Raw genomic sequence first — 115,343 nt, forward strand, 5'->3', positions numbered from 1 at the left:
AATAGAGAAATATGGTGAATGGTCGGTAGCGATTTTAGATGCTGAAGACATTGCAGACATATATGATTTTAAAGAGGTGAGTGAAGCCAAACCATTACATACGCTTGGGCAGACATTTGAGTCAGACAAAATGACGCAAGGGATCTGGATGAAGTGGTCGTTTAACGGAGTAGAGCGAGAGCTACTGACTGAATTAGTCACAAAGAATGCGTTGCTGCTGCGATTACAGGGGCCAAAAACATTACCGCTTGGCAATGATTCACAGGTAATGCAGTTTGATATTGGCTACGGTCCATTTGGTAGCGGTTTACATTATCGGCCTAATTTAGAGTTGGTTTATCAAGTATCCGAACAGTTACTGGCGTTAAGCCCGACAAGATGCAACACCATATTTAAAGATCGAGTTATGCCAGATAGACTCGCATCTGGTTTCGATGACGCGGGTGAGATAGTTTATGGCCAAATGGCATTTGAACTCAATGCTGACCTACCCGTTGAGAAAACCGTTTTTACGCACGCATGCCTGACATTGAGAAGTTGCAATAGTATTGCCTGTGCAAAAGATGTGCGCTTTACAATTGAATTAGTTGAGTTGCAAGATGTTGACTTTCAAGCGGTAAAGCAAAGACAAAAAATTGAATACATAGGTTATGAAGTGAGTAATGAGCAGCTTAGAGAGCGGGCAGAGCATCACTTCATTTTCGATAGCTTCAGCTTACAAGCGCTAGAGCGTCTACACCAAGCTCACACGCCATTTTATTTTATCATTCGTGCAACGTCAGAATCACAAGCAACTAGTGCGTTGGTTAATTGGACCGCTTGTCAGGACCAACATCCGGCAGAATTGAAAATTGGCTACATCAACCGTCGCAAGCATGCTTTGCAGCCACCGCAGGAGTTAACTGCACAAGTCGAATCTGGGGTCGTTAAACTAACGTGGCAAAATCCTAGCGATGAAGATTTTGTTGGTTGTTTCGTCGTTCGTAATCGTTTTCACCCGCCACGTTCACCATTCGATGGGGTGAAATTATATGGCGGCAAAGACGAGTATACGTTGGACAACTTCGGCAATCCAAATTTGAATAAATACTACGCAGTTTTTAGCTATGATGATGTGCCTAACTACTCAGAGCCATCGGTACTATTTCACCAAGGCAAGGAAGACAGCTAAGCATCTGTTCAACAGTTTGGCGTGCTAAATCAAACGAAAATGATTCACGCGCCATAATTAACCTCAAAAAATGCAAAATTAATTAATTTATAGTGCTTCCTACTGGCGTGAAAATAACGATAACTTATTAATTTAATTATTTTTTATGGTTTTTGGTGAACTAAATTGGTAAGAATCCTTCCCCTACAACTTGCTACTTTTAGCATCAGTTAGCAAATACATGTTCTTGCGGATGGGTTGCTGGTTATAGGTGATAAGCCAATGCCAGCCACTCATATTTTTTTATGTAGCTAACCGTATCGCTCTTCCCTATTTTTTATTTAAATGACCAGTTTTAGGGCGAATTTTATGGGAACGGGAGGGTGGCCAAACTGTCCGTATATGGGTAACCCATTTTTTATTCGATTGAGGCAATGGATTGCTAAAATAAGGGCGATACGCATGGATGCCACACAGCAGGTGTTGCTGTGCAGTATAAATAAAGCAATGAGAAAAAGGTATGCCTTTAAAACACCGTGGTAGTGGCGTATTAGTTACCACAGCTCTGGCTAAAATACTGCTGGCATAGTAGCCCAACGATTATAGATACCTGTAAAACAATGAATTAAGCTTGGAGGGAGATAGAGAAGTCAGCTAACATCTAATTTTTATTTGTGTTGAGTTTATTTTATGACTGAACTGTACCATTGGTTTGATCTTCTTGGCGTAATGGTATTTGCTATTTCTGGTACTTTGCTTGCCCATCGTAAGCACATGGACGGATTTGGCGTTGTGGTACTTGCGACGGTAACAGGCATAGGTGGTGGCACCATACGGGATGTTATTTTGAATACCCCTGTATTTTGGCTACATGACAGTAGCTATTTTTTCGCAATTTTTGCTGCGATAGCCGTAAGTATTTGGTGGCTAAATCGACAGAAATCTGTGCCTATGCAACTTCTTTTAAGTGCCGACGCATTTGGTTTGGCCTTTTTTGCTGTGATGGGAATGCAAAAAGCGATGAGCATTGGCATGCCGGATACCACTGTCATTATTATGGGCGTTTTAACAGGGTGCTTTGGTGGTGTGATAAGAGATGTATTGGCTGATGAAATCCCCATGCTACTGAAAGGTGAATTGTACGCTATTACCTGTATTGTTGGCGGTATTGTGTATACCCAGCTTATGCACTTAGGTGTATCTCTGGAGCTTACGATGTTGGCGGCTATGGTTTCCATTCTCTTACTGCGTTTGGCCGCGATTCGGTGGCAACTTGTTTTACATGTTTTTAAATATAGGGATTGAATCAAGTGAGCTGTTCATCTCTAGTATAGATAACGGCCGAGGCGGTAGGGGTTGTGACCGTGAGATGAGCAAAAGCTTTGCACATTTGATATAGCAGAAAGTGCTTACTTTTTTTGACCTAAAGCTCTTAATTTTGCATAAGATGAGACAAGGAATGTCGCTAGCTAAAACATATACTCGCGCTCAGGTTGGTATTGATGCACCATTGGTTACAGTCGAGGTGCACCTCAGTAACGGGTTACCTGCTTTTAATATCGTAGGCTTGCCTGAGACATCGGTAAAAGAGTCAAAGGAACGGGTTCGCTGCGCACTCACTAATAGTCATTTTACTTTTCCAGAACAACGTATCACGGTGAATTTAGCGCCTGCGGATTTACCTAAACAAGGTGGGCGCTATGACTTGGCCATTGCCATTGGGATCTTAGTGGCATCTGGTCAAATTCAAAATCCGAACATTCAGTCTTTCGAGTTCTATGGTGAATTAGCATTAAACGGCGAGATCAGAGAAATTACGGCTTTAGTGCCTGCGCTTATATCGGCCACCCATGCAGAGCACCAATGCTTTATCCCAAAACCCAATGAGAGCATGGCAAGGCTGGTATCACAGAGTTTACGTAAAAGTGTGTTGAGCTTAAGGGACGTGTGGGCTGATTTAAGTGGCCAGCATACACTTGCTTGGGACGAACAAAGTCCGTGTGAACCTGAGAAAATGGTTGATTTTGGCATTAATATGAATGAAGTAAAGGGGCAAGGAGCGGCCAAGCGCGTGCTCGAAGTTGCGGCGGCTGGTGGGCACAATGTACTATTTTTAGGCCCTCCCGGGACCGGAAAATCGATGCTGGCACAGCGGATGCCAACAATTATGCCTGCAATGGAACTACAGCAAGCGCTTGAAACTGCGTCAGTGTACTCAATTATAGGTAAAGAAATAAATCCAATGAGCTGGCGACAAAGGCCATTTAGGGCACCGCATCATACCTGTTCAGCAGTTGCTCTTGTGGGGGGCTCGTCGACCCCCAAGCCCGGCGAGATTTCGCTTGCACACAATGGCGTACTATTTTTAGATGAGTTACCAGAGTATGAGCGCAAGGTGTTAGATTCTTTACGTGAACCTATGGAGACCGGTATGGTCAGTATTTCACGTGCTGCACAGCAAGTAGACTTTCCCGCAAATTTTCAGCTAATTGCCGCATTGAATCCGAGCCCTACGGGCTGCCATACTGATAAGCGTGCCACGCCAGAGCAAGTGCTCAAGTACTTGAGTAAGGTATCGGGCCCTTTCATTGATCGTATCGATTTGCAGATTGAGTTACCTCGGCTCAGCACGGTGGAGCTACAATCAACGCGCGCCGAGGAAGGAAGTGAAACGATACGTCTGCGGGTTGAACAAGCTCGCGCTGTTGCATTGCATAGACAGGGCAAAGTCAATGCGTCGCTTTCTAGTAGGGAAATTGATCAATACTGTCAATTGTCGGGTGGCGTATTGGCATATCTAGCTAAAGCGACTGAAAAACTGCATTTATCTCCGCGTTCATACCATCGCGTAATTAAGGTATCGAGAACAATCGCGGACTTAGCAGGACAAGAAGAGATCACATTAGCACATTTGAAAGAGGCGCTGAGCTATCGGGCATTTGAACGCCTGCTCGCTCAGCTGATCCGTTAGGTTGAAAGCATATAGCCTTTACCACGTACTGTAACTATACGTTTTTGGTCTTTTTCATCACCGAGCTTTTTACGCAGTCTGCCTATGAGTACGTCAACAGTTCGATCACTCGGACTCCAGTCGGGTTGACCAATATCCTCTGATATCTTGGCGCGAGAAGTGGCCTTGCCGGCATTGGCAATTAAACAGATAAGCACTTTGTGCTCGGCTTCTGTTAAACGGGCTTCATCACCATTGGGGTTGATCAACGTTCGATTATCTGGGTGTAATTTAAAGTCGGCGTATTCAATAAACTCTTCCGATTCATCTTCACCTTTAGAGCCTGCAAGTCGTTTATATAGAGCACGCATGCGTAATTCTAATTCTAGTAAGTCAACAGGCTTACAAACGTAGTCATCTGCACCTTGAGCCAATCCTGCGATTCTATCTGCTTGTGAATCACGACTCGAAAGCATTATTACACCTAAGTCGGTTAATGTATTGAGCTCTTTGGCAAGCTGCAAGCCATCAGTTGCAGGCAACACAATGTCTATGATGGCCATCATAAATGGATTACCGGTCTGTGCTTGCTCCTGTACCTGTTCAAGCGTACGAGCACCGGTATTATCTACAGTGATTTGAAACTCCGTTTGCGCAAAATGGCTTTCGACTCGTTTAGCCAATAACTCGTCGTCCTCGACTAATAATACGTTTATGCTCATGGTTTCGAAACTTTCTCAATAATTAATCTATATCTTAGCACCGAGAATTCTCGGCTGAGAACCATAAGTTATCTATTTTTATATAAAAACTCTAATGAAAATTGCCAGTAAATTGTGTGCTTAATGACCACTTATTAAAAATAATGAAATAGTTTTAGCTATTTATTATTTGTACATAAAAAAATAGCAGCACTTTAGTGCTGCTACAAACTTTTATTTGCCGTACATATGTTGCCACCACTGTGGCTCTTGTTTGAGGTGTTTGTCAAAGTAAGCGAGCATTGTATTCCACCACTGGAAACGTCGATCACGGGCAAAAATTTGGTGATCCGCACCTTTGTATTCGATCATTTCAACGTCTTGGTTCAATAACTTCAATGCAGTGTACATGATATGACTTTCACCAACTGGCACATTGGTATCAGCATCTCCATGGATCAGTAAAAGTGGTGTTTTCACTTTGTCGGCATTAAACACTGGGCTTTGTTCACTGTAAAGCTTCATGTTATTCCAAGGGTAGCTGTTCTTAGATGCTTCGGATGAGTATAGGTACCCCCACCAGCCATGACCCCAGTATGAAGTGAGGTTTGAGATCCCAGCATGAGAGATTGATGCACTGAACATGTCGGTTTTAGTAGCGAGCGTCATCGTCATAAATCCACCGTATGACGCACCCAAGTTACCTAACCGGTTTTTATCAACAAACTGGTAAGAATCTAAAAATGCTTTGGTGCCTTCGATGATATCTTCAGCGGCACGGTTACCCCAATCGTTTACGTGTTTGGCTGAAAACTCTTGACCAAACCCAGTTGCACCAGATGGCTGTAAAACGTAAACCACATAGCCATTCGTCGCCCAAAAGTTAAACGGGTAACGTCCAGTAAAGCCGCGTGATACGGGTGAAGTTCCGCCATAATAGTAAATAAGTGCCGGGTGTTGCTTAGATTTATCCAGGCCATGTGGAATGTAAACACGCCCCTTAATCTCAGTACCTGCGGAGTTAGTAAAATTGAACTCTTCTAACTTCGCTATTTCAGCATTTTTGTATGCGATTGGCTGTGAGTCCCAGAGCGTTTTAGCGCGATTATTTTTTACACTCAATTGGATGAGCTTTTGTGGAGCAGAAGCCGTTGTACCAGTTGCAAAAACGACAGGGCTGCGTTTGTCGGCGACACTGAATTTATCGACTACATCAAGCTTGGTATTGAGAGACTTAAACTTACTTTTACTTTCATCATAAAAGTAAAGTTTTTTACGATCTTCATCTGTGACTTTAAGCACCAAGTCACCATTATTAAGTACGCTGAATGAATCGATTGATGGGTCGAACTTTTTACTTAAGGGTTTAACTTCGGCTCCGTCATTGTTCATCCAGTAAAGCTGTGTATCGTAATTGTTTACCAACACATCTTTTGCAATAACCCTACCTGCACCATTGTTAAATCCAGCACCGGCTGAGATATAAATTCCATCATTACCATACCTTGCATCACCAAAAGTACCATATTGGCCAATGACTTTATGGCTGTTGTTCTTAATATCAAATTCGACAAGTTCAGTCACACCGTGATGTGGAGCGCTGTAGTTTTGAGGGTGGCGGGTGGTGAGGATACGACCTGTCTTGCTATCAAAGTCTTCTAGACTGTGGCTTAGCGCATCTTCTGTTATAGCTTGAATAAGCCCCGTACTGATGTCAATTAAGTACACTTGGCTTTTATTGCGCGCATACGACCAGCGATCTTCTAGACCTTTGAGGTGTTTGACAATCTTATCACCTTCTGGAGCGCGTTTAGTCCAAGTAAAAATCAGACTATCGTCGCTGAAATACTGGAAGCTACTAGCACCAGCTAGGCCTTCTGCGATGACTGTTTCTTTTAAGTTTTTGATGTTGAGGGCTTTGAGTTGCTTATTTTGAACGAATACCAGCTCTTTTGAATCTGCACGCCAGCTAACCGCACCTGCATTCACGCCATTTAAGCGGTAAATTACATCGCCATCTTCATTATGAATTGTCGTATCTCTGAGCGCTTTGTTACCTTGGTTGTCTTGGTAATGCTGTTGTGTGGCAACATAATAATTGGCGTCAGGAGAAACCGAAATCGCACTGATTGTTGGTGCATCAAAGAGTTGTTTGGCAGACAGTGCTTTTGTTTCTTTGTCACTGAAAGTCAGTATGTCGTGTGCTTCTTTACCATTAAACTCTACTGCTACTTTTTTCCAATCACTCACTTGCTCGGCAATGATAAGTAGTTGGTGGTCACCTGTGACCGCATTGAGCGTATACTCTGTTTTACCATTAATAAGTTGGCCATTGAGAAAAACATGGCCCTTTTCTATACCGGTTAACTTCAGTGTACCTTGAACAAAACGCGCAGTAGAAAAGTTGAGTTTTAGTGCCTGTAAACCACCTATGGTTAGCGCGTTGACGTCTTTTAGCGGTTGCCAATCAACACGCTGTCCAAAAACGTCTAACGACTTAGTATCTTTGCTGAGCTTATTGACTAGGTTACCCACGATGGCCGATTGGTGGCCCGTATGGTGAGGCTTAGTTTGGATATTTTGACCAATTGGGCCTATAAACAGGATGTTGTCTGGGTCGATCGGCGCTGCGCTGAGTTGCGTAGCTATTGCGGAAAATAGTAAAGTTACCGCTGATTTTAATTTCATAGTATGCGCCTATTGTAGGTAAAATATGCGTTAATATAACATATTAATCAAAATTAATAGGTGCTGTGCGATTAAGTGCTGTACAGCTAAGATATAAGTAAACGGTTATCACGTGAGGAGTAGATCTTGTTTTTGTTAATTAGCTACATGTTATTAGCTATTGCGATTTCTTTTATATGTTCTGTGATGGAGGCTGTACTGCTCAGTATTACCCCCAGTCATGTTGGGATGATGAAGCAGCAAAACCCCACTTTGGCGTCGCGCGTACAAAAATTAAAAGACAATATCGATAAACCGCTTGCGGCAATTTTGACATTGAATACGGTAGCGCATACTGCTGGCGCTGCGGGTGTCGGTGCCCAAGCCGCAGTGGTATTTGGTGATGCGGCTGTTGGACTAGCTTCTGCTGTGATGACATTATTGGTACTAGTGTTGTCTGAGATTATTCCTAAGACTCTGGGGGCGACGTATTGGCGTGGCTTAACACCAAGTGTCAGTTTTGCCTTAGTTTGGTTAGTCAGATTGCTAAAACCATTTGTATGGATGTCTGATCAGCTGACAAAATTAATCGGCAAAAAGGGTGATGAGTCGATTTATATTCGCCAAGAAATCGAAGCAATGGCAGAAATGGGTTCGCAAGCGGGTGCCTTAAAAGAGGAAGAGTCAGCCACTATTCGCAGTTTGCTGCAATTTAGGCATGCTAAACTAGAGAACTTAATGACACCTCGTACCGTGCTATTTAAAGTACATAAAGATATGTCAGTACATGACTATTTGGCAGAACATGGTTCTGTGTCATTTTCTCGTGTATTGGTTTTTGACCAAAATAGTGATGATATTGTTGGTTTTGTGCATAAAAACGACATCATGCTGGCTTATCACCGTTTGGGCGAAGACTACAAAATTAGCAAGTTGATGAAGCCTTTGTATACGGTACCCGAAACTTTGGCAGCACCGACACTGTTTCAAACCTTGCTGGAAAAACGCATTCATATTGCATTGGTGATTGATGAATATGGCGATATTCAAGGGATTGTTACACTGGAAGACTTACTAGAGTCGTTAATGGGCATGGACATCGTTGATGAACGTGAACAAACCAGTGACATGCAGGCTGCTGCTAAGCAAAAATGGCAGCAACGTGTCGATAACCACAGCCATTTAATCGTCACCGAAAACGAAGCAGACGATGAAGAGACCGTTGAAGGCAAGGCAAACGACAAAAACTAATGGTGTTAGGCATAAATTGGGCCCAAGCAGGGCCCAATTTATGGATTAGAGTTGATCATTCTTTGCCAAGAGTGGATCCAACGAATGAACTCATTCAACGCTTTTGGCCTGCTAATTAAATAGCCCTGCATTAAGAGACTAAACTTGTAGCGCTCTAAATACTGGAGCTCCTCAATACGTTCTATCCCTTCGGCAACGATATCCAACTGCTCATTTTGGGCAATATCTATTAAGCTATCGACCAACACTTGAGAAAAGCGGTCTGACTCAATGTAGGTAATTAAAGAACGGTCAATTTTAATCTCAGTGAATGGCAATGTTTTAAGTTGCTGTAAATTAGTGAACCCCGTACCAAAATCATCAAGTGCAAGATCAAATCCCCGTAATCGTAAGCGATTAATGGTCTCTAGTTGAACGTTAGAAATGATAGGTTGATTCTCGGTTATTTCGACGATGACTTCTTGGGGCTTTAGGCGATTGAGCTCTAAAATTAACGCTAATTTATCTGGGCAGCTAGTATCATTAAGTTGAATAGGAGATAGATTAAAGGCCAGCTTAAACGGATAATTTAGCTCATTTCTAATTCGCTGAAATTCATTGGCCGCTTTTTCAAATAACTGAAAGGTCAGTAGGTTAACAAGATCTAAGTCTTCCGCAATGCCAATAAAGCGTTTTGGCAGCATCACCTGCCCTTCATCTTTTGAGACTATCCGTGCAAGCACTTCAATGCTCTTTATTTGCTTTGTGCCTCTATGCACCTTAGGTTGATAAAAAGGGGTGATTTCATGGTGGCTGATCGCTTCAAGTAAGCGGTCTTCGGTAATGGGCTGCTCGTAGGTCTCTTCGACGCCGACAAAACTGTCTAGTTTTTTTAAAGTTCTCTCTACATCAATGAGCTGTACCGGTTTTGCAATATTGCCAATCAAGTGCGTGTTATGCTGTCTTGCCAAGTTAGCAGCTAAATCTATAATTCGATTTTCCATTTCGGAAATAATGACAATCCCGCCAGGGTAGTGAAGCTCGCCTAAGTGGCGAATAAATTCCATACCGTCCATTTCTGGCATATTGAGGTCGGTAAAAATCGCATCAAATTGGTGGGGAGATTGACGTATTTTTTCCAGTGCCTTTACCGCGCTATTGGCAACTGTGACATGCTCTATATCCAGTTCAGATAAAATCGCCTGCATGACGATTAAAATTGCTTGTGAATCATCTACGACCAGTATACGTCGGCTACGATCTTTCATAGTTTCCTGTCCCTAGGGCTAATTGCACAGTAAAAGAGAAATTTAGTTGCTGACCAGCGTAATTGTCGATATGCCACTTTAACATCACGCTTATGTGTCAAAGTGGTCTTAAGACCTCTAGCTGATAAGACAATCTAAGCGTAGTACAAGTTGGTAATAATTCACTCATTGTCTCTTCAATCGAAACCTTTAATTTAGGATAATGGCAAAAATTTCACGAAGTAGTGAGTGTGATGATAAGAATTGAATTGCCAATTGATGGTATGGCGATATCGGTAATGATTAATCATTGTAGCGTGGTACAAGTTTACAAAGAGCAGCAGTCAATGCCGATTGATGAACTGAGTGAGCACCAGTTAGAAGTTGACCTAGGCCAGCGAAAGCTGCACTTAAATACGGAGCAATTAAACGAAAGTTTACTGGCCGTGTCTTTAGATCAATCCCCTTGGCGTTGGGTAGAAGTGCCCACAGCAGGACAAGAGCGAAAAGGAAATTGGCTCGGTTTAGCGGCACTGGGTTTTAAGCTATTTAAAAGTGCAAAAGTAATTAAAGCTGCTTTGATAGGGGCGTCGGTTGCTGGCTACGCTTGGCTGTTCTCATGGCAGTTTGCGTTAATGCTTGTGGCGTGTTTGGTAGTACATGAATATGGCCATGTTAGAGCAATGAAATACTTTGGGCTTAAAACCAAAGGTTTTTACTTGATCCCCTTTGTTGGTGGATTAGCGATGAGCGAAGAGAAAATGACAACTCGATGGCAAGATGTCATTATTTCCTTGATGGGGCCTGCCTTTGGCTTGTTTACATCGGTTCTTGGGGTTGTACTCTATTACGCAACTGGCTCGGAGATTTTTGCTGGTGTTGCCGTACTCAGTGCGCTTTTAAATTTATTTAATCTCTTGCCAATTTTACCACTTGATGGTGGACATGTGTTGAAGAGTATCAGTTTCTCTATGCGCTCATGGGTGGGATTATTAGCCTGCTTGGGGGGGCTTGCCCTGGGCCTATGGGTAAGTTACGAATTTGGGCTTATGCTTTTGGCCTTTTTCATCTTTATTGGCAGTATTGAAATCTTACTTGAGTGGCGTTCGCGACATCAAACCCATCTGATCCCGTTGGACCGCTATGGTCAGGTTGTGTCTGCTGCTTTATATGTAATAGTGGCAGTGGGGCATATTGCTGTGATGTGGCACTTTGCAGACTCAGATAATGTTATCCTGAGCCTACCAGTGAAAGTGCTGTCTAGCTAAACAAAGCTTAAAACAGCGGCGATAATAGTGCCTGTGACAACCAGTTGGAGCAGGCAAAACCCCATAATATCTCGTGCTTTAAGCCCAGCAATAGCAAGCACAGGTAAAGCCCAAAATGGTTGGATTAAGTTTGTCCAAGCATCCCCCCATGCTACCGCCATGGTAACCCGCGCGATATCTGCTTCTAGAGCTTGAGCGGCAGGGATCACGATAGGAGCCTGAACAGCCCATTGCCCGCCGCCAGATGGCACAAAAATATTAACTAGGCCAGCGCTTAAAAAGCTCCAAAATGGTAGCGATTGCGCGTTACTGATTGACACAAACCCCGCAGATATTTGTTCAGCTAGCCCGGTGTTCACCATAATGGCCATGATGCCAGCATAAAATGGAAACTGAATAACGATACCTGCGCCACCTTTAATGGCCTGTTGTAAACTGTGCAAAATATTGGTCGCTGAACCATGGAGTAATATTGCGAGGAATAAGAAAGCCGCGATGACGATGTTTAAATTCAGGCCGCCTCCTTGTATCACAAAATAATGTATTAGGTAGCCACAGCCAAGTAAGCCAATCAAAATCCCCAATACTGGGTGCTCTTCGAGTTTTTCGGCAGGAGTGAGAGTGCGGTTGCGAGTGGCTGTAGGTGGCTCTTTTAAGCTTTCTTTGTCGACCAATACTTGTTCGTTCTCAGGTGGAAGCATCGCACGATTTAGCAAAGGGAGTATGATGAGCATTGCGAACAATAAGACTAAATTAAAATAAGAAAATATGGTATCGCTAGTGGATAAGATACCAATTTGAGATTCTGCAAAGTGTCCAGATGAAGCGATTGTGAGAGGCACAGAGCCTGCAAGGCCCCCATGCCAAACGATAAATCCAGAGTAGGCGCTGGCGATCAGTACTCGATAATCAACAGCAATCTTGTTTGCGAGTGCTTTGGCAAATAATGCGCCAACCACTAAACCAAACCCCCAGTTCAGCCAGCTAGCGAACATAGACACCAAAGTAACTAAAATGATGGCCTGTGATGGCGTTTTAGCAAAGGTCGCTAGGCCATTCAATAACTTTGCACAAACCCTAGTGTTCGCTAACATAAAGCCGGCTATCAAAACGAGTAACATTTGCATGGCAAAAGTGAGTAAATTCCAAAGTCCTTGCCCCCAAAATTGCACGGTTTCGATAGGTGTTGCAGGCGTAAAAATAACGGCCATTGTCATGACAAACAGCGTCAGTAAAGTGACAAATACAAAGGGGTCTGGCAAATATTGTTCAACGAGTCGACTGAGTGGCCGTGTAATTTTGTTTAACATGCTAAAATCCTGTTATTGTTCTTTAGGCTACCTAACTTACACTGCATTAGCTACAAAGTTTGCGACATACTCAAGATTGTCACACAATTATCAAGCAGTTGTAGTCAATGTGTGTAATATAACTAAGAAAAGCACTAAAAGTTAGTGTTTTACGCCAAAATTTCAATTAACTTATTGTATCGATATTTTATAAGTGTATGATTTTTAATAATTTAAAATATTGGCATATATTGTGATTACAGTATTAGCTATATTGATTCGGTAGGTTTAGCTACCATGCTACACACATTGGAATGTGGTAGTAGTAGAAATACAACTAAGAGAGGTATCTATGGCAGGACAAGGTTCTGGTGGTAATGTAATTGCAGCGATCTGTAGTGTATTTTTTCCCGGTTTAGGACAGCTTGTACAAGGTCGCTTGTTAGCAGCTATTATATTCGCCATTATTACAGTAGGTGGATATGCACTGTGGTTTTTAATTATTCCTCCAGTAATTGCGGCTGTTGCCCATCTTTGGGCAATTATTGATGCAGCAAAATACTCATCACGAGATTAACAAAAAAGCCGTGTTCTAATTGAATAGGCCTTGGAGAAAGGCCTTCAACCAATTGATTTTTCAATTCTAAATTTTGTAAGTGGTGTTTTCTAAGGCATTGCTCCTTTCATCTGGCAATTTAAAATCTAATGTGGGCAGTCTATGCACATATGTCCTGCTTTTTTAACTGAAAAAATAATGCATGAGCGTTGTTAGTCTAGGTACGTTGGCTTAAAATACGCGCTTTTTATTCAGGAAAATTCAATGCAGTTTAAAATTGAAAAGCATGCCATGTTGACAAAAAAATTGGCTTTGAGCGCTGTAATTGCGCTGTCTCTTAGCGCATGTGGTTCTGATGATGCGCCTAGTGCACCACGTGTTCAAAATATTACCTATGAAGCACTACCTGCTATTTTAACTTTCAATGAAGGTGAAACGGTTCGCCTGTCTTTAAATACTAAAGGTGAAGGTGCAAGTGGGTTAAAGTTTAATTGGACGGTCAAGTACTTAAATCAAGATGTTACGTTTACTGGGCAAGGTTCTGATACTATCTCATTTAAAGCGCCAAACGTTGACATGCACAGCACTATGCAAGTGAGTGTTAAGTTGGATGAGGCAAATTCAACAAAAACATTTGGTTTTCATGACCAGCATTTATCCCTCAACATTAAAAATTTAAATCCACCGACTACCCCAACTCATGAGCTAGGTGAAGAAGTTTCAGAAATTGATACTTCTGTCCTGACTACGGGAAGTACATGGACAGAAACGCACAAACAAAACTCAAGAATTGACCAAGTAGACAGCAGTTACAATTTAGTGGACAGCACACTGATCCGTTCATTTATAGTCGAAAGTGCGGATCAAAATAAGCAGGTTGTGGGAACCAACTACTGTGGATTTCCAGACCTAAATTCAATGGAGTTAAACGCCAGTGTATTATCTATAAAGTGCAGCTCAGGTACTCCATTGACCCAATATTTTCAAAAAGAGAATAGTTTCTCAATAGTACAAAAGTGTGATGAGACGATTGTGGGAGTGAGTACATTTGAAAAGAAAAGCAATGAAGCTATTGCTAGTTTTGGTTCATTAAACATGCAGTTTAAAAACTTTGCTGATCTGCAAACCAAAGAGGTATGTGGTGTGGTAGCCACATCAAAAGTGACTGCTCACTCGGCTGATAATCAGGAGGTTGCCAAAGAAGAAGCAACCGCTATTCGCCTCGTAACACAGCAAGAGGGCAATGACTTTGAGCTGCATTTTGCGTTTAATGAAGCACCTAATGGATTCTTTGTTTCTTTAAATTCCTTCTTTGATGAAAACAACAAGGCAACCATAATCTCGGGCAGCTACCCTGAACTAAACGCTTCTTCTCAAAGCGGTTCTCTTGATCTTGATGCTAAAAATAGTATTTCTAATATGAAAGGTACGTTTAATTTTGTATTGAAAAATGATGCAGGTCTGAATGAAGCCGTTGAAGGCGACTTTGAGCTAGTTCTCGAATAATCATCTCAGGCGTAGGCTTAAAAAGCGAGTTTCTTTTTAAGCCTACTTGCGCCTCAGCTATATGACTTGGGCTGGTTTGTTCATTGTGTAACTTTATATTAGAACATAGAGCCATGCACTTATACTGAATGGGCTTAATACTGTAGACAAAACGACACCCGCAGCGAGTGTCGCTTGAGCACATTGTTGCTGTCTGGCAACAAGGTAAGCATTTACTCCCAGTGGGGAAGCCGCCATCAATGTCAACACGGCTGTATGCATATCTGACAGTTGCAGCCAAATAGCAAATCCAAAAACCATGGCTGGCAGTATCAAAAGTTTAGTGACGCTTAAAATGAGCGCGCTCTTCCAAGCGCGTTTGATTGAGTACTGTACTAAACTGACACCTAGCACAAATAGTGCGCCAGCGATCGCGGGTTTAGCTAACCACTCCAGTCCAGAGTAAAGCAGTTTCGGGAGTGGTATATTAAGCGCGTTAAACAGTAACCCTGTCGTGATACTTAAAACGATTGGGTTGATAAAGAGTGGTTTTAGAGTCTCAGTCAACGTACCACTTCGATTACTTGAAAACAAAAAGCTAAGTGCAAACAGCAGGGCGCTATGAAAAGTAATAATCATAAATACTAAAGCGCCCGCTTCGCTCCCCAATGCCGCAATGATCACAGGTAAACCCACCAATACAGTGTTTGAATATGTACCGCCAAGCCCCCACATAGCCGCTTCCGCCCTCGCTTTTTTATTGTTCACCCACTTAGTTAGTAACATCAGTAAGTAACACGTCAGTACGGGTATATAGAAGGCGAGTAGCAAATGCGGTGAAGCGACTTTACCCAAGTCTGCTTGGTACATGTTGAGAAAAAGAAATACCGGAATCGCAATATAAAAAATGAATCTGCGTAGCCCTTCTAGTTGGGTTGTTGCAATAAACCCTGTTTTGCCGCTCAGGTAGCCGGTTAGTACCAAAAAAATTAATGGAAATAGAATTTCGATGGGAGTCATAGAGTTACATTTTGCTGAGCTAGGATACCATTATACTGAACAGTTAGTGATTTTCACGATTGTTAGTCTCTGAATTTTGCATTGCACCATGAAGTGGCCTTTGCGGTATAATTAAATTTTGCTATTGGCGTTATGTAAGTTGTATGGAATATCAGTTTATTCGAGATCCTATCTCAGGGTTTAAAGTTCGTATGTCCGAAGAGCATGCTTTGGTAGGGCGGTGGCTAAATGAAGAGTTGCCACTTAATGAGGTCTCGAGTTTTATAGAAAAAATGGACACGGTTAAGCAGGGTACTGAAGAGCTTAAAATTGAAGGTAAAGAGGTACGCTTGACACTGTCAAAAGATGAAGCGTTGTTCGAAGCGCATACTTTATTTCAAAACGAAGTGGATTTATCTCGCTACGAAGACGACTTTTTGGAATTGGATGAAGATGGTCTAATTGCTGGGTGTGGCTTCGAGGACTTTCAGGCTCTGATGCATGATTGGATTAAGTTTGTTCAGAGCCGCAGGTAATTATGAATGGGCGTTGTTATGCCGTTGCATGTTGAGGCGGTGCTCCGTAAAGTTGCTCGGCTCTTTGAAATAGCACCCAAGAAGTAAGAATGTACTTGTCATTTGACAATGGCATATTACCCCTGTGCGTATGAGTGAAGTAACTTGGCGCGATAACCATACTGCCCTGTTTTGGGGCAAGTTTACGGTTTTGATAATAAAACTCTGTTTCGCCGCCTTCTTCTACATCATTAAGGTAAAACATAAATAGTAAAACGCGATGTAGTGCTTCATTGTGGTGTAATTGCGGGTAAACTTCACTGTGCCAATACGGGTAGCCTCCTTTATTAACAGGATATTTTTGCGCTTGAATAGGGCCCAACCTAAATAATTGCTGCGTCAGCACATGAAGCTGAGGTTTGCCCACTTCTTCAAAGTTTTCGACGGTAAGGTTGACAGGTTTACCGGTTTGAGGATGGTAGACGTTTAAACCAAAAGCCCCTAACATCATAAAAAAGTGTTCTTCAATGTACTGAAACAGGTGTTTAGAAGTTGCTTGTTCTATTTCACGCAATTGCTTCTGATATTCAGGGTGATTGTTTAGATACAAATCTTGACTGACTTTTTTAGATAAATCTACTCCGCCTGATGTTTGACCTTGAGCTAAATGTGGACTTTTATCAAAGGTTTGCATAAATTGGTTGCAAAACTCTGCACTCAGTGCATTGTCGTATACGCGGATAAAATCAGTCATTTCATTCCTCAAAGGTTGTTAGAGTTATTATGCTTGCAGAAAAAATCATGCCACGCTTTAGCGAAACAGATGTACTTGGCCATATAAACAATACCGTACTACCGGTATGGTTTGAAGCTGCCAGAGCACCTATTTTCAAAATTTTTACACCTGATTTAAATCCACATAACTGGAAATTGATTGTTGCCAAGGTTGAAGTAACCTTTAAAGGTGAGCTTTTTTATGGTCAACAAGTGGAAATCAAAACCGCAATCGAAAAAATTGGGAAGAGCTCATTTGTAATATTACAACAAGCTTGGCAACACGGAGAATGCTGTGCTGAGGGGCGCACTGTGATGGTCCGCTATGATTTCGCAAGTAAGTCATCTCAAAGCTTAAGCGAATATGAGCGGGACGCATTGGCTGTACACTTACTTTAGTGGAACGTGAGTACGTCCTTGTCTAAGCTGACGTACTCAAACTCATTGATCTAAAGTGTCGATTTAAATTGGTGTCCTACAGCAGCTGAAATACAAGGTATAACATCGTATTGATAGCTCGATTCGCTATTCTCGTCATCTAACTTAGTGATCTGTAAAATTTCATAATCATTCAGCTCTATGATACGTGTACCGGGTGCATGTTCACACCGAGAGCGAGAATCTGCTTCATACTCATAAATAAAATGTCTTAACACTCTCTTAAGTTGCGCTTCATACTGTGCTGTATTTTCATCGACTAAGGCGATTTCAGCTTTCAGTTCATTAAGGTCTTGCTCACGTTCAGCGAGCTTTTGTGTTAATTGCGCTTGTTCTTCTTGGCTAAGTTGTGTGCCATCGGGTTTAATTTTTTCACCTTCTAGGTAAACCTTAAAATGTGATGGGCTGACGATTAATTCAAACCAGCCTTTAATAAACTGGTTAACGCCTCCTGATAAACCGGTATGAGAAATTAGCATCGCCACTTGAAATAAAATTAGCATGCTGAATACAAGGCGCAAAATACCGGTAGTAACCGGATATCTATAGTCAACAGGTTGCCATATTCTATGCAAGCCAAATGGACGAAGTAATATGAGCACCAGTAGGTATAGCGGTTGCGCAAGTTGCAATAGCACCAGTAATACAATGGTGGTAATGAAGAACCAAGTTGGCAGAGACAGTAATACACTGAGGTTGTGGCTATAGGGAAGCGGATCGGAACTCACGCCAGTTATATCGTTTATCATACCAGCCGCTTGTACAAGCGCATAGTTGGCAATAAAAGCATAAAAGAGCAAAATCACGGCTTTGCCTGGGAGACTGTCCCAAAAAACCAAGAATTTTGGCCAAAACTCTAAAAGCATGGCACTTAGTGCAATAAACGCGACTAAATGAAACCAAGATTCATTGTCTTGACTAGCAAACAAGAGCGCTCCAATGCTGAGAAATAAGGCTGAAAAATAGAGTCGTTGAGGTGTATTCAGTGTGTGCCAAAAACGTTTAAATGGCGCGCTGAGTGTGTCGAAAGTATCTTTAAAGGCGACCAAGGCAGGCTGAATCATTATAGTTGTAGTCCCTGATGTTTTTAATAGAACGTGACAGTACACAAATTAGCCTACTGTCACGCGATACTACTTATAACATAGGCTTGAGGTATCGGCCAGTGTGAGACTCAGTGTGTTGTGCAACTTCTTCAGGAGTACCCGCAACCAAAATTTGGCCGCCTCCAGATCCACCTTCAGGTCCCAAATCAACTATCCAGTCAGCTGTTTTAATGACATCCAAGTTATGCTCAATGACCACAACGGTATTACCATGGTCACGCAAACGATGCAAAACAACTAGTAATTGCTGTATATCATGGAAATGTAAGCCAGTAGTGGGCTCATCTAAAATATACAGGGTTTTACCGGTATCACGTTTTGAGAGTTCTCTTGCGAGTTTAACGCGTTGTGCTTCACCACCTGACAGTGTCGTAGCCGCTTGACCTAAACGAATATAAGAGAGGCCTACGTCCATTAAGGTTTGTAGTTTACGCTTAATCGCGGGGATTTTGTCGAAAAACTCTCTTGCATCCTCTACGGTCATCTCGAGCACTTCATGAATATTTTTGCCTTTATAAAGTACTTCAAGTGTTTCTCGGTTATAACGCTTGCCATGACAGACATCACAAGGAACATAGACATCAGGCAAAAAGTGCATTTCTACCTTTAATACACCGTCTCCCTGACAAGCTTCACAGCGCCCACCTTTCACATTGAAACTGAATCGGCCCACTTTATAGCCGCGAGAGCGTGCTTCTTGCGTACCGGCAAACAGCTCTCGAATGGCAGTGAAGATACCTGTGTATGTCGCAGGGTTTGAGCGCGGTGTTCTACCAATAGGGCTTTGATCTATATCTATTACCTTATCAAAGTGATCTAATCCTTGAATGTCTTTGTGTGGCGCAGGCTCTGAAACTGTAGCACCGTTTAGTGCTCTATGGGCCAATTTATACAAAGTATCATTGATCAGTGTAGATTTACCTGAGCCTGAAACGCCCGTGATACAGGTCATTAAACCAAAGGGGATCTTAAGGTCAACATTTTTGAGGTTGTTGCCAGTCGCACCAAATAACTCTAGCCATTTATCTGTTGGCTGATGGCGCTCAGGTGGTACAACTATCTCTTTGGTACCACATAAGTATTGGCCGGTGAGAGAGTCTGGGTTGGCAATGATGTCTTCTCGAGTACCTTCGGCAACAACACTGCCGCCATGTACACCTGCACCCGGACCAATATCAATGATGTGATCGGCAGCACGAATGGCATCTTCATCATGTTCAACCACAATAACTGTATTACCTAAGTCGCGCAGGTGTGTGAGTGTACTTAATAGTCGGTCATTGTCTCTTTGGTGCAAGCCAATTGAGGGTTCGTCCAAAACATACATAACTCCCACTAGGCCCGCGCCAATTTGGCTCGCGAGTCTTATCCTTTGAGCTTCGCCACCTGAGAGCGTATCGGCACTGCGCTCTAAAGAGAGGTAATTGAGACCAACGTTTATCAAAAATGATAAGCGGTCGCGAATCTCTTTAAGTACTTTTTCAGCAATTTGTGCTTTTTGCCCTGTTAAAGTCAGGTCATGGAAAAACTGACTGGCTTCACCAATGCTCATGGTTGTAACAGCTGGTAAATTCGTAGCGCCAATAAAAACGTGTCTTGCTTCTTCTCTTAATCTTGAGCCATGGCAGCTTGGACAAGCTTGGCTTGTTTGGTATTTCGCTAACTCTTCGCGCACCGACGTAGACTCTGTCTCGTGGTAGCGTCGATTCATATTATTTAATACGCCTTCAAACTCGTGATTACGTGTGATGAGATCGCCACGATCGTTGCGATAGTTGAATGCAATTTTGGTTTTCCCAGAACCTTCTAAAACAACCTTTTGCGCAGACTTGGGTAATTCGGCAAAAGGCACCTCTAAATCAAAGCTATAGTGTTCGGCGACTGAGCTGAGCATTTGAAAATAGTAGAAGCTACGTTTATCCCATCCTTTAATTGCGCCACCAGCTAAGCTTAATTCAGGGTTTTGCACCACACGATTAGGGTCGAAGTACTGGCGTACACCCAATCCATCACAGCTTTGACAGGCACCTGCCGGGTTATTGAAAGAGAACATGCGAGGCTCGAGCTCGGTCATCGCATAGCCGCACGTTGGGCAGGCAAAGTTCGCAGAAAATACCAATTCTTCAGCGTCAGGGTCATCCATACTGGCAATTTGCGCGATACCGTCGGCTAGCTCCAAAGCCGTTTCAAAAGATTCTGCCAGACGTTGCTGTAAGCCTTCTTTAACTTTAAAACGGTCAACGACGACTTCAATGGTGTGCTTTTTATGTAATTCTAGGGCTGGCGGATCAGACAGATCACATACTTCACCATCGATTCTGGCTCTAATGAAACCTTGGCTAGCTAACTGCTCAAGTAGTTTTACGTGTTCACCTTTTCGGTTTTTGACGACTGGGGCGAGCAGCATTAACTTGCTACCTTCGGGCAGAGCAAGTGCCGTGTCTACCATTTGGCTAATTGTTTGCGCCTTGAGCGGTAAGTCATGAGTAGGACAGCGTGGCTCACCTACACGTGCAAATAGCAGTCGTAAATAGTCGTAAATCTCAGTGATAGTGCCGACTGTAGAGCGCGGGTTATGGGACGTAGACTTTTGCTCAATAGAGATAGCAGGTGACAGACCTTCTATATGATCAACATCAGGCTTTTCCATTAATGATAAGAACTGTCTGGCATATGCTGATAGAGACTCTACATATCGTCTTTGACCTTCTGCATATAAGGTATCAAAAGCGAGTGAGGATTTGCCCGAGCCAGAAAGTCCGGTGATCACAATCAGCTTGTCTCTTGGAATAGTCAGAGAGATGTCTTTGAGGTTGTGCGTGCGCGCGCCTCTTACTTCTATTTTATCCATAGTGGCCTTTTTATGAATCTTGTGTGCTTACAACAATTGCTCGGGTGCTTTATATATCGGGCAAGTTAGGTTCAACGAGCCGACACGCCCTGATTAATGTATGAATGATACATAATTTATAAATTAATTGATGTAACAAACTTAGCTATGGGTAGCTGTATACTCATACAGTATACATTAAAGTCTTCTTTATTCTACCCTTGTTACGCGCGTCACTTGATGCTGGCTCACTTTATCCCTCATCTAATATATTCTGCGCTACAGCAAGTACGACAAAATTGAGCTTTCTTGCGGTTTGCAACTAGACTTAACATAACGATTGGCAGTCGAGCTGTATATGTGCGCTTTTTGCTTTTAAGTATTCTCTTTATTTCACCTGTTTGGGGTTGCGACATGGTTGTGCGGTTCGAAAATTATGCCGCACAGTCAAGACTAGACGAAGAGAAAGGCTGGCACGGTATGGATGTCGACTTTGCCAAAGCACTGTTGGATGAAGCTGGGTGTCAGTATAAGTTTGTTAGTATTCCGTGGGGGCGCTCATTAAAAATGCTCGAAACGGGCGATATCGACTTGGTATTGAGCGTCACCAAGACGTTGGACAGAGAAGACTACGCTTTCTTCATTGGCCCTCAGCGAATGGAAACGATTGTGTTTGCTATGAATGCCCAGCGACAGTTTGATGTGACGACTATGGATGATCTGTTTTCCTTACCGGTACCTGTCGCTATTCAACAAGGGGCCTTTTACGGTACTAAGTTCACAGAACGATTCAAGCGATTACAAAAAAATGAAACGCAATTTATTTTTGTACCGGACAACCAAACTAAATTAAGTTTACTCAAACATGGCCGCATCGCAGGTTTCTTAGAAGAGAAATTCAATATTTTATTTCAGTCTGATAATCATCCAGACTTCATGACAATAAAAGTGGCGCCTTTGATCATCAACGAGTCCCCTGTGTACTTTGCTTTTAGTAAAAAACGGACCTCTTTGTCCCGCCTTGAGCGTCTGAATAAAGCCTACTCTAGTTTAAAAAAATCAGGTCGATTCAGAGCGATATTAAAAAAATATCAGTTACAGTGAGTTTTTGTTAAACTACCCGCGATTTTTTCTGTTTGACTTACATGCTTTATGTCTAATCAATCTTTGAACCAAATTGAAAAACGCGCTGCATTTTCATTGGCAGGCGTATTTGCATTTAGAATGCTTGGCCTTTTCATGTTAATGCCGGTATTGGCTGTGTATGGAACTTCTTTAGAAGATGTTTCGCCCCTGTGGATAGGGCTAGCAATTGGCGCATATGGATTGACGCAAGCTTTGTTGCAAATCCCTATGGGGTGGTTATCAGATAAGTTTGGACGTAAACCTATTATTATTACAGGGCTCATTGTGTTTGCACTTGGCTCTGTCATTGCTGCGATGGCGGAATCCATTTATTGGGTAACATTCGGACGTGCCCTACAGGGCATGGGGGCGATTGCCAGTGCATTGTTAGCTCTTGCCTCCGATTTAAGTCGCGATGAACAGCGGCCTAAAGTGATGGCTGTCATTGGCATGTGTATAGGTTTAAGTTTTGCGGTGGCTATGCTTTTAGGTCCCATGGTTGCGGCAGCTTTTGGTATTTCAGGAGTTTTCTGGCTGACTGCTTTGCTCGCGTTAGTGGGTATTGTCATTGTCATGTTTGTAGTCCCAAATGCAGTGCACAAAGCCCCAAAAGGTGACACGGTTGCGTCCATGGCCGACATTAAAAATTTAATCAAGCACCCTCAGTTATTGCGGTTGGATGTAGGCGTGTTAATGTTGCATTTGACCCTAACTACATTATTTGTGGTATTACCTGCAAGACTCATTGAAGAAGGGTTGGCTGCGCCTGATCATTGGCAGATATACATTCCCGTTTTAATACTGGCATTTGTTTTGATGGCGCCTATGATGATTGTGGCGATAAAGAAGCAAAAAGAAAAACAGGTTTTCTTGGCTGCAATTGCCGCATTGAGTCTCAGCGCACTGATGCTGGTTTGGCTATCCAATTCCTTGATAGGCATTGCTACTGCAATGACTGTTTATTTTATTGCATTTAATTTTTTAGAGGCCACTATGCCAGCGTTGGTTTCTCGAATATCACCAGCGACTCAAAAAGGGTCTGCAATGGGAGTATTTTCGTCTGGACAGTTTTTGGGTGCATTTTTAGGTGGTGTGTTAGGTGGTTACCTAGCCCAAAACTATGAAGTGAATTCTGTATTTGCTGCGGCGGCAGGAATTGGGGTAATATGGCTGTTTATTGCATGGCGCATGCAAGTCCCTCCACGTAGTAAAGCACTGAGCTTTGTAACGGAACTCAATAAATCTCAGCATGCACAAGCACTTGCTGATAAACTGGTCTCATTACCAGGCGTGCTAGAGGCGACTGTGGTCAGTGAAGAAAATCGCGCTTATCTAAAAGTGGATGAAAGTAAATTTGATTTAAACCAAGCGAAACAGGTTTTATCTTCTTAAAGCTTTAAAATTACATGTTTGTTCGCAATATAGTGAACATTATGTACTCAGGCAGATAAGTAAAACTTAGTAACGTTTGTAATTGTGTGAGGAGAGGGTGCCATGGCACGCGGTGTGAACAAAGTAATCTTGGTTGGTAATTTAGGCCAAGACCCAGAAGTACGTTATATGCCAAACGGAAACGGTGTGGCAAATATCAGTATCGCAACGACAGACAGTTGGAAAGATAAGAATACAGGTCAGCTTCAAGAGCGCACCGAATGGCACAGAGTAGTGTTATTTGGCAAGTTAGCTGAAGTTGCTGGTGAGTATTTACGTAAGGGTTCTCAAGTATATATTGAAGGCCGTTTGCAGACTCGTAAATGGACTGACCAAAGTGGTCAGGAAAAGTATACCACTGAAATTGTGGTAGACATGGGTGGTCAAATGCAGATGCTTGGCGGTCGCAATGAGCAAGGCGGACAGTATCAGTCTGGTGGTAACCAAGGTGGTTATGGTCAGCAGCAAGGTGGTTATGCGCCACAGCAAAATAATCAGCAGCAATATGGTCAACAGCCTGCAGCACAGCAAGGTGGTTTTGCGCCACAGCAACAAGCTCCGCAGCAAAGTGCGCCACAACAGCAAAGTAATAACTTTGGTGGACAGCCTCAACAAGCGGCTCAGCCACAAAGTGGGCAAGCGCAGGGTGGACAAGCACAAGGTGGCTTCGCACCACAGCAAGGTAGTGGCAGTGCTTCCAACCCTATGGAGCCACCAATCGACTTTGATGACGATATTCCGTTCTAAACGCGCTTGTTTAGGACAGAAAAGAAGAGAATTAAAAAGCCCAGCAATAGCTGGGCTTTTCTTTATTATGGTATCTCGGTGTTTGTGGGTGTTGGCAATCTTTTCACTTTGCCTATCTTCTTCATTCATTCTTTTTGGTGTGAGTTTATCTAAAATTATATTGCATGCTATATCAGCAGTTTTGCTGTTTCTTCTCCCCCCTTCCTTGAGTTTTGCAATAGATTGAACAAAACTTTAGACAGAATCACCAATGATAGTTCGTTACTATGCTTCATTTTGCGCTTTTAGATGATACGCACAAGCGAGGGTATTTACTCTTGTTGGTTTGGTGTGTCATGGCGCTGCTAGGCAATTTGAGCGTCATACACTTAACTAATTCATGGGTAACAGAAGAATCTAAGCGCTTGTCGGCTCAACTCTCAAACTATGTAGAACCTATTCACAACTTAGATGTACATAAAGAAGCGCAGCGCTTTGGGTTTAGTCTGGAATCATCAAACCATTTTCCTTTATCTTGGCTGTCTAAGCAGCATAAGCTTGAACTTGCTGAACAACAAATCACTTTATATCCGAATGCGCTAGTGCTGAAGGGAGTTTACAGTGGAGTGTGGTTAAATGGCGCGCTGTTGTTGCTAGGGTTGTTGGCCAAAGTCGTCAGTGGAGGGGCCCGTTCTAAGCAAAGAGAGCGAGAGTGTGACAAAATTCAACATACAAAGCGCCATGGTAAAGCTCCAAGTGCACAGGAATTAATTTTACCAGTGAGTACTGGCCAGCAGGTTAACATGTTTGCGATGTTTAAATGGCGCTGTGAGCTACCAAAGCACATCGAACCTCAAAGCCATTTTAGCGTGACACTCGCCAAGTGTTTCAATAAGTATCGTTATTGCTCTGCGAAATACTTATCTTCGGGTGCATTGGCGGTTACTTTATCTTCTTTAAACAAAGAGGAAGTGGAGCAAACTATTAAACGGTTGCATGAAGTGGTTTATCAGGCGCTATTGGCTTTTCGAGGCGACTTGTCTAGAAGTGCTGTCAAATGTGGAGCATGCTTTTACAGCGAAGGGGCTGACCAAACACAGGTATATCAGATTGCAAGGTCGTCTTTAAGTGTGGCGCAAAATCACGTGTGGCAACACATACACATGTTGCCTTTAAATAGAACATTGGCAGAGAGTTTATTAGACGCAGAGTCTAATGTGATCGATGACATCAAAGCTGGTCGATTTGTGTTGTTTTTTCAGCCTTTATTTGAATTTAAAACACAAGATGTGATTCAAAGTGAGGCGTTATTGCGGGTACGACACAAAACACTGGGCTTAATAACTGCTGGGCAGTTTATTCACAAAATCCACCGCAGTGAACACTTAATTGAATTAGACAAAGCGATTGTACAGCAGGCGCTTAAAGTCCTTAGTAAAGAACCTAAAGGTTTTACTGTCAGTGTAAACTTGCATGTGGTTAATTGGTCGAGTAGTGAGTTCTTAAACTGGCTCATCGCTATCCTCAAAGAGTCGGGACGTGCAAAGGATGTCACACTCGAACTTATGATCTGTGATTACTACCAGCATCGCAGTTATTTTGAACAGTTTTTTGATGCGCTTTCACCACTAGGAGCAAGCATTGTATTGGATCATGTAAATGGAGCTTTGGATATTGTATCTTTGCAAAAAGTGCATAATATCGTGGGGATTAAGCTGGCATTTGAATTGATCCATGATATTCAGTCCAGTGCCAAGCGCAGAGCGGTTGTGAAGCAAATAGTGAATCAAGCTAAGCAGTTGCATGTCCCTGTATATGCCGTGGGGGTTGAGACTCAAGATGAACTGAACTGTATAAAACGTTTAGGTGTAGATGGCGCACAGGGATATTATTTTAGCGCACCACTGCTTGAATTAGAGAATAGTCTAAATTAACTTGCGATAACGAAGGCCATCTAAGCCTTGCAAACCCCCTGTATGGATGGCAATTATCTTACTGTTAGTTGGGAAGTAGTCTTGTTCAATTAATTGCCACAAGCCAAACATCATCTTTCCTGTATAGATTGGTTCAAGTGGGAGGTGATATGTACGTGCCATCATCTGACAAAAGCGCCACAGTGTCTCACTGAACTTACCATAGCCGCCATCATGAAAGTCATGCAGCAATTGCCAGTTATCATACGATGCAGCTTCAGGGTTGAGTTTTAATATTTCTGCCTGTAAGTATTCAGCGCCTTTTAACACACTAAACCCTAGCAGTTGGGTTGTACTGGGCAGCCCATTTAAGAGGCCTGCAAATGTGCCCCCACTGCCAACGGCGCAGCACACATAGTCGCTTTGAGGGAGTGATTGCGCGAGCTCTTGACAACCTTGTAGGGCAAATTGATTACTGCCACCTTCCGGTACAATAAACGTGTTTGGAAACTGCTTCTCTAAGTCTTCAAGGTAATTATTGTCATATCTCTGTCTGTATTCTAACCTTGTGACAGCATGCAAGTGTACACCGCAGGCTTTTGCGAGGCGCAGTGTTGGGTTCTGTAAATCAAGTAGTGGTCCTCGTACGATAATATGTGCGGGGATTTTGAAGAGTTTACTCGCCATGGCGGTTGCATAAAGGTGATTAGAAAAAGGGCCTCCAAATGTGAGTAAAGCTTCATTTTTACGCCTTTTTAGCTCGAGCAAATTATGCTTCAGTTTACGCCATTTGTTGCCTTGTACCGTTGGGTGTAAAAGATCATCTCTTTTGACCAATAATTCAACCCTTTTAGCTGTCAGTAAAGGGTGGTGAATACGTTGAACTGGAGACTCTAGGTGATTGGAATTGAACATCAGATTTTAGAATTCTCTGTAAATAGGCGCTTTGAGGTTATTATTTCATGAAAATGTGCAGAGAACACTGGTAAGGATGTGACTATTAGTTGTAAACTCAGATATTAATTGTACAAAGCTTGTGTTTTACTTCGTAAGTACATAGCATTAAGCATTAAAACATCAAAAATAACAAAGACCAAAACAACTGCCGCTGTTGGGAATGGAATATATGCGAATTGCTCCTTTATCTCTTTTTGTCTCTGCCGCCTTATTGTCTGTAAGTGTTTGGGCACAAGATACTGCGACTGTGACAGCTATCGAGTCAGAGCGCTCTGAAAAACAAGCTGAGTTAGACAGATATACTCAGATTTTAGATAAGCATGTGGCTGAAGAAGCCCGTTTACAGGCACAACTGGAATTACTAAGAAATAATTCAAGTGAGCTTGATAAAGAAAAAAATCAAGCACTAGATGCAATGAATGATTTGTATCGTCGTTTGATCGACGACCCATCTATCGATATTTCAGCTGCTCAGCTGAGATATCAGCAATCTGTAGCGGATCATAAATCTAACAAAGAAGACATCGCGATGCAGTTAGCGGCCATAGCATCGCACCGCAAAGACATTGAGCAGATTCGCGTTAGCAAACATACTTTAGTCAATACGATTGCCAGTTTAAGAGACCAATTGAGTACCGCTCGTGTCGAGCGTTTGCGCAATGAGTTTACTCGTGAAGGCACATTAGAAGTTGAGCACACCATTAACTGTAAGCGCACCGAAACGTTGGCTGCGTGTGAGCAGCGAGGGCAACAGCTTGGTCTACAAAAAGCAACAAAGCGTTTTATTGATCAGATCTTTGCTAACCTAACAGAGCAACGCATTGTTGAGCCGAAAAGACACATGGCGGGCGCGCAAGTTCAGGTTGTTAGCAGTCATGTGGTAGGCAGTGCTTTTAGTGGTCAAGGTAATTACAGTGTCAATCTAAGTGTGACAATGCGCGGAGATGTGAATAATAGTCGTCTCTGTGGGCTTTTGTCTCTGGATAACAGGTTCTGTAGTGAATATGGTACGCCATTGGCGGTTGGTTATCAGGCGAGCTATCCAACAACATTTAGCGATAGCCAGCTAACATTTACCGATGAAGTTGATAAGTCGGATCGTAATGTGCCCAGTATTACCGCATTACAGCCTAAGCCTGAAATAAAATCACAAGTTATTCAACAGGCGCCGAAAGAAAGACAGGTTGATTTGACACTGCGCTCAAATGTTTATGATGATGAAGTATTTATTGATGGTGTGAGTTACGGTTCTACTAAGCTTGTTGTCAGTGTTCCGCTTGGTTCTTATGACGTTGAGATTCGTAAATTAGGTTATGAGTCATATAAAGCTAAAATTGATGTACGCAGAGCACGAACGATCAATGCAAAGCTAATAAAAAAGCCTGAGTCGATTGCTGCACCGACACCAACAAGAGAGCAACAGAGCACACCCGTTTCAGTAGTAAACAAAGTATCCCCTAACTTGGTTGATAATAAGGTGGTCATTATTCCAGCCGGTACTTTCCAAATGGGTGATTTGACTGGAAATGGTTTAGCCAATGAACGCCCTGTTGTAGAAAAGGTGTTGAGTCACTCATATGCAATGCAAAGCAAAGAAGTGACAGTTGCAGAATTTAGACAGTTTATTTTGAGCACTGGCTTTCAAACGGAAGCAGAAAAAGGCAATGGCTGTGCACATTACAAAAACGGTGAGCCGATATGGGAAAGCGAGTACAACTGGGACAAGCCTGGTTTTGAACAAGCTGATAACTTCCCAGTGGTATGTGTCACATATGAAGATGCTAAAGCTTATGCTAATTGGCTTTCAGGTGAGAAAGGCATTCAATATCGCTTACCAAATGAAGTTGAATGGGAATATGCAGCGCGTGCTGGCACAAGCTCTGAATACCCTTGGGGTAATGAAATTGGCAGAGGCTTAGCTAACTGCGGTTGGTGCGGAAGTGATTGGTCAAATAAAAGCCCTTCGCCAGTAGGTGAGTTTTCACCAAACAATTATGGTTTGTATGACACCGTAGGTAATGTGTGGGAATGGACGCAAAAGCGCGCATCACAAGACGATGTAACAGTAAGAGGCGGAGCGTGGAACTTCGCCCCAAGCTTAGCGAGAGTGTCAACTCGATTGGCTCTAGCGCCCGACTTTAGAGCCAACTACATCGGTTTTAGATTGGTTCGAGAAAGATAATTTATGTGCTCGAAGAGCGCATATTCAGCCAAAGTGCAGTTAGCATTTTGTAGACTTAATTATTTCAGCCGTGGCGTTATCGACACGGCTTTGTTAAAAGAATTCTTTAAGGTTACCCAGCCTCATGTTTAAAAAGCTACGCGGATTATTTTCTAATGACTTGTCTATTGACTTAGGCACGGCAAACACCCTGATTTATGTAAAAGAAGAAGGCATCGTACTTAATGAGCCTTCAGTGGTTGCGATTCGTCAGGAAAGGGCCGGCGGACCAAAGAGCGTTGCTTCTGTTGGAACAGCAGCCAAGCAGATGCTAGGTAGAACACCTGGCAATATTAAAGCGATTCGTCCGATGAAGGATGGTGTAATTGCTGATTTCTATGTGACTGAGAAAATGCTGCAGCATTTTATCAAGCAAGTACACAACAACAACTTCATGCGCCCAAGCCCGCGCGTGCTTATTTGTGTGCCATGTGGCGCTACACAAGTTGAGAAACGTGCGATCCGTGAATCTGCAATGGGAGCTGGTGCCCGTGAAGTGTACTTAATCGAGGAGCCTATGGCTGCTGCGATTGGTGCCGGATTACCCGTATCTGAAGCGACTGGTTCGATGGTTGTTGATATCGGCGGTGGTACAACTGAGGTTGCAATCATCTCATTGAATGGTGTTGTTTACTCTTCTTCTGTTCGCATTGGTGGTGACAAATTTGATGAAGCAATCATAAACTATGTGAGACGCAACTTTGGCAGTTTAATAGGTGAAGCGACGGCTGAGCATATCAAGCATGAAATTGGCTCAGCGTTTAAAAGTGAAACACCTATTGAGATAGAAGTGCGTGGCCGAAACTTAGCTGAAGGGGTGCCGCGTTCATTTACTCTCAACTCGCACGAAATTTTAGAAGCACTACAAGAACCGCTTATGGGAATTGTGAGTGCAGTTATGGTCGCGCTTGAGCAATCTCCGCCAGAACTTGCTTCAGATATCTCTGCACACGGTATGGTATTGACTGGCGGTGGTGCACTACTCAAAGATTTAGATCGCTTATTAATGGAAGAAACTGGCATCCCAGTTGTGGTGGCTGATGACCCACTGACTTGCGTAGCGCGTGGTGGTGGTAAAGCGCTTGAGATGATTGATATGCATGGCGGCGACGTATTTAGCTACGACTGATGAATTTACTGTTTGGCCGAAGTGCATCTTTACAACTGCGACTTACCGTCGCAGTTGTGCTTAGTATTGTGCTCATAATTGGAGACCGCTACACCTCGGGTGGCACGTTTGTTCGGACGACACTCAATACCTTAGTCAGTCCCGTGTTATATGCGGCTAATGTGCCATATGAACTCTTCAATTCAGGGGCCAAGAGCTTAAATACACGCGATCAGTTACTTCAAGAAAACGAAGCTTTGCGATCAAAACAATTACTGCAAAGCGAACAGTTGCAACAGTATCAATTTCTATTAAAAGAAAATGTTGAGCTAAGAGCCCTGTTAGGCGCTTCTTCTCGTCAATCACATGCCCGTCAAATTGCGCAGGTCCTATCCGTACGCTCTAATCGTTACAGTCACCAAGTGGTTATTAATAAAGGGGCTATCGACGGTGTTGCAGAGGGGCAAGCGGTCATAGATGAGTTGGGCCTTGTAGGTCAGCTTACACAAGTTGGTACGACAACGTCACGTGTACTGTTGATGACTGACACCACCCACGCTACACCAGTTCGTATATTACGTAACGACGTGAGCATGGTTATTGAAGGAATTGGCAAAATAAATTTAATGCAATTGGCGCATGTTTCGCACAGTTTAGATATCCGCATAGGAGATATTTTGGTGACATCTGGCTTGGGGGGAAGGTTTCCTGAAGGTTACCCTGTGGCGGTTGTTACCGAAATAGACCGTGATGAGGGGCTGCCGTTTGCGAAAGTCTACGCGGAGCCTATTGCACAATTAGACCGAATTCGTTTGTTAGTCATTTTAGGTGACGGAACAGAAGGGGATGCTAATGAGTCGTAGTTTTTCCCTAATTGCATTTAGTGTATTTTTGGCTTTGATTATGGCATTGATGCCTCTGCCTTTTTCTCTAGAGCCATTTAGGCCAGATTGGGTACTCTTGGTTTTGATGTATTGGTCAATCGCGATTCCACATCGTGTCAATATTGGGTGGGCTTGGTGCACAGGCTTAATTATGGATTTGGCCGTAGGCTCACCACTTGGAATTAACTCTTTGACCTACTCTGTGTGTATTTACATTACAGTGAGTAACTTTCAAAAGCTACGCAACTTCTCTCTATGGCAGCAGGCTATGTTGATAGGACTGTTTTTAGCCTTGTATCACTTGCTACAGTTTTGGTTAAACCATTTCTTATTAGATATTTATTTTGATCCAGCCTATCTTTGGCCGGCACTCGTAGGCATGTTTTGTTGGCCTTGGATTTTTCTATTGCTCAGAAAATATCGAAGGCATTTTAGGATCCGTTGATGACTGTTAAATTATATTTGGCTTCTGCCTCTCCACGTCGTAAAGAGTTACTTACCCAGCTAGGCTACGATTTTAAACAATTTTCTGTCGACGCTGATGAAACTCAATTCGCTGACGAGACTCCAATCACTTATGTTGAACGCTTGGCTAGATTAAAAGCGCAAAGCGGTGTTAAGTCGGGGTATCAAGATAGACCCGTACTTGGCAGTGATACAATTGTTGTGTCAAATGGTGTGGCACTTGGCAAACCTCAAAACGAGGAAAATTTTAAAGCGATGATGGCGATGTTGTCAGGCAGTACACACCAAGTAATGACTGCTATCGCACTTGCAGACAGTCAACGAGTGCTTAGTAAAACTGTGATTACAGAGGTGACATTTAAACCTTTGTCTGAGCAGGAAATAAACGCATATTGGCAAAGTGGCGAACCGCATGATAAAGCTGGAGGATATGGGATCCAAGGTCTTGGCGGTCGATTTGTTAGCCAGTTAAAAGGTAGTTATTTTGCAGTAGTCGGACTACCTTTATATGAAACAGATGAACTAATTCAAGCATTTATGGCGGGCTGAGATGAGTAGCGAATTATTGATCAATGTAACACCAAGTGAAAGTCGTGTAGCCTTAATTGAAAATGGGGTTTTACAAGAAGTTCAGGTCGAACGTGTCGGAAACTTGGGCATTGTCGGCAACATTTATCTTGGTAAAGTGAGCCGTGTCCTGCCTGGGATGCAAGCCGCTTTTGTGGATATAGGACTAGAAAAAGCAGCATTTTTACATGCTTCAGACATCGTAAGTAGCGCTTCAATTGAAGAAGATGTTGACGAGCAACCGGTTAAAAAAGTCCAAGATATCCGTGAATTGGTGAAGCAAGGCCAGTTTATAATGGTGCAGGTGGTAAAAGATCCCATCGGGACCAAAGGGGCTCGCTTAACAACAGATATTACTATCCCTTCTCGTTATTTAGTGTTTATGCCTGATGCAACGCATGTAGGTGTTAGCCAGAGAATAGAAACCGAAGAAGAGCGCAACCGTCTCAAAAAAATTGTGGCTCAATACAATGATGAAAATGGCGGTTTCATTGTCAGGACTGCGGCAGAAGGTGCCGCTGAGGCCGAGCTTAAACACGATGCGGAGTTCCTCAAAAAACTTTGGCAAAAGATAGTAAACAAGCGTCGTAAAACCAGTAAAGCGAGCATCTTGCATGAAGATTTAACGCTTGCATTTCGAACCCTGCGTGATTACGTGGGTGAAGATATGGAACGCATTAGGGTAGACTCTAAATTAACCTATCAACAGTTAAAATCATTTACTGAAGAATTTGTTCCACAGCTTTCTGAGACCCTAGAGTACTACCCCGGAGAGAGACCAATTTTTGATTTATTTGATGTTGAGGCAGAAATTCAAAAAGCCTTACATCGTAAAGTTGAACTGAAGTCTGGAGGGTATCTGATCATTGACCAAACAGAGGCAATGACCACGGTCGACGTTAATACAGGCGCATTTGTTGGCCACAGAAATCTTGAAGAAACGATTTTTAACACCAATGTTGAAGCAACTTCTGCTATCGCGCGTCAGCTTAGGTTAAGGAACCTTGGCGGTATTATCATTATTGACTTTATAGACATGGTGTCTGATGAGCACAAGCGACGAGTGTTACATTCTTTAGAGGCTGCATTAGCGAAAGATCGAGCTAAAGCCAATATTAATGGTTTATCAGCACTAGGTCTTGTTGAAATGACACGTAAACGCACCAGAGAAAGCTTAGAGCATATTCTGTGTGATGTGTGCCCATCCTGTTCCGGTCGAGGTTCTCTAAAAACAGTTGAAACAGTATGTTATGAGATTTTACGTGAGATAGTTCGGGTTAATCGTGCATATGATGCTGATAAATTCATGGTCTATGCATCTGCGGCAGTCAGCGAAGCGCTCGTCAATGATGAGTATCATAATTTAGCTGAGTTAGAGTTATTTATTGGTAAGCAAGTAAGTATCCAAACTGAGAACTTGTATAGCCAAGAGCAGTTTGATGTAGTAATGATGTAGGCCCATATGCAAGCCAAAACTATATGCTTCTTTTGTGTGAGAAAAGTTTGGCAGGTGTTCGCCGTGACACTGGTGACGCTTGCTGTACTTGTATCATTGCTGAAGCTGACGTTACCCTACGCAAATGACTATAAAAGTAATATTGAATCTCTGATCTATGAACAGCTTAATGTTGAACTAAGCATTGGCTCAATCAGCGCAAGTTGGCAGGGAACTGGTCCTGCGTTGCTGTTAAAGGATGTAAGCTTTGAAGATAATCAAGCGTCACCTATCTCAGTGCAAATTGAAAGCACCAACCTACAGGTCAATGTTGTTCAATCTATCAGGCAGTGGCAATTAGTTTCTAACTACTTTGTTTTAGATGGTTTCAAAGCCAACATTCATTTAGATAAATTAGAGTTGGGTGATAGCTCTGGTGAATTTGAACAACAAGCATTGATTGAAGGGTTGTTTCTTGGCGATACAGGCCACTTTTCGGTTCAAAATAGTGAAATACACCTTTTTTCGAATACGCAAAAGCGACACTCTGTACTAATCCAAGATATGGTATGGCAAAACAGTGAGCTAGCACACCATGGGGAAGGCCGGCTCGTTTTACCTAACCTGTCTCAAGGTAGTCTAGATACGCTGGTTCGCTTAGAGGGTAAAACCTTAAACGACATTGGTGGTGAGGTATTTTTACAAGCTAGGGAGCTCAATGTTCTAGAGCTTATCGATGAGCATCTTGATGAATCCCGAGAAGCGCTTAGTGCGAGCATTAACGGACAGCTTTGGGCAAAACTAGAGAAAGGCAAAATTGGCAATGTCCAGCTGCAATTTGAACCAAGCTATTTAAAGTGGCAATCGGCAGGCGAAGATAATAAATTAGGTCTGGATAGTGGTCAATTGAGGCTACTAAAGCATCCTTCAGGATGGCGTTTAAACAGCTCAGAGCTGTACTTTAGCCATGGCGAAAGAATATTCGAGCCAGTGTTGCTGCAAGGCGAATGGCAAGACGATACAACGCAGCTTTGGCTCAAACAGTTTAATCTTGAACTCGTGATGGGCGCTTTATCATTGACGCATTACGACTGGGCAAGTCAACTTGTTAAAAGCAATATTGAAGGTCAATTAACACAGTCAAAAGTTTCTTGGCATCCACAACAGGGCCTAAATGTATGGGGTACTCTCTCTTCTCTAGGTTGGCAAGAGTCTGAATTAGCTCCTGGTTTTTCTGGGTTAGGCCTTGAATTTCACTGGCTGGCAGGTCGTGGTGTTGTGAGTTTAAATGCACATCGACAGCAGCTGGTAACAGGTCCCCGATTTATCGAACCGATAGAAATTGAAGAGCTCAATGGCGACATTCATTTTTGGAGTGACGAAAATGAGTACTGGCATGCTGAGTCTAATAATTTGTGGTTGAGTAATTCAGATTTGAGTGTTGCGCTAGAGTTTCATACTCGCTTGTTTGAAGAGCCTGAGTTAGACCTTTACGCTGAAGCATATGGCGGGGATGCTCGCATAGCGGGGCGTTATTTTCCTCTAGAGCTAATGCACTCGAATTTAGTTGAGTACCTCAACAAAGGTATTTTGGCTGGAAATAATAAAGGTACCCAAGTCTTGGTATCGGGACCACTGAAAGATTTTCCATATAGAAGCACGCATGGTCAGTTTGAGGTGCTCGCCGATATTCAAGATGCAGAGTTTTTATTTGCGCCTGATTGGCCAAGTATTCATAGTGCTGATGTAACATTGCATTTTATTAATGAGCGTATGGACATCACGACTCGTTCTGGACAGCTTGCAAATCAGCATATTCAAGGTGATGTTGCGGTCCGCTTAGCTGATCTCGAGCAGGCTGATATTTTAACGGTCGATATTAATCAAACCACAGAGGCGTCTTCGCTAAAGCCGTTTTTCGCTCATACCCCCATCGCAGACCCTCTGGTCGATGTGTTAGATGTTGTACAAGGACAAGGTTCAGTAGCTGGAACTGTTGGGCTCGAAATAAACTTAGAGAGTTTAGATGTGCTGGCTAGAGGGCGTGTGAAATTTGCAGACAACATCATTCATTTAAATCAGCCAGGAATGACGTTAAAAGGGGTATTCGGAGCGCTTACGTTTACTGATGATGATATTACTTTTGAAGGTGGGCAAGGGACTTGGCTCGACATGCCTTTATCGTTTTCTGTAAAAGGTGGGGGGGATAAACAAGGCTATTTGGTTAACGTTGACACCTCAATGCTGATATCTTCCGATAAATTATTGCCATATGGCCATGGTATTATGGATGGCTTTATCGAAGGACAGACCCAACTCAATACCAACGTGACATTAAACTTTGAAGAAGCTGGGTTTAACTACCTAGCCAGTTTTCAAACTGATTTAGATGGTGTTGCGATAAGTTTACCGCCCCCCTATAAGAAAGTATCTACATTACCGCGTATATTATCTGGAGAAGTTAGAGGTGATGATATCTCGAACCTTATCACGGCAAATTTCGACAATAATCTATATTTCAATGGGATTTTGAATAATCAAAATGGTCTATTGGATAAAGCGCATTTAGTTGTCAGCGAACAAAATCGGGGATTGGACAATTCGGGCTTTGTCGTCACGATAGAACACTCAGAGCTAGCGTTGGAACCTTGGTTTGATTTTATAGACCGTATAATCGAAAAGAGCACGCAGCCTAGTAGTGAAGAGCCTGGGATATTACCTGCACTCAATGAGATCCGTGCCAACCTTGGCCAATTGAAGGTCGGCGGATTGCTTTTCAATGATTTTGAAATGCGTATGACACCAGACGAACAATCCTTGAAAATGCGTCTGACGGGTAAAGAGCTTAGGGCACAAGTACTCATACCAAATCAGAAAAGTAGTGACCCAATACAAGTTCAAGCCGATTATTTACGACTAAATTCACATAAAGAAAGCGAGGAGCATGTTGAAGATATCAGCCCTCCACTTTCTGAGCAGCAATGGCTTGCGAAAATTCCTGCGATTGAGTTTGGCTGTGATGATTGTCGCTTAAACCAATATCAACTAGATAGAGTGAACTTGTCGATGTTCGGTGATGGTGAGCGCCTAAACATTACAACTTTGAGCATAGACAAAGGTGCACATACATTAAGTGCCAAAGGTAGTTGGCAAGGTGGTGTGTCGCAAATAATGGGTAATTTAAGTAGCGCTGATTTTGGTGATTTGATGGAAGAGTTTGAGATCACTTCAACTGTAAAAGATTCCCAAGCAAACATAGACTTTGATTTACAATGGCAGTCCGCACCATACGATTTTCAGTGGCCAAGTTTGGGGGGCGAGATTCAATGGCGTCTAGGTGAGGGGCATCTGACAGATATTAGCGATCAAGGCGCGCGCGTTTTCTCCTTGTTGAGTTTGGACTCTCTGGTTCGTAAATTAAAATTAGATTTCAGAGATGTTTTTGCCAAAGGCTTTTTTTATAACCAAATGGAAGGCAGTCTGCAATTAGAAGATGGCATAGCCTATACCAATGACACAAAAATGGATGGCGTGCCAGCTGACTTGAGTATTTCAGGTTATGCCAATTTAAAAACACAAGAAATCAACTATGACTTAGCAATTGCGCCTCAAGTGACGTCCAGTCTGCCAGTGATTGTGGGGTGGATGGTAAACCCTGTAACTGGGCTAGCGGCATTAGCGATTGATAAAGTGATTCACTCAGCTCGAGTCATATCAGAGATTAATTTTAAGGTCACTGGGACAATGAAAGAACCGATTGTTACCGAAGTAGATCGCAAGAGCCGCGAAGTGACAATCCCAGGGGCAAGCAAGCCACCTGAAGACACGCCGCCAGAGCCTGAAAGCCCTGAAGCACAAGAGCAAAATGATACAGACAAAATACAGCAACAAGACGGTGATAAGGCGCAAGTAAAGCCCGACAGTCTAAACGAGGTCGAATTACCCATGAAGAAGTTACCGTTGGCTAGTCAAAAGAGTGAACATACAAGTGACGATGGTAAGGTAAACCGAGGGCCGCGCGGGTAAAAGGTTCATTTGTATTGGCTTTAATTACGAAATCTGATTTGAATGAAGTAAGCAATAGGTGGAGTAAAATATGCGTAGCGAAGTTAATATTGTTGTTATACCTATGTGTTCAAAGCGCTTGCCTGAAGATAACTTTGCATACTTAGAGGCGCAATTAGAGCAGCTAGTAGTTAGTGAGCCAACACTGATTTGCTTACCAGAAGCATGGTTGGCCTTTGGTCGAGATGGAAATGAGTCTCTAAATGTTTCGAAGCAATCAGATAAGTGGCTAGAAAAGCTCGCAGCGTTATGTAAATGCAAGCGAGTTTGGATAGCGGCAGGTACGGTACCGATTTATTCTGCATCAGAGCGCTATTTGGCGGCAAGCTGCTTGTTTAACGAACAAGGCGAACTCGTTGCTACATATAATAAAATACATTTATTTGATGCCGATGTGGCGGATTCAGCCAAACACTATCGAGAGTCTGAGTTCACTGAACCTGGAAGTAATATTCAAGTTGTAGATAGTTCGTTTGGTAGGCTAGGCTTAAGTGTATGCTATGACGTTCGGTTTCCTGGTTTATATCAGGTACTGAGACAACAAGGTGCCGACATACTGCTAGTTCCCAGCGCTTTCACAACCGTTACTGGGGAAGCTCATTGGTTACCGTTGTTGCAAGCCCGAGCAATTGAGAACCAATGTTTTGTGGTTGCTGCGGCACAGGTAGGCAAGCATGAAAATGGTCGAGAAACATATGGTCACAGCGTCATCATTTCGCCATGGGGTGAAGTTTTAGAGGATAGTGAGCTATCTTTACAACCAATACAGCGACGTATCGATTTAAGTGAAATTGATAAAATAAGAGCTGCTATGCCAGTCGCAATGCATAACCGATTTAAGAGCAATTATATATGAATCAAGTTGAAAAGAACTTGTTGACTGACAGTCAATTAACAAGAGAGCAGCTAGAGCAAACGCTTAACTACATACATCAACACCAGGTTGATTATTCAGATCTATATTTTCAGTCCAGCTATCATGAGACTTGGGTGCTTGAAGATGGACAGATTAAAGAAGGTAGTTACAACATCGAACGTGGTGTTGGTGTACGCGCGGTGAGTGGCGAACAAACGGGCTTTAGTTACTCTGATGCCATCAACCTTGAAGCCATCAATCAAGCTGCTGAGGCTGCGCGTTCAATTGCATCTGGGGGGGAGTCTGGAACAGTTCAAGTCTTTACCGAGCGAAAATCGCCATTGCAATTTGCACCTGTCCAACCTCTATTGAGCATGAGTGACGAAGACAAAATCTCCTTATTACGAGAAGCGGATGCAGCGATTCGAGATATCGCACCGGATGCTCAGCAAGTCGTTTGCTCTATTGCTGCAGTATATGAAGAGGTACTGATTGCGGCCAGTGATGGTACTTTTGCAACAGACATTAGACCATTAGTACGTTTGAATTGCTCGGTTATATTAGAGCAAAATGGGCGCAGAGAGCGCGGCAGTGCTGGTGGTGGTGCACGATTGGATTATGGCTATTTTAAAGAGCTGGTTGACGGCAAGCCAAGGTGGATGACATATGTTCAAGAAGCTGTCAGGTTGGCGAGGGTGAACCTTGGGGCCATTGATGCGCCGGCGGGCACTATGCCAGTTGTATTAGGCGCTGGTTGGCCTGGCGTGCTACTGCATGAAGCCGTAGGTCATGGATTAGAAGGCGATTTTAATCGTAAAGGGGCATCTGCATTCAGTGGCAGAGTCGGCGAAAAAGTTGCATCACAGCTGTGCACGGTTGTTGATGATGGTACGTTAGAAAATCGTCGAGGCTCTTTGAATATAGATGATGAAGGTACGCCTGCTGGTTACAATGTATTAATTGAGAACGGCGTCTTAAAAGGATATATGCAAGACAAGACCAATGCGCGTCTAATGGGAGCTCAATTAACAGGCAATGCGCGTAGAGAGTCTTTTGCACATTTGCCAATGCCGAGAATGACAAATACTTATATGCTTGCCGGTGAAAGTACACAAGAAGAGATTATTAGCACTGTGAAGAATGGCATATTTGCAAATAGCTTTGCAGGTGGCCAAGTTGATATTACATCGGGTAAATTTGTTTTCTCAGCTTCTGAAGCCTATTTGATTGAAAATGGCAAAGTGACCAAGCCAATCAAAGGTGCGACATTAATCGGTAATGGGCCTGAAGTAATGCATCAAATTTCCATGGTTGGTAATGACCTCGAGTTGGATAGAGGCGTCGGTGTGTGTGGTAAAGAGGGTCAAAGTGTGCCAGTTGGTGTTGGGCAGCCAAGTTTAAAAATTGATCTGCTAACTGTGGGCGGTACTGCTTAAAAATAATAGGAGGGGCGTGCCCCTCCATCACTGTCTAGTCTAAGATCGCTTCTTTTAAGTACTGAAACAGCTCTTTATAGCCTTTGGCAGGCTTCTCAGCTTTAACTTCTTTATTGGCTTGGCGAACCAGCTGACGCAACTTTTGTCGCTCCATGCTTGAATGTAATTCCAATAGTTCATTAATTTTACTATCGCCCTGAGACAGCAATTCTTCTCGAATACGTTCTATTTGGTTTAGTAAAACTTCAGCTTGGTTGTTTTTATTAAGCAACGTATCAAGTGATTTTTGCAAATCTTCAACGTTATCTGTGGTACGGAGTACCTTGGCGATATAGTTCATATGGCGGCGATAAGCATCGTGTTTACCTCGAATTTTATCTGCTAGCGCCATCGCTTCAACCAACTCATGACTAAGTGGTAGTTTTTCTCTTTGCTTTTTTCCTAGCTCCGCGATGTCTATTCCAAGCTGTTGATATTGTTGAGCATCACGTTTTAATTCACTTTTTGAGACGTAGATTATTTCTTCATCTTCAATATGGTTTTCTGATTTTTTTGCCATAACTTTTCGACACTGAATATTACAATTACATTGATTATACCAAGAAGCAGCAAAAAATATCGCTTTTGCGCGCTACGAACTGATATCTAATCCAGCGAAATTGTGCCTCATGTGTTAGGATTGTAATGTTTACAAGCATTTGGAAAAGCAGCATGAATGACAACCAAGTTGAATCTATCTATCAGCAAATGGATGAAGTAAAGGGCGCAGTTTCTGAAGTACTCAGTTTTGCCAAACAGCTCGGCGCGACCTCTGCTGAAGCTGCGATGAGTCGCACTTCAGGCCTATCAGTCAGTACGCGTATGGGCGAAGTAGATACAATAGAATTCAATCAGGATGGTAGTTTAGGCATTAGTGTCTATGTAGGTAATCATAAAGGTTCTGCATCGACGGCTGATCTAAGCGAGCAAGCATTGCGTTCGGTGGTTACTAAAGCGATCGAAATTGCCAAGTACACCGCAGATGATGCCTGTAATGGACTGGCTGATAAAGCACTGATGGCAAAAGAGATACCTGATCTTGATCTCTACCACCCTTGGGATCTAAACCCACAGTATGCCATTGAGCAGTGTATTGAAGCAGAGAAGGCGGCGCTTGAGTTCGACCCTCGAATTGTAAATTCTGATGGCGCAAGTGTAGCCTCTCATCAAGGTTTGCGCGTGTATGGTAATAGTCATGGCTTTATTGCTGGATACCCACGTACTCGACATTCCGTGAGTACCATGGTAATTGGCCAAGAGGGCGAGATGATGCAGCGAGATTCCGCGTTTAGCATCACTCGAGAGCATTCCCAGTTGAAAAGTGCTAAAGCGATTGGCATTGAAGCAGCAGAATCGACTTTAGCGAAATTAAACAGTCAAAAACTTTCAACGATGAAGGTACCTGTTGTCTTTCGCGCTGATATTGCCAACAGTTTATTTGGTCATCTTGTTTCTGCGATCGGTGGGGGGGCCTTATATCGTAAATCCAGCTTCCTTCTTGATTCACTGGGTACACAAATCTTTAACTCCTGCGTAAATATTCAAGAGCGGCCTCATTTGCTGCAAGGTTTGGCTTCGAGCCCATTTGATGGTGAAGGGGTTTACACGCAGGACAGAGATATCATTACAGGCGGTGAGCTTCAAACCTATTTATTGGCAAGCTATGCAGCAAGAAAGCTAGGTATGCAGTCAACAGGACACGCTGGTGGGATCCATAACTGGCTTGTACAGCACACGCATGATGACTTAAAAGCCGTTTTAAATGAAATGGGTACTGGGTTACTGGTAACTGAGTTAATGGGTCAAGGGGTCAACACCGTCACTGGCGATTACTCTCGTGGCGCTGCAGGCTTTTGGGTTGAAAATGGTGAAATTCAATATCCGGTGAGTGAAATTACGATTGCTGGAAATTTGAAAGATATGTTCCAAAATATTCAAGCTATAGGTGCTGATATTGAATTCCGTGGTGCTGTGCAAACGGGATCTGTGCTCGTAGAGAGCATGCAATTAGCGGGTGAATAATTTTAAAAGTGGTTTTTACTCTGGACTAGGCTCAGAGTAAGAACCAAGTTGCGGTACCTAAAAACGCAAAAATTCCTACAATGTCGGTGACAGTGGTTAGCACGACACTCCCAGCTAATGCAGGATCAATTTTCATTCTCTTCAAAATCAGTGGGATACTGGCTCCAGCGATACCTGCGGCGACTAAGTTCATAAACATCGCAAAAGCAATGACTGCACCAAGCTTAAAGTCCCATTGCCACAACGCCACGACGCCTGCAATGAGGAGTGACCACAAAATGCCGTTCAAGGCACCAATTGCCAGTTCTTTGCCAAGTAAAAAGCGTTGGTTTGTTTGGTTAACATGACCAAGTGCAATACCCCGGATCACCAAAGTCAGCGTTTGGCTGCCTGCAACGCCACCCATACTGGGTACAATGCCATTTAGTACCGCTAAAATGGGTAAGATATCTAGCGTGCTCTCAAAAAAGCTGGCCACAAAAGCGGCTAATAAAGCGGTGAGTAGATTAATGCCCAACCAAATTGAGCGTCTTTGGCTACTTTTCATGACGGGCGCAAAGGTATCTTCCTCATCCTCTAAACCTGCCATACTTAATAGGCTGTGCTCGGCATCTTCTCTGATTACATCAACGATATCATCGATTGTTATTCGGCCGAGTAATTGGCTTTGATCGTCCACAACGGGTGCAGAGATCCAGTTATGGCGTTCGAATAATTGAGCAACATCACTTTCTTTCATTGAAACGGGAATGGTTTCACGTTCTTCATTCATTAACTCCTCGACAAGCTTGTCGGGCGGGTTGGTTAATAAAACCCCCAGTGGTAATGAACCTAGAAAGTGGTTTTCTTTGTCTACTACGTAAAGGTCATCAGTGCCTTGCGGTAGCTCTTCTTTTAATCGTAAGTACCTCAGTACAACATCGAGTGATACGTCTGGCCGAATGGTGATGGCATCACCATTCATCAAAGCCCCAGCAGAGTCCTCTTCATAGGAAAGAGCAAGCGTCGCTCTAGCTCTATCTTGACTGTCCATCGCACTGATAACATCTTGATAGACAGGATCAGGTAAACTTCTTAATACTTCACCGAGATCATCGTCGTCCATGTCCTCAGTTGCAGCAGCAATAAGCTCAGGCTCCATCTTGGCGATGACACTTAGACGAACATCTTCAGATAGTTCTTCTAGGACATCGCCTTGAATATCGGGATCGACAAGCTTCCAAAGCGTGTTTCTGATTTTAAGCGGTGAAGACTCTAGGAGTAATGCGGTGTCACATGGAGGGATCTCTGCTAGAGTTTGCCTGACTTGAACAAACTGTCCACTGTTAATAGCTTTGGTGACTTGCTGCAACTGTTCCAGTGTATAGTCTTGTTCAACAACGTCTGGCATAGGCTTCCTAAAATTAATTATTGTTGGTTCAGAATTTTCTTATCAAAGTGGGCTATAAATTAATCCAAACTTAGACTAATCAGTAGCACTATAAATTTCATTGCAACGCTGACATGTGAATGTAGTAGCAATTATAAAAGGCCATTGCTATGAGATGTATGTAGGTTGCATAATATGGGTTTGTATCAAAACCACTTAAGCTCAAACAGTGTAAAGAATTTTGTATAGTGATTATAGCTGTTTAAATTACAATTATTATATAAGAGTTTGCATTTGCACCATATCTTACCTGATTATTTTTCTAAATAATGAGACATGGTAATAAATACGGTCGTATTTTGGTGTTACTCTTCTTCGTGAAATTTATCTTCAATGAGGTTGCCGATTGCCAATAAAGCGCCTTGAGCGTCTGGCCCTGTACATTCAACACGAACAGTTTTACCTTGACTGCTCTCTAACAACAAAAGCGCCAACACACTATCTCCCGGTGCGCTTTTATCGCCTTGGTAGAGTGTGATCTGGGCATTAAATTGTGCTGACAACTGCGCCAAAACTGTTGCTGCACGTGCATGAAGCCCCAGTTTGTTGCGGATCAAAAAAGTGTCTTCCCACTTTAGCGCCATTACTCTTGCTCTCTGTGGCGAATCTTTACGTTGGTATGAGTGCGTGTGAAGCGCTCTCCTAGTGTTTGGGCTAGGTATACTGAGCGATGCTGGCCACCCGTACAGCCAATAGCAATGGTCAGGTAACTGCGGTTATTACGCTCTAAATGTGGTAGCCAAGTTTGCATAAAAGTTTGAATTTGCCAAATAAACTTTTGCACAATACTGTGGCTAGCTAAGTAGTCTTTAACGGGTTGGTCTAACCCAGTTAATGGCTTGAGCTCTGGCTCCCAGTGTGGATTAGGTAAAAAGCGCGCATCGAAAACATAGTCAGCTTCTTTTGGAATTCCATGCTTAAAACCAAATGATTCAAACGTAATAATTAGTTGCTTATCTTTCTGGCCAAGGATCTTTTCTCTGACGCTTTCAGCCAGCTGGTGAACACTTAATTCTGTGGTATCAATTGTTACATCAGCACGACGAATCACTACATCCAAAAGGTTTCTCTCTTGCTTAATTGCCAAATCAAGAGGCAGATCATTTAGAGATAATGGGTGTAGTCGTCGGGTTTCAGAGAATCGTTTAACTAAGGTTTGATCATCGCAGTCTAGATAAAAGACACTCGGATTAGCAAATCCTGGTAAATATCCCAAAATATCGTGAAACTCTTGCTGCTCTTTTGGCAGGTTCCGCACATCAATACTCACTGCAATTTTATCGTATCCGTCGGATACGCTGCGAACTAGCGCTGGAAGCAGGTTTACGGGGATATTATCAGCGCAGTAATAGCCTAAATCCTCTAAGACTCGCAATGCAACTGATTTACCTGAACCAGAGCGACCACTGATAATTATGAGTTCCACGATTAATTCCTATTAATTGTCAAATTCAACAAGGATTTGATAAAGTTCCTTGTCGTTTGTTGCCTGTCGAATGCGTTTACAAAACACCTTATTTTTAAGTTTATCAGCGATGCTTGCTAAGGTCTCTAAATGTTGTTTATTTTCACCATCAGGTACGATGAGTGCAATAAAAACATCAACATCACGATCATCGTAAGCGTCAAAAGGGATGGCTTGTTGGTTAACGAGTATAATTGCTAGTACTTTATCGAGCCCTGATAACCGACCATGGGGAATCGCGATACCTTTTCCAATACCTGTACTCCCGAGCTTCTCTCGATTTAACAGCGCCTCGAGAATATCATGTTGATTGGAGTCAGGGATTTTTTGTTGCGCTAATTCGCTAATATATTGAAGAATTCTTTTTTTGCTATTAAAAAGGACTGCAGCTTTGCTACAGTCCTCGGAAATGAGTGCGCTAAGTTTCATGATTAGTGTCGAGTTAGCTTCTCTTTATGTTTAATAACTTGGCGATCTAATTTATCAATTAGGCCATCTATAGCTGCATACATGTCTTTGTGCTCTGTAGAGGCAAACAATTCGCCCCCATTGACGTGAAGTGTAGCTTCTGCTTTTTGTATGAGTTTCTCGACATCTAAAATAACATGAACATTATTTATGTGATCAAAATGCCTTTCCAGCTTCGCAAACTTACTCGTTACGTAGTCTCTTAATGAGTCGGTAATTTCTACATGGCGACCAGTTAAATTTAGTTGCATAAGCATTTTTCCTTCTTTTGTTACGTCTATATCAAGCTCTTGCGCTGATTAGACGGTGGAATAGCCAAAGACTCTCGGTATTTGGCAATAGTACGTCTTGCCACCTTAATACCTTGATCAGCTAATACATCTGCAATTTTGCTATCACTCAGTGGTTTGGCTGAGTTCTCAGCAGCGATTAGCTTTTTGATAAGTGCTCGAATTGCTGTCGATGAACACTCACCACCATTCTCAGTACTTACGTGGCTCGAGAAGAAGTATTTCAATTCATATATGCCGCGAGGCGTGTGCATATACTTTTGTGTCGTTACACGAGAAATAGTTGACTCATGCATATCAACCATTTCAGCTACATCATTGAGGACCATAGGCCTCATTGCCTCAGGGCCATGTTCAAAGAATGCCTGTTGTTGCTGCACAATGCAATTAGTTACTTTCAATAATGTTTCATTTCTGCTTTCAAGGCTTTTAATGAACCACTTAGCTTCTTGCAGATGTGAGCGAATAAATTGGCTATCGCTGCTCGATTTCACTGAGCGAGACATGGCCGCATAATGATCATTGACTCTAATTTTTGGCATCGAATCTGGGTTTAACTCTACAACCCAACGACCTTTTACTTTTTTTACTGATACATCAGGTATTACATAGTCAGCTTCTTCCTGCACGATACTGGCGGCAGGTTTTGGGTTCAGACTATGAATAAGCGTCATAACCTCTTTTAGCTCAGGCTCTTTAAGCTTGGTTTTTTTCATGATAGTACGGTAATCACGATTTGCTAAGAGATCGATATACTCTTCGATGACATGTTTGGTTTCGGTTAACCAAGGGGTGTCTTTAGCAAATTGATTTAATTGTACTACCAAGCATTCTTGCAAACTACGAGCAGCAATACCGACAGGATCAAATAGTTGAATGCGCTTGAGTACCGCTTCGACCTCATCTAACTCAATAGGTTCCTGATCGTTATCAACATTTAAGCTTTCAACAATATCTTCACAGGCTACCGTTAAAATGCCTGAATCATCCACAGCTTCCACTATGGAGAGTGCGATAAGTCTATCAGTTGCACTGAATGGAGTAAGTTCAAGTTGCCACATGAGGTATTCTTGCAGGCTTTCGGTTGTTTTACCTTGATAAATACTCTCGTCCTCAGGCATTGGGCCCGAAGAGCTCACCGGTGCTGCGCTAATATACTCATCCCATGTAACATCCATGGCCATTTCATCGCTTAGCGTTTCTTTGTTAAGCGCGGTATCTGTGTCTTGCTCATACTCACTAGATGGTGTGTCGATGTTATCGTCGATACTTGTGTCTGTTTTTTCAGTGCTTTGTTGTTCGTTTGTTTTATTCAGACCATTTTCAAAGGATTCTGCTTCGTTTTCTTCTACTTCCAATAAAGGATTGCTGTCCAGCGCTTCTTGGATCTCTTGCTGGAGGTCTAACGTACTCAACTGTAGCAGACGTATTGCCTGTTGCAGTTGTGGTGTCATTGTTAATTGCTGCCCCATGCGCAGCTGTAGCGATTGCCTCATGTATCTCTAACAATCCTTTTTGTTGTTACGCTTGTTCTTAACTATAGCCTGAATTGTTCGCCTAAGTAGACATCTCGGACAGTTTGATCCGCTAAAACATGTTCAGGGCTACCTGATGCAATTAATTCACCGTGTGAAACAATGTAGGCTTTTTCGCAGACATCTAAAGTTTCTCTTACATTGTGGTCAGTTATCAGCACACCAATGCCACGGTTTTTTAAATGCTCGATTATTTTCTTTATATCTATCACTGAAATGGGATCAACGCCAGCAAAAGGCTCATCTAATAGAATAAATTTTGGATCAGCGGCTAATGCGCGTGCAATTTCTACCCTGCGGCGCTCGCCGCCAGATAAAGCCATGCCCAAACTGGTTCTAATATGTTGAATATTAAATTCGTCCAATAGCTCGTTTAATGTTTCTTCGCGCTGTGCTTTGCTGAGCTCTTTGCGTGTTTCCAAAATTGCCATTAAATTTTGATATACCGTAAGTTTTCTAAATATAGAAGACTCTTGGGGCAGGTAGCCAATGCCTAACCGTGCGCGACTGTGCATAGGCAGCAGAGTGATGTCTTGATCATCAATTTGAATACTACCTTTGTCACTGGGGACTAAACCAACAATCATGTAAAAGGTGGTAGTCTTACCTGCGCCGTTAGGGCCTAGCAAGCCTACGATGCTGCCAGCTTTTACACTTAACTCAACGTTTTTTACAACTTGTCTGCCTTTGTAGCTTTTTGCCAAAGCAATGGCCTTGAGTGTGCTCACGGCTGTTCCTCTTTGGTTTCTTTCTTTTCATCCACTGGCAACAAAACAGTCCTAACGCGTTTACCTTCTTGGTCTGAGCGTTGAGCACTGATCAGCTGTTTGTCCATATCATAGAGTATTTCTTGTGCAGATATTTTTTGTCCAGCTTGGCTGATCTCAGCACTGCCTTTAATAGTTAGTAATCTATTAGCAACATCGTAGCGCACTTCTTTAGCGCTTGCTTTGAGAATACTGCCATCGGCTTGTTGTTCTTGGAATACTGCGGGGTTACCTGTCGCAACCAACAGTTGTTTGTTGTCCCCAAGCTCTTCTCGGCGATGTACTTCCAGTCTGTCAGCCGTGATTTTACGTGCGCCATGAATGATTTCTACGTTATCTTCAAATACGCCAATATTAGTTTGCAGTTGTGCCTGCTGTTTTCCAGAACTGATGATGACCTGTTCAGGCGCTGTATTGGCAAATGCACTTTGCGCTAATAGTCCAATAGAGCACGCAAATAAGATTGTGGCACTTAGTTTATTGCTTATCATAAATCGTTTCAGTATGGTTGATTAATTCAATGACCTCAGTATTAAGGTCGGCTATCAGGCCTTTGCCCGTGATAGTTACATTTGGTCCAGTGATGACTACTGGTTGTTCAGAGCGCATCACTCGATTGGTGATCTCTAAACGTAAGTTGTCAGCATTGATATGTGTGATCATTGCAGCGGGCATTAAATTAGTTGCCGTCACTTCACCTTCTAAAATTAATGTATCGTTCTCATACAGCGTTGCTTCTTTGGCTGCTAATTGCCAATTGTGTTCGCCATTGTGGAGCATAAAAATCGGCGCTTCGAAATGACTAAAACCAAGCTCTTGATACAACTCCATTCTCTGAGCGGTAATTTGGTAACTGAGCTGCCCGTTTTCCGCGAAAGACGTTTGTTTCAAGTCAACAGCAACATAATCAGGCTTAGCAATGGCCTCCTCTTTGGGCAGCGCCAGTTTATCCTGCTGTGTTATATATGGGTACCATAGCCATAGCATCATGACACTAAATACTATGAGTAATATGACCCGCAAATTGGTCATGTGCTACTACCTTTTGAGAGTAATTCATTACCCTGGCTAAGCATGAGCAGGTCGGTCAGCTCTCTGACAGCACCAAATCCACCGGGCAACATTGTTGTGTAATGTGCTAGCCGTTTAACTAATGGATGTGCATCGGCAACGGCAACGGCTAAGCCTACTAGCTGCATAACAGGGATATCTGGCCCATCATCACCAATATATGCAATTTGTTCGTCTTCTAAGCCGAGAGTGGACTTCAGCTCTTCGTATGCCGCCACTTTATTCTCTTGACCTTGGTAAATGTGCTTAACATTTAAGCTAGTCATACGCTGCTTAACTATTTCTGAATGACGTCCTGTGATCACGGCGACTTCAACGCCTGATTCAATAAGTGCTTTAATGCCAAATCCGTCTTTTGTATTGAATGCTTTCAACTCTTCTCCTTGATTACCAAGGTAGATACGACCATCAGAAAAGACACCATCTATGTCACAAATTAAAAGCCTAATCGCTTTCGATTTATCGGCCGTTTGCTGTGTAATTGGTTGGTATAAATCACTAAAATGCATGCTACAAAACCCCTGCACGTAATAAGTCTTGAGTATTGAGGGCACCGATGGGGTGGTTGTCTTCATTAATCACTATCAGGCCATTAATTCGTTTCTTTTCCATAATATTAAGTGCTTCGGCAGCTAACATGTCTGGCATTGCTGTAGTACAGCAGATAGTCATAACCGAATCAATGGTGTCATTGTGCAAGTCTATTTTTTGTTCAATTACACGGCGTAAATCCCCATCTGTAAACAAACCGCTTAGCTTACCTTGACTATCAACAATTGCAGTCATGCCCAAGCCTTTTGCCGACATCTCGAAAAGTGCATCTTTAATAGAACTCCCCATAGGGGTAATCGGAATGTCTTTGTCTTTATGCATAATATCTGCAAGTGTTAGCAGCAGCCTTTTACCTAAACTGCCGCCTGGGTGAGAAAGAGCAAAATCATCAGCTGTGAACCCTCTTGCTTCTAGCAGCGCAACAGCTAAAGCATCTCCCATCGCAAGTGTCGCTGTGGTACTGGCAGTCGGTGCCAACCCAAGCGGGCAAGCCTCTTGGGAGACTTTAATACACAAATGAATATCAGCAAGTTGCGCCATCGTGGACTGTTCATTTCCGGTCATGCTGATAACTTGGGCACCAATTCGTTTGATGACAGGGATTATCCCAACGACTTCTCCTGTTTCCCCCGAGTTTGACAGCATTAGAACCACATCATCGGAGGTAATCATACCTAAATCGCCGTGGCTAGCCTCGCCGGGGTGTACAAAGAATGACGGCGTGCCTGTGCTTGCTAACGTGGCAGCAATTTTATTGCCCACATGACCTGACTTACCCATACCAATCACAATCACTCTGCCTTTGCAATCAAGGATTAAATTACAGGCAGAAACAAAATTTTCATCAATAAACTGCTCGAGTTCAAGTAGCGCTTGTTGTTCTATTTTTAAAACGCGTTTAGCAGTTTCGACAAACGACGGTTTTTTCATTTCCAACACCTAAATGATCATGTACATATAGCCTATGAAAGCGGCCAATAGTAAGCCCCCTTCAAAGCGGTTAATTTGTCGTTTTCCTTTGAAGTTAAGGCTCATTAAGATGAGCGCTGCTGTCGCGCCCAACATGACAAAGATATCTCTGCTTGAAATATTGAGGTCTAACTGTGCAGGGTTGAGTAGTCCCGCGATTGACAGCACAGCCAAAATATTAAAAATGTTTGACCCAATAATGTTTCCAAGTGCTAAGTCATCCTCATTTTTCAAGACACCGGCAACGCAGGCAGCGAGTTCAGGCAAACTCGTACCAATTGCAATAATAGTCAAACCAATTAGTAAGTCACTCATCCCAAAGAACTTGGCAATATCAACGGCTGCATCAACCAAAAAGTCAGCGCTAATAGGGAGTATTATCATGCCAACGATGAGCCAAAAAACGGCTTTGCCTGTTGGCACGTCATTGGGGACTTCGTCACATGCTTCAGAAACTAGCGGATCTTCTTCTGCAGCATGGCTACTTTTCTTTGTAATGTATATCAAACTTAATATAAATAAAGCGAATCCAGCTAAGAGTATTGCGCCTTCAAAAGCGCTGAAGTAATTGTCACTTACTATGTACCAAGCTCCAAGAGAGACAATGACTAACAACGGCATTTCTCTTCTCAAAATCCCTGAACCGACAGCCAATGGGCGAAGAAGTGCAGTGATCCCTAATACTAAAAAGATATTGGCAATGTTCGAACCAACGGCATTACCTACGGCTGTATCGGTTTTATCTGATAAAGCAGCTTGTGCGGCAACCATCATCTCCGGGGCAGATGAGCCCATAGCAACTATCGTAAGACCAACAATCAAGGTAGGAACACCTAGATTTTTTGCTAAAGCAGCTGCGCCAAAAACAAATCTGTCTGCGCTCCACACCAGCGCTATAAAACCTAAGATAAGAATGACAAAAGATAAAACCATGAAGTCTATGCCGAGTAACTTAATTAAAGTGCGACAAATATTATCAAATGCAATATCAAATGTATAAATAATCTCGTATTAGATGCGCTTGGTTAGCTTGTTATGGAGTGTGTGGTGTGTTTTGTGAGGTGCTTTAACAAATTCAATTACAAAATTTTACCAATTTGCATTTTCCATCTTGAGGTAAAAAAAAGTATTATTCATCAATTGGTGAAATCGATATATGGAGAGCGACTTGTCGCAGTCAATCGTTGAAGTCAAGGATGTAACCTTTTCTCGTGGTGATAGAGTCATATACAAAAATATGAGCTTTTCAGTACCAAAGGGTAAAATTACAGCCATCATGGGGCCAAGTGGTATTGGTAAAACCACCATGTTGCGTCTGATAGGTGGACAACTTCGTCCAGATAGTGGTGATATTACTTTTCAAGGTACTAGTGTGCCTTCGATGTCTCGTACAGAGCTTTATCAGGCACGCAAACAGATGAGCATGCTGTTTCAAAGTGGTGCGCTTTTTACGGAGTTGTCAGTATTTGATAATGTGGCATTCCCTTTAAGAGAGCATACTCAGCTCAGTGAAGATTTAATCAGATTAATCGTGTTAATGAAGCTTCAAGCTGTTGGACTGCGCGGGGCCCGTGATCTTATGCCGTCAGAGCTCTCTGGTGGTATGGCTAGAAGAGCTGCGTTAGCTCGCTCAATAGCATTAGACCCTGAATTGATTATGTATGATGAGCCATTTGCTGGCCAAGACCCTATCTCGATGGGCGTATTGGTGCGAATGATCAAATCATTAAATGAGGTATTGGGGTTATCTTCTCTAATAGTAACCCACGATGTTACCGAAGTGCTTAGTATCGCAGATCATGTTGTTATTATTGCTGAGCAGGGAGTTATTGGTAGTGGTTCGCCAGAAGAAATGCTGGCTCATAGCTCCCCGCTTGTTCAGCAGTTTTTGCAAGGGCTTGCCGATGGTCCGGTACCATTTCATTTTAATGCTGCGCTATACGATGAAGAGCTACTGAGTGGAGATACGCAGTGATAGATATATTACAAAGAATTGGCCATAAAACGCTCAGCCGCTTTGCGTCAATTGGCAGAGCAACACAAATGCTACTTGGTGCGTTGTTGAATGTGCCTAATTTACGAAAAGGCACACCGCTGTTGATTAAACAGCTGTATATGGTTGGTCACCAATCCTTATTAATAATCATGGTGTCAGGATTATTCATTGGCATGGTACTCGCGCTACAAGGCTACACAGTGCTTGTTGGCTATGGCGCAGAAGATAGCTTGGGGCCGCTTGTCGCATTGAGTTTATTACGAGAGCTTGGTCCTGTAGTGACCGCTTTACTGTTTGCAGGACGTGCCGGCAGTGCACTAACCGCGGAAATAGGCTTAATGAAAGCGACGGAGCAGCTGTCGAGTTTAGAAATGATGGCGGTTGATCCGCTTAAGCGGGTTGTTGCACCGAGGTTTTGGGCTGGTTTTATCAGTATGCCTTTATTGGCGCTTATTTTCTCAGCTGTCGCTATTTTAGGCGCGCACCTGGTTGGCGTAGATTGGTTGGGTGTCGACTCGGGAAGTTTTTGGTCGATTATGCAGTCTCAGGTTTCTCTACAGCAAGATATAATGAATGGCCTCATTAAGAGTTTTGTATTTGCGTTAATCGTAACGTGGATTGCGTTGTATAAAGGGTATGACTGTGTTCCAACGTCAGAGGGGATCAGTAAAGCAACAACGGAGACCGTTGTGCACTCTTCGCTTGCTGTTTTAGGGTTCGACTTTGTATTAACAGCAGTGATGTTTTCTAGTTAAGGGTTTGGGTAATGAATACACGGAAAATAGAAATTTTAGTGGGCTTATTTGTAGCTCTAGGTGTTGCAGCGTTCGTTATGCTTGCAATGAAGGTTGCCAATGCTGGTATCAGTGGCAACGGTGAAACATATACACTTCAGGCGAAGTTTGACAACATCGGTTCATTGAAAACGCGCGCCCCAATTAAAGTGGGAGGTGTTGTGATTGGCCGAGTTGACGGCATTCAAATCCACCCAGAAGAGTTTGTGCCAGTGGTAAGTATGAGCATAGATCAAACTTATGAATGTCAGTTTTCGGATACAACTTCTGTTTCGATATTGACGTCGGGTATTTTGGGTGAGCAGTACTTAGGTATTTCTCCTGTCATCGCTGCAGAATCTGCCAAGCAATCATGTTTAGGAAATGAAGTCGTTAGCGAGGATGAAATGGATTTGGATGACCTATTTGGCGTTGAAAGTAAAGCGTTGAAAAATGGCGACATGATCACCGATACGAAGTCGGCACTGGTACTTGAAGAGCTAATTGGTCAATTTCTATTTAATCAGGGAAGTGAGTAATACATCATGATTAAGCATTATACCCAGATATTTGCGTTGCTTTTCGCGACATTACTTTGGTCTTACACTGTAAAAGCTGAGCAAGTTGATCTCAGTGATCCATATAAAATGGTACAGCAAGTCGCTGATAATACCTTTAAACGCGTAGCAAGGGATCAGGCAATTATAACCAAAGACAAAGAGCATCTAAGGCTCATTGTAGAGCAGGAATTATTGCCTTACATTGACTACAAGTACGCAGCTTACCGTGTGTTAGGAAGCTATATTCAAAAAGTACGTACGATTAAAGATAAAAAGGAAAAGCAGCAAGCAGTACAGCATATCAAGGAGTTTATTACTGTATTCAGATCATACCTTGTGGCTACGTATGCTGGTGTGTTTACACAATATACGAACCAAAAAGTTGAATTTGAAGCGCCTCGTGCCATCGGTGCGGAATCTGTTGCGACAGTGAAAACAAAAATTGTTGAGGACGGTAAGCCAGATATCAAAATTGACTTTAAAGTTCGTAAAAACAAAAACGGTGAATGGCGTGCGTTTGACATGATGGCCGAAGGGATCAGTTTGTTAGATGCAAAACAAAGTGAACTTCACGGCATTTTACGTCAGCAAGGCATCGAACATGTAATCACTTTACTTGATAAGAAAAGTAAGTTGCCTGTGCAGTTTAGAGGGGATGATGGCAATGCCTAATCTGCAATTTAACAAGGTCGGTGAGGACACCATTTCGGTTACGGGAGAATTGACCCGTGACACCTTGGTAAATGAATCACTTCTTAATCAATTGTTAGAAAATGCGCAGTCAGTGCTCTATTTTGACCTTTGTGAGGTCTCAAGGGTTGACACCGCGGGTTTAGCTTGGTTAATTCACTCTTTAGGCAAATTAAAACGACAAGGTGTACGCCTTGAGTTGAAGAATAGACCTGAACAATTGCAAAATTTAATGGAATTGGGGCAGGTCACAAACTTATTTGAGTGAGTCCAATGGAAACTAATCAAGTCGAAACTGTGTTACAAGAATCTTTGACCTTAGAAGAGGTGAAGGTGAAAGCCAATGGTAGTCATTATGAAGTGATTGCAGTTGGAGAATGTTTTGATGGATTAAGACGTGTTAAAAGGGAACAAATGGTATATGGGCCTTTGATGGAAGTCATCAAAGACGGCACTATTCATGCTGTTAGTATCAAGGCATTTACTCCAAGCGAGTGGCAACGCGAACAAAAATTCATTTTGCCACAATAAGTAGGAGCCACAATGGATCAGTTTGTTATCCAAGGTGGCACCACTTTAAACGGTGAAGTCACTATTTCTGGAGCCAAAAATGCGGCTCTTCCTATCTTATTTGCTGCATTGCTTGCTGATGGCAAAAGCATCTTTAGCAATGTGCCACAACTTCGAGATATTGTTACAACCGAAGCTTTGTTGAGAACGCTTGGTGCAGATGTTACTTGGCGTGGTGACCTATTAGAAGTCAATGGTGCAACAGTAGATAAGGTTTTAGCGCCTTATGAGTTAGTCAAGCAAATGCGTGCGTCAGTTCTTGCGCTTGGCCCGCTTCTTGCCCGCTTTGGTAAAGCTCAAGTATCATTACCCGGAGGATGCGCGATAGGCGCCAGGCCTGTTGATTTGCACATCTCTGGGCTGGAAAAAATGGGTGCGCAAATTAGCGTAGAAAACGGCTATATAAACGCGCAAACACCAGCAGGAAAACGCTTACAAGGGGCCGAAATTCTAATGGAAACAGTCTCTGTAGGCGCTACCGAAAACCTGTTAATGGCAGCAACTTTGGCGGATGGCACTACGGTGTTAGAGAATGCTGCTCGTGAACCTGAAATAATTAATCTGGCGCAGTGTTTGATCGCTATGGGTGCAAAAATTTCCGGTGCAGGTTCAAGTCGCATTGAAATCCAAGGGGTTGAATCTCTGAGTGGATGCGAGCACAAAATCTTACCTGACCGCATTGAAACAGGCACATTCTTAGTGGCTGCCGCCATGAGCCAAGGTGAGGTATTGTGTCGTAACACGGATCATTCAAGTTTGGAACCGGTGCTAGAAAAGTTACGTCAGGCTAATGTTCTCGTTGAAGTTAACGATGATAGCATCTTTGTCAGTATGAAAGACCGAGAGCTCAAAGCTGTGAATATCAAAACTATGCCGCACCCAGGTTTTCCAACAGATATGCAAGCACAATTTACCGCACTTAATGTTGTGGCGAATGGCAGTGCAACCATTACAGAGACGATATTTGAAAACCGTTTTATGCATGTGCCAGAGTTACAGCGTATGGGCGCAAATATTCGCTTGGAAGGAAATACGGCAATTTGTGATGAAACCAAGCATCTGTCTGGTGCACAGGTAATGGCAACTGATCTACGTGCTTCGGCAAGTCTTATTCTGACAGGAATTGTAGCGCAAGGAGAGACTGTAGTAGACCGCATTTATCACGTAGATAGAGGTTATCAGAAAATTGAAGATAAGCTCAGTCGTTTAGGTGCCAATATCAAGCGCAAACACAATTAAAAAAAGCGAGCCAAGCTCGCTTTTTTTAATAAAGGGGAGTTTCCAGTTCGGCAACTTCCACCATAAAAATTAATGTTTCACCATTGCGGTATACCTCGAATTCTAGCGATGTCCCAGGCTCCGTATTTCCTATAATGCGTAGAGTTTGTTGGGGGTTAGTGATGCTTTTTCCCGCAACTTTAGTGACTATATCACCGTCTTTCATACCAGCTTGCCAAGCCGGCCCTAATGGGTCAAGTTCGCTTATTCTGAGCCCCATAATAGGTGTATATACATCGGTTATTAGCTGACCTTCGTTATCGACTGCGGAGCCAACAAAGCCTAAATACCCGCGAATAACTCGCCCGTCTTCAATGATCTTAGTCATAACATCTTTGGCTAAACTGTAGGGTACAGCAAACGAAATACCTTCAATATCAATGTTATACCGGGTCGTAAATTGCGCTGAGGTAATGCCTACCAAAACACCATTTGAATTAACCAGAGCGCCCCCTGAGTTGCCGACATTTACCGCGGCATCGGTCTGTAGCAGGCTATTGTACTGGCTGTCAGTGAGAGATTGCTTGCCTGTGGCACTGATGATGCCTTGCGTAATCGTTTGTCCTAAGTTAAGCGGGTTACCTATGGCCAGCACAACATCACCCACTCTGGGCGAGATGTTGTCATTAACTGGTATAACAGGAAGGTGTTCTTCGTTAACTTTTAAAACGGCTAAGTCGGTGATGGTATCAAAGCCAATGAGTACGCCATAGTATTGCCTGCCATCAGGGAGTAAAACCATAATTTGGTCTGCATTATTAATGACATGGTAATTGGTAAGAATATAGCCATCAGAAGTCATTATGACGCCTGAGCCGAGCTCTTGAATGCGGTTTTGACGCTTAAATCTAGGCACTTGGCTAAAGCTTTCGGAGAAAATCGTGACGACGGCTGGTGCGGCTTTACTGACACCATTGGCAAAGCTCATTTGCTGTACGGTGTATGGGACATTGAGGTTGCCTGCCTTTGTTCTAAATTCAGGCGTTAACCATAGAATCAAAAGGGCAATGGCAAACCCAATCGCGACGGGGGGCAACACAGTTCTAATAATTTGAAGCACAGGTTATTATTATTCACGTTTATTTGCTATGAAAGACATGATGACACAAAACGACGCAGCGACAAGTGCCGCTGCGTAAAACTTGATAATTTTTTTTGAAATGACTATTGAATCAGATAGAACACTGAGTCTCTACCGCGCTTAATACCTAAAACAATATTACCCTGAATATCGTCTACTAGGCGTTTCATCTCTCGGACAGTTGTGACTCTTTGTCGATTAACCTGCATTATGACATCACCCTCTTGCAGTCCAACGCGTGCCGCTGGTGAACGCTCTTCAATACTGACCACAACAATGCCTTGGTTGCCATTACGCTCGCTGCTTTCTAGCACAGCGCCACGCAGACTTGGGTGTATACGATCCGCCTGTGCTTGACGCTCATTTTGACCTTGAAGTTTAACGTCTAGATTACGATTTCTGCCATCGCGGTGAATACTGACTTCAATTTCTCGTCCTTCACCCAACGTAGCAATCTTACCGCGCAATTCTTCAAAACTTTCGATTTTGTCACCATCAATACGGGTAATTACGTCATTTGCTTTTATGCCTGCTTCTGCAGCGGCAGAGTCCGGAGTTACTTCTTGAACGAATACACCCTGTTTTACATCAAACCCTTGGGCTTCAGCAAGGCCCGCGTTTAGCGTGCGCCCCACAATCCCTAAAGAGCCGCGACGTACTTGTCCGTACTCAATAATTTGGTCGACTAGGTTTTTCATCATGTTTGATGGAATTGCAAAGCCAATACCAACATTGCCTCCCGATGCACCTAAAATGGCAGTATTAATGCCAATTAATTCACCATTCAAATTTACTAATGCGCCGCCAGAGTTGCCTTGGTTAATTGCCGCATCAGTTTGGATGAAGTCCTCGTAGCCCTCGATGTTCAGGCCACTGCGCCCTAACGCGCTGACAATGCCTGAAGTTACCGTGTGGCTTAAACCAAATGGGTTGCCAATAGCAACAGAAAAGTCACCTACACGTAACTTGTCGGAATCAGCTAGCTTTACTTCTGTCAGGTCATCATTGTCAATTTGTAATAATGCGACATCGGATTCTTTATCTGCGCCAATTAGTTTTGCTTTAAACTCTCTGCCGTCTTTAAGTGTCACAATGATGTTATCTGCTTCATCGATAACATGGTTGTTTGTCACGACGTACCCTTCATCAGCATCAATGATGACCCCTGAGCCTAGGCCGCTAAATGGTCTCTTCTGTGTTCTTGGGGCTGGGTTGCCAAAGAAAAAGTCAAACGGATCTACACGGCGGCGCACTTCTTTTGCGCCAGAAACTTGAATGCTCACGACTCCGGGGGTTACGCGCTCTAACATTGGCGCTAGGGTCGGAAGTTGCTGTCCGTCAACCGCAACAGGTAGCTTTGCTTCAGAAGTGTTTGGTAGCAAAAGCATACTGGAAGATAAAAGCGCTGCGGATAATAAAGTTAATTTTAATCTCATAGTCTGGAAACTCTCCTAAATTACAGCGTTGATTCACCCTTAGCGATAAAGTAGATAAAAAATAAATAGTTACTATTTATACGTACAATACACTAAGGTGATTTAGTCCCTGAGCAGAGAAACCTCTGCTCAATGATTCAGTAATTATTTCTACAGACTATGAGGCTAAAAAAAAGTTCATTAAGGTGTTTTTAATTGCTCGCTTTTTGAGCGGTTGTCGGAAAATAACCCACTTTCACCTTCCGCATAATCCACTGGTGGATTCGTGTAAGTGGATTCATCACTGCGGCGTTTTTCAGGGCGTGCTCGCAGAGAAGCTTGTAACTGTTCAGTCGTTTCTTTAGAGAAAAATGGCTCGCTTGGCTTTTTACTCTTTTCTTCAATCAATAGCTGGTTAGTGTCTTCAACGTGTTGCAGCAACTGACTGTAGTTGTCCTGCATTTTACCAACTAGCTTTTTGGTGCTCGCTAAATGATCCGCAACATCTTGACGATATTGCTCTAAATTTTGCTCAGCTTGCTTTGCTTGTTGCTCGATTTCTTCGTGCTTAAACTGTTTTTTAGTGAATAGTGAACCTAAGAAAAATGCACTGATCGCCACGATGATCAATAAGCCCAACCATGCGATTGTTGTCATACTTACTCCTGTATAAGGTGAAAGCCACCTGTTTTAATATGCTAAAAATACCATCTATCGATAGCTTAAATATACGCTGAGTTTGGATGCGTGTTAATATACTCGGCAAAGAAAACTGCTCAGTTCAATAAAAAATATGATGACGCCTTGGGAAAAGTATCAACAAGATCTTAAAAGAGATGACTTTCAGTACGACAGTGCGCAAGAAAATGCAGTAAAGCATTTACAGCGCTTATATGACGATTTAATTGCTCAACCAGCTGAACCAAAAGGCTTTTTTGCAAAGCTATTTGGGAATAAGCAAGTGGAGCCAGTGAAAGGGTTATATTTTTGGGGTGGCGTTGGCAGAGGGAAAACATATTTAGTTGATACTTTTTATGAAGCACTTCCGGGTGAAAGAAAAATGCGTGTGCACTTTCACCGTTTTATGCACCGTGTGCATGATGAGCTGAAAAAACTCAACGAAGTTAAAAATCCTCTCAATGTGGTCGCAGATATTTTTAAAGCCGAAACAGACATCATTTGTTTCGATGAATTCTTTGTTCAAGATATAACCGATGCCATGTTGCTGGGCGGACTGATGGAAGCTCTGTTTGAGCGCGGTATTGTATTGGTCGCGACGTCAAATATCATTCCTGATGAACTGTATCGCAATGGCTTACAAAGGGCGCGATTCCTACCTGCGATAGCCTTAGTCAAAGCGAATACCGAGGTGGTAAATGTAGACTCTGGCATTGATTACCGGCTGCGGACTTTAGAGTCTGCCGAAATATTTCATAGCCCGCTTGATGCACAAGCAGATCTCAACTTATTTGAGTACTTTGACAAATTATCACCAGAGGCAGGTGTCTTGGATGCAGAAATAGAAATTGAAGGAAGAATGATCAAAACACGTAAAGTGTCTGATTGCATTGCCATGTTTGACTTTACACAGTTATGTGAAACCGCCCGTTCGCAAGTTGACTATATGGAAATCAGCCGCCTTTATAACACGGTCATTTTATCAAACGTCAAGCAAATGGGGCAGTCAAATGATGATGCCGCGCGTCGATTTATTGCATTAGTAGATGAGTTTTACGAGCGAAATGTTACTTTGATCATTTCTTGTGAAGCACCAATCAATGACATTTATACACAAGGCACATTAAACTTTGAATTCAAACGTTGTATCAGTCGCTTACAAGAGATGCAGTCACTCGAATATCTATCCCGAGAGCACCTAGCTTAATAAAATAAGATTTCTGGCGGAAAAGTCAGCCATACGCTGGTTTTTCCGAACTACCCTTGCTATAATCCGCGGCCTGCCACGTTGCGTTCTATAGCCCTCGTCGGCTTAGCCACTGACTTGAGGGGCAAAAAAGTCTTAAACTCGAAGGGGTTGAAGCACCATTAGTAGAGCGGTAGTCCTCTGACTACCTGTGGTTTTAACTGAAAACTTTGGATTTTATAAATGAAAACGTTTGTTGCTAAACCAGAAACTGTAAAACGTGACTGGTACGTAGTTGACGCTGAAGGTAAAACTTTAGGTCGTATTGCTACTGAAATCGCTGCTCGCCTTCGCGGTAAGCACAAGGCTGAGTACACTCCACATGTTGACACTGGTGATTATATCATCGTTATCAACGCTGAAAAAGTTACTGTAACTGGTAACAAAGCTCAGCAAAAAATGTACTACGCTCACTCTGGTTACCCAGGTGGTCTTAAGTCTGTTAACTTCGAGAAGCTTCAAGCTAAAAAGCCTGAAATGATCATCGAAAAAGCAGTTAAAGGCATGTTACCTCGCGGTCCTCTAGGTCGTGAAATGTTCCGTAAACTTAAAGTTTACGCTGGTAACGAGCACAACCATGCGGCACAACAGCCTCAGGTTCTAGACATTTAAGGAGCACTATCATGGCAAATCAATACTACGGTACAGGTCGTCGTAAAAGTTCAAGTGCTCGCGTATTCTTACGCCCAGGCACTGGCAACATCGTAATTAATCAACGTTCTATCGAAGAATACTTCGGTCGTGAAACTTCTCGCATGGTTGTTCGTCAGCCACTAGAGCTAGTTGAGCTAACTGAGAAGTTTGACCTATACATCACTGTTGAAGGTGGTGGTATGACTGGTCAAGCTGGCGCAATCCGCCACGGTATCACACGTGCACTAATGGAGTTTGACGAGTCACTACGTCCAGCTCTACGTAAAGCTGGCTTTGTTACTCGTGACGCTCGTCGCGTTGAACGTAAGAAAGTTGGTCTTAAGAAAGCACGTAAGAAGACACAGTTCTCAAAACGTTAATTTATTACGTTTCAGAATTTGCAAAAACCCAGCCTTGTGCTGGGTTTTTTGTTTTGTGTAACCTTTGTAATTTGCCCTGTGCTGCAACCTTTGTTATCTCAATTTTTCTCCACTGAGTTTAATAAACTTTCAAAAAACTCTAAAAATTAGTGTTGTTGAACGTTTACCCATCAAATTCTTTGCTACACTTGCATGGCAAGTAAATTATTCGCGATTTGAACTGATTAATTTTCTGGTGATTTAGACAGAGGTTGATCTTGGTCAGAGAATCGTTGCATAAGACGTCATATCATAACCTGTCGTTTCTAATTTTGGCTGTTATTTGAAGTAATTATCGCTTTGATAGCATCTAAAGTGGAATAGTAATAACCCTGTTATAGATAGGGGTTTTACTTATGATCGCGTCTATTTTGAAATATCTTAAAATTAACCTGCTGTAACTGATGTTCTCAATATAGCAAGTGTTGAGGATCATAGTGGAGATAAGTGGATGAGCAATGCGCCTGTAGACAACAGCCGACGTCGCTTTTTAACTATCGCTACCTCTGTTGTAGGTGGCGTTGGTGCGGCTGGAGCTGCTGTTCCTTTTATTGCGTCTTGGAATCCAAGTGAGCGTGCTAAATCTGCAGGGGCTCCTGTAGAAGTGGACATAAGCAAACTTGAGCCTGGACAATTAATTCGTGTTGAGTGGCGAGGTAAGCCTGTATGGGTTATTTATCGCACCCCAAAAATGCTAGAACAAATGAAACAACACGAAGACCAACTTCGTGACCCTAATTCCGATGAAGCGCAACAACTTGAATCGGCGAAGAATAACTATCGCTCTAAGCGTGAGGAGATATTTGTCGCGGTTGGGATCTGTACCCACTTGGGTTGCTCTCCAACGTTTATGAACGGTGGGTTTGGTGAAAAAGTTGAGGGTACGGCGGATGGTTTCTTCTGTCCGTGTCACGGCTCCAAGTTTGATATGGCTGGACGCGTTTTTCAAAACGTCCCAGCACCGTTAAATCTGGAAATCCCGCCATACACCTTTCTAGATGACACCACTATCTTAGTGGGTGAAGAACAAGGGGTGGCGTAATGACTAGTAAATACGAAGAACAAACCGCTACGGGTGATAACACCACAACCAAATCGGGTGGTGTAGTGAGTTCAGTGGTCAATTGGATTGACGACAGAATTCCGATGACTCGAGTCTGGAACATGCATATTGCACAGTACCCAGCACCTAAAAACTTTAATTTCTGGTACCTTTTCGGTTCATTAGCCATCTTAGTACTGGTCAATCAAATTGTGACGGGCATTTGGTTGACGATGAACTTTGTGCCTTCTGCTGAAGGGGCATTTGCGTCAGTTGAATATATCATGCGTGACGTTGAATACGGCTGGCTATTACGTTATCTCCACTCCACCGGGGCTTCAGCATTTTTCGTTGTTGTTTACCTGCATATGTTCCGAGGTATGATCTACGGCTCTTATCAAAAGCCCAGAGAGCTTTTGTGGTTATTTGGTATGTTGATCTTTCTCGCGCTGATGGCCGAAGCATTTATGGGGTACCTATTACCTTGGGGACAGATGTCGTTCTGGGGTGCGCAGGTTATCATTTCATTGTTCGGTGCTATTCCAGTCATTGGTGAGGACTTAACACTCTGGATCCGTGGTGATTATGTTATCTCAGGCGCCACCCTGAACCGCTTCTTTGCTTTGCATGTTATAGCATTGCCACTGGTGCTGGTGATTCTTGTTTTCCTCCATATTGTGGCGCTACATGAAGTCGGCTCGAACAACCCTGATGGTATCGAGATCAAGCGCAAAAAAGGCTCTGTTGCAGAAGAAGACAAACCTAAATTTAAGTTCCATGAATATTATACCAACAAAAAAGATGTGGTTGATGCAATCCCATTCCACCCTTATTACACGGTTAAGGACATTTTAGGGGTCGCTGGGTTCTTAATATTGTTCTGTTGGGTCGTATTCTTTATGCCTGAAATGAATGGTTTCTTCCTCGAAGCACCGAACTTTGAAGCTGCAAACCCGCTTAAAACGCCAGAACATATCTTCCCTGTTTGGTATTTTACGCCTTTCTATGCGATTTTACGTGCTATTCCTGATAAACTGTTCGGGGTAGTGGCTATGGGTGCCTCAATTGTCATGCTGGCACTGTTACCATGGCTGGATAGAGGTAAAGTTCGTTCTATCCGTTATCGCAGTATTTGGCATAAGTTGAATATTGCTCAGTTTGTTGTGACCTTCCTAATTTTAGGTTGGGCAGGCGCGACACCGCAAACTGTGCAATCAACCATTTTGTCTCAGATTTGTACTGTGACGTATTTCATGTTCTTTGTATTACTGTACGTATATTCCAAGAACGAAGTAACAAAGCCACTACCAACGAGGTTGACGAAATGATGAAAAAGCTATTGATCGGTTTATTCGCATTGTTGCCAACCTTTACAATGGCGGCAGGTCCAACAATGCCTTTGATGGACGCTAACATTGACCTAAGGGATAAAGCTTCATTACAGCGTGGCGCCAAACTGTTTATGAACTACTGTTTGGGTTGTCACCAGATGCAGTACCAGCGTTATGAGCGTACGTTTCGTGATATTGGTATTCCAGTAGAAATAGGTAAAGAGACATTAATTTTTAATGACTCTAAAGTGGGTTCGCATATTCTTAATGCTATGTCTAAAGAGGATGCTGCGAAATGGTTTGGTGCTGCGCCACCAGACTTAACGTTAATATCTCGTGTTAAATCGCCAGATTATATCTACACCTACTTAAAGTCATTTTACAGAGATGAGTCTCGTCCTTTTGGTGTGAATAATGTTGTGTTCCCACTGGTGGGGATGCCTCACGTTCTACAGGAGCTGCAAGGTTTACCAATGCCAATCACTGAAGAGGTGGTTGAGGGTGATGAAACTGTAACCAAAGTTGTGGGTGTTGAAACTGACGGCTCCGGTGAGATGAGTGACGATGAATATGACCAAGCAGCAAGAGACCTTACAAACTTTTTAGCGTATGTGGGTGAACCTTCGCGACTAGAATCTGAGGCAATAGGTATCAAAGTGCTCGGATTCTTGGTAATCTTCTTCATCTTAGCTTTCTTCTTGAAGAAAGAGTACTGGAGAGACGTTCATTAATTTGAACACTCAATGGTGATTTTAGGTAATAGGGGCTTATGCCCCTATTGCTGTTTAAAGTGATTTGATTACTTTGTGATTATTTTATGGAGGTAGGCATGGCCGTAGCTGCCAACAAGCGCCCAGTTATGACTCTTTTTTCTGGTGCAAACTGTATGTATAGCCATCAGGTTCGTATCGTTTTAGCAGAAAAAGGTGTAAGTGTTGATATTCATCTGGCTGAAAAGGATAACTTGCCAGAAGCGCTACACGAAATTAACCCATATGGTACTGTACCAACCTTGATCGACCGCGAACTAGGTTTGTACCAGGCAAATATCATTATGGAATATTTGGATGAGCGTTTCCCGCATCCACCGTTAATGCCAGTATACCCAGTAATGCGTGGCCGCAGTCGTCTGATGATGCACCGCATTGAAAGCGATTGGTATAGCCTTGCTGAGAGAATTACGACTGGAAATGATGCTGAAGGCGCTCGTAAAGAGTTAACAGAAGCACTACTTGCTGTAGCCCCTATCTTTGGCGAAGCACCTTACTTTATGAGTGAAGAGTTTAGCTTAGTTGATTGTTTTATGGCGCCACTATTATGGCGTTTGCCTGAGCTAGGTATTGAGCTAACTGGCAGCGGTGCAAGCGAATTGAAAGATTATATGCTTCGTCTATTTGAACGTGAGTCTTTCCAAGCATCGTTAACCGATATTGAGCGCGAGATCCGCAGCTAATGACGTCTAATCGACCTTATTTACTTAGGGCGTTTTACGATTGGATTGTGGATAATCAATGCACACCACACGTTGTAGTCAATGCAAATTATCCACAGGTTCAAGTCCCAGTGCAATTTGTTCAAGATGGACAAATTGTGCTGAATGTGAGTCCAAGTGCCGCTAATAACTTTCTGATGGATAAAGAAGCGCTGAGTTTTAGTGCTCGCTTTTCAGGGCAGCCAATGCAGGTATATGTGCCTGTTGGTGCCGTGCTGGCAATCTATGCAAGAGAAAATGGCGAAGGTACGATCTTCTCTGAGTCAAATTTGGAAGAAGAGTATTCGCAAGACGTTGATGAAGTTGAGCAAGAGCCAAGCGTTGAAGAGTCAGACTCTTCTGAGCCAAAAGAGCCAAGCTCTAGCGAAGAGAAGCCTAAAAAGGGCGCTCACTTACGCGTAATAAAATAATAAAAAAACCTGCTAGTGCAGGTTTTTTCTTTTCAGTCTTAAGGTCGTATTAAAGGTATTCAAAGGCCTTGATAACCCTTTCAACGCCATGGATATTACGAGCAATGTCGACGGCTTGTTCGGCTTCATCTTTAGCAACCATCCCCATTAAGAAAACTTCAGCATTTTCGGTAATAACTTTTATATTACTGCCATTCACATTGTCACTGGCGAGTAATTGTGTTTTCACTTTAGAGGTTAGCCAAGTATCATGAGTTTGCGTTGATAGGCCAATATTGCTGCCAATTCTAACTTGATTGAGCAAGCGCTTTACACCCATTACATTGGTAACCGCACTGTTTGCTTCAGTGCGCATTTCCTCATTGGCAACCTGGCCTGTCAATAACACGGTGCCATTGACACTGACGACATTAATATTGGCATGCTTGGCTAAGCGTGGGATCTGTTTTAGCGCTAATGTGGCTTTTATTTCAATGCTGTTGTCATCAATTTGCGAACCGATTGTTCGCCTATCGTTTGCAGCGGATACTGCACTGGCAGTACCAGCAACCACAGCAACGGCACAGCCTTGGATAAATAAAACAGCACAAAGCAACAAGATGGGTCTTAAATACATACTAATCATCCTGAGGAAAAAGAATATTATCAATAAGTTGGCTAAGGCAATGCACGGTAAATAAATGAGACTCTAGAATGCGACTCGCTCGTTTACTAGGCATGCGAATTTCAACATCATTAGGGCCTAACAAACCCGTTAACTCCCCCCCATCATTACCTGTTAAAGCAATGATTTTTAAGTCTTTAGTCAGTGCTGATTCAACTGCACTGATGACTTCTTTTTCATTCCCGTTAACCGCAATTGCAAATAGGAGATCTCCCTCTTGCGCAATGGCCCTAATTTGTCTAGCGAAGAGCTCATGGTGTGCGTTAGGTGTTTGACCACTCAAGTTAATATTCGACTGACTAAGCGTCAGTGCGGGTAAGCATGGACGTTCAGTTTCATAGAAATTGATAAGTAAACTGGCAAAATGTTCAGCAAGCATATGGCTACTTGGCACTCCGCAACATATTAATTTATTACCATTAATTAATGTTTGCGATATGACATAAGCGGCGGTTTCTAATTGCTCTGCAACTGCTTCTCCGGCAGCGATCTGTGCCTGTATACTCTCGGTAAAGATGGCTTTGATAGATTCTTGCATATTAAAAAACGTTCTTTATCCATTGTATAGCGTGAGGACTATCCCCCTGTATTGCAACAAAGTCTACGCGTAGAGCGCGATTATGCAAGGCATAATCTTGAGTATATTGATAAATACTGCGTCTCAAGCACTGTTGCTTTTTGGCTGATAATGCATTGACTGCACCACCGTAGGCTTTACTTTTTCTAAATTTCACTTCAACAAAAACCCAAGTATTCGCTTCTTTCATAATGAGGTCTATTTCCCCAAAACGACACAAGTAATTGCGAGTGACAGGTTTAAGACCTTGCTTTATCAAATATTGTTCCGCAATTACTTCGTAGTGTTGACCTTTTTCACGGGTATTGCCAAATAGTCCTTTTAGCATAAAAGTTCCTTTTTTCGTCTTCTTTGCTCAGCAACACTGTCCTTTATTGCTCCGCTTGTTGCATAAACAGCGGAGTAGGTGGGCGTTCATCCAAGCTAACTAAGCGAATTCGATTTTTGTGATATTGCGCCCAAATTAGTTTTCTGTGTATCTGGTTTGCTTCTTTAATGCTGAGTGCACCTGTGAGGCCTTCGAACTCTTTTCCTGGTATTTTATTAAGCTGCTTAAGTTCTGGTATCAAGTTTACGGCATCGTACGCCATGGCAAATAAGCGCTGCTCTATGTCAGCTTGTTCTGGCCAAAGGCGAGAGTACGTATCACGTAAATTACGTTCGTTGACGGCATCTGGGAGCATCCAAGGCAACTCGGTGAAGTACAAGCCTTCTAAGTCTCCCTTGTCTGTTTTGTCTATTTGCTTGCTATAGCTACGGGAACTTGCATAGAGAGGAATACGCTCTGCAAAAGTGCTGACATTAACATCTAAATATGGCTTTAGCAGTCTTGTTTCTATCGCATCGCCAAGAATGTATATGGCGTCTAAATCACGTCTAGAGCGCGTTTCACTTTCAACTTCACTGCGAAATAGATTTTTTACTTCTTTAATCCGGGTTTTTGAGCTGTCGACTTCTAATAGTTCTGTAATGACTTTAACCATGTCTTCGCTGTTTGAGTAAAAGCCGACTTCGGGGTGGGTGTCACTAAAGCCTTGCCATTGTTGGTTAAAGTGAGCAATTAAGCGTTGCCCGGAAGGCGTATCAGGCGCAAGAATCATCGGCTTCTGATAGCCTTTTGCTAAAAAGTGAACCATGGCTTGTTCGACTTCATGCTCAGGGTTAAGCGCAAAGTAAAAATGCTCAGAATGTACACGCTCTGCTTCTGATTCATCGACTTCATTTAAGAAGATTGCAGGAGAGCTCGCAACGTAACTGCTACTTTTTACCTTGACAACATTAGACTTGAGAAGAGGCCCGATAATAAAGTCCGCTTGGATTTTTTGCAGGCTTCTTTCAATTAACTCGGGGCTGTCCATCTCGTCAATAAAGTAGATCTCAGATATTTTGCTTCTGTCCATTGCAGCCAGAAAGCCGTTTTTAAGTGCTGCGCCAAGGCGTTCGCTGCTGCCGGATTGTGGTAGCAAAATGGCCAGCTTTGTAGCCTGATAGGGGGCTAGGTTGATATCTGATTTAACTTTTGTTGGAATAATAAAGCTACCAGGGTGGTTTTTATAACGACGTTGCCAGTTATTCATCGCTTGATGTAATTGCACTGTTGAGCCTAGGTAAACCTGATGATACTTAGCGAGTTTAACCCACCCTTGTTGAATCACAGAGCCACGATCAAAGCGTTCTAATGCATAAGATGAAAGCTGTTGTAATGCCGCCCAAACCTCGCTGTCCAGCCCCGCTATCGCAAGTTTATTTTGCTGAGCTATATCTGCACTTTTGAAATAGTGGACGAGTGCTTTTTTAGGTAAATTTTGTGAGGCAAAAATGCTACCGGTTAGATATTGGTGCCAAGCTTTGTGCTCTGGAAGTTTTAACTTCTGAGCAACGCTTTGCAGTATTTCGTGAGCACTTTCGTATTTTTTGAGTTCTTTGCGGGCTAAAGCGACATACAGTTTGTTTTGTACATGATCGACACTGGCTTTCGATTCTAATTCAATACAGGCCTGTTCTAATATTTGCCAGTTTTTCTCTGTAATAGCTGCTTCTCGCGCATTATAAAGGAGCTGAATGCGAGCCGCGCCATCTTTTTCTAGGCCTTTTTTATAGAGTGCTGCAGCATCTAAATCTTGCACAATTTGCGGTGTACTGAGCTGTGATTGAGCGTTTGTGGGTGGTTGAGTGCTATTAGGGGTTGTGCCACAGGCAGATAACCCTGACAATATGGCCATAATTAGACTTATTTTTTTCAGTTGCACGCGTATACCTTCACTCATCACTTTGTATGTGAATATCTTACTGACTGATCTTGGAGACCTCAATGACAAAAGCCGAAACCACTAATAAAATTGGCACCCTTTATATCGTGGCCACGCCCATCGGTAATTTAGAAGACATCAGTGAACGAGCGCTGAAGACTTTGGCTGAGGTCGACTTAATTGCCGCGGAAGATACCCGCCACACAGGTAAATTACTTAGTCACTTTAATATTAAAGCAAAAACCTTTGCTCTGCATGATCACAACGAAAAACAAAAAGCACAACAAATCTTAGATTGGCTAAATGAAGGAAAAAACATTGCCTTGGTTTCTGATGCTGGTACGCCGCTGATTAGCGATCCTGGCTATGCCGTTGTGAACATTTGCCGAGAGACAGGCGCACAAGTAACACCGATCCCTGGCGCGTGTGCGGCCATTGCGGCGGTTAGCTGCTCAGGACTACCGACAGACAAATTTCAATTCTTAGGCTTTACACCAGCAAAAAGTCAGGCACGGCAACAGTTTTTTATATCTGCTCATGAGTCTGGGATCACCAGCATCATTTATGAGAGCACACACAGGATTATGGCAAGCTTGAATGACTTGTCAGACGCACTAGGTGAGCAGCAGCATGTGGTATTTGCCAAAGAACTGACAAAAACTTATGAAACGTTTTTTAGTGGTCCTGTTAGCGAGTTGATTATATTTTTAACCGACGAGCCTGAGCGTCAGCGTGGCGAGTTGGTACTCATGTTACCTGGGAAGGGCAAGGAAACAGCAGCAATTACGCCAGAGGCACAAAAGTTAATTTCGCTTTTGGAAGCTGAAATGCCACTTAAAAAGGCATGTGGTGTGGCTGCTGAGTATTTTGGTCTGAAAAAGAATGCATTGTACAAGGCAATTATTGCACAAAGAGAAGAATAGCAAAAAATCCGCTGTGCTTTAGGCTAGAAACAGGTATAATGCGCCGCGAGTTGGCCGGATAATCGCTGCTTGTGACGAAAATGATCAAGGGGAGGAAAGTCCGGGCTCCACAGGGCAGGGTGCCAGCTAACGGCTGGGGGGTGTAAGCCCACGACAAGTGCAGCAGAGAGAAGACCGCCAACCTCGGTTGGTAAGGGTGAAAGGGTGCGGTAAGAGCGCACCGGGCCACTGGTAACAGTTGGTTGCAAGGTAAACTCCACCCGGAGCAAGACCAAATAGGGTTCCTTACGGTGTGGCCCACATCGGAACCGGGTAGGTTGCTTGAGCCTAAGAGCGATTTTAGGCCTAGACGAATGATTATCACCTCGCAAGAGGAACAGAACCCGGCTTATAGGCCAACTCACTAATTTTAGTAGCCGCTTGCATAGCCAAGCGGCTACTAGCCTTCATCTTATAAATTTTTCTAGCTGCAGCAGATTAGCACGCAAACCCAATTTCAAAGTTACCTCGATTCAATAGACTAAAAGCGTAAATCTTTGCTTGTTCGCTTACCATGTCATTTTAAGCAAACGCTTACCTACTCAGGCATATCAAATCATCATTAGGACAACACAATCGTTGTGCTTCTATCCATCTTATTATTTTTATATTTTAAATAATGATGTTTCAAGCATGCTTTAATTCCTTCCATTTTTTTGCACATTTGCATGTCATAAACCCTAAGTTGAACTGTATCTGTCAATTAATAGGGGGTATTAATATTATGATGCGGACTAAACTGTGTCTGGCCTTATTGACTTTGGGGGCAACCGTTCCCAATAGTACTGAAGCTGCTATGGCACCATTAACAATCCATGTTGATGAAAATACCAAAACAAACACCACCATTGGTCAGGTGAGTTTTGTTAATGGTGAATCCGATAAAACGGTACGTTTAGAAGTCGGTAAAACGGACATAAAAAACTGGGTAACCAATGGTGAAGCATTCGAGCCAATCTCATTTGCCTCAAGTTTTACGCAAGCGCCGATTGTTTTTGGTCAGATCCAATCCAATAGTGACTATGCAGTAGAATATGAAGTCAGTACTTACTCTTATTCTGGCATAACGAGCAAAAACAATAGTAGACTGTTGATGCGTCACCGCTTAGATAACGTGAGTGCGCAGGGCTTTGAGGCCGTATTGGAGTCTGAGCTCGATAAAAAAGGCACCAGTGTTATTCAAAGCTTTATCAATACCGGTGAGGGCGAAACGCTTGGCTGGATAGCATTTGCTGAGCCGATCTCAGCGCTTTGGAATAACAAGCCATTTGAAGTTTCAAGCACAGGCACTGCGGTGACGCATCAGGTTCATGGCCATGCGTTTAGTGCGCCAATTACAGAAACCCCAACGATTTTAACCTCCTTAGCATCATACAATGGCACATCTCAAAGTGGTGTGGCGATTGATGAGGTCTCTGCAAACCGTGTAAAAGTGCACATTGATAATATTGATGATGACGCCCATGCGGCTGAAAACGTTAATGTGTTTGCACTGCAAGGTTCAGGCTTACTATTTACAGAAAGCTTGGCGATTGTAGGTGAAACGGGCGTCATCAAGGTCTCTGACTCAGGCAGTGATGCGCCATTTTCTATCACGTTTTCGAAATCTTATAACAACCCAGTTGTATTCGTTCAAGCGGTCGGGATAGACAAAGACATCGTTGATGCGGCGGTACGCTTCAATTTCGTTGCGCCAATGATGCTGCAAGGGTATTTGCATGCCGATAATGAAAGTGTAGTACCAAACCGCTTTGGCGAGTTTGAACTGCATTATCAAATTTTTGAAGCAGGCCGTTGGGATATACCGCTAGAGCACTATAGCTATGAAATCGTGTCTGGTAATGACGCGGGTGTATTCTCTATTGATGCAATCAAAGGTGACATTAAAGTTGCTGACCAAACACAGTTGGATTTTGAGCTGGGCAATAATCAGTACGTATTAACAGTGCGTGTGAAAGATGGGGCAGGCAATACGTATGATTCGACTGTTACCATTAACGTAAACGACATTAATGACTCCCTGAACAACAATGCACAATCTATCGATGGCTTAGAGGCCGCTGATTGGACTGGTTGGACTGTTGCACCTGCGGGGGATGTGAACGGCGACGGTTTTGACGATATTATTGTCGGTTCGCCTCAAGCAGATGTGCGCCGCAGTGACGGTTCTCTGATATTGGAAGACAATGGTGCTGCGTATGTGTTATTCAGTGATGCAACGGGTACATTCCCGTCATTAACCGAGGTGAGACAAGGCACGCAAGGCTTTGGCATCATGGGGGCTGCATCTGGTGATAACGCAGGTTTTGCGGTCGCAGGTGGCGTGGATATTAATGGCGACGGTTTGTCAGACGTTGTGGTTGGCGCTCCCTATGCAGGTACAAATGGTGAAAATTCAGGTTCAACTTACGTTATATTTGGTAAAACAGACACCAACTATGTGCCGTTGTCTGATTTAAACGAGGGGGGCAGCGATGACGGTTTTGCTATTCATGGTGCTTATACTGAAGACTACGCTGGTGGTACGTTAGTCGTCGGCGATGTGAATGGTGATGGTCTAGGTGACATTGTTATCGGCGAAACAGTTACGCGTTTTTTAGCAGGAACGGGGTCATTTGAATTAAGAGACTTGCTAGAAGATGGCACGGCAGACCCTAACTTAGCCTATGTTGTTTACGGTAAAAAAGACAACAATATGGTTCAGTTAGCCAATGTTGCGACAGACTACAATACGCAAGGTTTTGCGATTACTCGCCCAAGCAGAAGGCTATTCAGTGGCTGGCACTACGGTGCACAAGTATTACCAACTGGTGATTTTAACAGTGACGGCCTGACGGATTTTATCGTGAGCCACGGTTTATATGTTGATACATCGGGTACCAGTTATGTGGCGTATGGCCGTATCGGTGGCGAATCGATTAAATACAACAGCATCAAATCTAATGGAAATGGTATCAAAATCATCCCTGAAGGCAGCGGCAACTATGGTTTTAATTTTGGTCGTGCAAGCTTAAATACACTGCCTTCATTTACGACCTCTCACGTTGGTGACGTGAATGCCGATGGTGTTGACGATATTGCGTTATTGTTGACTGATACAGGGTGTTGTTCTGCTATTGATCATCCGCGTGCGTATATCTTATTTGGTGGGGTAAACGTTGCCGATGAAATTAACTTAGCGGATATTGCACAAGGCAACGGCGGTTTTGTTATTCATAATGATGCGTCCAATATTGATCACAGTGACTTGCAGGTTATTTTGGGTTCTATCGGTGGTGCAGGTGACCTAAATGGTGATGGTTTTGATGACATTATTATTGGCGATCCGTTTGCAGAAGATAACAAAGGCCGTGTGTATGTCGTATACGGACGTGCAGGTACAGATCCTGTTTATCTAAGCGAAATTATTGAGACAAAACAAGGTTTTTATTCTGAAGGTAACGGTGGCGAGCAGTTAGGTCAGTTCATCGCCAGCGCGGGTGACATCAATGGCGATGGCATCAAAGATATTCAATTTGGTACGCCTTCTGCTGATAAAAACAATTTAAACAACACCGGTGCAGTTTATGTATTAAACGGTGACGGTAATTTAGTGACACTTTGGGGCACCGAGGGTGACGATATAATTACAGGTGCAGCAATCGCAGATAATATCGCGGCAGGAACAGGTGATGATGTCATTCGCACCAATGGCGGTACTGATGCGGTGTATGCAGGCCCCGGTGAAGATACCATTTATATTTCTGACAACACGTTTACTCGTATCGACGGGGGTGGTAATACAGATATATTAATCTTTGAAGGCGCAGGCATTAATCTAAATCTCGCAGCACAAGCATCTCGTGTTCGTAATGTTGAGGTGTTTGATATTCGAGGCTCTGGTGCAAACTCCATTACACTCAATAAAAGTGTCAGCAGCAACTCAAACTTGCGCATTTTGGGGGATGATGATGACTACATTGGTGCAGCGAACAACCAATGGGTTGATTCAGGCACAACGCAAGTTATCGACAATATCACCTATAAAGTGTTTACAGCAGGCTCTGCAACGATGTTAGTGCAAGACGGTGTGAGTATTGCTGTTAACAATGCGCCTACCATTGAAGCGCAATCTTTTACTGTGAGTGAAGCCTCTGCGAGTGGCACTGAGATTGGTACTATTTTGGCCGATCCTAATGATGTCGGCGACTTTGTAACTTTCCAAATCTTAAGTGGCAACATAGACGGTGACTTAGTACTAGATGCACAAACTGGTGTATTAAGCATCAGTTCCGAAATTTCTCGTTTAGACTTTGAAAACACCTCAACGTATAACTTAGAGGTCATCGTTTATGACCAATACAACACAACGGATGTGGCAAGCATTACCGTTGATGTATTAGATATGGAAGCCATGACCATCAGCTTCGCAGGAGACGCAAGTGGTGAGGGCAGTTATTGGGGTAATAATACGGTTCTTGAATTGCTCGGAATGAATTCACCGGATTGGGCATCAACTGAAACAAAAATGACTTGGACGCTACCTGATGAAGATACTGGCGCGGCAACATGGCCCGCGTTTAGAGTACAGTCTGGTGGTAAAATTCATTATGTGGGTGGTCTTGATGTCTTTGGTGGTTGGGTTGAAGCAGATATCCCACTAGCCATGGACTTAAAATACCCTGATGAAATTCAAGTAGGTCAACCCGTTAATCTAACCACGCAATTTAAAGTGGACCCACATTCTAACTTTATGGCGTCATCCCCTGGTGTGCAAATCTCAGCTGAGTTAATTGTTGAAGATTTCTTCATGAGCTTTGAGTCTGAGGTATTCCCAAATCTGAATGACACAACCAAGATTGATTATGGCTCATATAAGAAAAGTGTCGGTTCGGAGTCATCTGGCGTTTATGGAGACAACTGTGCCAATGCTTTAAATCGTGCCGATTGTTACAAGTTGGACGAGGGTGTGGAGGTTTATGATTTAACACGTGAGCTAACGGATGACGAAATTGCTACGCTCATTGCAGAACATCACTATGAGTTATCGCTAGCAACAACAATTGCGCACGCAAGACAAGTTAGTTCAAACCTAACGTACGATACCAGCATGGTTGACGGCGACTACCTTGTGGATGTTGTTTATGCCCATCTAGGTGCGACGGATGGATTTGAGATTATCAGCACCGATCACTCTGACCCATTGGCATCGATCACATCTTTCGTCCGTACTGAAACGACAGACGAAGAGATTGCTTTATATATCAGAAATCTAACCCGCGATACATTAGCTGCTGATGTCGCAAACAGCGCTAGAAAAGCGATTGAGAAAGCCATTAACTTAGAGGTAGATAAGTTACGCTTCCTCGCCGGTCATGACTTAATTGATTGGGTGTCTGAAGAGGTATATTGGGGGAAAAATTGGACCAAATGGCATGCTAAAGCGGGCATGGAAGCGGTCGAAGGCACCTCTGAGCAGTGTATTGACGACTTTTATGCACCAGTTGGCGAAGATTTGTATCGTAGCTATAAATTCAGCACCTTAGATACCTTTGTTAGTATTACATTGGATTTGTTCCAAGATTTTGAATTGAACGTCGAGCCTTCAGCAATCTTAGTGTTAGAAGATGGCACAGAAATTTATTTTGACCCAGAAGATGACATCGTATTCACGCCAGAGCTTGCGCATGATGTTAATAACGATGGCATGATCGATGCCACATTAACGGTTGATGTTCAGTCTAAGTTTGTGAACAACAGTAAAATGAAAGCGTCATATAAAATGCCGTTTAAGTTCTTAGAGTTTTCTTACAATGTGCAAGAGGCGGTATGTACTGATGCCCAAGCCTACTTTATGGGTAAGCAAGGCATACAGTACGAAAAAGGTTCATATGGCCCGTTAATGGATAGTGAGTGGGTGTTCGAGTTTTCTGACACGGATTTTGGTGGCCCAACTGAGATCACACTGGCACAAAATTCATATACCACGCACCTATCGTTTGACTTATGTAATACCAATGGCGTGTGCGGCGAGCCGGTATTGTCTTACAAAAATAATGCGCCAGTGGCATCTGATATCACAGTAACGGGTGACTTTATTGGTAAGTTTGCTGTACTAGGGACTTATACTTACTCGGATCCAGATGGTGACATCGAAGAGGCGACGCGTTTTCAATGGTATCGCTCTGCAACGGGCAGTGAGACAGATGCACAAGTGATTGATGGTGAACTCTACCAATCATATACCTTGGCATTAGACGATATTGATAACTATGTGGCATTTTGTGTGACACCTGACGATGGCACAGATCTTGGCAGTCCAGCATGTTCTGAATGGACTTATGTAGAAAGCCCATTCCACAAAGACTTGTCTATCATCAATGGCTTCGGTCAATCTATTGTGTTTGATGGCGCTGATCAGAGCATGGTTCAAACTCTGAATTCAGGTTTCAATCCGAATAGCTCCTATACAATAGAAGCGTGGGTGAAAGTGAATGTATTGAACCCAGATGATAATTCAAACTTAATTACCTTTACACAGGGAGAGAATACCTCAAAAGCTGCAATCAGAATTTTAACTGATGGCCGTTTACGTATCAAAGCAACCAATACCACATTTAAATCGACAGAAACAGTGACTGTTGGTCAGTGGCAGCATTATGCCATCAGCTATGATCAGCCAACACAACAGTTATCTGTGTATTTAGATGGTGAATTGATCATCTCTGAAGTTGACGCTGCTGATTCAAGTAATGTGTATTTTGTATGGGGATCAGGCAATGATGGTGTGAGTAAAAAACTCAATGGTCAAATTGATGAGATCCGCGTTTGGAATCAAGCGCTATCGCAAGAGACGATTGCAGCTCATCGAGCATTAAGTGCGTCTTTAAATGACTCAAGGCTTGTGTCTTATTACAACTTCGATACTGTAGTTGACGGTGAAGTAAAAGATTTAGTTGATCAAAGTACGATGTCCCTAGTAAACAGCCCTGACATCGAAAAGCATGACACCTACTTAAAGTTTGATGGTAATGGTGATTATATCAACATTGCTGATGCTAGCGACGGTTCGATAGATTTTGCTGGAGAAAACTTTACTGCTTCAGCCTGGATTTACTTAGAGCCGGGTTCGAATGGCACAAACCGTAACATTTTTGCGAAAAAAATCTCTGCAGCTCCAGGTTACAAAGGTTGGAGTTTAAGTGTGAACAGTTCAAACCGTTTGCAATATCATCATGATGCTGTCAACGATGGTAAAAAGACTTACTCAGGAGGCACGTTTAAGACGGGTCGTTGGTATCATGTTGCAGTGGTCGCCGATTGGGAAGGTGGCAAGGTGAGACTGTATATTAACGGTAGTGAAGTTGGCGGAAATGGCAGTGGTCTAGGGAATAAACGTAATCTGAACAACCATGTACCACTGCGTATTGGCGCATATAGCTCTACCAATACGACATCAAACACTTTCAAAGGTCACATTGATGATGTCGCTATATGGACGCGTGCATTGTCTGAGGATGAGCTGAATATTTGTAAAGATGAAATGGCGTTGGGCTGCGAACAAGACCTATTACTCTATTATGACTTCGAGCAGGAAGCCCATAAAAACAAAGCTGTTGATAGATACAACGGCACTATTTTTGGTGCAGCTGAAGTCAATCATGGTCTTGATGTTAAGTTTACCACGACTGAGTATGCCTCTTTTGTCGGTAAGCTACCAGGTGGCACGGGTGTGACGTTTGGACTCGCTGATGCGCCTGCTTATGGTGACGTGGTCATCAATGAGTATTCAGGCGAATTTACCTATACACCAAATGGTAGCGCAAACGTCGCCAGCGATTCGTTTAGTTATGTCGTTTACGATAACAATGAGGGGTATAGTCTCAAGCAGGTTGTTACCATTGAGTTTGAATAAGTTTATTCATGCATAAAAAGTACAAAGCCGCGATACCAAAAGTGTCGCGGCTTTTTTATCTTGATAAGTCACCTAAGGTATTGCACAGCTAGGTTTTCTGAATCTTGCAATAGCTTGAACTTTTAGCTGTTTGCTAAAGTCTTTATCAATATACTGTTCCTGTTAACTCGGTACATCTCATGGTCTTTGGTTAGTATATCCAAATTAGATAATTCTTTTTAATACAATAATGTAAGAATAAAAATGTAACCCCCATGACATGTTCCTGAAATAAAAAAGTCATTTTTTGTACGTACACTTGCGCGTGCTCACAATTGATTACGTTTTAGGAACATTCGAATGAAAATGAAATTTGTTGCACTCGCAGTGTCTGCGGCTTTACTTACTGGTTGTAATGATGACACTCAAACTGTTGAAGTCGTTAAGGAAGTTGAGGTTACGAAAGAAGTTGAAGTGGTAAAGGAAGTCGTTAAAGAGGTACCTCCGACACCAGTCACCTCTGTTAAAAATGTCATTTTAATGATTGGTGACGGCATGGGCCCTCAGCAAGTTGGCCTGCTTGAAGAGTATGCACAGCGCGCACCTAATTCAGTATACAAAAATAAAAATAACCAAACCGCGCTTTCTAAGTTTGCCAATGCAGGCCACTTGGGCTTATCGCTGAACGCTCCACATGGACCAACAGGCAGCCTAGTTACAGACTCCGCGTGTTCTGCAACACAGCTAGCGACAGGTATTTCTGCAGGTTCTGAGATGATAGGCTTAGACACTCAGGGCAATAAAGTTGCGACCATCTTAGAGAAAGCGAAAGCGATGGGTAAAGCGACAGGTTTAGTTTCGGATACTCGTATTACTCATGCGACACCTGCTGCTTTTGCTTCACACCAACCTCACCGTTCTTATGAAGACAAAATCGCGGCTGAACTTATTTCTTCTGGTAATGTAGACGTGATGCTTTCGGGTGGAGCACGTGTTTTCTTACCTCAAGACGTTGCATCAAATGAAGCGGTTCAAAAGCAGCTTGCCGAGCTCGGGATGCCTAGCGGTGTTTATAAAAAGTCTAAGCGTAGTGACAACGAGAACCTAGTTGTTGAAGCAAAAGATCAACACGGCTATGCATTGGCATTTGATAAAACCCAATTGATGGATGTAGAAGGCGATAAGCTATTGGGTTTATTTGCAAACTCGGGTATGGCTGATGGTATCGCATACAGAAAATGTCAGCAGGATAACAGCTGTACACAACCTTCATTAAAAGAGATGACAGTCAAAGCGCTTGATGTGTTATCTAAAGATGAAGACGGCTTTTTCTTGATGATTGAAGGTGGTCAAATTGATTGGGCTGGCCACGCGAATGACGCTGGCTGGATGCTAAATGAATTACTTAAGTTTGATGAAGCAGTTGAAGCTGTTCATGAGTGGGTTAAAGACCGCAACGATACGCTAGTTGTTGTAACCGCTGACCATGAGACGGGTAGCTTTGGTTTTAGCTATTCAAATCACAATACGCCAGAGGCGGTTGCATTGCCAGGTGATGGCATGGGTGATGCTCTGTATAAACCAAAATTCAACTTTGGTGCATTAAGTCTACTCGATACGCTTTACAATCAGGAAGGGACGTTCTACGACATCATGGGGGACGTAGATGGCAGTTACAACTTTGCAAATAGCAGTGCAGAGCAGTGGCAAACGGCCATTACAAAGCATACGCCCTATACAGTAACCCTTGAGCAAGCTGCAACGATTCACGAGTCTCATGAAACAAATGACGATGGTCATCCGTTGCCGCATTTTGAAGATTTTTCTGATTTCTATGTATACGGTACGGAAGACTTCACAGGTAAGATTGCGCGAGTTGTTGCAACACAGCAAAATGTGGTTTGGGGCACTGGTACCCACACAGCTGCGCCAGTACCTGTATATGCATTTGGACCAGAGGGCATTACTAAACAATTCTCAACATTGCAGCATCACGTCGATATTGCCAATAAAATGATGGCGGCTCTGGGTGTTAACGAATAAATAAGAAGCTGTTCAATCCAAACAGACAAAGCCATTCTTCGGAATGGCTTTTTTACTTTTTAAAGTTGCGCGTCTTGAGTTGTTAAATAGGCGATGAAATTGTCCATAGGCAGTGGCTTACTGTAAAAATAACCTTGGCCAAAATCACAACCTGCTTGTTTAAGCAGTTCATGCTGCGTAGCTGTTTCAATACCTTCGGCGATGACTTTAAGTCCTAGCTGGTGAGCCATCAAAATCATTGTTTCACACAATACCAAGTCGTCTTGATTATGCTCTATACCATCGACAAAGCGCTTATCAATCTTGATGAACTCGGTATCCATTTGCTTGAGATAAGCCAAAGAAGAGTAACCGGTACCGAAGTCATCCAGTGCTATTGAAAAACCTTGTTGAATGAGTTTGGTTAAACGTTTTTGGCTTCGTCCTTCACCTTGCATCATTAAGCCTTCTGTGATTTCCAGCACCAGCATATCGGGTGTTAATTGGTGCTTGGCTAGTTGGCCTTGCCAAGCTAATAGTGTGGTGTGCTTGGCACTGAATTGCACAGGAGATACATTAATGCTTAATTGCAAGTTAGTGCGTAAATGCTGAGTTTGTTTTAATACATCGACAGCTTGTGTAAAAGCAAATTCACCCAATTGATGGATGAGTTGAGTTTCCTCAGCCAAAGGAATAAAGTTGGCGGGGCTGATCATGCCTTTGGTTGGATGCAGCCATCGAATTAAAGCCTCAGCTTTGGTGACTGCACGGCTTTGCATAGAAACAATAGGTTGAAAATGCATGACAAATTGATTGGCACACAGTGCTTGTCGCATGTCCTTTAGCAGAATAATACGCTGCTCTGCTTGTTCTCGTAGCTCAGAACTAAACAATGCATATCCATTTCTACCCAGCTGCTTTGCCTTATACATTGCTTGATCCGCTGCTTTTAAGAGCTGCTCGGTATTTTCACCATCTTGGGGTGCAAAAGCAATTCCAATACTGGCTGCGATATGACAGGTTTCGTCGGCTAACTCAAAAGGTGCTTTAACCTCAGTCAAGATTTGTTCTGCAAGCGCAATCGCTTGAGACTTGTCTGTGCAGTTATCATATACAAGGACAAATTCATCTCCCCCGATCCGGGTGAGGCGAGCAAAAGATTCTGTTGCTTTTTTTAGTCTTTGCGCAATTTGCGTAAGCAATAGATCGCCATAATAGTGACCCAATGTATCATTAATGTCTTTGAAGTGGTCGATATCCAGCAGAAGCACAGCAAACTTATGTTCTGACAACCCAAACAAGGTATTGAGCTGTTTCTTAAGGCTAGTGCGATTCGGTAAATCAGTCAGTTCATCGATATGGCTTTGTCGCCAAAGTTGCTCATCTTTGCGCTTTTTATCTGTAATATCGGCAAAAATACCGACTCTACGATACGGCTCACCATGTTCATCATAAACGGTATCGATCGTTAACCATTCTGTATAAAACTCGCCATTTTTACGTTTGTTTATGATCTCTCCTTGCCATTTACCAGAAGTGATCAGTGAGCGCCAAAGTTGTTCATAAAAGCTGGGGTCATGTTTTCCTGAGCTCAATATTGAGGTGGTTTTACCGATGGCTTCATGCTGTGCATAACCCGTTATTTTGCTAAACGCCGGGTTGGTATCCAATATATACCCTTGGGCATCGGTGATCACCATACACTCACTGCTATTATTGTATGTGAGCGCGGCGAGGTTAAGTGCTTCTTCTTGCTGTTTTTTCTGACTGATATCGCGCATGATCAGTATCGCTTCATCTATATCAGCGATTTTATGTATACGGATCTCAAATACTGTGTTCTGGCTTTTATCTTTATGTGCGTATTCAAAAACGGTATTTGGTTTGTCCTGCAGTAACGCTAACGCGGCTTTAATTCGAATATTAATATGGGTAGGAAAAATATCGCTTAAGGCGTTGCGGCCTGTCACTCTACTTCCATGTTGATCGAGAATATTTGCTTGTTTATCTAAGCGGAGAAAATCATCAGGAAGTGCGTTTATTAACGTATTAATCTCAGCATGCTTACGGTTTAGTTCATGCTCTGTTGTGATTCGAATATTGGCCATACGCTCAAAATGTTCAGCAAGATCGGCTAACTCTCTAGGCATGCTTTGTTGTTCTATTTTTACTGCCTTGCCTTGAGTTAACGCACCAATCGCATTACTAAAATCTTGCAGTGGTATTAGAAGTGTATTGCGTAATTGTTGACGACCTAGCCAAATTAAAAAACATACGGCAAGTAAGAATGCGACTAATATCAGCGCAAACTGTCGGTTTACTTCATGCAAAGCATCGTCGAACGGGAAATCAAAATAGATATTCAGTTCAGACTCTGGCTGCTCCAGAGGGAGACGCAAGTAGACATGATGTAGTCCATTATTGTCTTCTGAGATAGACACTTTATGAGACACATTACTGGGCCAGTCTTCACTGACGGGGCGACCCAGAGGCTTATCAGAGTATGGGTACTCAGCTACGACTTGTGCAAAATTGTCAGCGATCATGACCCGAGTACCAATTGGCAAAGGTAAATGAGAAAGAGATTCGCTCCAGTTGGTAAGGCGACGAACAGCAAAAATCACCATCTTGAGCTGATTCTCTTCATACACAGGCTGCGCGAAATTGAGGGTTGCTGTATGTACACTTCGGTCTTGTTGATATTCACCAATACTAAAACTTTGCGTTGTAACTGCCTGTAAAAAGTAGGCTCTATCAGCGATGCTAATCGGATCAGTGAGAGGGTACAAAGAACAAAATACGCGCCCGCTGGGTGTTGCCAACCCAAAATTGGCAAATTCTTGATGGAGCAACTTGGCGTGGTGCAATAGCTGAGGACAATCTGAAGTAGGCGATTGAAGTAATTGCTTGTTCGCTGCTAGTTGTTCTAAAAGTTGCTGTGTATCAGCAATTTCTACACGTTGCTGAGTCGCTATCTGATTGGCATAGAAGATCGCATCCTGCTCTTTGATGTGCAGTATGTCGGCTCGCTGCGCAAACAATAACGCTAAGATCAGTGTGAAGCCGGGCAATGACAGTAACAGCATCAACCTAGAAAAGCGTTGTTTTATTGTCGAATAAAGAATAATCAAGTCTCAATTTGTAAATACATGTATATCATAACCGCGTGATGTTAAATCACCAAACTTCGGACAGAAGTGATCACATGGTGGGTTGAGAATAGGCTTGCCTTGGTCAGTTTTGATTGAATTTAAGGCTGTATTTTTTGTGCGTTGAATTTAATTTAAACGCAAATTTTTTATTTATAGATTGTGATTTTCTGAGTCTTCCCATTTTTTCCCACACATTTCAAAAACTTCTTTGAAAGCCTCATTATTTCTGGATTTAAGGATATGTTCCCCCCCTTATCTTGCTTGACAAAAAGGCTTGTCAAGCCCTAGACTTGTCAATTGTGGTAGAATGTGGGTTAAAGTGGATCAAATTGGATCAAAATGTACATTTCTTACTCGTTGAGGTGGTTTAGCTATGTTCCGCGGCGCGAACTTAATAAGCCTTGACGACAAAGGGCGTTTTTCGATACCTGTGAAGTATCGCCAACCGCTGCTGTCTGAAGAAATGGGGACAGTGATTTGTACCATTGCGATTAACGAACCTTGCCTTTGGGTGTATCCACTTTCTGAATGGCAAGATATTGAAGCTCGTTTACACAAGTTGTCGAATACTAATCCACGAGTAAGACGATGGCAGCGCATGTTGTTAGGACATGCGACAGAGTATCAATTGGACAAAAATGGCCGAATTTTGTTGGCCCCATCTTTGCGCAATTATGCCAACCTTGGGAAAAAGCTCATGTTGGTTGGCCTATTAAATAAGTTTGAGATCTGGGATGAAGCTCGCTGGAACGAACAAATGCGTCTCGATACAGAGATTGAGCGCAGTGGTGACGTGGAAGAGAGCTCAGATCTTGATGGTTTTTCTTTATAGAGTACAGGTGTAGCTCACAATTATGAGTTCAGAATTAGAACATATCTCGGTGTTAATGAACGAAACGCTCGACGCACTTGAGATAAAGGCAGATGGCATTTATATCGATGGTACTTTTGGTCGAGGTGGCCACTCAGGACAAATTCTGAAGCGCTTGGGCGAAAAAGGTCGTTTGCAAGCAATAGATCAAGATCCTCAGGCGATAAAGGCTGCTGAAAAGTTTGCGCAAGATGAGCGGTTTTCAATCGCACATAATCGCTTTTCAAATATTGCAGAGGTGGCTGAGTCAGCGCAGCTGACAGGCAAGGTGGACGGCATCTTGCTGGATATTGGGGTTTCTTCTCCACAGCTAGACGACGCAGATAGAGGGTTCAGTTTTATGAAAGATGGCCCCCTCGATATGCGCATGAACCCTCAAGCTGGCAGAAGTGCAGCGCAGTGGCTAGCTGAGGCTGAGCTTGAAGACATGGTGCACGTTATCAAGAAATATGGTGAAGAAAAGTTTGCCAGACGCATTGCACATAAAGTGATTGAAACTCGTGAAGTGACTGAAATTACCACGACTAAACAACTTGCGGATCTTATTGATGAAGCCGTGCCGGTCAAAGATAAGCACAAGCACCCTGCAACACGCACCTTTCAAGCCATTAGAATTTATATTAACAGCGAGTTAGAAGAGATCCAAACGGCGCTTTCGGCAGCAATCGATGTTCTTAAGCCAGGTGGTCGACTGGTTGTTATCTCATTTCACTCTTTGGAAGATCGCATTGTTAAACAATTTATTAAGAAGCAAAGTAAAGGAGAGGCTGTTCCACGAGGATTACCTCTTACTGATGAACAACTCAATAAAAACCTAACTCTAAAAGCGATCGGAAAGGCCATCAAACCGAGTAAGGCTGAAATTGAGGCAAATCCCAGATCGCGCAGTTCTGTTTTACGCATTGCAGAGAAGCTCTAAATGGCTAAGTCGACGCAACGCCAACCTCAGCTCTTTTTAGAAATTTGCCAAGTGATCTTGGCGAATAAACTGACGTTTTTGTTGCTCGTAAGTGTCTTCATATCCTCTTTAGTGGTGGTACAAGTAACTCACTCGACACGTCAGCAATTAATTATGCAAGATAAATTATTACAACAAAGAGACGAGTTAGATCTTGAATGGCGTTACTTATTAGTTGAAGAAGAGTTTTATTCACAGCATGCGCGAATTGAAGAAATAGCTAAAGCACAGCTAAAAATGCTGCGTCCAACGAGTAAAGAAGAGCAGGTGATAGAGCTGCCATGAAGACAAGTAACAAACCTTCACAAAATCTAATTGCTTGGCGCTTTATTTTGGTTTGCGTCATGTTGGTATCTGTATTTGTCGCGCTGATTGCAAGAGCTGCTTATTTACAAGTTATAGAGCCTGATAAAGCGCGAGCTGAAAACATGAAGCGCACAGTAAGAATGGAAAAATTACATGTGCAACGTGGGATGATCTTTGATCGCAACGGCAAAGAACTTGCGGTGAGTGTACCTGTGGTAAGCGTATATGTCGATCCGCTCGCATTGGACAAAGCATTAAAATCACGCGTTTTGCGTCAAGCTAGAAAGAATGGTGAGGATCACGTTGCGCTGGCTGATAACGCGTCATTGCTCGCCGAGCGAAAACAGCAGCTCTTTCAAGAACAGGCGCGTTGGCGGGAGCTCTCCGATGTCCTCCAGTTACCTTCAGAGCAGGTCAATAAAAAGTTGCGCGGAAATGCAAAACGAAGGTTTGTTTATTTAAAGCGCCAAGTTACACCTGCAGTGGCAAAATATATAAAACAGATGCGCTTACCAGGTATTCACTTACTGGACGAGTCAAAGCGTTTTTATCCTAGTGGTGAGATTGCGGCACATATTCTCGGTGTCACGAATATTGACGGTATTGGTATTGAAGGCATTGAAAAGCGCTTTGATAAAGCGTTAACAGGCACCGAAGGGCTTAGGACGATTCGAAAAGATGCACAGGGTCGAGAAGTACAAGTATTGTCTGAAGAGGAACGTGTAGAACCGGAAGATATTCACTTGAGTATCGATCTAAGAATTCAGACCATAGCTTATCGAGCGCTTAAATCGGCCGTGCTGACCTATCAGGCAACTTCGGGGTCTGCAATTGTTGTTGATGTGCATACCGGTGAGATTTTGGCAATGGTCAACAGCCCAAGTTTTAATCCTAACGATATGAGTAATGCGGCACCTTATAAACGCCGTAACCGTGCAATTACGGACTTATTTGAACCTGGCTCGACTTTGAAGCCGCTGGCTATACTAGCGGGACTCGATCATGGGGTGATCGAATCTGACGATGTTATTAATACTTTTCCTGGCTGGATGAGGTTAGGGGGCAGTTTAGTCAAAGATACACGAAACCATGGCGAAATGACTCTCAGAGAAATATTGAAAGTCTCAAGCAATATGGGTGTTGCGAAGATCAGTCAACTATTACCAAAAGATTATTTAGTTGGCGTATACCAGAAAGTTGGATTTGGAGAAGACACTGGCACGTTGATGATCGGGGAGAGTTCAGGATTATTCTATCCGAATAGACGTTGGTCAGATTTCGAGATTGCGACGCTGTCATATGGCTATGCGGTTTCGGTCAGTACGGCACAGGTCGCGCGCTTGTATGCCACGTTAGGTGCCGGTGGTATTTCAAGACCTTTGACAATTTTAAAACAAGATGCGCCTCAGCCGGGTAATCGGTTGTTCAAAGAAGAAGATGTGAAAGCCGTTGTTTCGATGATGGAATCAATCTTTGAAAAAGGTGGCACAGCTTCAAGTATCAAAGTAGATGGCTATCGCGCTGCTGGTAAAACTGGTACGTCCAAAAAAGCGGTGGCTGGTGGATATGGCGACGAATATGTGGGTTATTTTGCAGGGGTTGCACCAGCGAGTGATCCTAGGCTTGCAGTTGTAGTCATGGTGAATGAACCAGGCAATGACGTATATTATGGTGGTGATACTGCTGGGCCTGTTTTTGCTGAGATCGTTTCTAATGCGCTAAGAATGTTGAATGTTGCTCCGGATAAAGAACGGGTTGCTTATTTATCGGAGTCAAAAAATGATGCGTGATCTGGCACAAGTATTGGCGAAATTTGACGTTAAAAGTACGCGTATAGAAGTACAAGATCTTCGCTTGGACAGCCGAGAGGTGCGTCATGGCGATTGCTTTATTGCCATCAGTGGTCATCAATTAGATGGACTCAGATTTATCGCCTCAGCAATCGAAAAGGGTGCAGTATGCGTTTTAGTTGATGCAAGTGCAGATGTAACGGACTTTTCGGTTGAAGTAATTAAAGTCCCTAGTTTGAAAAGTAAATTGGCGAGTATTGCTGCCGATTTTTATCAATACCCTAGTCGACACTTAAATGTAGTCGGTGTAACAGGAACTAATGGGAAGTCGACTACGACCGCGATGATCGCCAATTTGGCGACTATATGTGGCAAAGACAGTGCAGTTATTGGGACATTAGGCTTTGGCAGTCCGAAAAAATTAACCCCCTTGAATAATACGACCCCATCTGCGATTGATTTACAACGTATTTTTTCAGAGCTCTTAAATCAGTATCAACAAGTTGCGATGGAGGTGTCTTCTCATGGTATCGTTCAAGGGCGTACAGAGCAGATCGATTTTGATGTCGCAGTTTTTACTAACCTGAGTCGCGATCACTTGGATTACCACGGTGATATGCAGAGCTATGCTGGTGCAAAAAAACGTTTGTTTACTGAGTGTGGTGCTAGACACAAAGTACTCAATTTAGATGATAGCTACGCAAGACAATGGTTAACGGAGTTGCCTCCTAGCGATTGTGTTGTATATGGTGAGCAACCAGAAAGCCACCAGTTTGAAAGTTATGTATTTTTTGACAAGGTTGTTTGTCATCAACACGGTCTCTCATTTCAACTAAATACGTCATGGGGGGAGGTGACAGTCTCCACGCCATTATTTGGTTTGTTCAATTTATATAATTTGTGTGCTGCATTTGCGAGTTTATTAGTCCAAGGATATTGCTTGGACCAATTGCAAGCTGCTGTGAAAAAGATCGAGCCGGTAGATGGCCGTATGCAAGCATTTAAAAACGATGGTAAGCCAACTTGTATCGTTGATTATGCGCATACACCTGAAGCACTGGAACTTGCATTGCAGGCCTTGCAAATGCATGTACCAGGTAAAGTGACATGTGTATTTGGTTGTGGCGGAGACCGTGACGCCGGTAAGCGTCCAATGATGGCCAAAGCAGCAGAGCTATATTCCGATAAAATTATAATTACAAGTGATAACCCCCGCAGCGAAGATCCATTAACAATTATTAATGATATTAAGGCTGGGCTCAGTAATCCAGAGTATGCTGTTGTGCAACCTGATAGAGCAATGGCGATTCGATTCGCTATTGAACACGCAGATGAAGAGAGCGTTGTTCTGATTGCGGGTAAGGGTCATGAAGACTATCAAATTATTGGAAATCAAAAGCTAAGCTTTTGTGATAGAAGCTTAGTTAAAGCAATTTTAGAGGGGGAAAGTGCATGATCAAGATGAATTTTTCTTGGCTTGCAGAAGTACTTGAGGCCCCTTTTAGTGGGCAAGATTTGGCAGTTGCCAATATCAATACAGATACAAGAACAATAACCAACGACGAAGTTTTTCTCGCGTTACAAGGCGCAAACTTTGACGGTCATAAATTTGTGGCCGAAGCAAAGAAAAAAGGCGCTATTGCTGCGATTGTATCTCGACCTGTAGATGTCGACATTGTTCAGTTTGTGGTGCCGGATACGCGACTCGCACTTGGTAGGTTAGGGCAAAAGGTGATTCAACATGTGGCACCTAAAACAGTGGCTATTACTGGCAGTGTCGGTAAGACCACGGTTAAAGAGATGGCGGCAGCGATCCTCTCTAGACGCGGCAAGGTACTGGCAACAAAAGGTAATTTTAATAACGATATCGGTGTGCCACTCACTTTATTACGACTATCAGAAGATGATGAATACGCCGTAATTGAATTGGGCGCTAACCATATTGGTGAGATTGCCTATACCAGTGGCTTAACTAACCCGGATGTTGCTGTGGTCTGTAACGTTGCGCCATCGCACTTAGAAGGGTTTGGCTCTATTGAAGGTATTGGCCAAGCCAAGGGGGAGATATTTGGCGGCCTTAAAGCTGATGGCACTGCGGTTATCAATCAAGATAGCGACTTTGCTGATATGTGGATTGAAAGTTTATCTACCCAATCGACAAAACGATTTTCGATGCAGGCTAAACATGATGTCTGGGCAGAAGATATCAAGTTAGATGATGCCGGCAGGGCCGAATTTGTATTGTGTACTCCTACTTCATCTATGCCGGTCCAGTTGGCCTTACCAGGTAAGCATAATGTGATGAATGCAGTGATTGCTGCGTCGATTACAATGCCATTAGGTGCTTCTTTAGAAGATGTTGCAGTAGCATTACACAATATGGAAGTAGTAAAAGGCCGTGTAAATGTGATTGATGTTTCTCACCGTTTGAGGGTTGTTGATGATACATATAATGCAAATGTACGCTCAGTTAAAGCTGCCATTGAGCTTCTGAAAGAAATGCCTGGTACTCGAATACTGGCTCTTGGAGATATGGCTGAGCTGGGAGATGAGGCGCGAGCATACCATCAAGAGGTTGGAGAGTACGCACGCCAATTAGGGATTGATGCGTTGTTTTCTTTAGGCGTATTAAGCCGCTATGCCAGCGAAGTATTTGAACAGCCTGAGCGTCACTTTTCGGCCCGTGAGCACTTGCTTGAAGCGCTGTTCGAATTTATTAATCTTGAATCTCAAAGGTGCACTGTGTTGATAAAAGGGTCGCGTAGTGCACGTATGGAGCTGTTGGTTTCAGACTTGATAGCTGCCCACAAAAATTCTGTCGATGGGGACCGGTAATGTTAGTTTGGTTAGCAGAGTATTTAACGCAATACTACAGTGGTTTCAATGTCTTTTCATATCTCACCGTACGAGCAATTTTGGGGATCCTCACGGCCCTTTTGATCTCGTTGTATTTTGGTCCAAAATTGATACGAGCTTTACAACGTATGCAAATTGGACAGACTGTCCGAGATGATGGTCCAGAGACTCATCTATCTAAGTCGGGCACACCGACAATGGGTGGCTTGCTTATTTTGGCAGCGATCTTTACCAGCTCTTTAATGTGGGGAGACTTAAGTAATAAATATGTTTGGGTCACCTTGTTTGTGATTGGTTCTTTGGGCGTTGTTGGGTTTGTCGATGACTACCGTAAAGTGATTCGAAAGGACAGCAAGGGTTTGATCGCAAGATGGAAGTACTTTTGGCAATCAGTGATTGCAATCTCTGTTGCCGCCTTTTTGTACTATACAGCGAATTCTGACGCGGAAACCTCTCTGGTTGTGCCGTTTTTCAAAGATGTGCTACCGCAACTTGGGTTGCTCTACCTTGTCATGAGTTATTTTGTGATTGTAGGTACATCCAATGCGGTCAATTTAACTGACGGCCTTGATGGGCTTGCTATTGTGCCAACAATTCTAGTCGCCGCTGCATTGGCAATTATTGCCTATTTGACTGGTAACGTGAACTTCTCAAATTACCTCCATATTCCTCATATACCATTGGCCAGTGAATTGGTTGTTGTGTGCACTGCTATTGTTGGTGCTGGATTAGGGTTCTTATGGTTTAACACCTACCCTGCGCAAGTATTTATGGGCGATGTGGGCTCTTTGGCCTTGGGCGGCGCTTTAGGCATAATTGCTATTTTGGTAAGACAAGAGTTGGTATTAGTGATTATGGGGGGCGTATTCGTGATGGAGGCCCTGTCGGTTATTCTTCAGGTCGGCTCATACAAACTGCGTGGTCAACGTATTTTCAGAATGGCTCCAATACATCACCATTATGAATTAAAAGGCTGGCCTGAACCGCGCGTTATAGTGCGGTTTTGGATAATCTCTTTTATTTTAGTACTTGCTGGATTGGCAACTCTAAAGATCAGGTAAATGAACGATATAGACAAGCTTAAGCAGCAACACATTACAATTCTAGGCCTTGGTGTAACAGGGCTTGGAATTGTGCGTTTTCTAGTACGACATGGTATCACGCCCAAAATTGTTGATACGCGCGCTGTGCCGCCAGGTGCTGAGTGGTTGGCGCATAATGTACCTGAATGTGAGGCCGTATTTGGCCCATTAGCTGAAGCTGCATTAACGAAGACAGATGTCATAATAATTAGTCCTGGTATCCCTCTTTATGATAGGTACGTGGCACAAGCAATAGCGGGTGGGACCGAGGTGATCGGGGATGTTGAACTGTTTGCCCGTTTAAATCACACACCAGTTGTTGCGGTAACTGGTTCAAATGGTAAATCTACGGTAGTAAGTTTGGTGACCGAAGTCTGCATAGAGGCAGGTCTCAAGGTGGGGCTCGGTGGAAATATTGGTACCTCCGCTCTTGATTTACTGGATCAAGACCTTGATTTAATCGTATTAGAGCTATCTAGCTTCCAACTTGAAACGACTCAAAGCTTGAAGTGCACTAGCGCCATGATCCTCAACATTACCGAGGACCATATGGATCGATATCCTGATTTTGATGCCTACTGCGCAGCTAAAAAACGTATCTTTCAACAAACCGATTTACTGGTTTTCAACTGTGACGATGAGCGAACCTACCAAGCACACGAGCGTTCATTGAGTGTGGGACTAAAGAATGCAGACTATTGCATTAAAAATTTTCCTGAAGGCGCATATTTTTGTGCAATGGATGAGGCTTTTCTACCAGTAAACTGTCTCTCTATTCCTGGTAAGCATAACCAGTTCAATGCGTTATCGGTGATGGCTTTATTGAGCCCTTTTGAAATAAGTAAACAGGCATTTGAACAAGGGTTTGCTCGGTTCAGTGGGCTTGCGCATCGCTGCCAATTAATTGCCGACGTCAACGGGATCAAATATTTTAATGATTCAAAAGCGACCAATGTAGGTGCCACAGTTGCAGCACTTGAAAGCCTCGCTGATGATAGCGGTAAAATTGTTTTGATTTTAGGTGGGGATGCGAAAGGTGCAGAAATATCTCCTTTAGTGGCGCCGCTCAAAAAGTACTGTCGCTCCATTTTATGTTTTGGCAAAGATGCAGATTTGTTCGTGCCACTCCATGACAACAGTGTGAAAGTTTCAACGTTGCAAGAGGCTGTTTTAGAGGCAAAAAAACAAGCTATTGCTGGTGATATTGTATTGTTGGCTCCAGCATGCGCTAGCACAGATATGTACCCTAATTATATGATTAGAGGTGATGAGTTCACCAAATTGGTAGGAGAACTCTAATGATAGCGACACTCAATTTAAGAAGTGCCTTTCAATCTAAAAGCTCAGACACTTTGTTTGATTTACCATTGCTGTACGCGATGCTTTGCTTGATCGGTGTAGGCTTTGTGATGGTAACGAGTGCTTCTATGCCAGTTGCTGAACGTCTTTATGACAATCCTTATCATATCATTGTCAGGCACGGCATGTTTCTCATTATGGGGATGGTTTTATTTTGGTTGAGCACGTCTGTGTCAATGATGTGGTGGAAGCGCTTTAATCCATATTTATTACTATTTGGAATGGCAATGCTAGTGCTCGTACTGGTTGTTGGTCGTGAGGTGAATGGCGCGAAACGTTGGATCCCTGTCGGACCAGTAGGCATACAAGCCGCAGAAGTGGCTAAGCTGTTCTTTATCAGCTATATCGCTGGATATTTGGTACGTAAGCGTGAAGAGGTGCAAGAAAATATCAAAGGCTTTGCGAAACCTATCGTGGTCTTTGCTGTATACGCATTTTTGATTCTCATGCAACCGGATTTGGGCACCGTTGTGGTGATTTTTGTAACGACTGTTGGGCTGTTATTTTTGGCTGGCGCAAAGCTGTGGCAGTTTTTTGTGCTGATGCTAACTGGTGTATTTTTAGTTGTGATGTTGATAATCTTCGAGCCCTACCGCATGGCTCGGGTCGTAGGCTTTTTGGAGCCGTGGAAAGATCCTTTTGGTAAAGGTTATCAACTGGTTCAATCTCTAATGGCATACGGTCAGGGCGGTTGGTTTGGCCAAGGCTTGGGCAATAGTGTGCAAAAGTTGCAGTATCTTCCTGAAGCACACAACGATTTTATTTTTGCAGTCATCGCCGAAGAATTAGGGTTTTTGGGTGTGATTTGTGTGCTGTTGATGCTTGGTACGCTCGTTTTCAGAGCCCTAGTTATTGGACAACAAGCTTTAAAATCGAATAAAGAGTATGAAGGTTATCTTGCCCTTGGTATTGGTATCTGGTTCGCTTTTCAAACACTGGTTAATGTTGGCGCGAGTGCTGGTATGTTGCCGACGAAAGGGTTGACTCTGCCGTTTGTATCTTATGGTGGATCCAGTTTATTGGTCATGACCATTGCGGCTGGGTTGTTACAGAGGGTGGACTTTGAAACAAAGATGTCGACTAGGCAAGCAACATCGAGAGGCAGTAAACGATGACAAAAAGAATATTGGTTGCTGCCGGTGGTACTGGTGGACATATTTTTCCCGGTATAGCGGTAGCGCAGCAGCTGAAGGATGCTGGCTGGAAAGTCTCGTGGGTAGGGACGGAAGATAGGATGGAAGCGCAGGTTGTTCCTAAGCATGGCTTTGACATTGATTTTATTACTGTCAAAGGGGTGAGAGGAAACGGGCTTAAAAGGCTTTTGCAAACGCCTTTGATGGTTTTTAAAGCCATATTTGCAGCCAAGAAAATCTTATCCACAAACCGACCAGACGTTGTTTTGACAATGGGAGGGTATGTAACAGGCCCTGTGGGGATTGCCGCTAAGCTGTTAGGTGTACCGCTCATAATTCATGAACAAAATGCGGTTGCTGGTTTAAGTAATAGAATGTTAGCCAAACTAGCCAATCGCGTTTTATGTGCCTTCAAAGGCGCTTTTCCAGAAACCGAGTGTGATGTTGTTGGGAATCCAATCCGAGACTCGGTGACGCAAATACAGCCTAAAGTGGTTGAGGAAAATGTAAATTGTCTCGTTGTAGGTGGTTCATTAGGTGCCAAAGCGCTAAATGAGACCCTCCCAGGCATTTTTAATGCGCTGCATCAGCTTGGGCATCGCAAGTTGTCTATATGGCACCAAAGTGGTAGAGGAAATGAGCAGGCTGTTGCAACCAACTATAGCGACAGTCAATTTACATATAAAGTTGATGAGTTTATCGAAAATATGGACCAAGCCTATGAATGGGCTGATATTATCATTTGTCGAGCTGGGGCGCTAACAGTGAGTGAAGTTGCTGCAGCGGGAAAAATGGCGGTCTTTGTTCCTCTACCTCATGCGGTGGATGATCATCAAACTTTAAACGCGAATGCTTTGGTGAGTGAGGGGGCCGCTCTGTTGATGCCTCAGTCAGAATTAAATGAGTTGAATATGGTGACGCTACTAGAGCCATACTTACGTGAACCAACACGTATTGAAGCAAAGTCACAAAAAGCAAAGCTATGTGCCCAAACATCAGCTACGAATACAGTAGTTGAAATTATTGAAGAAATTACAAGTCAAAGAGAAAATTGTGAAAGAAAATAAATATCGCCGAGCTATGAGACGAATTAACACCATCCACTTTATTGGAATTGGTGGTGCCGGTATGGGCGGTATTGCAGAAGTTTTGGCATATGAAGGTTATCGAATCACAGGCTCTGATATTGCTCAGAACGCGATGACGCAAAGGTTATTGAAAGTTGGCGCGGAAATATTTATTGGCCATGATGCCAACAACGTTAAAGATGCTGATGTTGTGGTTGTATCTAGCGCTATTGATATGACTAACCCAGAAATCATTGCTGCCAAGCAGGCACGCACGCCGGTTGTAAGGCGCGCTGAGATGTTGGCTGAATTGATGCGTTTTAGACATGGTATTGCTGTTGCTGGAACCCACGGAAAAACAACAACAACGAGTTTAGTGGCCAGTATTTTCGCTGAAGCTAAGCTCGACCCGACCTTTATTATCGGTGGTCTGCTTAATAGTGCGGGCAGCAATGCGAAAGTTGGTACAAGCGATGTACTAATCGCAGAAGCAGATGAAAGCGATGCCTCTTTTTTACATCTTCAGCCAATGGCTTCTGTTATTACCAATATTGAAGCTGACCACATGGATACATATGGCGGAGATTTTGAAAAGCTTAAAGATACCTACATAGAATTTATTCACAATTTACCGTTTTATGGTTTAGCTGTGGTGTGTATCGATTCTCCAGTTGTACGTGAGTTGCTTCCGCGCTTTGCAAGGCCGACAATCACATACGGTGAGAGCGAAGATGCGGACTATCGTTTGACTGACTACGTCCAAGAAGTAGGCAGTTGCCGTTTTACGGTGTTACATAAGTCAGGCTCAAGTATAGATATTCAGCTCAATATGCCTGGTAAACACAATGCATTAAACGCGACAGCAGCAATTGCGATAGCCAAGGATCATGAGATCGAAACCATTGCTATTCAAACTGCATTACAGGATTTTGCTGGCATTGGACGTCGCTTCCAGCACTATGGAACGTTTAGCCGTGAAGATAGCAGTGCAATGTTAGTTGACGATTACGGCCATCACCCGTCTGAGGTTGCCGTTACTATTGACGCAGCTAGAGCCGGGTGGCCAGACAAAAGGTTAGTTATGTTGTACCAGCCGCATAGATACACTAGAACAAGAGACCTGTATGAAGAGTTTGTTAAAGTGCTTTCAGAGGTGGACCAGCTCATATTATTAGATGTGTATAGTGCAGGTGAGAGTCCGATTGTTGGTGCGGATAGTAAGGCGCTATGTCGCAGCTTGAGACAACGAGGAGTTGAACCTATTCACGTCGCAGATCATAGCGAGCTATTTAGCGTGCTTGCGGATGTGATCCAAGATAACGATTTAGTGATCACCCAGGGAGCAGGTAACATCGGTCAAATTGTGAAAAAGTTAGCAGCGACGGAGCTATCAACAGAAAAGCTGAGGTCAGAAAGTTTATGAGCAAGTTTGGTAAAGTAGCTGTTTTGTTGGGTGGTAGTTCAGCCGAACGAGAAGTCTCCTTAGCTTCGGGTGAAGCGGTGTTGGACGCTTTGAAACGTGAAGGTGTGAATGCAATTGCCTTTGATCCTGCGCAGCGCAATATATGGGATCTTAAAACCCTAGGAATAGAAAGAGTATTTATCGCCTTGCATGGTCGTGGTGGAGAAGATGGCACTGTGCAAGGGGCTTTGGAATTTATGGGCATTCCTTACACCGGCAGTGGTGTCTTAGGCAGTGCGTTGGCAATGGACAAAATTAGATGTAAGCATTTATTCCAATCGGCCAAATTGAGCACGGCAAAGTATGCTGTTGTTGACAAGCAAAGCGGGTTTGACGCCAAAGCAATTATCAAAGAGTTGGGTTCTGTAATGGTAAAACCCAGTCATGAAGGTTCAAGTGTTGGCATGGCCAGAGCTGATGATGAAGTTACTCTGACTGAAGCGCTTAGTAATGCTTTTAAATTTGATAGCCAGGTGCTTGTCGAACAGTGGATCGAAGGGCGTGAATTTACAGTGGCTGTGCTAGATGGTAAGGCTTTACCTGTCATAGAAATGCGCACTCCACGCGGTTTTTACGACTATGAAGCGAAATATAAAGAAAATACCACCGAGTATATTTGCCCAGCCGATATAAGCTTGGCTTTTGCAGAGCAATTGCAAGTCATGGCGAGTCATGCATTTGAGCTGGTGGGGGCGACGGGGTGGGGCCGCGTCGACGCGATGCAAGATATAAATGGTCAATTTTATTTGCTAGAAGTCAATACAGTGCCTGGGATGACCGAGACGTCATTAGTTCCTAAAGCTGCCAAAGTCGAAGGGATGACATTTGACCAGTTAGTTATTCGTATTTTGGAGCAAACAGTTTAAGATGCGCCAAAATTTGCAAAAAGCCATATTAAACCTTAGGACCTTGAATTGGTCCATAATACTGGGTATGAGCTTTTTCTTGTGTGTTTTATTGGTGTTGTCACGCAGTTTTTACTGGGTGAGTGATTGGCTAGTTGAACATAGGGATGCGCAAATTAAAACGCTAACCGTATTAGGGGAACCGTACTATACCAGTGAGCAGGCAATAGTTGCAGCGATTAGCGAAGCTGATCTGAGAAGCTTCTTTAAACTGGATGTTAAGACGGTTCAGGCTTCAGTAAAGTCTTTGCCGTGGGTTGCATCTGTATCAGTACGCAAGCAATGGCCGGATACGATACAAATTTATGTCACAGAGCACACACCTGTGGCGTTTTGGAACAGCGACTCGTTGCTCAATGAAAGCGGGTTTATTTTCCAAGCGAGTAGCAATAAATTACCAGATGGGTTACCACAACTTTATGGCCCTGAAGGCAGTGAGAAAGAGGCCTGGGAAACGTTTTTACAGCTGAAAGAAATGCTGGCTGTCAACTCATTTGAATTAACCAGCTTGGCTTTGTCTGAGCGGTTTGCTTGGCAACTGTGGTTGAAAAGTGGCATTAAGCTTAATTTAGGTCGAGAAGAAAAAGCAAAAAGAGTGCAACGGTTCATCGATGTGTATCCATTGTTACAGCGCCCAGAAGGGGCCCTGCTCGATGTGATCGATTTGCGATATGATACAGGGCTGGCGGTAAGTTGGAGATACCCCCAGACACAAGAACATAAAGAAAAGAGTAAAGCATGACCAAGTCAGCAGAAAGAAACTTAGTGATAGGGCTAGATGTGGGGACAGCGAAAGTTGTTGCTACAGTGGGTGAGATCACACCGGATAATCAGTTAAGTATTGTTGGCGTTGGCAACCAAGTAGCGCACGGTATGGACAAGGGTGGCGTAAACGACCTTAACTTGGTATCTGACTCGATTAAACGCGCGATTGATGAAGCAGAATTAATGGCTGATTGTCGCATTAGTTCAGTGTACTTAGGCATTTCTGGAAAGCACATCCAATGCCAAAACGAAAGTGGCGTAGTAGCCATTAATAACGCCGAGGTGACAGATGATGACATTGCCAATGTGATCCACATTGCGCGTTCTGTGCCGATCTCTGCAGAGCGGAAGATGCTGCACTCGCTCCCGCAAGAATATAGTATCGACATGCAAGAAGGGATTAAAAACCCGCTCGGCATGAGTGGTGTGAGAATGGAGGCCAAAGCGCATATCATCACCTGCTCTAACGATATGGCAAAAAACATTGAGAAATGTGTTGAGCGTTGCGGGCTTGATGTAGACCAACTTACTTTTACTGCATTAGCTTCGTGTTACTCAGTATTAACTGAAGACGAAAAAGAGCTTGGTGTTGCAGTTGTCGATCTCGGTGGCGGTACGATGGATATCGCAATATACGTGAACGGCGCATTACGCCATACAGCAGTGATTCCAGTAGCTGGTAACCAAGTAACAGGCGATATTGCAAAAATATTTAGAACACCTATCTCACATGCAGAGTCTTTGAAGGTACAATATGCGTTTGCAAGTAGTCAAATGGCCAGTGCGGAGGAGACAATTGAAGTACCAAGTGTAGGTGGTCGCCCTTCAAGAATTATGTCAAGGCATACTTTATCTGAGGTTGTTGAACCCAGATTCAGAGAATTATTTGAACTTGTTCAAGAAGAAATTCGCCGCTCTGGTTTTGAAGACCAAATCGCGGCTGGCGTTGTTTTAACAGGTGGTAGCGCCAAAATGAAAGGGGCTTTGGAAGTGGCTGAAGACATTTTCCAAATGCCAGTAAGGATAGGAAACCCTGTTGGGATCACAGGATTAACTGATTATGTTGATGATCCGGCATATGCAACAGCGGTAGGTTTGTTACAATACGGCCGAACGCTGCAAGCCAAAAATGCACAAAAGGCGAAAGTTGATGCCGAAGAAGGTTGGTGGAGCCGAGTTACTAAATGGTTCCAAGGTGAGTTTTAAAGCTCAAGTCGGAGAGTGAAGATGTTTGATATTATGGAACAACACGGCGAAGAGGCCGTAATTAAAGTAATTGGTGTCGGCGGCGGTGGAGGCAACGCGGTCGAGCACATGGTAAAACAAGAAATAGAAGGTGTGCGCTTTATTGTTGCTAACACAGATGCACAGGCGCTACGAAAGTCGTCAGCAGATGTAACAGTGCAATTAGGCACGCAAATTACTCAGGGTCTAGGCGCGGGTGCAAACCCAGAAGTCGGTAAAAAAGCTGCTGAAGAAGATGTTGAAACGATAAAAGCGAGCCTTGAAGGTGCAGATATGGTTTTCATCGCAGCAGGAATGGGAGGGGGCACTGGTACTGGTGCTGCTCCTGTAGTTGCGCGCGTAGCGAAAGAGCTAGGCATTTTGACTGTGGCTGTTGTGACTCGTCCTTTTGATTTGGAAGGCAAGAAGCGCATGGCAGCTGCTGACCATGGGATTGGTGAATTGTCAGAAATTGTAGACTCACTTATAACAATTCCTAACAACAAGTTACTGAAGGTTTTAGGCAAAGGTACTACATTATTAGATGCCTTCGCTAAAGCAAATGACGTGCTTTACGGCGCAGTACAAGGTATAGCGGAGCTTATCACTCGTTCAGGTTTGATTAACGTCGACTTTGCTGATGTAAGAACTGTGATGTCAGCAATGGGTACTGCCATGATGGGCACAGCAGCAGCATCTGGCCCAGACCGTGCACAAGAAGCGGCAGAAGCTGCTATTTCAAGTCCATTACTTGAAGATGTAGATTTGACTGGTGCAAAAGGTATCTTGGTCAACATTACTGCTGGTATGGATATTACTATCGAAGAATTTGAAGTTGTTGGCAATCATGTGAAAGCGCTCGCTTCGGAAAATGCAACGGTAGTTGTGGGTGCTGTCATAGATCCTGAAATGAGTGATGAACTGAGAGTGACAGTTGTTGCAACGGGACTTGGTGGTGAGCGCAAGCCGCAGTTTGGTATCGTTGACAATGGCCTTCAGGGTTTCTCGGGTCAGGTTAGCACTGGTAAAGGTACAGGTACAAATGGACCTGGTTTTATTAGTGAAGAAACGATTCCAAGCTTTGGTGGTGCAGGCAATAAACCTGTAGAAGCACAAGGCGGCGCCGATACGGGTGCTAGCATCGCTGGAGAACAAGGTGTGAAAACACCAAAAGATTCAGAGAGCGTAGCAAAAGATACTGGTGATAAAGAAAAAGGCGACTACTTTGACATTCCTGCCTTCTTAAGAAAGCAGTCAGATTAATAAGTAGTTAAACCAGAATAAAAAATAGACAATTGGCAGGGTGCGCAATTTGTGATACACTCCGCCGTCTATCTAACTTAAAGTGGGCGAATATATGATTAAACAACGTACAATTGCAGAAGTTGTTAAAGCCACAGGTGTAGGTTTACACAAAGGTGAAAAGGTCACGATCACTCTCCGACCTGCGAGCGCAAATACAGGTGTTGTATTTCGTCGCGTAGATCTAGACCCTGTTGTCGATTTCGAGACAACCCCTGAAGCTGTGGGTGATACGCAATTATGTACTTGTTTAACAAATAAAGATGGTGTTCGCCTATCAACGACAGAGCATTTGATTGCAGCTGTTGCTGCTTTAGGAATAGATAACTTAATTGTTGAGCTTGATAGTGCTGAAGTCCCAATTATGGATGGTAGTGCATTACCATTTATTTATTTGCTTCAGAAAGGCGGCATTGCTGAATTGAATGTTGCTAAACGCTTCATCCGCATTAAAGAAAAAGTGCGTGTTGAAGACGGAGACAAGTGGGCAGAGATAGAGCCTTATGATGGCTTCCATATCGATTTTGAAATTGCCTTTGACCACCCAGCTATCAATGCCAGTCGTCAGCGTATTGGACTAGATATTACTGCTCAAAGTTTCACTCAAGAAATCAGTAGAGCGCGTACTTTTGGCTTTATGAAAGACATTGAGTACATGCATGCTAATAATCTTGCACTAGGTGGAAGTATGGATAATGCGGTAGTACTGGATGATTTTAAGGTTTTGAATCCAAACGGCTTAAGATATAAAGATGAGTTCGTAAAACATAAGATCCTTGATTGCGTCGGCGACCTATTTATGACGGGCCATAACATTCTTGGCAAAGTGACTTGCTATAAATCAGGCCATGGCCTGAATAACAAATTACTGCGCGAAATTATGGCTAATGAAAGTGCTTGGGAGTGGGTCACATTTGATGAGCCGGTAACCATGCCAGCTCCTGGATTAGAAGCTGGTCAACAGCTTGCTACAGTATAAAAAAAATGACGCGGAAGCGTCATTTTTTTTGCTCTGAGTTTTTTCATTCAATTTTTATTGCTTCGATTGTGGCTGGCAAGCTTTAACAGCTTTTCTCTCAACCCTGGCGGAGCATTTTCGGCAAGTTGAGATAATTGGTTGGCGGTTGCTTGACTCAAGCCCGGGTTATTTTTGGGCGCAGAGGAAGGTTCCGTGACTCGTTGTAAACGCTGCTGCGCCTCAGGGTTTGATGTAATTTTAATCTGGCCGCAATCATGTAAACCTGACTGCCTAAACGCAGATAAAATCTCCATTTTTAAATAACCTAACCGAGTCGCTAACGTTGCTGAAGATGCTTCAATATACAAAGTACCTTGTGCATAGTTTGCAACGCGGCATTTCTTACTCAGAATTGGTCCCAACGCTTGCGCTAACGGTGCTTGCAGTGAATTGATGTCCTGTGCTTTTTCGACATAGTTAGACAATTTATCTGACCATTTGGGTGCTAGCTCTGACAAAGGCTTTGGGTTAAATCGATTTTTCGCCATGGCTCACCCTTAAACTCAATGGTTAGTCTCTTAATTTAAATATTCCCCTGCGACAAACGGGGAACTTTACTGCTTTGGTCTTTATTATATAGTGCTTCAAAACATAGCTGCAAATTTTACTAGCTAGGAGTTGAGCGAATGCCGTACACTTGAACTCGGAGTTGGTAGCCCCCATATTATGCTAATCATCGAACATTAACGTCATATCTCTGATGTATGATTACGGGAAATGACGCGAATACTAGAGTGTTTTCAAATAAGCTCGCTGGGCATATTTTATTAAATAGGAACAGTTTTCGCTTTGGTGGTTTGCAGATGCGCATAGTCTGGTATGATAGGGCATAAATTTATACTCGGCACACAGCACAAATTCGACTTTGTCGCCAACAGGACTAGTAAGCCTATTGGAATTCGCGAATGCACGGGCTTACAAATATAAGATTGAAATGGTTTAAACATGATAACTAAAATTTTTACCAAAATTTTTGGTAGCCGTAACGACCGGATGATCAAAAATTTACGCAAGACGGTCGCTTTAGTTAATGCTTTAGAAGAGCAGTATAGCAAGCTATCTGATGAACAACTAAAAGCAAAAACAGCAGAGTTTAGACAAAGATTTGAGCAGGGAACCAGCTTAGACGAATTACTTCCTGAAGCATTCGCTACTGTTCGTGAAGCATCAAAACGAGTCTTTGAAATGCGTCACTTTGACGTCCAAATGATAGGCGGCATGGTGCTGCATCAAGGACGCATTTCTGAGATGCGTACAGGTGAAGGTAAAACTCTGACAGCGACATTGCCTGCATATCTAAATGGATTAACAGGGAAAGGCGTACACGTCATTACGGTCAATGATTACCTTGCCAAACGAGATGCCGAAAATAACCGCCCCCTATTTGAATTCTTGGGTCTATCGGTAGGTTGTAATATACCAGGAATGATGCCGGCTCAGAAAAAAGAAGCTTACGCGGCAGATATCACATACGGAACCAACAATGAGTTTGGTTTTGACTATCTGCGTGACAATATGGCTTTCAGTATTGAAGAGCGTGTTCAGCGTCCATTACATTATGCAGTTGTGGATGAAGTGGATTCAATTCTTATAGATGAAGCTAGAACGCCACTTATTATTTCAGGCCCAGCTGAAGATAGCTCTGAACTTTATACTCAAATAAACAAAATAGTACCTGAGTTAGTTCAGCAAGAAAAAGAAGATGAAGAGGGTGTAGAGGGCGATGGCGACTACACAATCGACGAAAAATCTAAGCAAGCGCATTTGACTGAACGCGGTCAGGTCAAAGTAGAAGAGTTGCTTATTAAGCACGGCCTGATAGAAGAAGATGACTCTTTATATTCAGCGGGCAATATTACTTTATTGAGCCATGTTTATGCAGCACTGAGAGCTCATAAGCTGTATCAAAAAGACGTTGATTACGTTGTCAAAGACAATGAAGTTATCATTGTTGATGAACACACTGGTCGTACAATGGAAGGCCGCCGTTGGTCTGAGGGCCTGCACCAAGCTGTTGAAGCAAAAGAAGGTGTACGCATTCAAAACGAGAACCAGACATTGGCCTCGATTACATTCCAAAACTACTTCCGATTGTATGACAAATTGTCAGGTATGACTGGTACAGCTGACACTGAAGCGTTTGAGTTTCAATCTATCTATGGTCTAGATACCGTTGTTATACCAACTAACAAGCCGATGATCCGTGATGATCGTGCAGATTTAGTTTATCTGACGCAAGAAGAGAAGTTTGAAGCTATTTTGGCTGATATTCGAGACTGTCAAGAACGTGGTCAGCCTGTACTGGTTGGTACGATTTCAATTGAAAGCTCTGAATATCTGTCGCACTTCTTACGCAAAGAAAAAATTGAGCACAATGTGCTTAATGCCAAATTCCACGCTCAAGAGGCTGATATTATCGCCGATGCTGGTCTACCAGGATATGTTACTATCGCGACTAACATGGCTGGACGTGGAACAGACATTATGTTGGGCGGTAACTGGCAAAACGACATTGCTAAGATAGAAAACCCAACTGAAGCGCAAATTGAAGACGCGAAAGCGAAGTGGAAAGAGCTACACGATAAGGTATTAGAAGCCGGTGGCCTGCACATAATCGGTACTGAACGACACGAGTCGCGTCGTATTGATAATCAGCTGCGTGGTCGTTCAGGCCGCCAGGGTGATGCTGGTTCAAGCCGCTTCTATTTGTCTATGGATGACGCTCTAATGCGTATTTTTGCTGGTGAGCGCATGACAACAATGATGCGTAAACTCGGTATGCAACGTGGTGAAGCAATTGAACATCCATGGGTAAACCGTGCAATTGAAAATGCGCAGCGTAAAGTAGAAGCGCGTAACTTCGATATTCGTAAACAGCTACTAGAGTACGATGATGTTGCCAATGACCAGCGTCGCGTTGTTTATGAGCAACGTAACGAACTATTGGAAGAAGGTGATATTTCAGAGACGGTTAATGCTATTCGCAGCGATGTTGTGAACGGAATTATCGACCGCTTTATTCCGCCACAAAGCTTAGCTGAAATGTGGGATATTCCAGGCCTAGAAGAGCGCTTAAAATCAGATTTACTGTTAGAGATGCCTATTGCAAAGTGGCTTGAGGAAGACAGCAAGCTTTATGAAGAGTCTCTTAGAGAACGCATTGTTGAAGAAGCTGAAGCTGCATATAAGCAAAAAGAAGAGCAGGTTGGTGCTGAGGTACTACGCCACTTCGAGAAAGCCGTTATGCTACAAAGTTTGGATCAACACTGGAAAGATCACTTAGCTGCAATGGATCATTTGCGTCAAGGTATTCACCTTCGTGGCTATGCTCAAAAGAACCCTAAACAGGAATATAAGCGAGAGTCTTTCGAACTATTTTCTAATATGCTTGAGACTCTAAAAGTTGACGTTGTTGGTGTACTTAGCAAAGTACAGGTTCGCGCAGAGGAAGATGTTGAGAAGGTAGAAGAGCAACATCGTCGTAGTGAGCAAGTTCCAAAGCAATACCAGCATGAAGAAGCTGAAAAGGTTGGCGGTGAAGCACCTCAAGGAGCTGCAGTAGCAGCACGTGCGGAACCTAAAGTCGGTCGAAATGAGCCGTGTCCATGTGGTTCTGGTAAAAAGTACAAGCAGTGTTGTGGCAAGCTTAGCTAATTAGAAATATATAAGCATTACTAAAGCGGCCTTGTGTCGCTTTTTTTATGAGGATCAAAAATGACCAAAAAAGTCGTGAACGTGGCCGTTGGCGTTATCTACGAACAAGGCAAATATTTTGTGTGTAAACGCTCAGAAGAGCAACACCAAGGGGGGCTGTGGGAGTTCCCTGGCGGCAAAGTTGAGCCTCGGGAAAGTATTGAGCTTGCTTTGCAGCGTGAATTATCAGAAGAGATTGGCATTCAAGTGACGGACTCCAAGCATTTGCTAACAATTGAGCATGATTACGGAGACAAACAGGTGTGTTTGCATGTCCATGTAGTTGATCAGTTTTCTGGAAGACCGAGTGGATTAGAAGGTCAACCAAGTCAATGGGTGGACTATAACGAACTAAAAAACCTCGAGTTTCCAAAAGCAAATATTGCGATTATTGAGGCGCTATCGACATTTTAATAAGCCGTTACAATTGTTTTCACTGCAAGTTGTAAAAACTTCAGTGAGCAGGGTATGATTTGTGTATATAAAGTATGGAGTCAATAATATGCGCAAATCATATGCTGCATTTGGTATCGCTTTGGCGCTTGGTTTAGTTGGGTGCAGTGAGCAGCCAAAAACAGAAGCACCACAGGCCGTTACGCAACAACAATCCCTTAACTCTGGCATTGAACTAGAAAACATCGATCATTCAATTCGCCCTCAAGACGACTTTTACTATCATGTAAATGGCAAGTGGTTTGAAAAAACAGAAATCCCAGCGGACAAATCTAATTATGGCTCGTTTACCGAATTGTATGATGAGTCGCAAAAAGCGCTGCGTGTTATTTTGGAAAGTGCTGCAAATAATAGTAACGCTAGGCCAGACAGCGACGAATATAAGCTGGGTGCTTTCTACAAAAGTTATACTGACGAGTTGGCACGAGAAGAGCTTGGTGTTGCTGCGCTAAATGACTATTTGGAACCTATTCGCGAATTAAAAGATAAATCACAGCTTCCTCAATTAATGGCAAAAGTGCTCATGCAAGGGGGCACAACGCCCATGGCGTGGTACGTGAATAATGATGCCAAAAACTCTAGTGTCAATGCACTTTATTTGTATCAAACTGGTCTAGGTCTACCGGATAGAGACTTTTACCTCAAAGATACTGAGAAATTCGTTAACGTTAGGGCTGAGTATCAAGCTTATATAACTAATCTATTGTTCGAATTTGGCTATGATGAGAAGCAAGCAGAAGAAGCAGCTAAAGGTATCATTGCATTAGAAACACAAATTGCTCAGGCTCAATGGAGTCGAGTAGACAGTCGAGACGCTTCCAAAACGTACAATAAACTCAATGTTAAAGAGTTTAATAAGCAACTCGCTGATTTTGATATCGAAGCATATTTAAATACATTGGGAACCGATTTAGAAGAGATTATCGTCTCTCAACCTACATACTTTACCGCATTGTCTGAAGTGATTAAACAAAGTAATGTAGATGTATGGCGTGATTATCTCACTTTTCATTTCGCCAGCAATTATGCTGAGCTGCTTGAGCGCAAACTTGTTGATTTACACTTTGGGTTTTATGGTAAAACCTTAAGAGGGGTAGAGGAGCAAGCTCCAACTTGGAAGCAAGCTGTCGATGCCAGTAACGATGTGTTAGGCGAATTACTTGGAAAAATCTACGTAAAAGAGTACTTCCCACCTGAAGCGAAAGCACGCATGACCAAGATGGTTGATAATCTGATTGCTGGATTTTCTCAATCAATCGATGAGCTAGTGTGGATGAGTCCTGAAACTAAGGTGGCTGCTAAAGAAAAACTAAATAAGTTTACGCCTAAAATAGGTTACCCCGATAAATGGCGCGATTACTCAAAATTGGAAATCAGTGCGGATGATTTAGTGGGTAATTTTGCGCGTTATAACGAGTGGGCATATAAAGATATGCTTAGTGAAGTCGGCAAGCCAGTAGATCGCTCTAAGTGGTATATGACCCCGCAAACAGTCAATGCTTATTACAACCCAGTTAATAATGAAATTGTATTCCCGGCCGCAATTCTACAACCGCCTTTCTTTAATTTAGAAGCTGATGACGCAGTAAATTACGGTGCAATTGGTGCTGTAATAGGGCATGAGTTAGGTCATGGCTTTGACGACCAAGGGGCTAAATATGATGGCGATGGCAACCTGCGAAATTGGTGGACACAAAGTGATCTTTCACAATTTGAAGCGAGGGGACAAAAGCTTATTCAACAATTTGACCAGTTTAAGCCTTTTGAAGACGCCCATGTCAATGGTAAACTTACGTTAGGCGAAAATATTGGTGACTTGGGTGGGTTGACGGTTGCTCTAAAAGCATATCAATTATCATTAAATGGCCAAGATGCGCCAGAAATTGACGGTTACACGGGCGAGCAGCGCTTTTTTATGGGGTGGGCTCAAATCTGGCGTAGAGAATATCGAGACGAAGAATTGAGAAATCGTCTAATGACAGACTCTCATTCTCCTAGCCAATATCGTGTAATTGGTATTTTGTCGAATATGCCACAGTTTCATGAAGCCTTTGATGTAAAAGAAGGCGATGGCATGTACATCAAGCCAGAAGAGCGTGTGAAAATCTGGTAGTGTTGTAATCTCTTCAATAAAAAAACCTGCTTTGGGCATTGCTTGAGCAGGTTTTTTTGTGGAATAAACGGGCTTTATTAAAATTTGATAGCGCTGTCATTTTTTCTTCGATATGATGAAAAGCTAACAATAAGTTGGTTAGTACTATTCTCCGAAGCCCTTCAAAAGCCTGTTTGGTGTGTAAAATAATACCACTGATCAGTACAATTAAGTGTGTACAGCAGTACAAGCGAGCTTTTGCTAAAATGTGGTTTCAGGGCTTAGTCTATAGGAGCTGATATGAATTTTAGAAAAAACATGCTGACGCAAGTATTTGCAACAACGTTGATGGCCACATCGCTTGGAGCAAACGCGGCGCTTTCCCAATCACAGCTAGATGCCTTTGCACAAAATACGCAACTCACATTTTCGGTTGAAAACAACTTTCATGGTGGTGCTGGCAGCTTTATTGGCTCTCTGTCTCTCGAAAACCATTCAAATATCGCGCTTCCAAAAGGAAAAAGCGATTGGCAAATTTATATTCATTCGGTTCGGAAAATAAAAACAACTGAAGCCGTGGGGCTAAAAATAGAACATATTAATGGTGATTTGCATAGATTGGTCCCGACGGATGGTTTTCAGGGCCTTTCTCCAAGCAACTCAATTAAGGTCGAATTTGAAGCAGCCGCTTGGATAGCAGCTTATACAGACTTCATGCCACGTGCTTTTATCGTGGCTAGTGGCCAAACTCCTGCTATTTTTGCCAATACAAATACGGAAAATATGAAGAGTTTTGTTGCGCCATTTAGCCGTGAAAACCAACTAAAGCGTCATAATGAGCCGCTTGATTATTCTCCACTGGCAAATGCAACATGGCGCTATAAACACAATTTAAACTCTATCAAGGTAGATAAAGAGGCTGCTGTAAAACGCATTATTCCAAAGCCATATAGCGTTGATTTTAATCGAGGTGTTGCGGAGCTTACTAACAATTGGCAAATTCGTTTTGCCGGCAGACTAAAATCTGAAGTGGCTGTCTTCAAAGAAGATTTACAATCACACGGGCTATCGCTTGATGCGCAACCTGATCATATCGACGCTGGTAAAAGTCCGACAATCTATTTAAAAGTAGAATCGAACGGCTATAATCGGAGCGACTCTCTAAGCGCTTCAGGGAGTTATAAGCTCGAAGTGGATGATGATAAGATTGAAATCATCGGTGTAGACAATGCCGGTGTGTTTTATGGTATTCAAAGTTTATTGTCACTGTTTCCTGTCGAGCAAAGTGGCACGATTAAGATACCAAATGTCGAAATAGAAGATACACCGCGCTACGGTTGGCGAGGCATGCACTATGACAATGCACGTAACTATCATGGTAAAGATGCGTTGTTTAAGCTCGTTGAACAAATGGCACGTTACAAGTTGAATAAGTTTCACTGGCATTTTTCAGACGATGAAGGGTGGCGAGTAGAGATCCCTGACTTACCAGAGTTATCAGAAATTGGCGGCTACCGCTGCTTTGATCTACAAGAGCGTAACTGTTTATTGACTCAGCTTGGAACTGGGCCTTTCAAATCAGGCTCTGGTAATGGTTATTTGTCGAGGGAAGATTTTGTTGAACTGTTGAAATTTGCGAAGGCACGACACATCGATATTATCCCTGAGATTGAAGGTCCAGGCCATGCTCGAGCTTCAATTAAAGCGATGGAAGCGCGCTACTACAGATTAAAAGAACAGGGTAAAGATACGGAAGCAAGTGCTTACTTGTTAAGTGATCTTGACGATAAATCAGAATACTTAACGGTACAAAACTATACAGATAACTCAATCAATGTATGTATGGACTCGACATACGCATTCATTGAAAAAGTCACTTATGAACTTCAAGGTATGTACCGTGAAGCCGGCACACGTCTAACTAACCTCCACTTTGGGGGTGATGAAGTGGGGGCTGGTTCTTGGGCCAAATCTCCGGCTTGTCAGGCGCTATTTAAAGATGCCAATAATGGTATAGCTGGACCCGCAGATCTTAAACCATACTTTACGCAACGAGTTGCAAAGATCTTTGCCAAGCGAGGCATCGCGCCAGGCGCTTGGGAAGATGGCCTAATGTATGACCGAGTAAACCCATTCAAACGTGATGAATTCCCTAATCAAGTATTCACGGCAAATGTTTGGGATAATATTTGGGAGTGGGGTGTAGCCGACAGAGCCCATCGATTAGCCAATGATGGTTATCAAGTGATACTGTCTCACGGCACTCATTTATATTTTGACCACCCCTATGAGGCACACCCTGAAGAGCGCGGTTATTACTGGGCTGCACGCTACACAGACACTAAAAAAGCGTTTAGTTACATGCCTGATTATGTTTATGCGAATGCTGACTTTACAAGAAACGGTGAGTCGATTGACAACCTAGAAGCCCTCGTCGGGCGTCCATTACCCGCCTTGGAAAGACCTGAAAATATTCTTGGAATGCAAGGGCAGGTATGGACGGAAACAATCCGTACTGAAGAGCAAGTAATGGCGATGATGTTTCCACGGGTGTTAACCGTCGCAGAACGTGCTTGGCACAAGGCTAAGTGGGAGGCAGAAGTACGTGATGAAAAGGCCTTAGCAGCAGACTGGCAAGAGTTTTCAGCAACGTTGGCGTTAAAGGAGCTTACCCGTTTGACCAAGTCAGGAGTGAACGTCAATTTACCTGTTCCTGGTGCTATCGTTGAAAACGGTATGCTTGTAGCAAACAGCGCTTTTGCATACTTAACGATTGAGGTTAGTTTCGACAATGGCGGTACTTGGCAGGAGTATACAGGTCCGATGTCAGTGACAAATGCTCAAGCTGTTCGACTAAGAACCACACTAGATGGTAAAAAATATAGCCGCATCACTGGATTAGAGTGAATATTTACAATTCTTTAAATGTTTAAGGGGCGCTTGCCCCTTTTTTGAATACTATTTAGTATAATTTCTAACTAGTAATAAAGTAGATTTTAACGTAAAGTTAAATGTCAGCGCTGTCATTTTTGTGCTGCGCGAAGCAAAGACAGTGCTTTGACCTTAGCTTACAGCTGAAAAACTGACCGAGTGAATCGGTAGAGAATAATAAAATTTTGAGAGCTGATGGCTTGCATAGCCATCTGCAAAAATTGTAATAAAATTTAATTGCAAACAAGAAGAGTATTATGGAAGCAACAGTGGATATGAATGAAAAAGCGAAGCAGAGTGTCTGGTTGCCAATGACACTGGCTGGTTCTATGTTTTTTATATTGGGGTGTATCACCTGGCTGAATGGAGCTATTACACCTTTTTTACAGCAGATGCTTGAACTATCCCCATTACAAGCATCGTTTATTATTTCCTCATTTTACATTGCTGTGACAATTGCAGGCATTCCTTCTGCGATGGTAATAAAGCGTGTAGGTTATAAGAATGGTATGGCTGTAGGCTGTGTGATTATGGCGTTGTCTGCGTTGTTATATATTCCCGCAGCAAAAATGCAGGCAATTGAAATATTCTTACTTGCCCAGTTGCTGATTGGTGTAGGTCAAACAGTATTACAAACCGCTGTTAATCCATATGTTGTCAAAATGGGATCTGAAAAGTCGGCGGCGGTTCGTGTATGTATCATGGGTCTACTTAATAAATCGGCTGGCGTAATCGTACCAATTGTATTTGCCGCGGTTGTTGTAAGTGGTGTAGTACAAGGTGGAGAAAGCCTTTCTCAAGAACAAAAAGATGCGATGGCGAATAGCCTTATTGCACCTTACTTGGCGATTGCAGGCTTAATATTCCTATTTGCATTGTTTGCGAAGTTTGCCCCATTACCTGATCTTGTTTTTGAAGAAGAAGGTAAAACCTCTAAGGGTGAGCTTAGAGAAGCGCTACAACACCCTCATTTAGTATTAGGCGTTGTTGGTATCGCACTATATGTTGCCGTTGAAGTGATAGCTGCCGATACTATCGGCTCTTACGCATTGCATTTGGGTATTGCTGATTACTCAATCATGACCTCTTATACGATGGCCTGTATGCTTTTGGGTTACGCAATTGGTATTATATTAATTCCTCGTTTTATGTCGCAACAGAGCGCACTGGTGATGTCTGGGATCGCAGGTATTATTACTGTACTGGCTGTTGTTATGGGTGATAACGCTTCTTTTGCAATTTCTAACGTATTGCTGGTTCCTTTTGGTGGACCTCAGCTACCAGATCCGCTATTGTGTATCGCACTATTAGGCTTTGCCAACGCAATGGTATGGCCAGCAATTTGGCCACTGGCATTAGATGGGCTTGGTCGCCTAACTGGGACTGCGTCAGGTCTTTTAATTATGGGTATTGCCGGTGGTGCGCTTGGACCGCTATTAATAGGGCTAGGAAATGTGGCAGGATTAGGCGCACAGGGCGCATATAGCCTCATGATCCCAAGTTATATATTTATTCTCTTCTACGCTTTGAAAGGTCATAAAATGAGAAGCTGGAAGTAACCAAGAATTTCTATTTCAAAGTAGAAATAATCCCGTGTGTAATGCCACCTTTAAGGTGGCATTTTTTTGTGCGTGTTACTGCGCGCCAAGCGATTTCAAGTGATATTGCCAAATAAAAAGGTTAAAGCAGCCTTTGAGAGCCTCCCACACGGCTTAAAACGATTAACAGACGCTATAGGCGAGTTTGATTAAAACAAGCTTTGAGGGGAGTACATACATTTTTATGTCTGCGCAAGACAAAATCATTTAACTGGGTAGCCATTTTGATGCCGAGGAAATTTGCAATAGAATTAATTGTTTGAATTAAGATAAACTTTTAGACTTGATAGTTGTAAATAAACGTTTGATATACAAAGATATAAATTTTTTATTTGCTTTCTTGAGAAGTACCAAGAGGAGGGATGGGGCGACTGATGGGGCTCGAACCCACGACAACCGGAATCACAATCCAGGGCTCTACCAACTGAGCTACAGCCGCCACAATTTTCGTGTAACACCTTTGTGGTGTGGCGCGCATAATACAGAACTTTTTTTACAATGCAAAGCCTTTTTTTATTTTTTTACTGTTTTTAGTAGATTTGCAGCAATTTTCGTCGAGACAGCTAAAATTCATACTTTGTAATTAAACTTAATAGCTTAGAATAATTTATAGGAGAGTTTATGGAAGTACTTATGGATTGGCTGAATAATAATTCGGACACCTTGTCACATTACCTCATTCAAGGGGTAATCGCTTTAATCATTTTCTTTATTGGTATTAGGGTGGCTAAGTTTTCGGCGTCTTTAACAGAGAAGGCGATCAGTAAACGAAAAGTAGATAAAGCGGTCGGCACTTTTGTATCAAACATTGTTTACAGCTTGGTCTTTGTGGCGACCCTATTGATGGCACTATCGCAAGTGGGTGTTGAAACAACGTCATTTATCGCTATTTTGGGTGCAGCAGGCTTAGCAGTGGGTTTAGCGCTGCAAGGGTCACTCTCTAATTTTGCTTCAGGTGTGTTGATTATTATATTGAGACCTTTTAAGTCTGGTGATTATATTGACGCAGCAGGTCAATCGGGCAGTGTCCAACGCATAGAGATTTTTTCTACTGAATTGATAACGCCAGACAATAAAGTTGTTATAATACCCAATTCATCAATCATGTCAGGTGCGATAGTAAACTATTCTCGAGAAAAGACACGCAGAATAGACTTTGTAATTGGCGTAGGATATGACTCTGACCTTAAGCACGTGAAGAAAGTACTGCAAGAGGTGCTTGAAAAAGAGTCTCGAATTTTAAAAGACCCAGCTTATACTATAGCTGTTTTGGCATTGGCAGATTCAAGCGTTAATTTTGCTGTACGACCTTGGGTAAATACCAGTGACTATTGGCCAACTTATTTTGATTTGTTGGAAAACATCAAACTGGCGTTAGATGACGCTGGCATTAACATTCCTTATCCGCAAATGGATGTGCATTTACAAAAAGATTGAATATAAAGGTTACTTTTATAATGAAAATGAAACTGGTTTCTCTCTGCGTTTTAACAGCAACTTCTTCTTTTGTAGCAACTGCTGAAGCAAGCTCTGAAAGTTCTACCAAAGAGGAAAAAGTATGGGACATCACAAGTGAAGTGGGCGCAATTGTCACAAGCGGTAATACCGAAACAACAACACTCAAAGGTGAGATTAAGGCTAAGCACAATTTAGAAAGTTGGCGTAACGAGTATAAGTTGGATGGCATTTTCAAAGAAGATGAAATTGAAAATGACGACGGTGAAAAAGTCAAAGAACGTACTAATGAAAAGTACTCTCTATCTGTTCAAGGTAACTATAAACTAGTTGAAGATCACAGCCATTTGTTTATTTCTGGTTCTTACGCTTCCGATTACTTCGGCGCATACAGAAGTGAATCAGTATTGTCTGTGGGTTATGGCCTGAGATTGTTAAGTAAAAGCAACATGTACTTAGACTTCGAGATTGGTCCTGGTATAAAGCGCTTTGAATACCAAGATGATAGCACTGAAACAACGCCGGACGGAAAATCGTTAGCAGGAGAAACTGAAAGCGAGGTTATCGGCGTTGGAAAGATCGACTACGAATGGCAGATATCAGACAATGCTAAGTTCACACAATTGATAGCAGTAGAGTATGGTGATACCAACACTAAAACTGTATCGGAAACCGCATTACTGACAAAGATAAACGGTTCGTTGCAAATGAAAGTCGGGTATAATATCACCCATAATTCTGATGTTGATGAAGGCAAAGAAAAAACGGATACGGAAACCTCGTTGACCTTGGTTTACAGTTTTTAACACATAGACGCAGAATATAACAAAGATATGACAAAAAAAGGGCTGTCAGCCCTTTTTCTATTTCCTAGAACTCGTGTAGAATATGCAATCTTTTTTTGGATAT

The 115,343-nt window shown here is 43.0% G+C and carries 95 protein-coding genes, 1 tRNA gene and 1 other RNA gene (1 of these 97 only partly in view); 65 read left to right on the plus strand and 32 right to left on the minus strand.

Going from position 1 to position 115,343, the window contains the following annotated elements:
* From N480_RS20495 to N480_RS20505, 3 genes are all read left to right on the plus strand, one after another.
* Positions 1 to 1,171 carry the 3' portion of a M14 family zinc carboxypeptidase gene (locus tag N480_RS20495; RefSeq protein ID WP_063374309.1) on the plus strand. 1,421 nt of this gene lie to the left of the window's left edge, so 1,171 of the gene's 2,592 nt are visible here — the last part of the coding sequence; its start codon lies beyond the left edge, outside the window; its stop codon occupies positions 1,169 to 1,171.
* A gap of 669 nt (positions 1,172 to 1,840) precedes the next feature.
* Positions 1,841 to 2,455 (plus strand): trimeric intracellular cation channel family protein, encoded by a 615-nt coding sequence (locus N480_RS20500; RefSeq protein ID WP_063374310.1) that lies wholly within the window; start codon positions 1,841 to 1,843, stop codon positions 2,453 to 2,455.
* A 154-nt stretch (positions 2,456 to 2,609) separates the two neighbouring features.
* Positions 2,610 to 4,121 carry a YifB family Mg chelatase-like AAA ATPase gene (locus N480_RS20505; RefSeq protein WP_063374311.1) on the plus strand — a complete coding sequence of 504 codons (1,512 nt, stop codon included), beginning with the start codon at positions 2,610 to 2,612 and terminating at the stop codon, positions 4,119 to 4,121.
* Here N480_RS20505 and N480_RS20510 read toward each other — a convergent pair.
* Both N480_RS20510 and N480_RS20515 read right to left on the minus strand, forming a co-directional pair.
* Positions 4,118 to 4,822, minus strand: coding sequence for a response regulator transcription factor (locus N480_RS20510; protein ID WP_063374312.1), 705 nt, complete (start codon positions 4,820 to 4,822; stop codon positions 4,118 to 4,120). The genes N480_RS20505 and N480_RS20510 overlap by 4 nt on opposite strands.
* 213 nt (positions 4,823 to 5,035) lie before the next feature.
* Positions 5,036 to 7,489: an alpha/beta hydrolase family protein gene (locus N480_RS20515; RefSeq protein WP_063374313.1), complete on the minus strand. Its 2,454-nt coding sequence runs from the start codon at positions 7,487 to 7,489 to the stop codon at positions 5,036 to 5,038.
* A gap of 126 nt (positions 7,490 to 7,615) precedes the next feature.
* Between N480_RS20515 and N480_RS20520 the strand changes: the two genes are divergently transcribed.
* Positions 7,616 to 8,719: a CNNM domain-containing protein gene (locus N480_RS20520; RefSeq protein WP_063374314.1), complete on the plus strand. Its 1,104-nt coding sequence runs from the start codon at positions 7,616 to 7,618 to the stop codon at positions 8,717 to 8,719.
* 38 nt (positions 8,720 to 8,757) lie between these two features.
* On the opposite strand, the gene N480_RS20525 is transcribed toward N480_RS20520, so the two are convergent.
* Positions 8,758 to 9,966, minus strand: coding sequence for an EAL domain-containing protein (locus N480_RS20525; protein ID WP_063374315.1), 1,209 nt, complete (start codon positions 9,964 to 9,966; stop codon positions 8,758 to 8,760).
* Positions 9,967 to 10,199: 233 nt separating this feature from the next.
* Here N480_RS20525 and N480_RS20530 point away from each other — a divergent pair, with 233 nt between their 5' ends.
* Positions 10,200 to 11,213 carry a site-2 protease family protein gene (locus N480_RS20530; protein WP_063374316.1) on the plus strand — a complete coding sequence of 338 codons (1,014 nt, stop codon included), beginning with the start codon at positions 10,200 to 10,202 and terminating at the stop codon, positions 11,211 to 11,213.
* On the opposite strand, the gene N480_RS20535 is transcribed toward N480_RS20530, so the two are convergent.
* Entirely contained in the window at positions 11,210 to 12,523 is a 1,314-nt protein-coding gene (locus tag N480_RS20535; protein ID WP_063374317.1) for a short-chain fatty acid transporter, read from the minus strand. The genes N480_RS20530 and N480_RS20535 overlap by 4 nt on opposite strands.
* Positions 12,524 to 12,854: 331 nt before the next feature.
* Here N480_RS20535 and N480_RS20540 point away from each other — a divergent pair, with 331 nt between their 5' ends.
* Both N480_RS20540 and N480_RS20545 read left to right on the plus strand, forming a co-directional pair.
* Positions 12,855 to 13,079, plus strand: coding sequence for a hypothetical protein (locus N480_RS20540; RefSeq protein WP_063374318.1), 225 nt, complete (start codon positions 12,855 to 12,857; stop codon positions 13,077 to 13,079).
* A 243-nt stretch (positions 13,080 to 13,322) separates the two neighbouring features.
* Positions 13,323 to 14,564, plus strand: a complete 1,242-nt coding sequence (locus N480_RS20545; RefSeq protein ID WP_063374319.1) for a hypothetical protein — start codon at positions 13,323 to 13,325, stop codon at positions 14,562 to 14,564.
* Positions 14,565 to 14,657: 93 nt separating this feature from the next.
* Here the strand turns inward: N480_RS20545 and N480_RS20550 are convergent, their stop codons facing one another.
* A complete protein-coding gene (locus tag N480_RS20550) occupies positions 14,658 to 15,563 on the minus strand; it encodes an AEC family transporter (protein ID WP_063374320.1) in 906 nt (301 codons plus the stop codon).
* A 143-nt stretch (positions 15,564 to 15,706) separates the two neighbouring features.
* Here N480_RS20550 and N480_RS20555 point away from each other — a divergent pair, with 143 nt between their 5' ends.
* A complete protein-coding gene (locus N480_RS20555; RefSeq protein WP_063374321.1) occupies positions 15,707 to 16,078 on the plus strand; it encodes a YacL family protein in 372 nt (123 codons plus the stop codon).
* Between the two features lie 16 nt (positions 16,079 to 16,094).
* Here N480_RS20555 and N480_RS20560 read toward each other — a convergent pair whose 3' ends face one another.
* Positions 16,095 to 16,811 carry a 2OG-Fe(II) oxygenase gene (locus tag N480_RS20560; RefSeq protein ID WP_063374322.1) on the minus strand — a complete coding sequence of 239 codons (717 nt, stop codon included), beginning with the start codon at positions 16,809 to 16,811 and terminating at the stop codon, positions 16,095 to 16,097.
* A gap of 29 nt (positions 16,812 to 16,840) precedes the next feature.
* On the opposite strand from N480_RS20560, the gene N480_RS20565 reads away from it, so the two are divergent.
* Positions 16,841 to 17,230, plus strand: coding sequence for an acyl-CoA thioesterase (locus N480_RS20565; RefSeq protein WP_063374323.1), 390 nt, complete (start codon positions 16,841 to 16,843; stop codon positions 17,228 to 17,230).
* A gap of 50 nt (positions 17,231 to 17,280) precedes the next feature.
* Here the strand turns inward: N480_RS20565 and N480_RS20570 are convergent, their stop codons facing one another.
* Both N480_RS20570 and uvrA read right to left on the minus strand, forming a co-directional pair.
* Positions 17,281 to 18,333: a hypothetical protein gene (locus N480_RS20570; RefSeq protein WP_063374324.1), complete on the minus strand. Its 1,053-nt coding sequence runs from the start codon at positions 18,331 to 18,333 to the stop codon at positions 17,281 to 17,283.
* A gap of 73 nt (positions 18,334 to 18,406) precedes the next feature.
* The gene (uvrA, locus tag N480_RS20575) at positions 18,407 to 21,226 is read right to left on the minus strand and encodes an excinuclease ABC subunit UvrA (protein WP_063374325.1); all 2,820 of its coding nucleotides are present in this window, start codon (positions 21,224 to 21,226) and stop codon (positions 18,407 to 18,409) included.
* Positions 21,227 to 21,619: 393 nt separating this feature from the next.
* On the opposite strand from uvrA, the gene N480_RS20580 reads away from it, so the two are divergent.
* From N480_RS20580 to N480_RS20595, 4 genes are all read left to right on the plus strand, one after another.
* Complete coding sequence (locus tag N480_RS20580; protein WP_063374326.1) at positions 21,620 to 22,309, plus strand: substrate-binding periplasmic protein; 690 nt, start codon at positions 21,620 to 21,622, stop codon at positions 22,307 to 22,309.
* 48 nt (positions 22,310 to 22,357) lie between these two features.
* Positions 22,358 to 23,722 carry an MFS transporter gene (locus N480_RS20585; RefSeq protein ID WP_063374327.1) on the plus strand — a complete coding sequence of 455 codons (1,365 nt, stop codon included), beginning with the start codon at positions 22,358 to 22,360 and terminating at the stop codon, positions 23,720 to 23,722.
* Between the two features lie 102 nt (positions 23,723 to 23,824).
* Complete coding sequence (gene ssb / locus N480_RS20590) at positions 23,825 to 24,508, plus strand: single-stranded DNA-binding protein (protein ID WP_063374328.1); 684 nt, start codon at positions 23,825 to 23,827, stop codon at positions 24,506 to 24,508.
* A gap of 266 nt (positions 24,509 to 24,774) precedes the next feature.
* Entirely contained in the window at positions 24,775 to 26,421 is a 1,647-nt protein-coding gene (locus N480_RS20595) for an EAL domain-containing protein (protein ID WP_063374329.1), read from the plus strand.
* Here the strand turns inward: N480_RS20595 and N480_RS20600 are convergent.
* A complete protein-coding gene (locus tag N480_RS20600) occupies positions 26,413 to 27,315 on the minus strand; it encodes a 1-aminocyclopropane-1-carboxylate deaminase/D-cysteine desulfhydrase (RefSeq protein WP_063374330.1) in 903 nt (300 codons plus the stop codon). The two genes, N480_RS20595 and N480_RS20600, sit on opposite strands and share 9 nt — an antisense overlap.
* Positions 27,316 to 27,526: 211 nt before the next feature.
* Between N480_RS20600 and N480_RS20605 the strand changes: the two genes are divergently transcribed.
* From N480_RS20605 to tldD, 9 genes are all read left to right on the plus strand, one after another.
* Complete coding sequence (locus tag N480_RS20605; RefSeq protein ID WP_063374331.1) at positions 27,527 to 29,539, plus strand: SUMF1/EgtB/PvdO family nonheme iron enzyme; 2,013 nt, start codon at positions 27,527 to 27,529, stop codon at positions 29,537 to 29,539.
* 124 nt (positions 29,540 to 29,663) lie between these two features.
* A complete protein-coding gene (locus tag N480_RS20610) occupies positions 29,664 to 30,707 on the plus strand; it encodes a rod shape-determining protein (protein ID WP_010376642.1) in 1,044 nt (347 codons plus the stop codon).
* Positions 30,707 to 31,549: a rod shape-determining protein MreC gene (gene mreC / locus N480_RS20615; protein ID WP_063374332.1), complete on the plus strand. Its 843-nt coding sequence runs from the start codon at positions 30,707 to 30,709 to the stop codon at positions 31,547 to 31,549. Before N480_RS20610 ends, mreC begins: the two co-directional genes overlap by 1 nt.
* The gene (gene mreD / locus N480_RS20620) at positions 31,539 to 32,015 is read left to right on the plus strand and encodes a rod shape-determining protein MreD (protein WP_063374333.1); all 477 of its coding nucleotides are present in this window, start codon (positions 31,539 to 31,541) and stop codon (positions 32,013 to 32,015) included. Before mreC ends, mreD begins: the two co-directional genes overlap by 11 nt.
* Complete coding sequence (locus N480_RS20625; protein WP_063374334.1) at positions 32,015 to 32,584, plus strand: Maf family protein; 570 nt, start codon at positions 32,015 to 32,017, stop codon at positions 32,582 to 32,584. Before mreD ends, N480_RS20625 begins: the two co-directional genes overlap by 1 nt.
* A gap of 1 nt (position 32,585) precedes the next feature.
* The gene (gene rng / locus N480_RS20630) at positions 32,586 to 34,058 is read left to right on the plus strand and encodes a ribonuclease G (RefSeq protein WP_063374335.1); all 1,473 of its coding nucleotides are present in this window, start codon (positions 32,586 to 32,588) and stop codon (positions 34,056 to 34,058) included.
* Between the two features lie 6 nt (positions 34,059 to 34,064).
* On the plus strand, positions 34,065 to 38,063 hold the full coding sequence (locus tag N480_RS20635) for a YhdP family protein (RefSeq protein ID WP_063374336.1): 3,999 nt from the start codon (positions 34,065 to 34,067) through the stop codon (positions 38,061 to 38,063).
* 70 nt (positions 38,064 to 38,133) lie between these two features.
* Positions 38,134 to 38,958 carry a carbon-nitrogen hydrolase family protein gene (locus N480_RS20640; RefSeq protein WP_063374337.1) on the plus strand — a complete coding sequence of 275 codons (825 nt, stop codon included), beginning with the start codon at positions 38,134 to 38,136 and terminating at the stop codon, positions 38,956 to 38,958.
* The gene (tldD, locus tag N480_RS20645; RefSeq protein ID WP_063374338.1) at positions 38,955 to 40,394 is read left to right on the plus strand and encodes a metalloprotease TldD; all 1,440 of its coding nucleotides are present in this window, start codon (positions 38,955 to 38,957) and stop codon (positions 40,392 to 40,394) included. Before N480_RS20640 ends, tldD begins: the two co-directional genes overlap by 4 nt.
* A gap of 34 nt (positions 40,395 to 40,428) precedes the next feature.
* On the opposite strand, the gene yjgA is transcribed toward tldD, so the two are convergent.
* Positions 40,429 to 40,953, minus strand: coding sequence for a ribosome biogenesis factor YjgA (gene yjgA / locus N480_RS20650; RefSeq protein ID WP_063374339.1), 525 nt, complete (start codon positions 40,951 to 40,953; stop codon positions 40,429 to 40,431).
* Between the two features lie 152 nt (positions 40,954 to 41,105).
* Here yjgA and pmbA point away from each other — a divergent pair, with 152 nt between their 5' ends.
* A complete protein-coding gene (gene pmbA / locus N480_RS20655; RefSeq protein ID WP_063374340.1) occupies positions 41,106 to 42,455 on the plus strand; it encodes a metalloprotease PmbA in 1,350 nt (449 codons plus the stop codon).
* 31 nt (positions 42,456 to 42,486) lie between these two features.
* On the opposite strand, the gene mgtE is transcribed toward pmbA, so the two are convergent.
* The 12 genes from mgtE to N480_RS20715 all read right to left on the minus strand — a co-directional run bounded on the left by mgtE (position 42,487) and on the right by N480_RS20715 (position 51,934).
* Positions 42,487 to 43,845, minus strand: coding sequence for a magnesium transporter (gene mgtE, locus N480_RS20660; protein ID WP_063374341.1), 1,359 nt, complete (start codon positions 43,843 to 43,845; stop codon positions 42,487 to 42,489).
* 344 nt (positions 43,846 to 44,189) lie between these two features.
* On the minus strand, positions 44,190 to 44,468 hold the full coding sequence (locus N480_RS20665) for an HPr family phosphocarrier protein (protein ID WP_063374342.1): 279 nt from the start codon (positions 44,466 to 44,468) through the stop codon (positions 44,190 to 44,192).
* A complete protein-coding gene (gene rapZ / locus N480_RS20670; protein WP_063374343.1) occupies positions 44,468 to 45,310 on the minus strand; it encodes an RNase adapter RapZ in 843 nt (280 codons plus the stop codon). The genes N480_RS20665 and rapZ overlap by 1 nt, the downstream gene beginning before the upstream one ends.
* A 12-nt stretch (positions 45,311 to 45,322) precedes the next feature.
* Entirely contained in the window at positions 45,323 to 45,778 is a 456-nt protein-coding gene (gene ptsN / locus N480_RS20675; RefSeq protein ID WP_063374344.1) for a PTS IIA-like nitrogen regulatory protein PtsN, read from the minus strand.
* A gap of 2 nt (positions 45,779 to 45,780) precedes the next feature.
* Positions 45,781 to 46,068 (minus strand): ribosome hibernation promoting factor, encoded by a 288-nt coding sequence (gene hpf / locus N480_RS20680; protein ID WP_023397244.1) that lies wholly within the window; start codon positions 46,066 to 46,068, stop codon positions 45,781 to 45,783.
* A 26-nt stretch (positions 46,069 to 46,094) separates the two neighbouring features.
* The gene (locus tag N480_RS20685; RefSeq protein ID WP_063374345.1) at positions 46,095 to 47,603 is read right to left on the minus strand and encodes an RNA polymerase factor sigma-54; all 1,509 of its coding nucleotides are present in this window, start codon (positions 47,601 to 47,603) and stop codon (positions 46,095 to 46,097) included.
* Between the two features lie 41 nt (positions 47,604 to 47,644).
* Positions 47,645 to 48,370 (minus strand): LPS export ABC transporter ATP-binding protein, encoded by a 726-nt coding sequence (lptB, locus tag N480_RS20690; protein ID WP_063374346.1) that lies wholly within the window; start codon positions 48,368 to 48,370, stop codon positions 47,645 to 47,647.
* A complete protein-coding gene (lptA, locus tag N480_RS20695) occupies positions 48,367 to 48,900 on the minus strand; it encodes a lipopolysaccharide transport periplasmic protein LptA (protein ID WP_196761531.1) in 534 nt (177 codons plus the stop codon). Before lptA ends, lptB begins: the two co-directional genes overlap by 4 nt.
* Positions 48,887 to 49,441: an LPS export ABC transporter periplasmic protein LptC gene (gene lptC, locus N480_RS20700; protein WP_063374347.1), complete on the minus strand. Its 555-nt coding sequence runs from the start codon at positions 49,439 to 49,441 to the stop codon at positions 48,887 to 48,889. The genes lptA and lptC overlap by 14 nt, the downstream gene beginning before the upstream one ends.
* The gene (kdsC, locus tag N480_RS20705; RefSeq protein ID WP_063374348.1) at positions 49,438 to 49,989 is read right to left on the minus strand and encodes a 3-deoxy-manno-octulosonate-8-phosphatase KdsC; all 552 of its coding nucleotides are present in this window, start codon (positions 49,987 to 49,989) and stop codon (positions 49,438 to 49,440) included. Before kdsC ends, lptC begins: the two co-directional genes overlap by 4 nt.
* 1 nt (position 49,990) lies before the next feature.
* The gene (locus N480_RS20710) at positions 49,991 to 50,962 is read right to left on the minus strand and encodes a KpsF/GutQ family sugar-phosphate isomerase (RefSeq protein ID WP_063374349.1); all 972 of its coding nucleotides are present in this window, start codon (positions 50,960 to 50,962) and stop codon (positions 49,991 to 49,993) included.
* A 9-nt stretch (positions 50,963 to 50,971) separates the two neighbouring features.
* On the minus strand, positions 50,972 to 51,934 hold the full coding sequence (locus tag N480_RS20715; RefSeq protein ID WP_063374350.1) for a calcium/sodium antiporter: 963 nt from the start codon (positions 51,932 to 51,934) through the stop codon (positions 50,972 to 50,974).
* 223 nt (positions 51,935 to 52,157) lie between these two features.
* Between N480_RS20715 and N480_RS20720 the strand changes: the two genes are divergently transcribed.
* The 7 genes from N480_RS20720 to murA are packed head-to-tail and all read left to right on the plus strand — an operon-like array spanning position 52,158 to position 56,829.
* Positions 52,158 to 52,976: an ATP-binding cassette domain-containing protein gene (locus N480_RS20720; RefSeq protein ID WP_063374351.1), complete on the plus strand. Its 819-nt coding sequence runs from the start codon at positions 52,158 to 52,160 to the stop codon at positions 52,974 to 52,976.
* Entirely contained in the window at positions 52,973 to 53,752 is a 780-nt protein-coding gene (gene mlaE / locus N480_RS20725; RefSeq protein ID WP_063374352.1) for a lipid asymmetry maintenance ABC transporter permease subunit MlaE, read from the plus strand. Before N480_RS20720 ends, mlaE begins: the two co-directional genes overlap by 4 nt.
* An 11-nt stretch (positions 53,753 to 53,763) precedes the next feature.
* A complete protein-coding gene (gene mlaD, locus N480_RS20730; RefSeq protein WP_063374353.1) occupies positions 53,764 to 54,309 on the plus strand; it encodes an outer membrane lipid asymmetry maintenance protein MlaD in 546 nt (181 codons plus the stop codon).
* 6 nt (positions 54,310 to 54,315) lie between these two features.
* Positions 54,316 to 55,002: an MlaC/ttg2D family ABC transporter substrate-binding protein gene (locus N480_RS20735; RefSeq protein ID WP_063374354.1), complete on the plus strand. Its 687-nt coding sequence runs from the start codon at positions 54,316 to 54,318 to the stop codon at positions 55,000 to 55,002.
* Complete coding sequence (locus tag N480_RS20740) at positions 54,995 to 55,288, plus strand: STAS domain-containing protein (protein WP_063374514.1); 294 nt, start codon at positions 54,995 to 54,997, stop codon at positions 55,286 to 55,288. Before N480_RS20735 ends, N480_RS20740 begins: the two co-directional genes overlap by 8 nt.
* A gap of 5 nt (positions 55,289 to 55,293) precedes the next feature.
* A complete protein-coding gene (locus N480_RS20745; protein ID WP_063374355.1) occupies positions 55,294 to 55,551 on the plus strand; it encodes a BolA family protein in 258 nt (85 codons plus the stop codon).
* Between the two features lie 12 nt (positions 55,552 to 55,563).
* Entirely contained in the window at positions 55,564 to 56,829 is a 1,266-nt protein-coding gene (gene murA, locus N480_RS20750; protein WP_063374356.1) for a UDP-N-acetylglucosamine 1-carboxyvinyltransferase, read from the plus strand.
* Between the two features lie 25 nt (positions 56,830 to 56,854).
* Here the strand turns inward: murA and N480_RS20755 are convergent, their stop codons facing one another.
* The 3 genes from N480_RS20755 to N480_RS20765 all read right to left on the minus strand — a co-directional run bounded on the left by N480_RS20755 (position 56,855) and on the right by N480_RS20765 (position 60,021).
* On the minus strand, positions 56,855 to 57,928 hold the full coding sequence (locus tag N480_RS20755) for a trypsin-like peptidase domain-containing protein (RefSeq protein WP_063374357.1): 1,074 nt from the start codon (positions 57,926 to 57,928) through the stop codon (positions 56,855 to 56,857).
* A 104-nt stretch (positions 57,929 to 58,032) separates the two neighbouring features.
* Positions 58,033 to 59,385 carry a DegQ family serine endoprotease gene (locus tag N480_RS20760; RefSeq protein ID WP_063374358.1) on the minus strand — a complete coding sequence of 451 codons (1,353 nt, stop codon included), beginning with the start codon at positions 59,383 to 59,385 and terminating at the stop codon, positions 58,033 to 58,035.
* A gap of 180 nt (positions 59,386 to 59,565) precedes the next feature.
* Positions 59,566 to 60,021: a YhcB family protein gene (locus tag N480_RS20765; RefSeq protein WP_063374359.1), complete on the minus strand. Its 456-nt coding sequence runs from the start codon at positions 60,019 to 60,021 to the stop codon at positions 59,566 to 59,568.
* Between the two features lie 139 nt (positions 60,022 to 60,160).
* Here N480_RS20765 and zapE point away from each other — a divergent pair, with 139 nt between their 5' ends.
* From zapE to N480_RS20805, 8 genes are all read left to right on the plus strand, one after another.
* Positions 60,161 to 61,249 (plus strand): cell division protein ZapE, encoded by a 1,089-nt coding sequence (gene zapE / locus N480_RS20770; protein ID WP_063374515.1) that lies wholly within the window; start codon positions 60,161 to 60,163, stop codon positions 61,247 to 61,249.
* 222 nt (positions 61,250 to 61,471) lie between these two features.
* Entirely contained in the window at positions 61,472 to 61,900 is a 429-nt protein-coding gene (gene rplM / locus N480_RS20775; protein ID WP_023397225.1) for a 50S ribosomal protein L13, read from the plus strand.
* Positions 61,901 to 61,908: 8 nt separating this feature from the next.
* Positions 61,909 to 62,301: a 30S ribosomal protein S9 gene (rpsI, locus tag N480_RS20780; protein ID WP_155730519.1), complete on the plus strand. Its 393-nt coding sequence runs from the start codon at positions 61,909 to 61,911 to the stop codon at positions 62,299 to 62,301.
* Between the two features lie 490 nt (positions 62,302 to 62,791).
* Positions 62,792 to 63,382 carry a ubiquinol-cytochrome c reductase iron-sulfur subunit gene (petA, locus tag N480_RS20785; protein WP_063374361.1) on the plus strand — a complete coding sequence of 197 codons (591 nt, stop codon included), beginning with the start codon at positions 62,792 to 62,794 and terminating at the stop codon, positions 63,380 to 63,382.
* A gap of 104 nt (positions 63,383 to 63,486) precedes the next feature.
* The gene (locus N480_RS20790; protein WP_063374516.1) at positions 63,487 to 64,710 is read left to right on the plus strand and encodes a cytochrome b; all 1,224 of its coding nucleotides are present in this window, start codon (positions 63,487 to 63,489) and stop codon (positions 64,708 to 64,710) included.
* Positions 64,707 to 65,444, plus strand: a complete 738-nt coding sequence (locus N480_RS20795) for a cytochrome c1 (protein ID WP_063374362.1) — start codon at positions 64,707 to 64,709, stop codon at positions 65,442 to 65,444. The genes N480_RS20790 and N480_RS20795 overlap by 4 nt, the downstream gene beginning before the upstream one ends.
* A 98-nt stretch (positions 65,445 to 65,542) precedes the next feature.
* Entirely contained in the window at positions 65,543 to 66,166 is a 624-nt protein-coding gene (gene sspA / locus N480_RS20800) for a stringent starvation protein SspA (protein WP_063374363.1), read from the plus strand.
* A complete protein-coding gene (locus N480_RS20805) occupies positions 66,166 to 66,615 on the plus strand; it encodes a ClpXP protease specificity-enhancing factor (RefSeq protein ID WP_063374364.1) in 450 nt (149 codons plus the stop codon). The genes sspA and N480_RS20805 overlap by 1 nt, the downstream gene beginning before the upstream one ends.
* 49 nt (positions 66,616 to 66,664) lie before the next feature.
* On the opposite strand, the gene dolP is transcribed toward N480_RS20805, so the two are convergent.
* Genes dolP through N480_RS20825 form a run of 4 tightly spaced genes read right to left on the minus strand, consistent with a single transcriptional unit; the run spans position 66,665 to position 70,105 of the window.
* Positions 66,665 to 67,231, minus strand: a complete 567-nt coding sequence (gene dolP, locus N480_RS20810) for a division/outer membrane stress-associated lipid-binding lipoprotein (protein WP_063374365.1) — start codon at positions 67,229 to 67,231, stop codon at positions 66,665 to 66,667.
* Between the two features lies 1 nt (position 67,232).
* Complete coding sequence (locus N480_RS20815; protein WP_063374366.1) at positions 67,233 to 67,817, minus strand: SIS domain-containing protein; 585 nt, start codon at positions 67,815 to 67,817, stop codon at positions 67,233 to 67,235.
* Between the two features lies 1 nt (position 67,818).
* On the minus strand, positions 67,819 to 68,184 hold the full coding sequence (locus N480_RS20820) for a YraN family protein (RefSeq protein ID WP_063374367.1): 366 nt from the start codon (positions 68,182 to 68,184) through the stop codon (positions 67,819 to 67,821).
* A 43-nt stretch (positions 68,185 to 68,227) separates the two neighbouring features.
* Positions 68,228 to 70,105, minus strand: a complete 1,878-nt coding sequence (locus N480_RS20825) for a penicillin-binding protein activator (RefSeq protein WP_063374517.1) — start codon at positions 70,103 to 70,105, stop codon at positions 68,228 to 68,230.
* A 62-nt stretch (positions 70,106 to 70,167) separates the two neighbouring features.
* On the opposite strand from N480_RS20825, the gene rsmI reads away from it, so the two are divergent.
* The 4 genes from rsmI to N480_RS20845 all read left to right on the plus strand — a co-directional run bounded on the left by rsmI (position 70,168) and on the right by N480_RS20845 (position 80,983).
* On the plus strand, positions 70,168 to 71,028 hold the full coding sequence (rsmI, locus tag N480_RS20830; RefSeq protein WP_063374368.1) for a 16S rRNA (cytidine(1402)-2'-O)-methyltransferase: 861 nt from the start codon (positions 70,168 to 70,170) through the stop codon (positions 71,026 to 71,028).
* 46 nt (positions 71,029 to 71,074) lie between these two features.
* Positions 71,075 to 71,435: RNase P RNA component class A (rnpB, locus tag N480_RS20835), an RNA gene on the plus strand.
* Positions 71,436 to 71,791: 356 nt separating this feature from the next.
* Positions 71,792 to 78,961 carry a LamG-like jellyroll fold domain-containing protein gene (locus N480_RS20840; protein ID WP_063374369.1) on the plus strand — a complete coding sequence of 2,390 codons (7,170 nt, stop codon included), beginning with the start codon at positions 71,792 to 71,794 and terminating at the stop codon, positions 78,959 to 78,961.
* Positions 78,962 to 79,300: 339 nt separating this feature from the next.
* Positions 79,301 to 80,983, plus strand: a complete 1,683-nt coding sequence (locus N480_RS20845; RefSeq protein WP_063374370.1) for an alkaline phosphatase — start codon at positions 79,301 to 79,303, stop codon at positions 80,981 to 80,983.
* 59 nt (positions 80,984 to 81,042) lie between these two features.
* On the opposite strand, the gene N480_RS20850 is transcribed toward N480_RS20845, so the two are convergent.
* Positions 81,043 to 84,093 carry an EAL domain-containing protein gene (locus tag N480_RS20850; protein WP_231102294.1) on the minus strand — a complete coding sequence of 1,017 codons (3,051 nt, stop codon included), beginning with the start codon at positions 84,091 to 84,093 and terminating at the stop codon, positions 81,043 to 81,045.
* Between the two features lie 394 nt (positions 84,094 to 84,487).
* Here N480_RS20850 and mraZ point away from each other — a divergent pair, with 394 nt between their 5' ends.
* The 16 genes from mraZ (at position 84,488) to lpxC (ending at position 102,173) form a co-directional block, all read left to right on the plus strand.
* Positions 84,488 to 84,946, plus strand: coding sequence for a division/cell wall cluster transcriptional repressor MraZ (mraZ, locus tag N480_RS20855; RefSeq protein WP_063374371.1), 459 nt, complete (start codon positions 84,488 to 84,490; stop codon positions 84,944 to 84,946).
* 22 nt (positions 84,947 to 84,968) lie between these two features.
* Positions 84,969 to 85,904: a 16S rRNA (cytosine(1402)-N(4))-methyltransferase RsmH gene (rsmH, locus tag N480_RS20860; RefSeq protein WP_063374372.1), complete on the plus strand. Its 936-nt coding sequence runs from the start codon at positions 84,969 to 84,971 to the stop codon at positions 85,902 to 85,904.
* Entirely contained in the window at positions 85,905 to 86,228 is a 324-nt protein-coding gene (gene ftsL, locus N480_RS20865; protein WP_063374373.1) for a cell division protein FtsL, read from the plus strand.
* Positions 86,225 to 88,039 (plus strand): peptidoglycan D,D-transpeptidase FtsI family protein, encoded by a 1,815-nt coding sequence (locus N480_RS20870; RefSeq protein WP_063374374.1) that lies wholly within the window; start codon positions 86,225 to 86,227, stop codon positions 88,037 to 88,039. The genes ftsL and N480_RS20870 overlap by 4 nt, the downstream gene beginning before the upstream one ends.
* Positions 88,032 to 89,495: a UDP-N-acetylmuramoyl-L-alanyl-D-glutamate--2,6-diaminopimelate ligase gene (gene murE, locus N480_RS20875; protein WP_063374519.1), complete on the plus strand. Its 1,464-nt coding sequence runs from the start codon at positions 88,032 to 88,034 to the stop codon at positions 89,493 to 89,495. The genes N480_RS20870 and murE overlap by 8 nt, the downstream gene beginning before the upstream one ends.
* Positions 89,492 to 90,874: a UDP-N-acetylmuramoyl-tripeptide--D-alanyl-D-alanine ligase gene (locus N480_RS20880; protein ID WP_063374375.1), complete on the plus strand. Its 1,383-nt coding sequence runs from the start codon at positions 89,492 to 89,494 to the stop codon at positions 90,872 to 90,874. Before murE ends, N480_RS20880 begins: the two co-directional genes overlap by 4 nt.
* Positions 90,874 to 91,956 carry a phospho-N-acetylmuramoyl-pentapeptide-transferase gene (gene mraY / locus N480_RS20885; RefSeq protein WP_063374376.1) on the plus strand — a complete coding sequence of 361 codons (1,083 nt, stop codon included), beginning with the start codon at positions 90,874 to 90,876 and terminating at the stop codon, positions 91,954 to 91,956. Before N480_RS20880 ends, mraY begins: the two co-directional genes overlap by 1 nt.
* Positions 91,957 to 93,276: a UDP-N-acetylmuramoyl-L-alanine--D-glutamate ligase gene (gene murD, locus N480_RS20890; protein WP_063374377.1), complete on the plus strand. Its 1,320-nt coding sequence runs from the start codon at positions 91,957 to 91,959 to the stop codon at positions 93,274 to 93,276.
* A complete protein-coding gene (gene ftsW / locus N480_RS20895) occupies positions 93,276 to 94,451 on the plus strand; it encodes a cell division protein FtsW (RefSeq protein ID WP_063374378.1) in 1,176 nt (391 codons plus the stop codon). The genes murD and ftsW overlap by 1 nt, the downstream gene beginning before the upstream one ends.
* Positions 94,448 to 95,536, plus strand: coding sequence for an undecaprenyldiphospho-muramoylpentapeptide beta-N-acetylglucosaminyltransferase (gene murG / locus N480_RS20900; protein ID WP_063374379.1), 1,089 nt, complete (start codon positions 94,448 to 94,450; stop codon positions 95,534 to 95,536). The genes ftsW and murG overlap by 4 nt, the downstream gene beginning before the upstream one ends.
* A 13-nt stretch (positions 95,537 to 95,549) precedes the next feature.
* Positions 95,550 to 96,959 (plus strand): UDP-N-acetylmuramate--L-alanine ligase, encoded by a 1,410-nt coding sequence (gene murC, locus N480_RS20905; protein WP_063374520.1) that lies wholly within the window; start codon positions 95,550 to 95,552, stop codon positions 96,957 to 96,959.
* Entirely contained in the window at positions 96,956 to 97,864 is a 909-nt protein-coding gene (locus N480_RS20910) for a D-alanine--D-alanine ligase (protein ID WP_063374380.1), read from the plus strand. The genes murC and N480_RS20910 overlap by 4 nt, the downstream gene beginning before the upstream one ends.
* A gap of 1 nt (position 97,865) precedes the next feature.
* Entirely contained in the window at positions 97,866 to 98,645 is a 780-nt protein-coding gene (locus tag N480_RS20915; protein WP_063374381.1) for a cell division protein FtsQ/DivIB, read from the plus strand.
* Positions 98,642 to 99,874, plus strand: coding sequence for a cell division protein FtsA (gene ftsA, locus N480_RS20920; RefSeq protein WP_063374382.1), 1,233 nt, complete (start codon positions 98,642 to 98,644; stop codon positions 99,872 to 99,874). The genes N480_RS20915 and ftsA overlap by 4 nt, the downstream gene beginning before the upstream one ends.
* Positions 99,875 to 99,895: 21 nt before the next feature.
* Positions 99,896 to 101,155, plus strand: coding sequence for a cell division protein FtsZ (gene ftsZ / locus N480_RS20925; protein WP_063374383.1), 1,260 nt, complete (start codon positions 99,896 to 99,898; stop codon positions 101,153 to 101,155).
* Positions 101,156 to 101,249: 94 nt separating this feature from the next.
* On the plus strand, positions 101,250 to 102,173 hold the full coding sequence (gene lpxC / locus N480_RS20930) for a UDP-3-O-acyl-N-acetylglucosamine deacetylase (RefSeq protein ID WP_063374384.1): 924 nt from the start codon (positions 101,250 to 101,252) through the stop codon (positions 102,171 to 102,173).
* Positions 102,174 to 102,220: 47 nt separating this feature from the next.
* Here lpxC and N480_RS20935 read toward each other — a convergent pair whose 3' ends face one another.
* Positions 102,221 to 102,700 (minus strand): DUF721 domain-containing protein, encoded by a 480-nt coding sequence (locus tag N480_RS20935; protein WP_063374385.1) that lies wholly within the window; start codon positions 102,698 to 102,700, stop codon positions 102,221 to 102,223.
* A 457-nt stretch (positions 102,701 to 103,157) separates the two neighbouring features.
* Between N480_RS20935 and secA the strand changes: the two genes are divergently transcribed.
* From secA to nagP, 5 genes are all read left to right on the plus strand, one after another.
* Positions 103,158 to 105,866 carry a preprotein translocase subunit SecA gene (gene secA, locus N480_RS20940; protein WP_063374386.1) on the plus strand — a complete coding sequence of 903 codons (2,709 nt, stop codon included), beginning with the start codon at positions 103,158 to 103,160 and terminating at the stop codon, positions 105,864 to 105,866.
* Between the two features lie 60 nt (positions 105,867 to 105,926).
* Complete coding sequence (gene mutT, locus N480_RS20945) at positions 105,927 to 106,319, plus strand: 8-oxo-dGTP diphosphatase MutT (RefSeq protein WP_063374387.1); 393 nt, start codon at positions 105,927 to 105,929, stop codon at positions 106,317 to 106,319.
* Between the two features lie 88 nt (positions 106,320 to 106,407).
* A complete protein-coding gene (locus N480_RS20950) occupies positions 106,408 to 108,471 on the plus strand; it encodes a M13 family metallopeptidase (RefSeq protein ID WP_063374388.1) in 2,064 nt (687 codons plus the stop codon).
* A 279-nt stretch (positions 108,472 to 108,750) separates the two neighbouring features.
* Positions 108,751 to 111,357, plus strand: a complete 2,607-nt coding sequence (locus tag N480_RS20955) for a family 20 glycosylhydrolase (RefSeq protein ID WP_081231951.1) — start codon at positions 108,751 to 108,753, stop codon at positions 111,355 to 111,357.
* Between the two features lie 281 nt (positions 111,358 to 111,638).
* Complete coding sequence (gene nagP, locus N480_RS20960; protein WP_063374389.1) at positions 111,639 to 112,940, plus strand: N-acetylglucosamine MFS transporter NagP; 1,302 nt, start codon at positions 111,639 to 111,641, stop codon at positions 112,938 to 112,940.
* Positions 112,941 to 113,342: 402 nt separating this feature from the next.
* Here nagP and N480_RS20965 read toward each other — a convergent pair.
* Positions 113,343 to 113,418: transfer RNA gene (locus N480_RS20965), tRNA-His, on the minus strand.
* A 182-nt stretch (positions 113,419 to 113,600) separates the two neighbouring features.
* Here N480_RS20965 and N480_RS20970 point away from each other — a divergent pair.
* Positions 113,601 to 114,416 carry a mechanosensitive ion channel family protein gene (locus tag N480_RS20970; protein ID WP_063374390.1) on the plus strand — a complete coding sequence of 272 codons (816 nt, stop codon included), beginning with the start codon at positions 113,601 to 113,603 and terminating at the stop codon, positions 114,414 to 114,416.
* Between the two features lie 20 nt (positions 114,417 to 114,436).
* Complete coding sequence (locus N480_RS20975; protein WP_063374391.1) at positions 114,437 to 115,240, plus strand: DUF481 domain-containing protein; 804 nt, start codon at positions 114,437 to 114,439, stop codon at positions 115,238 to 115,240.
* Positions 115,241 to 115,343 lie beyond the last annotated feature (103 nt).

This window comes from Pseudoalteromonas luteoviolacea S2607, from assembly GCF_001625575.1.
In the GTDB taxonomy this organism is placed as follows: domain Bacteria; phylum Pseudomonadota; class Gammaproteobacteria; order Enterobacterales; family Alteromonadaceae; genus Pseudoalteromonas; species Pseudoalteromonas luteoviolacea_E.

Coding starts and splice junctions, on each gene's coding strand:
- N480_RS20500 (WP_063374310.1), top strand. CDS start 1,841: ATGACTGAACTGTACCATTGGTTTGATCTTCTTGGCGTAATGGTATTT.
- N480_RS20505 (WP_063374311.1), top strand. CDS start 2,610: ATGTCGCTAGCTAAAACATATACTCGCGCTCAGGTTGGTATTGATGCA.
- N480_RS20510 (WP_063374312.1), bottom strand. CDS start 4,822: ATGAGCATAAACGTATTATTAGTCGAGGACGACGAGTTATTGGCTAAA.
- N480_RS20515 (WP_063374313.1), bottom strand. CDS start 7,489: ATGAAATTAAAATCAGCGGTAACTTTACTATTTTCCGCAATAGCTACG.
- N480_RS20525 (WP_063374315.1), bottom strand. CDS start 9,966: ATGAAAGATCGTAGCCGACGTATACTGGTCGTAGATGATTCACAAGCA.
- N480_RS20530 (WP_063374316.1), top strand. CDS start 10,200: ATGATAAGAATTGAATTGCCAATTGATGGTATGGCGATATCGGTAATG.
- N480_RS20535 (WP_063374317.1), bottom strand. CDS start 12,523: ATGTTAAACAAAATTACACGGCCACTCAGTCGACTCGTTGAACAATAT.
- N480_RS20540 (WP_063374318.1), top strand. CDS start 12,855: ATGGCAGGACAAGGTTCTGGTGGTAATGTAATTGCAGCGATCTGTAGT.
- N480_RS20545 (WP_063374319.1), top strand. CDS start 13,323: ATGCAGTTTAAAATTGAAAAGCATGCCATGTTGACAAAAAAATTGGCT.
- N480_RS20550 (WP_063374320.1), bottom strand. CDS start 15,563: ATGACTCCCATCGAAATTCTATTTCCATTAATTTTTTTGGTACTAACC.
- N480_RS20555 (WP_063374321.1), top strand. CDS start 15,707: ATGGAATATCAGTTTATTCGAGATCCTATCTCAGGGTTTAAAGTTCGT.
- N480_RS20560 (WP_063374322.1), bottom strand. CDS start 16,811: ATGACTGATTTTATCCGCGTATACGACAATGCACTGAGTGCAGAGTTT.
- N480_RS20565 (WP_063374323.1), top strand. CDS start 16,841: ATGCTTGCAGAAAAAATCATGCCACGCTTTAGCGAAACAGATGTACTT.
- N480_RS20570 (WP_063374324.1), bottom strand. CDS start 18,333: ATGATTCAGCCTGCCTTGGTCGCCTTTAAAGATACTTTCGACACACTC.
- uvrA (WP_063374325.1), bottom strand. CDS start 21,226: ATGGATAAAATAGAAGTAAGAGGCGCGCGCACGCACAACCTCAAAGAC.
- N480_RS20580 (WP_063374326.1), top strand. CDS start 21,620: ATGGTTGTGCGGTTCGAAAATTATGCCGCACAGTCAAGACTAGACGAA.
- N480_RS20585 (WP_063374327.1), top strand. CDS start 22,358: ATGTCTAATCAATCTTTGAACCAAATTGAAAAACGCGCTGCATTTTCA.
- ssb (WP_063374328.1), top strand. CDS start 23,825: ATGGCACGCGGTGTGAACAAAGTAATCTTGGTTGGTAATTTAGGCCAA.
- N480_RS20595 (WP_063374329.1), top strand. CDS start 24,775: ATGCTTCATTTTGCGCTTTTAGATGATACGCACAAGCGAGGGTATTTA.
- N480_RS20600 (WP_063374330.1), bottom strand. CDS start 27,315: ATGTTCAATTCCAATCACCTAGAGTCTCCAGTTCAACGTATTCACCAC.
- N480_RS20605 (WP_063374331.1), top strand. CDS start 27,527: ATGCGAATTGCTCCTTTATCTCTTTTTGTCTCTGCCGCCTTATTGTCT.
- N480_RS20610 (WP_010376642.1), top strand. CDS start 29,664: ATGTTTAAAAAGCTACGCGGATTATTTTCTAATGACTTGTCTATTGAC.
- mreC (WP_063374332.1), top strand. CDS start 30,707: ATGAATTTACTGTTTGGCCGAAGTGCATCTTTACAACTGCGACTTACC.
- mreD (WP_063374333.1), top strand. CDS start 31,539: ATGAGTCGTAGTTTTTCCCTAATTGCATTTAGTGTATTTTTGGCTTTG.
- N480_RS20625 (WP_063374334.1), top strand. CDS start 32,015: ATGACTGTTAAATTATATTTGGCTTCTGCCTCTCCACGTCGTAAAGAG.
- rng (WP_063374335.1), top strand. CDS start 32,586: ATGAGTAGCGAATTATTGATCAATGTAACACCAAGTGAAAGTCGTGTA.
- N480_RS20635 (WP_063374336.1), top strand. CDS start 34,065: ATGCAAGCCAAAACTATATGCTTCTTTTGTGTGAGAAAAGTTTGGCAG.
- N480_RS20640 (WP_063374337.1), top strand. CDS start 38,134: ATGCGTAGCGAAGTTAATATTGTTGTTATACCTATGTGTTCAAAGCGC.
- tldD (WP_063374338.1), top strand. CDS start 38,955: ATGAATCAAGTTGAAAAGAACTTGTTGACTGACAGTCAATTAACAAGA.
- yjgA (WP_063374339.1), bottom strand. CDS start 40,953: ATGGCAAAAAAATCAGAAAACCATATTGAAGATGAAGAAATAATCTAC.
- pmbA (WP_063374340.1), top strand. CDS start 41,106: ATGAATGACAACCAAGTTGAATCTATCTATCAGCAAATGGATGAAGTA.
- mgtE (WP_063374341.1), bottom strand. CDS start 43,845: ATGCCAGACGTTGTTGAACAAGACTATACACTGGAACAGTTGCAGCAA.
- N480_RS20665 (WP_063374342.1), bottom strand. CDS start 44,468: ATGGCGCTAAAGTGGGAAGACACTTTTTTGATCCGCAACAAACTGGGG.
- ptsN (WP_063374344.1), bottom strand. CDS start 45,778: ATGAAACTTAGCGCACTCATTTCCGAGGACTGTAGCAAAGCTGCAGTC.
- hpf (WP_023397244.1), bottom strand. CDS start 46,068: ATGCAACTAAATTTAACTGGTCGCCATGTAGAAATTACCGACTCATTA.
- N480_RS20685 (WP_063374345.1), bottom strand. CDS start 47,603: ATGAGGCAATCGCTACAGCTGCGCATGGGGCAGCAATTAACAATGACA.
- lptA (WP_196761531.1), bottom strand. CDS start 48,900: ATGATAAGCAATAAACTAAGTGCCACAATCTTATTTGCGTGCTCTATT.
- lptC (WP_063374347.1), bottom strand. CDS start 49,441: ATGACCAATTTGCGGGTCATATTACTCATAGTATTTAGTGTCATGATG.
- kdsC (WP_063374348.1), bottom strand. CDS start 49,989: ATGCATTTTAGTGATTTATACCAACCAATTACACAGCAAACGGCCGAT.
- N480_RS20710 (WP_063374349.1), bottom strand. CDS start 50,962: ATGAAAAAACCGTCGTTTGTCGAAACTGCTAAACGCGTTTTAAAAATA.
- N480_RS20715 (WP_063374350.1), bottom strand. CDS start 51,934: ATGGTTTTATCTTTTGTCATTCTTATCTTAGGTTTTATAGCGCTGGTG.
- N480_RS20720 (WP_063374351.1), top strand. CDS start 52,158: ATGGAGAGCGACTTGTCGCAGTCAATCGTTGAAGTCAAGGATGTAACC.
- mlaD (WP_063374353.1), top strand. CDS start 53,764: ATGAATACACGGAAAATAGAAATTTTAGTGGGCTTATTTGTAGCTCTA.
- N480_RS20735 (WP_063374354.1), top strand. CDS start 54,316: ATGATTAAGCATTATACCCAGATATTTGCGTTGCTTTTCGCGACATTA.
- N480_RS20740 (WP_063374514.1), top strand. CDS start 54,995: ATGCCTAATCTGCAATTTAACAAGGTCGGTGAGGACACCATTTCGGTT.
- N480_RS20745 (WP_063374355.1), top strand. CDS start 55,294: ATGGAAACTAATCAAGTCGAAACTGTGTTACAAGAATCTTTGACCTTA.
- murA (WP_063374356.1), top strand. CDS start 55,564: ATGGATCAGTTTGTTATCCAAGGTGGCACCACTTTAAACGGTGAAGTC.
- N480_RS20760 (WP_063374358.1), bottom strand. CDS start 59,385: ATGAGATTAAAATTAACTTTATTATCCGCAGCGCTTTTATCTTCCAGT.
- N480_RS20765 (WP_063374359.1), bottom strand. CDS start 60,021: ATGACAACAATCGCATGGTTGGGCTTATTGATCATCGTGGCGATCAGT.
- zapE (WP_063374515.1), top strand. CDS start 60,161: ATGACGCCTTGGGAAAAGTATCAACAAGATCTTAAAAGAGATGACTTT.
- rplM (WP_023397225.1), top strand. CDS start 61,472: ATGAAAACGTTTGTTGCTAAACCAGAAACTGTAAAACGTGACTGGTAC.
- petA (WP_063374361.1), top strand. CDS start 62,792: ATGAGCAATGCGCCTGTAGACAACAGCCGACGTCGCTTTTTAACTATC.
- N480_RS20790 (WP_063374516.1), top strand. CDS start 63,487: ATGACTCGAGTCTGGAACATGCATATTGCACAGTACCCAGCACCTAAA.
- N480_RS20795 (WP_063374362.1), top strand. CDS start 64,707: ATGATGAAAAAGCTATTGATCGGTTTATTCGCATTGTTGCCAACCTTT.
- sspA (WP_063374363.1), top strand. CDS start 65,543: ATGGCCGTAGCTGCCAACAAGCGCCCAGTTATGACTCTTTTTTCTGGT.
- N480_RS20805 (WP_063374364.1), top strand. CDS start 66,166: ATGACGTCTAATCGACCTTATTTACTTAGGGCGTTTTACGATTGGATT.
- dolP (WP_063374365.1), bottom strand. CDS start 67,231: ATGTATTTAAGACCCATCTTGTTGCTTTGTGCTGTTTTATTTATCCAA.
- N480_RS20815 (WP_063374366.1), bottom strand. CDS start 67,817: ATGCAAGAATCTATCAAAGCCATCTTTACCGAGAGTATACAGGCACAG.
- N480_RS20820 (WP_063374367.1), bottom strand. CDS start 68,184: ATGCTAAAAGGACTATTTGGCAATACCCGTGAAAAAGGTCAACACTAC.
- rsmI (WP_063374368.1), top strand. CDS start 70,168: ATGACAAAAGCCGAAACCACTAATAAAATTGGCACCCTTTATATCGTG.
- N480_RS20840 (WP_063374369.1), top strand. CDS start 71,792: ATGATGCGGACTAAACTGTGTCTGGCCTTATTGACTTTGGGGGCAACC.
- N480_RS20845 (WP_063374370.1), top strand. CDS start 79,301: ATGAAAATGAAATTTGTTGCACTCGCAGTGTCTGCGGCTTTACTTACT.
- mraZ (WP_063374371.1), top strand. CDS start 84,488: ATGTTCCGCGGCGCGAACTTAATAAGCCTTGACGACAAAGGGCGTTTT.
- rsmH (WP_063374372.1), top strand. CDS start 84,969: ATGAGTTCAGAATTAGAACATATCTCGGTGTTAATGAACGAAACGCTC.
- ftsL (WP_063374373.1), top strand. CDS start 85,905: ATGGCTAAGTCGACGCAACGCCAACCTCAGCTCTTTTTAGAAATTTGC.
- N480_RS20870 (WP_063374374.1), top strand. CDS start 86,225: ATGAAGACAAGTAACAAACCTTCACAAAATCTAATTGCTTGGCGCTTT.
- murE (WP_063374519.1), top strand. CDS start 88,032: ATGCGTGATCTGGCACAAGTATTGGCGAAATTTGACGTTAAAAGTACG.
- N480_RS20880 (WP_063374375.1), top strand. CDS start 89,492: ATGATCAAGATGAATTTTTCTTGGCTTGCAGAAGTACTTGAGGCCCCT.
- mraY (WP_063374376.1), top strand. CDS start 90,874: ATGTTAGTTTGGTTAGCAGAGTATTTAACGCAATACTACAGTGGTTTC.
- murD (WP_063374377.1), top strand. CDS start 91,957: ATGAACGATATAGACAAGCTTAAGCAGCAACACATTACAATTCTAGGC.
- ftsW (WP_063374378.1), top strand. CDS start 93,276: ATGATAGCGACACTCAATTTAAGAAGTGCCTTTCAATCTAAAAGCTCA.
- murG (WP_063374379.1), top strand. CDS start 94,448: ATGACAAAAAGAATATTGGTTGCTGCCGGTGGTACTGGTGGACATATT.
- murC (WP_063374520.1), top strand. CDS start 95,550: ATGAGACGAATTAACACCATCCACTTTATTGGAATTGGTGGTGCCGGT.
- N480_RS20910 (WP_063374380.1), top strand. CDS start 96,956: ATGAGCAAGTTTGGTAAAGTAGCTGTTTTGTTGGGTGGTAGTTCAGCC.
- N480_RS20915 (WP_063374381.1), top strand. CDS start 97,866: ATGCGCCAAAATTTGCAAAAAGCCATATTAAACCTTAGGACCTTGAAT.
- ftsA (WP_063374382.1), top strand. CDS start 98,642: ATGACCAAGTCAGCAGAAAGAAACTTAGTGATAGGGCTAGATGTGGGG.
- ftsZ (WP_063374383.1), top strand. CDS start 99,896: ATGTTTGATATTATGGAACAACACGGCGAAGAGGCCGTAATTAAAGTA.
- lpxC (WP_063374384.1), top strand. CDS start 101,250: ATGATTAAACAACGTACAATTGCAGAAGTTGTTAAAGCCACAGGTGTA.
- N480_RS20935 (WP_063374385.1), bottom strand. CDS start 102,700: ATGGCGAAAAATCGATTTAACCCAAAGCCTTTGTCAGAGCTAGCACCC.
- secA (WP_063374386.1), top strand. CDS start 103,158: ATGATAACTAAAATTTTTACCAAAATTTTTGGTAGCCGTAACGACCGG.
- mutT (WP_063374387.1), top strand. CDS start 105,927: ATGACCAAAAAAGTCGTGAACGTGGCCGTTGGCGTTATCTACGAACAA.
- N480_RS20950 (WP_063374388.1), top strand. CDS start 106,408: ATGCGCAAATCATATGCTGCATTTGGTATCGCTTTGGCGCTTGGTTTA.
- N480_RS20955 (WP_081231951.1), top strand. CDS start 108,751: ATGAATTTTAGAAAAAACATGCTGACGCAAGTATTTGCAACAACGTTG.
- nagP (WP_063374389.1), top strand. CDS start 111,639: ATGGAAGCAACAGTGGATATGAATGAAAAAGCGAAGCAGAGTGTCTGG.
- N480_RS20970 (WP_063374390.1), top strand. CDS start 113,601: ATGGAAGTACTTATGGATTGGCTGAATAATAATTCGGACACCTTGTCA.
- N480_RS20975 (WP_063374391.1), top strand. CDS start 114,437: ATGAAAATGAAACTGGTTTCTCTCTGCGTTTTAACAGCAACTTCTTCT.